This is a genomic window from Streptacidiphilus anmyonensis, from assembly GCF_000787855.1.
GTDB lineage: Bacteria > Actinomycetota > Actinomycetes > Streptomycetales > Streptomycetaceae > Streptacidiphilus > Streptacidiphilus anmyonensis.
Window position 1 is genome coordinate 1 of record NZ_BBPQ01000001.1, and the last position, 115343, is coordinate 115343.

The 115343-nt window shown below is 72.5% G+C and carries 100 protein-coding genes, 2 tRNA genes and 1 pseudogene (1 of these 103 running past the window's edge); 45 read left to right on the forward strand and 58 right to left on the reverse strand.

Translation table 11 applies throughout. The features are described 5' to 3' along the window. Nucleotides 1-56 precede the first annotated feature (56 nt). The 4 genes from TR50_RS00005 to TR50_RS00020 all read right to left on the reverse strand — a co-directional run bounded on the left by TR50_RS00005 (nt 57) and on the right by TR50_RS00020 (nt 3733). Nucleotides 57-1346: an HD-GYP domain-containing protein gene (locus TR50_RS00005; RefSeq protein WP_369405684.1), complete on the reverse strand. Its 1290-nt coding sequence runs from the start codon at nt 1344-1346 to the stop codon at nt 57-59. Nucleotides 1347-1748: 402 nt separating this feature from the next. Beyond that, a complete protein-coding gene (gene rsrA, locus TR50_RS00010) occupies nt 1749-2060 on the reverse strand; it encodes a mycothiol system anti-sigma-R factor (protein ID WP_042412181.1) in 312 nt (103 codons plus the stop codon). Further along, the gene (locus tag TR50_RS00015) at nt 2057-2722 is read right to left on the reverse strand and encodes a sigma-70 family RNA polymerase sigma factor (RefSeq protein WP_042413115.1); all 666 of its coding nucleotides are present in this window, start codon (nt 2720-2722) and stop codon (nt 2057-2059) included. The genes rsrA and TR50_RS00015 overlap by 4 nt, the downstream gene beginning before the upstream one ends. A 246-nt stretch (nt 2723-2968) precedes the next feature. Next, nucleotides 2969-3733, reverse strand: coding sequence for an SOS response-associated peptidase (locus TR50_RS00020; protein ID WP_042412184.1), 765 nt, complete (start codon nt 3731-3733; stop codon nt 2969-2971). A gap of 174 nt (nt 3734-3907) precedes the next feature. On the opposite strand from TR50_RS00020, the gene TR50_RS00025 reads away from it, so the two are divergent. The 7 genes from TR50_RS00025 to TR50_RS00055 all read left to right on the forward strand — a co-directional run bounded on the left by TR50_RS00025 (nt 3908) and on the right by TR50_RS00055 (nt 9957). Further along, nucleotides 3908-4618: a M50 family metallopeptidase gene (locus TR50_RS00025; protein WP_042412186.1), complete on the forward strand. Its 711-nt coding sequence runs from the start codon at nt 3908-3910 to the stop codon at nt 4616-4618. A 198-nt stretch (nt 4619-4816) separates the two neighbouring features. Then, on the forward strand, nt 4817-6172 hold the full coding sequence (aroA, locus tag TR50_RS00030) for a 3-phosphoshikimate 1-carboxyvinyltransferase (protein WP_042412188.1): 1356 nt from the start codon (nt 4817-4819) through the stop codon (nt 6170-6172). A 10-nt stretch (nt 6173-6182) separates the two neighbouring features. Next, nucleotides 6183-7214, forward strand: coding sequence for a ribosome small subunit-dependent GTPase A (gene rsgA / locus TR50_RS00035; RefSeq protein ID WP_042412191.1), 1032 nt, complete (start codon nt 6183-6185; stop codon nt 7212-7214). A gap of 96 nt (nt 7215-7310) precedes the next feature. Further along, on the forward strand, nt 7311-7634 hold the full coding sequence (locus tag TR50_RS00040; protein WP_042412197.1) for a DMT family transporter: 324 nt from the start codon (nt 7311-7313) through the stop codon (nt 7632-7634). 197 nt (nt 7635-7831) lie between these two features. Beyond that, the gene (gene hisN, locus TR50_RS00045) at nt 7832-8626 is read left to right on the forward strand and encodes a histidinol-phosphatase (RefSeq protein ID WP_042384403.1); all 795 of its coding nucleotides are present in this window, start codon (nt 7832-7834) and stop codon (nt 8624-8626) included. 161 nt (nt 8627-8787) lie between these two features. After that, nucleotides 8788-9471, forward strand: coding sequence for a DedA family protein (locus TR50_RS00050; RefSeq protein WP_042412199.1), 684 nt, complete (start codon nt 8788-8790; stop codon nt 9469-9471). 69 nt (nt 9472-9540) lie between these two features. Further along, nucleotides 9541-9957, forward strand: coding sequence for a Fur family transcriptional regulator (locus TR50_RS00055; RefSeq protein ID WP_042412201.1), 417 nt, complete (start codon nt 9541-9543; stop codon nt 9955-9957). A gap of 146 nt (nt 9958-10103) precedes the next feature. On the opposite strand, the gene TR50_RS00060 is transcribed toward TR50_RS00055, so the two are convergent. The 4 genes from TR50_RS00060 to TR50_RS00075 form a co-directional block, all read right to left on the reverse strand. After that, the gene (locus TR50_RS00060; RefSeq protein ID WP_152648172.1) at nt 10104-11918 is read right to left on the reverse strand and encodes a tetratricopeptide repeat protein; all 1815 of its coding nucleotides are present in this window, start codon (nt 11916-11918) and stop codon (nt 10104-10106) included. A gap of 644 nt (nt 11919-12562) precedes the next feature. Continuing rightward, nucleotides 12563-12636, reverse strand: a tRNA-Met gene (locus TR50_RS00065). Nucleotides 12637-13156: 520 nt separating this feature from the next. Then, nucleotides 13157-13230 (reverse strand) — tRNA-Met (locus TR50_RS00070). Nucleotides 13231-13270: 40 nt separating this feature from the next. Beyond that, on the reverse strand, nt 13271-14134 hold the full coding sequence (locus TR50_RS00075) for a UPF0182 family protein (RefSeq protein ID WP_152648173.1): 864 nt from the start codon (nt 14132-14134) through the stop codon (nt 13271-13273). Between the two features lie 127 nt (nt 14135-14261). Here TR50_RS00075 and TR50_RS00080 point away from each other — a divergent pair, with 127 nt between their 5' ends. Next, the gene (locus tag TR50_RS00080) at nt 14262-14801 is read left to right on the forward strand and encodes a PPA1309 family protein (protein ID WP_042412205.1); all 540 of its coding nucleotides are present in this window, start codon (nt 14262-14264) and stop codon (nt 14799-14801) included. 202 nt (nt 14802-15003) lie between these two features. On the opposite strand, the gene TR50_RS00085 is transcribed toward TR50_RS00080, so the two are convergent. The 4 genes from TR50_RS00085 to TR50_RS00100 all read right to left on the reverse strand — a co-directional run bounded on the left by TR50_RS00085 (nt 15004) and on the right by TR50_RS00100 (nt 18074). Then, nucleotides 15004-16095 carry a YlbL family protein gene (locus tag TR50_RS00085; RefSeq protein ID WP_042412209.1) on the reverse strand — a complete coding sequence of 364 codons (1092 nt, stop codon included), beginning with the start codon at nt 16093-16095 and terminating at the stop codon, nt 15004-15006. 42 nt (nt 16096-16137) lie between these two features. Beyond that, entirely contained in the window at nt 16138-16323 is a 186-nt protein-coding gene (locus TR50_RS00090; protein ID WP_042412213.1) for a hypothetical protein, read from the reverse strand. 176 nt (nt 16324-16499) lie between these two features. Further along, nucleotides 16500-16943, reverse strand: coding sequence for a molybdenum cofactor biosynthesis protein MoaE (locus tag TR50_RS00095; protein ID WP_236654172.1), 444 nt, complete (start codon nt 16941-16943; stop codon nt 16500-16502). Between the two features lie 114 nt (nt 16944-17057). Beyond that, nucleotides 17058-18074 (reverse strand): NAD-dependent epimerase/dehydratase family protein, encoded by a 1017-nt coding sequence (locus TR50_RS00100; protein WP_236654208.1) that lies wholly within the window; start codon nt 18072-18074, stop codon nt 17058-17060. A 275-nt stretch (nt 18075-18349) separates the two neighbouring features. Here TR50_RS00100 and TR50_RS00105 point away from each other — a divergent pair, with 275 nt between their 5' ends. Together TR50_RS00105 and TR50_RS00110 are read left to right on the forward strand one after the other, a co-directional pair. After that, nucleotides 18350-20011, forward strand: coding sequence for a zinc-dependent metalloprotease (locus TR50_RS00105; RefSeq protein WP_042412235.1), 1662 nt, complete (start codon nt 18350-18352; stop codon nt 20009-20011). Further along, on the forward strand, nt 20008-20592 hold the full coding sequence (locus tag TR50_RS00110) for an NUDIX hydrolase (protein ID WP_236654173.1): 585 nt from the start codon (nt 20008-20010) through the stop codon (nt 20590-20592). Before TR50_RS00105 ends, TR50_RS00110 begins: the two co-directional genes overlap by 4 nt. A 152-nt stretch (nt 20593-20744) precedes the next feature. On the opposite strand, the gene TR50_RS00115 is transcribed toward TR50_RS00110, so the two are convergent. Further along, nucleotides 20745-21332 (reverse strand): M48 metallopeptidase family protein, encoded by a 588-nt coding sequence (locus TR50_RS00115; RefSeq protein WP_084699589.1) that lies wholly within the window; start codon nt 21330-21332, stop codon nt 20745-20747. Between the two features lie 249 nt (nt 21333-21581). Between TR50_RS00115 and TR50_RS00120 the strand changes: the two genes are divergently transcribed. Then, complete coding sequence (locus tag TR50_RS00120) at nt 21582-22628, forward strand: ThiF family adenylyltransferase (RefSeq protein WP_042412241.1); 1047 nt, start codon at nt 21582-21584, stop codon at nt 22626-22628. 89 nt (nt 22629-22717) lie between these two features. Beyond that, nucleotides 22718-24061 (forward strand): ABC1 kinase family protein, encoded by a 1344-nt coding sequence (locus TR50_RS00125; protein WP_042412244.1) that lies wholly within the window; start codon nt 22718-22720, stop codon nt 24059-24061. Nucleotides 24062-24211: 150 nt separating this feature from the next. Here the strand turns inward: TR50_RS00125 and TR50_RS00130 are convergent, their stop codons facing one another. The 4 genes from TR50_RS00130 to TR50_RS00145 form a co-directional block, all read right to left on the reverse strand. Then, nucleotides 24212-24502 carry a putative WhiB-interacting protein gene (locus TR50_RS00130; RefSeq protein ID WP_042413121.1) on the reverse strand — a complete coding sequence of 97 codons (291 nt, stop codon included), beginning with the start codon at nt 24500-24502 and terminating at the stop codon, nt 24212-24214. Between the two features lie 26 nt (nt 24503-24528). Next, complete coding sequence (locus tag TR50_RS00135) at nt 24529-24879, reverse strand: WhiB family transcriptional regulator (protein ID WP_042412246.1); 351 nt, start codon at nt 24877-24879, stop codon at nt 24529-24531. Nucleotides 24880-25015: 136 nt separating this feature from the next. Beyond that, nucleotides 25016-25420, reverse strand: a complete 405-nt coding sequence (locus TR50_RS00140) for a hypothetical protein (RefSeq protein WP_042412248.1) — start codon at nt 25418-25420, stop codon at nt 25016-25018. Nucleotides 25421-25625: 205 nt separating this feature from the next. Continuing rightward, nucleotides 25626-27971, reverse strand: coding sequence for an ATP-dependent DNA helicase UvrD2 (locus tag TR50_RS00145; RefSeq protein WP_201776775.1), 2346 nt, complete (start codon nt 27969-27971; stop codon nt 25626-25628). 173 nt (nt 27972-28144) lie between these two features. Here TR50_RS00145 and TR50_RS00150 point away from each other — a divergent pair, with 173 nt between their 5' ends. Next, on the forward strand, nt 28145-28396 hold the full coding sequence (locus TR50_RS00150) for a mycoredoxin (RefSeq protein WP_042412252.1): 252 nt from the start codon (nt 28145-28147) through the stop codon (nt 28394-28396). Between the two features lie 124 nt (nt 28397-28520). Here the strand turns inward: TR50_RS00150 and TR50_RS43810 are convergent, their stop codons facing one another. Continuing rightward, a complete protein-coding gene (locus TR50_RS43810) occupies nt 28521-29342 on the reverse strand; it encodes a GntR family transcriptional regulator (protein ID WP_152648175.1) in 822 nt (273 codons plus the stop codon). Nucleotides 29343-29470: 128 nt separating this feature from the next. Here TR50_RS43810 and TR50_RS00160 point away from each other — a divergent pair, with 128 nt between their 5' ends. Beyond that, the gene (locus TR50_RS00160; RefSeq protein WP_052440497.1) at nt 29471-29974 is read left to right on the forward strand and encodes an ATP-binding protein; all 504 of its coding nucleotides are present in this window, start codon (nt 29471-29473) and stop codon (nt 29972-29974) included. A 606-nt stretch (nt 29975-30580) separates the two neighbouring features. Here the strand turns inward: TR50_RS00160 and nudC are convergent. Together nudC and TR50_RS00170 are read right to left on the reverse strand one after the other, a co-directional pair. Continuing rightward, entirely contained in the window at nt 30581-31525 is a 945-nt protein-coding gene (nudC, locus tag TR50_RS00165; RefSeq protein ID WP_042412261.1) for an NAD(+) diphosphatase, read from the reverse strand. 17 nt (nt 31526-31542) lie between these two features. Further along, nucleotides 31543-32988 (reverse strand): dipeptidase, encoded by a 1446-nt coding sequence (locus TR50_RS00170; protein WP_042412263.1) that lies wholly within the window; start codon nt 32986-32988, stop codon nt 31543-31545. Between the two features lie 273 nt (nt 32989-33261). Here TR50_RS00170 and TR50_RS00175 point away from each other — a divergent pair, with 273 nt between their 5' ends. Next, nucleotides 33262-34239 carry an endonuclease/exonuclease/phosphatase family protein gene (locus TR50_RS00175; protein ID WP_084699592.1) on the forward strand — a complete coding sequence of 326 codons (978 nt, stop codon included), beginning with the start codon at nt 33262-33264 and terminating at the stop codon, nt 34237-34239. A 198-nt stretch (nt 34240-34437) separates the two neighbouring features. On the opposite strand, the gene TR50_RS00180 is transcribed toward TR50_RS00175, so the two are convergent. The 5 genes from TR50_RS00180 to TR50_RS00200 all read right to left on the reverse strand — a co-directional run bounded on the left by TR50_RS00180 (nt 34438) and on the right by TR50_RS00200 (nt 43726). Continuing rightward, nucleotides 34438-35604 carry a PP2C family protein-serine/threonine phosphatase gene (locus tag TR50_RS00180; protein WP_052440499.1) on the reverse strand — a complete coding sequence of 389 codons (1167 nt, stop codon included), beginning with the start codon at nt 35602-35604 and terminating at the stop codon, nt 34438-34440. Between the two features lie 259 nt (nt 35605-35863). Continuing rightward, the gene (locus TR50_RS00185; RefSeq protein WP_042413132.1) at nt 35864-39175 is read right to left on the reverse strand and encodes an ATP-dependent helicase; all 3312 of its coding nucleotides are present in this window, start codon (nt 39173-39175) and stop codon (nt 35864-35866) included. A 115-nt stretch (nt 39176-39290) separates the two neighbouring features. Then, complete coding sequence (locus TR50_RS00190) at nt 39291-39476, reverse strand: hypothetical protein (protein WP_042412266.1); 186 nt, start codon at nt 39474-39476, stop codon at nt 39291-39293. Between the two features lie 48 nt (nt 39477-39524). Further along, a complete protein-coding gene (locus TR50_RS00195; protein WP_042412269.1) occupies nt 39525-43145 on the reverse strand; it encodes an ATP-dependent helicase in 3621 nt (1206 codons plus the stop codon). 242 nt (nt 43146-43387) lie between these two features. Beyond that, entirely contained in the window at nt 43388-43726 is a 339-nt protein-coding gene (locus TR50_RS00200) for an MGMT family protein (protein ID WP_236654174.1), read from the reverse strand. A 294-nt stretch (nt 43727-44020) separates the two neighbouring features. On the opposite strand from TR50_RS00200, the gene TR50_RS00205 reads away from it, so the two are divergent. Further along, nucleotides 44021-46903, forward strand: coding sequence for a lysylphosphatidylglycerol synthase transmembrane domain-containing protein (locus TR50_RS00205; RefSeq protein WP_084699594.1), 2883 nt, complete (start codon nt 44021-44023; stop codon nt 46901-46903). 127 nt (nt 46904-47030) lie between these two features. Here TR50_RS00205 and moeZ read toward each other — a convergent pair whose 3' ends face one another. The 5 genes from moeZ to TR50_RS00230 all read right to left on the reverse strand — a co-directional run bounded on the left by moeZ (nt 47031) and on the right by TR50_RS00230 (nt 53978). Then, nucleotides 47031-48209, reverse strand: coding sequence for an adenylyltransferase/sulfurtransferase MoeZ (gene moeZ, locus TR50_RS00210; RefSeq protein ID WP_042412275.1), 1179 nt, complete (start codon nt 48207-48209; stop codon nt 47031-47033). Nucleotides 48210-48408: 199 nt separating this feature from the next. Further along, the gene (locus tag TR50_RS00215; protein ID WP_042412278.1) at nt 48409-49320 is read right to left on the reverse strand and encodes an NAD-dependent epimerase/dehydratase family protein; all 912 of its coding nucleotides are present in this window, start codon (nt 49318-49320) and stop codon (nt 48409-48411) included. A gap of 395 nt (nt 49321-49715) precedes the next feature. Then, nucleotides 49716-50702, reverse strand: coding sequence for a hypothetical protein (locus tag TR50_RS00220; RefSeq protein ID WP_152648176.1), 987 nt, complete (start codon nt 50700-50702; stop codon nt 49716-49718). 173 nt (nt 50703-50875) lie between these two features. Next, nucleotides 50876-52342: a glycosyltransferase gene (locus TR50_RS00225; protein ID WP_052440503.1), complete on the reverse strand. Its 1467-nt coding sequence runs from the start codon at nt 52340-52342 to the stop codon at nt 50876-50878. Between the two features lie 700 nt (nt 52343-53042). Next, a complete protein-coding gene (locus TR50_RS00230) occupies nt 53043-53978 on the reverse strand; it encodes an alpha/beta fold hydrolase (protein ID WP_042412280.1) in 936 nt (311 codons plus the stop codon). A gap of 79 nt (nt 53979-54057) precedes the next feature. On the opposite strand from TR50_RS00230, the gene TR50_RS00235 reads away from it, so the two are divergent. The 4 genes from TR50_RS00235 to TR50_RS00250 all read left to right on the forward strand — a co-directional run bounded on the left by TR50_RS00235 (nt 54058) and on the right by TR50_RS00250 (nt 55852). Then, nucleotides 54058-54258: a hypothetical protein gene (locus TR50_RS00235; protein WP_042412284.1), complete on the forward strand. Its 201-nt coding sequence runs from the start codon at nt 54058-54060 to the stop codon at nt 54256-54258. Between the two features lie 146 nt (nt 54259-54404). Further along, nucleotides 54405-55046, forward strand: coding sequence for a TetR/AcrR family transcriptional regulator (locus TR50_RS00240; RefSeq protein ID WP_042412287.1), 642 nt, complete (start codon nt 54405-54407; stop codon nt 55044-55046). 125 nt (nt 55047-55171) lie between these two features. Next, nucleotides 55172-55396 (forward strand): DUF3107 domain-containing protein, encoded by a 225-nt coding sequence (locus TR50_RS00245; RefSeq protein WP_042365086.1) that lies wholly within the window; start codon nt 55172-55174, stop codon nt 55394-55396. A 183-nt stretch (nt 55397-55579) separates the two neighbouring features. After that, complete coding sequence (locus tag TR50_RS00250) at nt 55580-55852, forward strand: hypothetical protein (RefSeq protein WP_042412290.1); 273 nt, start codon at nt 55580-55582, stop codon at nt 55850-55852. Between the two features lie 214 nt (nt 55853-56066). Here the strand turns inward: TR50_RS00250 and TR50_RS00255 are convergent, their stop codons facing one another. Beyond that, nucleotides 56067-56831 carry a ferritin-like fold-containing protein gene (locus TR50_RS00255; protein ID WP_042412291.1) on the reverse strand — a complete coding sequence of 255 codons (765 nt, stop codon included), beginning with the start codon at nt 56829-56831 and terminating at the stop codon, nt 56067-56069. Nucleotides 56832-57395: 564 nt separating this feature from the next. Here TR50_RS00255 and TR50_RS00260 point away from each other — a divergent pair. From TR50_RS00260 to TR50_RS00280, 6 genes are all read left to right on the forward strand, one after another. After that, a complete protein-coding gene (locus TR50_RS00260; protein ID WP_042412293.1) occupies nt 57396-59981 on the forward strand; it encodes a DEAD/DEAH box helicase in 2586 nt (861 codons plus the stop codon). Nucleotides 59982-60180: 199 nt separating this feature from the next. Beyond that, nucleotides 60181-61065, forward strand: coding sequence for an alpha/beta fold hydrolase (locus tag TR50_RS00265; protein ID WP_042412295.1), 885 nt, complete (start codon nt 60181-60183; stop codon nt 61063-61065). A gap of 79 nt (nt 61066-61144) precedes the next feature. After that, a complete protein-coding gene (locus TR50_RS45150) occupies nt 61145-61327 on the forward strand; it encodes a DUF8834 family protein (RefSeq protein ID WP_152648177.1) in 183 nt (60 codons plus the stop codon). A gap of 118 nt (nt 61328-61445) precedes the next feature. Next, the gene (locus TR50_RS00270) at nt 61446-62084 is read left to right on the forward strand and encodes a DUF6758 family protein (protein ID WP_042365083.1); all 639 of its coding nucleotides are present in this window, start codon (nt 61446-61448) and stop codon (nt 62082-62084) included. A 142-nt stretch (nt 62085-62226) separates the two neighbouring features. Then, nucleotides 62227-63075: a PHP domain-containing protein gene (locus TR50_RS00275; protein ID WP_042412297.1), complete on the forward strand. Its 849-nt coding sequence runs from the start codon at nt 62227-62229 to the stop codon at nt 63073-63075. Between the two features lie 139 nt (nt 63076-63214). Next, nucleotides 63215-63685: a hypothetical protein gene (locus TR50_RS00280; protein ID WP_042412301.1), complete on the forward strand. Its 471-nt coding sequence runs from the start codon at nt 63215-63217 to the stop codon at nt 63683-63685. Between the two features lie 7 nt (nt 63686-63692). Here the strand turns inward: TR50_RS00280 and TR50_RS00285 are convergent, their stop codons facing one another. Further along, the gene (locus tag TR50_RS00285; RefSeq protein WP_439654178.1) at nt 63693-64367 is read right to left on the reverse strand and encodes a suppressor of fused domain protein; all 675 of its coding nucleotides are present in this window, start codon (nt 64365-64367) and stop codon (nt 63693-63695) included. Between the two features lie 33 nt (nt 64368-64400). Beyond that, a complete protein-coding gene (locus TR50_RS00290) occupies nt 64401-65369 on the reverse strand; it encodes a DMT family transporter (protein ID WP_439654179.1) in 969 nt (322 codons plus the stop codon). 212 nt (nt 65370-65581) lie between these two features. On the opposite strand from TR50_RS00290, the gene TR50_RS00295 reads away from it, so the two are divergent. From TR50_RS00295 to TR50_RS00315, 6 genes and pseudogenes are all read left to right on the forward strand, one after another. Continuing rightward, nucleotides 65582-66121 (forward strand): hypothetical protein, encoded by a 540-nt coding sequence (locus TR50_RS00295; RefSeq protein ID WP_042413142.1) that lies wholly within the window; start codon nt 65582-65584, stop codon nt 66119-66121. A gap of 217 nt (nt 66122-66338) precedes the next feature. Continuing rightward, nucleotides 66339-67658, forward strand: coding sequence for a magnesium transporter MgtE N-terminal domain-containing protein (locus tag TR50_RS00300; RefSeq protein WP_042413143.1), 1320 nt, complete (start codon nt 66339-66341; stop codon nt 67656-67658). Continuing rightward, nucleotides 67642-68283 (forward strand): DUF1003 domain-containing protein, encoded by a 642-nt coding sequence (locus tag TR50_RS00305; protein WP_084699595.1) that lies wholly within the window; start codon nt 67642-67644, stop codon nt 68281-68283. Before TR50_RS00300 ends, TR50_RS00305 begins: the two co-directional genes overlap by 17 nt. Before the next feature lie 151 nt (nt 68284-68434). Beyond that, nucleotides 68435-69589 carry an Mrp/NBP35 family ATP-binding protein gene (locus TR50_RS00310; RefSeq protein WP_084699596.1) on the forward strand — a complete coding sequence of 385 codons (1155 nt, stop codon included), beginning with the start codon at nt 68435-68437 and terminating at the stop codon, nt 69587-69589. Between the two features lie 126 nt (nt 69590-69715). Next, nucleotides 69716-69923: pseudogene (locus tag TR50_RS48330) on the forward strand (transposase); the annotation flags it as partial. A 109-nt stretch (nt 69924-70032) separates the two neighbouring features. Continuing rightward, nucleotides 70033-70692, forward strand: a complete 660-nt coding sequence (locus tag TR50_RS00315; protein WP_042412306.1) for a DinB family protein — start codon at nt 70033-70035, stop codon at nt 70690-70692. A 255-nt stretch (nt 70693-70947) separates the two neighbouring features. Here the strand turns inward: TR50_RS00315 and TR50_RS00320 are convergent, their stop codons facing one another. From TR50_RS00320 to sigE, 5 genes are all read right to left on the reverse strand, one after another. Further along, nucleotides 70948-71601: a hypothetical protein gene (locus TR50_RS00320; RefSeq protein WP_042412308.1), complete on the reverse strand. Its 654-nt coding sequence runs from the start codon at nt 71599-71601 to the stop codon at nt 70948-70950. Nucleotides 71602-71694: 93 nt separating this feature from the next. Further along, nucleotides 71695-72177 carry a sec-independent translocase gene (locus TR50_RS00325; protein WP_042412310.1) on the reverse strand — a complete coding sequence of 161 codons (483 nt, stop codon included), beginning with the start codon at nt 72175-72177 and terminating at the stop codon, nt 71695-71697. Nucleotides 72178-72332: 155 nt separating this feature from the next. After that, nucleotides 72333-73724: a S1C family serine protease gene (locus TR50_RS00330; RefSeq protein ID WP_063774966.1), complete on the reverse strand. Its 1392-nt coding sequence runs from the start codon at nt 73722-73724 to the stop codon at nt 72333-72335. Nucleotides 73725-73978: 254 nt separating this feature from the next. Next, complete coding sequence (locus TR50_RS00335; protein ID WP_052440505.1) at nt 73979-74950, reverse strand: anti-sigma factor family protein; 972 nt, start codon at nt 74948-74950, stop codon at nt 73979-73981. After that, entirely contained in the window at nt 74947-75786 is an 840-nt protein-coding gene (sigE, locus tag TR50_RS00340) for an RNA polymerase sigma factor SigE (RefSeq protein WP_236654215.1), read from the reverse strand. Before sigE ends, TR50_RS00335 begins: the two co-directional genes overlap by 4 nt. A gap of 208 nt (nt 75787-75994) precedes the next feature. Here sigE and TR50_RS00345 point away from each other — a divergent pair, with 208 nt between their 5' ends. Continuing rightward, nucleotides 75995-76633 carry an O-methyltransferase gene (locus TR50_RS00345; RefSeq protein ID WP_439654187.1) on the forward strand — a complete coding sequence of 213 codons (639 nt, stop codon included), beginning with the start codon at nt 75995-75997 and terminating at the stop codon, nt 76631-76633. A gap of 276 nt (nt 76634-76909) precedes the next feature. On the opposite strand, the gene TR50_RS43820 is transcribed toward TR50_RS00345, so the two are convergent. Further along, nucleotides 76910-77077, reverse strand: coding sequence for a DUF3117 domain-containing protein (locus tag TR50_RS43820; RefSeq protein ID WP_075003713.1), 168 nt, complete (start codon nt 77075-77077; stop codon nt 76910-76912). Nucleotides 77078-77436: 359 nt separating this feature from the next. Here TR50_RS43820 and TR50_RS00350 point away from each other — a divergent pair, with 359 nt between their 5' ends. Continuing rightward, the gene (locus tag TR50_RS00350) at nt 77437-78237 is read left to right on the forward strand and encodes an enoyl-CoA hydratase-related protein (protein ID WP_042412314.1); all 801 of its coding nucleotides are present in this window, start codon (nt 77437-77439) and stop codon (nt 78235-78237) included. Between the two features lie 32 nt (nt 78238-78269). Here the strand turns inward: TR50_RS00350 and TR50_RS00355 are convergent, their stop codons facing one another. Together TR50_RS00355 and TR50_RS43470 are read right to left on the reverse strand one after the other, a co-directional pair. After that, entirely contained in the window at nt 78270-78839 is a 570-nt protein-coding gene (locus tag TR50_RS00355; RefSeq protein WP_042412317.1) for a DNA-3-methyladenine glycosylase I, read from the reverse strand. Next, complete coding sequence (locus TR50_RS43470; protein WP_042412320.1) at nt 78836-79345, reverse strand: DivIVA domain-containing protein; 510 nt, start codon at nt 79343-79345, stop codon at nt 78836-78838. Before TR50_RS43470 ends, TR50_RS00355 begins: the two co-directional genes overlap by 4 nt. Before the next feature lie 87 nt (nt 79346-79432). Between TR50_RS43470 and folP the strand changes: the two genes are divergently transcribed. Next, nucleotides 79433-80308 (forward strand): dihydropteroate synthase, encoded by an 876-nt coding sequence (gene folP, locus TR50_RS00365; RefSeq protein WP_042412323.1) that lies wholly within the window; start codon nt 79433-79435, stop codon nt 80306-80308. Nucleotides 80309-80410: 102 nt separating this feature from the next. Here folP and TR50_RS00370 read toward each other — a convergent pair whose 3' ends face one another. Continuing rightward, nucleotides 80411-81268, reverse strand: coding sequence for an LOG family protein (locus tag TR50_RS00370; RefSeq protein ID WP_236654175.1), 858 nt, complete (start codon nt 81266-81268; stop codon nt 80411-80413). 205 nt (nt 81269-81473) lie between these two features. Next, on the reverse strand, nt 81474-82514 hold the full coding sequence (dapE, locus tag TR50_RS00375) for a succinyl-diaminopimelate desuccinylase (RefSeq protein WP_439654188.1): 1041 nt from the start codon (nt 82512-82514) through the stop codon (nt 81474-81476). A gap of 292 nt (nt 82515-82806) precedes the next feature. Between dapE and TR50_RS00380 the strand changes: the two genes are divergently transcribed. Both TR50_RS00380 and TR50_RS42190 read left to right on the forward strand, forming a co-directional pair. Further along, entirely contained in the window at nt 82807-83865 is a 1059-nt protein-coding gene (locus TR50_RS00380) for a VldE C-terminal domain-containing protein (protein ID WP_052440507.1), read from the forward strand. Nucleotides 83866-84181: 316 nt separating this feature from the next. Continuing rightward, nucleotides 84182-84895, forward strand: coding sequence for a hypothetical protein (locus TR50_RS42190; RefSeq protein ID WP_052440510.1), 714 nt, complete (start codon nt 84182-84184; stop codon nt 84893-84895). 407 nt (nt 84896-85302) lie between these two features. On the opposite strand, the gene dapC is transcribed toward TR50_RS42190, so the two are convergent. Both dapC and fdxA read right to left on the reverse strand, forming a co-directional pair. After that, a complete protein-coding gene (gene dapC, locus TR50_RS00390; RefSeq protein WP_042412325.1) occupies nt 85303-86451 on the reverse strand; it encodes a succinyldiaminopimelate transaminase in 1149 nt (382 codons plus the stop codon). A gap of 1 nt (nt 86452) precedes the next feature. Beyond that, nucleotides 86453-86779: a ferredoxin gene (fdxA, locus tag TR50_RS00395; protein ID WP_042365070.1), complete on the reverse strand. Its 327-nt coding sequence runs from the start codon at nt 86777-86779 to the stop codon at nt 86453-86455. Between the two features lie 110 nt (nt 86780-86889). Here fdxA and TR50_RS00400 point away from each other — a divergent pair, with 110 nt between their 5' ends. Both TR50_RS00400 and TR50_RS00405 read left to right on the forward strand, forming a co-directional pair. Then, nucleotides 86890-87909 carry a GNAT family N-acetyltransferase gene (locus TR50_RS00400; protein WP_042412328.1) on the forward strand — a complete coding sequence of 340 codons (1020 nt, stop codon included), beginning with the start codon at nt 86890-86892 and terminating at the stop codon, nt 87907-87909. Nucleotides 87910-87949: 40 nt separating this feature from the next. Continuing rightward, on the forward strand, nt 87950-88816 hold the full coding sequence (locus TR50_RS00405; protein ID WP_084699599.1) for a transglutaminase family protein: 867 nt from the start codon (nt 87950-87952) through the stop codon (nt 88814-88816). A 121-nt stretch (nt 88817-88937) separates the two neighbouring features. Here the strand turns inward: TR50_RS00405 and TR50_RS00410 are convergent, their stop codons facing one another. The 5 genes from TR50_RS00410 to TR50_RS00430 form a co-directional block, all read right to left on the reverse strand. Continuing rightward, a complete protein-coding gene (locus tag TR50_RS00410) occupies nt 88938-89543 on the reverse strand; it encodes a response regulator transcription factor (protein ID WP_084699600.1) in 606 nt (201 codons plus the stop codon). Beyond that, nucleotides 89540-90787, reverse strand: a complete 1248-nt coding sequence (locus TR50_RS00415) for a sensor histidine kinase (RefSeq protein ID WP_042413160.1) — start codon at nt 90785-90787, stop codon at nt 89540-89542. Before TR50_RS00415 ends, TR50_RS00410 begins: the two co-directional genes overlap by 4 nt. A gap of 37 nt (nt 90788-90824) precedes the next feature. Further along, a complete protein-coding gene (locus TR50_RS00420) occupies nt 90825-91544 on the reverse strand; it encodes an ABC transporter permease (RefSeq protein ID WP_042412332.1) in 720 nt (239 codons plus the stop codon). 2 nt (nt 91545-91546) lie between these two features. Then, the gene (locus tag TR50_RS00425) at nt 91547-92545 is read right to left on the reverse strand and encodes an ABC transporter ATP-binding protein (protein WP_084699601.1); all 999 of its coding nucleotides are present in this window, start codon (nt 92543-92545) and stop codon (nt 91547-91549) included. Between the two features lie 101 nt (nt 92546-92646). After that, complete coding sequence (locus TR50_RS00430; RefSeq protein ID WP_042412335.1) at nt 92647-94881, reverse strand: prolyl oligopeptidase family serine peptidase; 2235 nt, start codon at nt 94879-94881, stop codon at nt 92647-92649. Between the two features lie 261 nt (nt 94882-95142). On the opposite strand from TR50_RS00430, the gene TR50_RS00435 reads away from it, so the two are divergent. The 4 genes from TR50_RS00435 (at nt 95143) to TR50_RS00450 (ending at nt 99817) form a co-directional block, all read left to right on the forward strand. Beyond that, nucleotides 95143-95337 carry a hypothetical protein gene (locus TR50_RS00435; RefSeq protein WP_042365063.1) on the forward strand — a complete coding sequence of 65 codons (195 nt, stop codon included), beginning with the start codon at nt 95143-95145 and terminating at the stop codon, nt 95335-95337. A 66-nt stretch (nt 95338-95403) separates the two neighbouring features. Then, entirely contained in the window at nt 95404-96348 is a 945-nt protein-coding gene (mshB, locus tag TR50_RS00440) for an N-acetyl-1-D-myo-inositol-2-amino-2-deoxy-alpha-D-glucopyranoside deacetylase (RefSeq protein WP_042412336.1), read from the forward strand. Nucleotides 96349-96731: 383 nt separating this feature from the next. Continuing rightward, the gene (locus TR50_RS46420) at nt 96732-97151 is read left to right on the forward strand and encodes a DUF6113 family protein (RefSeq protein WP_052440512.1); all 420 of its coding nucleotides are present in this window, start codon (nt 96732-96734) and stop codon (nt 97149-97151) included. Nucleotides 97152-97273: 122 nt separating this feature from the next. Continuing rightward, a complete protein-coding gene (locus TR50_RS00450; protein WP_160311059.1) occupies nt 97274-99817 on the forward strand; it encodes a hypothetical protein in 2544 nt (847 codons plus the stop codon). Nucleotides 99818-99901: 84 nt separating this feature from the next. Here TR50_RS00450 and TR50_RS00455 read toward each other — a convergent pair whose 3' ends face one another. The 4 genes from TR50_RS00455 to TR50_RS00470 all read right to left on the reverse strand — a co-directional run bounded on the left by TR50_RS00455 (nt 99902) and on the right by TR50_RS00470 (nt 105779). Further along, a complete protein-coding gene (locus tag TR50_RS00455; RefSeq protein ID WP_052440514.1) occupies nt 99902-101608 on the reverse strand; it encodes an ABC transporter family substrate-binding protein in 1707 nt (568 codons plus the stop codon). Nucleotides 101609-101671: 63 nt separating this feature from the next. Beyond that, nucleotides 101672-103759, reverse strand: coding sequence for an ABC transporter ATP-binding protein (locus tag TR50_RS00460; RefSeq protein WP_042412345.1), 2088 nt, complete (start codon nt 103757-103759; stop codon nt 101672-101674). Beyond that, the gene (locus TR50_RS00465) at nt 103756-104757 is read right to left on the reverse strand and encodes an ABC transporter permease (protein WP_063774968.1); all 1002 of its coding nucleotides are present in this window, start codon (nt 104755-104757) and stop codon (nt 103756-103758) included. Before TR50_RS00465 ends, TR50_RS00460 begins: the two co-directional genes overlap by 4 nt. A gap of 47 nt (nt 104758-104804) precedes the next feature. Then, on the reverse strand, nt 104805-105779 hold the full coding sequence (locus tag TR50_RS00470) for an ABC transporter permease (RefSeq protein WP_236654176.1): 975 nt from the start codon (nt 105777-105779) through the stop codon (nt 104805-104807). A 938-nt stretch (nt 105780-106717) separates the two neighbouring features. On the opposite strand from TR50_RS00470, the gene TR50_RS00475 reads away from it, so the two are divergent. Beyond that, nucleotides 106718-108772, forward strand: coding sequence for an ABC transporter ATP-binding protein (locus tag TR50_RS00475; RefSeq protein ID WP_052440516.1), 2055 nt, complete (start codon nt 106718-106720; stop codon nt 108770-108772). A gap of 169 nt (nt 108773-108941) precedes the next feature. Then, a complete protein-coding gene (locus TR50_RS00480) occupies nt 108942-111281 on the forward strand; it encodes a tetratricopeptide repeat protein (RefSeq protein WP_042412352.1) in 2340 nt (779 codons plus the stop codon). Between the two features lie 95 nt (nt 111282-111376). Here the strand turns inward: TR50_RS00480 and TR50_RS00485 are convergent, their stop codons facing one another. The 4 genes in view from TR50_RS00485 to TR50_RS00500 are tightly spaced (at most 19 nt apart) and all read right to left on the reverse strand, a layout consistent with a single transcriptional unit that may run on beyond the window. Then, a complete protein-coding gene (locus TR50_RS00485) occupies nt 111377-112543 on the reverse strand; it encodes an ABC transporter ATP-binding protein (RefSeq protein ID WP_084699605.1) in 1167 nt (388 codons plus the stop codon). Continuing rightward, entirely contained in the window at nt 112536-113594 is a 1059-nt protein-coding gene (locus TR50_RS00490) for an ABC transporter ATP-binding protein (RefSeq protein WP_042413169.1), read from the reverse strand. Before TR50_RS00490 ends, TR50_RS00485 begins: the two co-directional genes overlap by 8 nt. A gap of 19 nt (nt 113595-113613) precedes the next feature. Further along, entirely contained in the window at nt 113614-114642 is a 1029-nt protein-coding gene (locus TR50_RS00495) for an ABC transporter permease (RefSeq protein WP_042412354.1), read from the reverse strand. After that, on the reverse strand, nt 114635-115343 hold the 3' portion of the coding sequence (locus TR50_RS00500) for an ABC transporter permease (protein ID WP_042412357.1). The gene runs 215 nt beyond the window's last position; the window shows 709 of its 924 coding nt (coding positions 216-924); its start codon lies beyond the right edge, outside the window — the gene reads right to left on this strand; it ends in the stop codon at nt 114635-114637. Before TR50_RS00500 ends, TR50_RS00495 begins: the two co-directional genes overlap by 8 nt.

The window sequence follows — 115343 nt, forward strand, 5'->3', positions numbered from 1 at the left end:
ACCGGGTTGCGCGGCCTGCGGAGCGGGCCTGTGCCCGTCGGCTGAGCCTCCGGGCGTCATCCGAGGACGCCCGCGCGACTCGGCTCCCGGACGCCCAGCGGCACGTCCGGCGCGTCCTCGTCGCCCGGCCTCGGCCCGGCCGGGCTCCAGCCGTGCCGCCGCACCGCACGGACCAGCGCGGTCACCATCGTCGGGTCGAACTGGGTGCCCGAGCACCGCTCCAGCTCCGTGACCGCCTCGTCCACCGGTCGAGCCCGCCGGTAGGAACGGGTGGACGTCATCGAGTCGAAGGCGTCCGCGACCGCGATGACCCGGGCAAACTCGGGGATCTGATCGCCCGCCAGCCCGGACGGGTAGCCGCGCCCGTCCATCCGCTCGTGGTGGTGCAGGATGCCCTCCCGGGCCTCCCCGAGGAAGCCGATCCCGCGCACCATCTCGTGCCCGAACGTCGGGTGCAGCTGCACCGCTTCGTGCTCGTCGTCCGTGAGCGGACCGTTCTTGCGCAGCACGCGCGTCGGCACGCCGAGCTTGCCGATGTCGTGGAGCACGCCGGCGATCCTCAGCGAGGCGACCCGCTCCTCCGCCATCCGCAGCTCACGCGCGATCAGCACCGATGCCCGGCTGACCCGCTCACTGTGCCCACGGGTGTACTCGTCCTTGATCTCCACCGCCTGCACCAGCGCGCTGACCGTCGCCTGGTGCGCGGCCTCCTCCTGCTGGAACTGGGCGAAGACCCACGAGGACACGGTCAGCGGCAGCAGCACCAGCACAGCCGAGAAGACGCCGTAGCGGCCCTGCCACAGCACCGCCATCATCAACCCGATCAGCCCGTACCCGAGACAGGGCACCAGCGAGCGCAGCAGCACGCCGCCCCACACCGTGCGCGGATCGGCCCGCTCCGCGGTGATCCTGATCCCCGCCGCGAGCACGCCGGAGACCACGCAGAAGGCCAGCGCCGCCGCCACTGTCGGCCCCAGCACGGCCGGGAACTGATGCCGCGCCAGCTCTGCGGGCCCGTCGAGTCCACGGAAGACGCCGGCGGCAGCGCAGGTCGCGAGCGCGAGCTGGGCCGCGTTCCACAGCCGCCGCAGGGCTCGCGGCGGCGCTGCGGGCGCGAGGACCGCGCCCAGCACCGGCACGAGCGCGGCCGACCCCGGCCGCAGCAGGGCCGCGGCGGCGAGCAGCACCGGAAAGAACGCCGCCCAGCGCGCGGTCGTCTCCCCGGCGACAGCGCGGGCCGTCGGCCCGGCGACCGCCCCCGCCCGAGTCTGACGCCGCACCAGCCACTCGCACGCGCAGTGCAGCGCGGCCAGGACCGCGACCCGACTCCAGGGGCCCGTGCCCACCCCGCAGGCTGTCACGCACGCCAACGCCCCGACGATCACCGCCCCCGCGTAGGCCCGCCCCCCACGCGCCAGGGGCTGCCCGCCCGCCTCCGCCACCGACTCCGCTCCGCTTTCGCCATGGTCCCCAGGCCCAGCCTCAGTTCATCGCACAGCGACCGCACAGCAGCGGGCGTTCCACGAAAAACTCCACGATCGGGTGACTGCTTACCCAGGCCCACGGTCTTGATGCGGCCAGGACAGCACGATTTCTTCACAGGCGCGGTTTCAAACGTCCGGTGCGTCAAATCTTGGAAACGGCAAGCCACATGGCGCCGAAAAAGCACAACGGTCCACGTCGGAGGGCCAGAGGGCCGCTCTCCGCGGCCCGGTCCCGTACGTGTCGTGCCCGTCCTGCGGTCGGGCCTACTCGGCCGCGGGGGCGGCCGTGTGCTCCGAGAGGAGGTCGCCCTCGACCGGGAGTCCGGCGCGGATGCGCTCGATGCGGGCCATGACCTTGCCGCGCAGGTCCGCGGGGGCGGTGTCGCAGCCGCAGCTGCGCTTCACCAGCGCCTTGATCGCCTGCTCCAGCCCGTACTTCTCCAGGCACGGGCTGCACTCGTCGAGATGCTCACGCAGCTTCGCGCACTCCGCGGCGCCCATCTCGTTGTCGAGGTACTCGTACAAGTGGTCGAGCACGTCCTCGCACGGAGTGTCGTGGTGGTTGCCGCAGCTCATGAGTCCGCGCCTTTCCGGTCATCCCCCGTGCCAGTACCGGCCGGGACCAGCCCGCGCTCACGGGCGTAGTCCTCCAGCAGGGACCGCAGCTGGCGGCGCCCGCGGTGCAGTCGGGACATCACCGTACCGATGGGTGTCCCCATGATGTCGGCAATCTCCTTGTACGCGAAGCCCTCGACGTCGGCGAGATACACGGCGATCCGGAACTCCTCCGGGATCGCCTGCAGGGCTTCCTTCACGTCGCTGTCCGGGAGGTGGTCCAGCGCCTGCGCCTCCGCCGACCGCAGGCCCGTCGACATGTGCGACTCGGCCCGCGCCAACTGCCAGTCCTCGATCTCGTCCGCACCGGTGCGCTGCGGCTCGCGCTGCTTCTTCCGGTAGGAGTTGATGAAGGTGTTCGTCAGGATGCGGTAGAGCCAGGCCTTGAGGTTGGTGCCCTCACGGAACTGGTGGAAGGAGGCGAACGCCTTGACGAAGGTCTCCTGCAGCAGATCCTCGGCGTCCGCCGGGTTGCGGGTCATCCGCAGGGCGGCCGAGTAGAGCTGGTCCAGGTAGCCCAGAGCGTCCCGCTCGAAGCGCTGTGCGCGCTCCGTCTCGGTCTCCTCGGTGTCCTTCTCGGCGACCGGACCCACCTCCTCAGCGATGCCGTGCGTGCTCGCCATGGAGACTATCTGGCTCTGCGCGGAATCGCCCGCGACAGGCCAGTCGGCCCAGGCGAGGAACGACTGGGCGTTCTCCTCCGGACGGGCGGGGCATGCTGCTGGAACCATGAGCTGCCTTCCACTGACGCGTGCGATCTGACTCGATCCTGTCAGTGGGCTCAACCAGTGCGTCCATCCGTACATTCCCGTTCACGACGTCCCCGCGTCCACGTGATCGGGCCGGTGCCCTCGAGTGCTCAGAACTGCTCAGAAGAGCGTCTCCACGATCTCCTCCGGCTCGACCCGTTCCAGGAGCTCGGGTCCATTGTTGCGGAAATTGCCGACCGCGGCACCGACAGGACGCAACTCCATCAGGCCGGGCGTGGGCGGAGCCAGCAGCGCCTGCAGTTCGTCCGCGTCGGTGAGCGAGCGGTCCAGCCAGTCGTCCCAGCGGTCGCGCGGCAGGACGAGCGGCATCCGCGGATGCACTCCCGCCAGCTCCGGCTCGGCGGCGGTCGTGATGACCGTGCAGGTGGTGAGCCATGCCGCCGGGTCGTCCTCGGGGATGTTCCGGTCCCGCCAGAACTCGTAGAGCCCGGCGAAGGCCATCTCCGCGCCGTCCTTCGGGGTCACGAAGTACGGCTGCTTCCTCGGCGCGCCCCTGCGGCCCGGCTCCTTCTCCGCGGTGTGCCACTCGAAATAGCCGTCGGCCGGGAGCAGACAGCGCCGCGTCGTGAACGCGCGACGGTAGGCGGGCTTCTCGTGGATCGTCTCGGCGCGCGCGTTGAACATCTTCACGCCCACGCCCGGGTCCTTCGCCCAGTTCGGGACCAGGCCCCAGCGCAGCGCCCGAAGCTGCCGCACCGGGTCGGGTCCCAGCTCCCGGACGGGGCGCTCCAGCACCGCGTACACGTCCTTGGTCGGCGCCACGTTGTAGTCGGCCGGCAGCGTCTCCTGGGCGTCCCAGCTCCTCACTTCGAAGAGCTCGACCAGGTCCTCGGGCTTCCGACTCGACGCATACCGACCGCACATGAGTTCCACCTTGCCAGCTCACCGCTCAGGCCGGGGCGGGATCCGCCGGGCCCACCCGATCTCCGCCGGGTCCCGTCGCGGCCGAACCGCGACGTGGCTCTCCGGCGTCCACCTGTGCGAGGCTGCACGCCTCGTCCGACGACAGCGGGAACCGGGAAGCAGGGGCACAACGACATGGAGGCGCACAGCATCAGCCAGGTCTGGGACCAGGTGACCGGCACCCAGACCGCGCCGAGCTCCGCCGTGGTCTGGGCCATGGCCGCGGTCGCGCTGCTGGCGGTCGGATGGCGGGCCGTGTGGCAGCTCACCCGCAACGTGGTGACCATCGCCCACGAGGGCGGGCACGCCCTGATCGCGCTGCTGATGCGCCGCCGTCTGCACGGCATCCGCCTGCACTCGGACACCAGCGGTCTGACCGTCTCCTCCGGCAAGCCCTACGGCCCCGGCATGGTGCTCACCGCCGCCGCCGGCTACGTCGCCCCCTCCCTGCTCGGTCTCGGCGGTGCGTGGCTCCTCTCGGCCGGCCACACCACCGCGCTGCTGTGGGCGGTCGTGGCGCTCCTGCTCGGCGTGCTGATCGAGGTACGCAACGCCTTCGGTGTGTTGACCGTGCTCACAACCGGCGCGCTCTGTTTCTCCGTCTCCTGGTTCGGCGGCCCGGAGCTCCAGGGCGCCTTCGCCTATCTCAGCGTCTTCTTCCTGCTGCTCGGCGGCGTCCGGCCGGTGATCGAGCTGCAGAGCAAGCGCGCCCGCCGCCAGGCCCGCGACTCCGACGCCGACCAGCTGGCCCGCCTCACCCGCCTGCCCGGGATCCTCTGGGTCGGCCTCTTCCTGGTGGTCTCCCTCGGCTCCCTGGCCCTCGGCGCCCGCTGGCTCCTCCCGTAGCAGGCCCACCGTGCCTGGGCCGGACCGTTCCGCGGTCGGTTCCCGTCGGCTCCCGCCGGCTCCGCCGTCGGTTCGTCGACACGGTTCCGTGGCCGGTTCCGTCGTCGGTCTCGTGGTCGGCCGTGTGCTCGGTCTCGTGCTCGGTTCCGAAGTCGCCGTTCCGAGCCCCAACCGGTTCGGGGCCTAAGCTGTGTGCTCATGACCGAGCTGCACTGGCCCGCCCCGACCGCGTCCGATCCCGTGGACGCGGTGGTCACCGTGCCCGGCTCCAAGTCCGCGACCAACCGCGCCCTGGTGCTGGCCGCCCTCGCCGCCCAGCCCGGCTACGTCAGGCGCCCGCTGCGCAGCCGCGACAGCCTGCTGATGGCCGAGGGCCTGCGCGCGCTCGGCGTCGGCGTCGAGGACACCCTCAACTCCAGCAGCGGCGTCGGCGGGGGCGGTGAGGCGTGGCGGGTGCTTCCCGCCCCGCTCGGCGGACCGGCCGCCATCGACGTGGGCAACGCGGGCACGGTCATGCGGTTCCTGCCTCCGGTCGCCGCACTCGCCGACGGCCCGGTCCACTTCGACGGCGACCCGCGCTCGCACGAGCGCCCGCTCGGCGGCGTCATCGAGGCGCTGCGCGCCCTCGGCGCCCGCATCGAGGACGGCGGCCGCGGCGCGCTGCCGATGACCGTCCACGGCACCGGCGGCCTGGTCGGCGGCGCGGTCACGGTCGACGCCTCGAGCTCCTCGCAGTTCGTCAGCGCCCTGCTGCTCTCCGGAGCCCGCTTCCAGCACGGCGTCGAGGTGCGGCACGTGGGCGCCCCGGTCCCTTCGCTGCCCCACATCCGGATGACCGTGGAGATGCTCCGCGCCGCCGGGGCCCAGGTCGACGCGCCCGAGGACGGCGGCGAGCCGGACGTCTGGCGCGTCGCACCCGGCGCCCTGCTCGGCCGGGACGTGGTGGTCGAGCCCGACCTCTCCAACGCCGCTCCGTTCCTGGCCGCCGCCCTGGTCACCGGCGGCACCGTCACCGTCCGCGACTGGCCCGCGCGCACCAGCCAGCCGGGTGACGAGCTGCGGGACCTGTTCACACGGATGGGCGGCGCTTGCGAGTTCACAGCTGACGGCCTGCGCTTCACCGGAACCGGCCGCATCCACGGCATCGACGCGGACCTGCACGCCGTCGGCGAGCTGACCCCCGTGGTCGCCGCCGTCGCCCTGCTCGCCGACTCCCCCTCCACGCTGCGCGGCATCGCGCACCTGCGCCTGCACGAGACGGACCGGCTGGCCGCCCTCGCCCGCGAGTTCAACGCCCTCGGCGGCGACGTCACCGAGACCGAGGACGGCCTGCGCATCGCGCCGCGACCGCTGCACGGCGGCGTCTTCCACACCTACGAGGACCACCGCCTGGCCACCGCCGCGGCCGTGATCGGCCTGGCCGTCCCCGGTGTCGAGGTGGAGAACATCGCCACCACCGCGAAGACCCTGCCCGACTTCCCCGACCTGTGGGCCGAACTGCTCGGGTCGAAGGAAGACCCGTTGCCGACCGCCACCACGGGCGGGAAGGGCTAGGGCCACCGCCATGCGCCGCTACGGCAAGGACCCCGACGAGGACGACATCCGCCAGCGCCCCTCCCGGCGCGGATCCCGCCCGCGCACACGGATCCGGCCCACCCACGAGGACGCCGCCGAGGGCATGGTGCTCACCGTCGACCGCGGCCGGTTCACCTGCCTGGTCGACGAAGGCACCAAGCGCGAGCGTGAGATCGCCGCCATGAAGGCCCGCGAACTGGGCCGCAAGGGCGTCGTCGTGGGCGACCGCGTCGCCCTCGTCGGCGACCTCACCGGCGAGGCGGGCTCCCTCGCCCGCATCGTGCGCGTCGAGGAGCGCGACTCCGTGCTCCGGCGGACCGCCGACGACGACGATCCCTACGAGCGCATCGTCGTCGCCAACGCGGACCAGCTGGCCATCGTCACCGCCCTGGCCGACCCCGAGCCCCGCCCGCGCCTGATCGACCGCTGCCTGGTCGCCGCCTACGACGCAGGCATGGAGCCGCTGCTGGTGCTGACCAAATCCGACCTCGCCGGCCCCGAGTCGCTGCTGGAGACGTACGCGCCGCTGGGTGTCCAGCATGTCGTCACCAGCCGCGACACCCTCGCCTCCGAGGGCGCGGAAGCCGTCCGCGAGCTCCTGCGCGGCCTCTCCACGGTCTTCATCGGCCACAGCGGCGTCGGCAAGACCACCCTGGTGAACGCGCTCGTCCCGGACCGCCAGCGGCAGACCGGCCAGGTGAACGCGGTCACCGGCCGCGGCCGGCACACCACGACCTCCGCGCTGGCGCTGCGGCTGCCCGCGGCGAAGGGCCAGGAGTCCGGCTGGGTCATCGACACCCCCGGATTCCGCAGCTTCGGCCTCTCCCACATCGAGCCGTCCCGCGTGATCCTCGCCTTCCCGGACCTCGAGCCGGGCACGGTCGACTGCCCACGCGCCTGCTCCCACGACGAGCCCGACTGCGCCCTCGACGCCTGGGTCGCCGAAGGCCACGCCGACCCGGCCCGCCTCTACTCGCTGCGCCGTCTCCTCTCCGCCCGCGAGGCCCACGAAGGCGACTGACCTCGGCTTTCGCGGGTGTTGAACCGCCTCGAGATGCCGAAGCCCGGGTCCGCGTCGATCATGGTGAGAAGTGATCGTCGGTCCCGGGAGGACGCTGTGGCCTGGCTACTGGTGATCGTCGCGGGACTCCTGGAGACGGGATTCGCCGTCTGCCTGAAGCTCAGTCACGGCTTCACCCAGATCTGGCCCACCGTCGGCTTCGCCGCCTTCGCGCTCGGCAGCTTCGGCCTGCTGACCCTCTCCCTGAAATCCCTCGAGGTCGGCCCTGCCTACGCCGTGTGGACCGGGATCGGCGCCGCCGGGACCGCGATCGTCGGGATGGTCTGGCTGGGCGAGGCCGTCTCCGTGCTCAAGCTGGTCTCCATCTCGCTCGTCCTGGCCGGCGTGATCGGCCTCCAGCTCAGCGGCGGCGCCCACTGACCGGATCGGCGCTCCACCGATCGGGTCGACGCCCGCCGCCCGGCGAACGTTTCCCGCCGCCCGACGCCCGACGCCCGCTGCCCGCCGCCCGCCGAACTTCTCCCGATTCGTCCTTCTCCGGCTTTCTCCTCCTCCGACGCGCGGCACGGGGTGGACGACGCTGGCCCGGACCGGTCGAGATCGTTACTGTTCGAGGCATGGCCGACTACTCCGACGATCTGCGCCTTGCCCACGTCCTCGCGGACCACGCCGACTCGGTGACCCTCGACCGCTTCCGCGCGCTCGACCTCGCCGTCGAGACCAAACCGGACCTCACCCCGGTCAGCGACGCGGACAAGGCCGTCGAGGACCTGCTCCGCAGCGACCTGTCCCGCGCCCGGCCACGCGACACCGTCCTCGGCGAGGAGTTCGGCACCACCACGGGCCAGAGCCCCCGCCGCTGGGTGATCGACCCCATCGACGGCACCAAGAACTTCATCCGCGGCGTCCCGGTCTGGGCGACCCTCATCGCGTTGATGGAGGCCGGTCCGGGCGGTGAGCAGCCGGTCGTCGGCCTGGTCTCCGCGCCCGCACTCGGCCGCCGCTGGTGGGCCGCCCGCGGTACCGGCGCGTTCACAGGGCGCAGCCTCACCCGCGCCAGCCGCATCCGCGTCTCGGAGGTCTCCCGCCTCGAGGACGCCTCGTTCTCCTACTCCTCGCTCACCGGCTGGGAGGAGCGCGGCAAGCTCGACGCCTTCCTCGACCTCACCCGGGCCTGCTGGCGCACCCGCGCCTACGGCGACTTCTGGTCGTACATGATGGTCGCCGAGGGCGCGGTCGACATCGCCGCCGAGCCCGAGCTGAGCCTTTGGGACATGGCCGCCAACTGCGTCATCGTCGAGGAGGCGGGCGGCCGCTTCACCGGCCTCGACGGCATCCCCGGCGTCCGCAGCGGCAACGCCGTCGCCAGCAACGGCCTGCTGCACGGTGAGGCACTCCACCGCTTGGGCTGAGGCACATCTCTGACTGCGCGTGCCTGATCGTCCGCTCGTCCGCTCGCGTGCCCGCCTGCCCGCGCCGGCCGGGACGCCGGTCACTGACCGCGCGCTTACACGAGCGGACGGTACGCTGACGTTCCGTCCTGTCCCCCTTTCCTTGCCGCGAGGACCGCCGAATGTCGTGGATCAGCGACCACCTGCTCTCGCTCAATGGCACGCTGGTGCTGATCGCCGTCTTCCTGCTCCCCGCTCTGGAGTCCTCGGTCTTCCTCGGGTTCCTGATCCCGGGTGAGACCGCCGTGGTGATCGGCGGCGTCACCGCCTACAACGGCCACACCCAGCTGTGGGCGGTGCTGCTCGTGGCGATCCTCGGCGCGGTGATCGGTGACGGGATCGGCTACGCGGTCGGCAAGCGCTGGGGCGACACGCTCCTCGCCCGGCTGCCGGAACGCCTGATCAAGCCCGCCAGCATCCGGCAGAGCAAGGAGCTGATCCGACGCCTCGGAGGCAAGGCCGTCTTCGCCGGCCGCTTCGCCGCGGCCCTGCGCGCGCTCGTCCCCGGCCTGTGCGGCGTCTCCGAGATGCCCTACCGCACCTTCGCACGATGGAACCTGCTCGGCGGCGCGGTCTGGGCCACGGGCTTCGTCCTCCTCGGCTACTTCGCCGGCGCCGGCTGGCACCGGGTCGAGCACTACGCGTCGGTGGCGAGTTGGATCGCGGTCGGCGTCGGCGCCGTCGCCGTCGTCGGCCTCGTCCTCCTCAAGCGCCGCGCGGAGAAGAAGGCCGAAGCCTGGCTGGACGGGGCGGGAGCTGAGGCCGAGGCGGGAGCTGGGGCCGAGGCAGAGAACTCTGCCGTCTGAGGCGCCTGATCCAGAATTGGATCTTGTCCAAAACCGAACGCTCTCCGGCCCCCTGCTACCCTCTCCCCTATGAGTGACCTGCTGGAACGGCTTCGCGATCGCGGATGGCGACTCACCGCGCAACGACGGGTCGTCGCACAGGTCCTGGACGGCGACCACGTCCACTACACCGCCGACGAGATCCACGCCCTCGCGGTGAACCTGCTTCCCGAGATCAGCCGGGCGACGGTCTACAACACGCTCGGCGAACTCGTCTCCCTCGGCGAGGTGTTGGAAGTCTCCACGGACGGCCGCGCCAAGCGGTACGACCCCAACGCCCGCCACGCCCACCAGCACCTCGTCTGCGATGCCTGCGGCACGATCCGCGACGTCCACCCCGCGGGCGACCCCCTCGGCTCGCTTCCGGCCACCGAGCGCTACGGCTTCACCATCTCCGGCGTCGAGGTCACCTATCGCGGCCTCTGCCCCGACTGCGGCACGGCGTAGCAGGGCCCTGGCGAGGGCGGCGCTCACCGCTGCGGCCGCTGCGGCCCCTTGGGCTATCAGGGCCGCTGGGCTCGTCGGGCCGCTGGGCCGGTCGCGCTGGTGCGGCGGCCGGGGCCGGTGGAACCGTCGCGCCGCCCGTTCCCGCGTTACGCGGAGAGCTCAGCGCTCAGCGCTTCCAGCAGTCGCTCCGCCCGCTCCGTGACGCTGACGGGCCCGAGCTCCGCCGCCCGGACGCACCAGACCCGCGCCTCCCGCAGCTCGCCACGACGTGCCGCGACCAGCGCGAGCCGAAGCGCGGCCCGACCGTGCCCGGCCTCCGCCGCGACGGTGTACCAGCGCAGCGCCTCGGACTCGCCGCCCTCGCGGGCCAGCAGCAGGCCGAGGTTGAACGCGCCGCTACGGCTGCCGCCCTCGGCGGCGGCCCGGTACCAACGCTCCGCCTCCTCGGTCTCGCCGCGCTCCGCCGCCCGGACGCCGATGCGCACCTGAGCACGGCCGTGTCCGGCTTCGGCGGCCTTGCGGTACCACCGCTCCGGGTCCTCACCGCGCCCGCCGGTCTCGTCCTCGTACCGCTCCAACAGCACCGCGAGACGGAACGCACCCTCGACCGAGCCACCCTCGGCGGCCTGGCGGTACCGCGCCGCAGCCGCGGCCAGATCGCCGCGCCGCTCCTTCGCGACGCCGAGCTGCAACGCAGCATCCGCGTGGCCCTCGGCAGCCGCGCGGGCGTACCACTCCTGCGCCGAGTGCAGTTCGCCGCGCTCCGCGTGCAGGATGCCGAGGTTGTAGGCGGCGTCGACGGAACCCGCCTCGGCCGCCTTGCAGAACCACGGCTCCGCGCCCGGCGTGTCGCCCCGCTGCAGCAGCATCACCGCCAGCGCGTTGCTCGCCTCACGGTGTCCCGCGTACGCCGCGCGCCGGTACCACTGCTCGGCCATCGCTTCCTGGCCACGGGCCGCCGCCATCAGGCCGAGGTTGAAGGCCCCGTTGTGGTCTCCGGCGTCGAGGGCGGAGCGGTACCACTGCTGCGCCATCTCCGTCTCGCCCCACTCGTCGTGGAGTGCGCCGAGCGCGTTGGCGGCGGTGCCGTCGCCGGCCTCGGCGGCCTCACGCCACCAGTCGGCGGCGCCGACCGCGTCGCCCTGGTCACGCAGCAGGAAGCCCAGCGCGCAGGCCGCGCGTGCCTCGCCCGCCTGGGCCGCCTGCCGGTACCAGCGCGCCGCCTCCTCGCGTTCGCCGCGCGCCTCGAGCAGGTGGCCGAGGCGCAGTGAGGCCGCCGTGTGGCTGCGCGCCGCTGCCTGCCGGTACCACGGCTCGGCCCCTGCGGAATCTCTGGCGCCTTCGCGCAACCGCCCGAGCCGGTAGGCCGCCTCCCGGTGGCCGACCTCGGCGGCCGTGCGGAACCACCGCTCGGCGCGGGCCGTGTCGCGGCGGTGCTCCAGCAGGTCGCCGAGGGCGTAGGCGCCACCGGTGTGTCCTTGCTCCGCCGCCTGAAGCAGCCAGTACTCAGCGGCGGGCTCGTCGCCGCGGTCGCGCAGATGCAGTCCGAGGGCGTGCGCGGCGGGCGCGCTGCCGGCGACGGCGGCTTCGCGCCACCATGTACCCGCCTCGTCGCGGTGTCCGCGCTGGTGCAGCAGCACACCGAGGTTGTTGGCACCGGCCCGCAGTCCGGCCGCGGCCGCGCGGCGGAGGTAGGGCTCGGCTGCCTCCAGGTCCCCCCGGCGCAGCAGCAGGGCGCCCAGCAGGCTGGCCGCCCCGGCGTCGCCGGCTTCGGCGGCCTCGCGGTAACGCTGCTCCAGCGCCTCCCGCTCGCGCGCCGCCAGCACCTCTTCGAAGCTCTCCGCGCCCGCCGCGCTCTCCCCGCCGAACGATGCCTCGCCCGCGGCGACGGGATCGAGGTCGCAGCCGACGGCCCCGCCGTCGATCGCCTCCTCGTCGATCGCCGCGTGGCCGGCCGTCACCCCGTCGAGCCTGGAGCCCGCGAATGTCGCCGCGGTGGGGGGCGCCCCGGCATCGGCCGGGGCGCCGTCCGGTCTCATGCCTTCGGGCTGCACCGGATCGACAAGCACGTGGTCGGGTTGCGCAGGGTCGCGATGGCCAGGAGCGGGAAGCGGCGAGTCGAGGAGCACCTGAGCGGGCAGAGCCGTGCCGTTCGACTGGGCATCCTGGACGCGCTGCGAAGGCAGCCGCCCCGCCTGCTCGGCCCCTGTCGGGCCTCCAGCCATTACCGACATGTCGACTCCCGCGTCCGCCGGGGATGCGGGCACCCCTGGTACGCAATCGCCCCTGTGGAGCTCATCGTCGCACCATCCGCAACCCGCGTACACCTGGTATACCGCAGCTTGTGAGGGTACTTCAGCGCTTTGTCGATATCGCGACACATCTACCGTGCGACACCTGTGCGAGTGCCCGCCCCCAGCCTGGCTCCGACCTCCCGCGACCCCCATCTTCCCCTGCGGAGAGTCGATAAGACTGCCCGTCAGATTCCGCACCCGTTCGGCAGAGCCCCGCGCGTGTCGGCGCGTCCGGGGGGCGGTGTCGAGCGTGAGCAGAACATCTCCGACATGCGACAGGCCCGGTGCGTGTGCACCGGGCCTGTCTTCAGTAGCGGGGACAGGATTTGAACCTGCGACCTCTGGGTTATGAGCCCAGCGAGCTACCGAGCTGCTCCACCCCGCGTCGTTGTGCTTCTACTCTACGACGGCACGGCCGATCAGAGCAAATCGATATAACCAGCGGTGAGGCTCCAGGCCTGCGTCAGCAGTATCGGTCGATCTTTAGCGGAGGCCTGAGGCTCCCAAAGTCGTTCGACGGTCCATCGCGGCAGCTGGCAGGCCCCGCCATATGGAGCCACTCGACGCCCTGACGGAACTCGCACGGCTGGCGCAACTGGGTCACGACTGTCCGGCCACCTGTCCGGGTGGTCGGCGCTGAGGAGTGGATTCGAATCCGTCACGGCCTCCGATTCGGGCAAAGGTTCCGGGGAACGGTGACGGCAGTCCCGAGGCCGGGTGGGATCGGGATCTTCGTCGACATCGGCCCTCCCTGACGACTTCGCCCAGCGGAAGGCCGACTGGCGGCCGGACTGGCCCAGAACGTGCCGGTGGTCACTGCTGACGGAGCGACCGAACCGACAAGCAGCTCTCGAACGTGACGACGACGAAGGCCCGGTGCGTATGCACCGGGCCTTCGTCTTGAGTAGCGGGGACAGGATTTGAACCTGCGACCTCTGGGTTATGAGCCCAGCGAGCTACCGAGCTGCTCCACCCCGCGTCGTTGTGTCTCAACCATAGCACGTGCTCAGAGCAGTCCCTCAACCGAGATAACGGACCAGCAGCGGGTAGACCCCGCCCACCAGGCCCGAGCAGACCACCAGCAGCCCGAGCCCCGTCAGGGCCGGCAGCCAGCGGTGACGCAGAGGAACGGTCAGGAAGAGCACCGCGCAGATAAGCGCGACCCAGCACAGCAGCGACTTGGCCTGGAGCCAGGCGCCGAGCTCGCGGGGGCCCAGTTCGCCGGCCCGGCCGACGATCTCGAACCGGTCCAGCCAGTACGCCGCCGCCTTCAGCCCCAGCAGCACGGCGCACAGCACCGACAACTGCGCCCGCGCCGCGGCGGTGCTCCGTCTGCGCCGGTCCTGAAGTTGCAGCCCGCCGTACAGGTAGTGCACCGCGCCTGCGGCCGCCAACGAGGCGACCATCGCCGCGAAACCGAAGTCGACCAGGAAGCGGTACCAGGGGACCGTGGTCAGGTAGAAGCCCGAAGGCCGGTGCAGGATCGGATCCCGCACGCCCCATTCGGCGCCGCGCACCGTCTCCTGCCACAGCTCCGCGTGCGTGGCCGCGGCGGCGCCCGCGAGCACCCCCGGCACGCCGGCGACAGTCGCCAGCAGCACCGGTTTGCGCCCCGCGACAAGCTGACGGCACGGGTCCAGGCTCACCTGCTCGGGTGACATCACGCTCAACGGCTGGCGCAACCGGTGCGCGAGCCAGCAATTGCCACCCACCAGCAGCGCCATGACGGAGCCGAAGACCAGGAACAGGCTGAACTGCGCCCAGGTCGGTGCGACGAGCACCGCCAGGGCACCCAGCATCAGGCCAGCCGAGATCGCCGAGGCCAACGGCAGCACGCGCGGACGGCGCCGCGTCGGGCCGGGCGTCGGCATCTGGAATACCAAGGCGGGTCCTCGGGGAACTCGTCGTCGACTGGGCAGGTCGGCCCTGCCCCGGCGGGGTTCCAGGGACCGCTAGTCCAACTCCGACGACGATTATTTGAGTTCCCGCTTACATGTGAGGATATGGAGCATGTCCGACGCCACACCCCCCGCCGCCCGCCCGCTGACCCGCGCCGCACTCGAGATCGACGAGTACGTCGCCGGCCTCGGCTGGGACCAGCCCGCCCGCCTCTTCGCCCTGGTGGACACGGGCAAGCTCCTGGCGAACGAACCCGCCCTGGCCCGTCAGCTCGGCCTGGAGCCCGGAGCCGAAGGCGAGCTGACCCCGATCGAGCAGGAAGAGCTCCCTCGCGACGCCAAGCTCGACGAGTTCCTGGGCACCATCGCCTGGCCGGACGCCGTCGCCGGCTGCGCCCTGGTCGTCGAGCGGCTGATCCTCCCGCCCTCCGCCGAGTCGCAGCTGCCCAAGGGCAAGAGCGAGCGCGAACTGACGGCCTTCGTGGCGAGCCACCCGGAGCGCCAGGAGGTCAGGATGACGGTCGCCGTGCTGCGCGACGGCACTCGCGAGTCCGCGCTGCGCCTGCGCGAAAAGGACTCCTCCCGTGAGGTCCTCACCGGTCCGGACCTAGTCCCCGGCCTCGCCGACGCGCTGCTGACCACGTTCAGCTGACCGTACGGGCGGCCCTGGCGAGTCGGCCCTGGTCGGGCCGACCGACCCGGGGCCGACCCGAGCGTCCGCCCTGGTCTCCGACCGCCTGCCGGCCGCCCGCGCCCGCCTGGCCGCCTGGCCTCTTGGCCTGCTGGGCCTCTTGCCTCCTGGCCTGTCTGGCCTGTCTGGCCTGTCTGGCCTGGGCCTACTCGGTCTACTCAGCTTACTTGGTCGTGCAGGAGGGCAGCGCCGAGGTGTTGCCCGAGCGGATCTCCGAGAGGGCCTGGAGCGCCCCCTTGAGGCTGGTCTCCTTGACGAGGGTGAGGCCCTTGGGCGTGGAGGCGGCAGCCTCGGCGCAGTTGTCGGCCGGGGTGAAGAAGTACTGCGCCCCGGCGTCACGGGCCGCGATCAGCTTCATGCTGATGCCGCCGATCGGCCCGACGTTTCCGTCGGCGTCGATGGTGCCGGTGCCAGCGATGAACTTGCCGCCGGTCAGGTTGGTGCCGTCGAGCTTGTCCACGATGCCCAGCGCGAACATCAGGCCGGCGCTCGGCCCGCCGACGTCACCGAGGTTGATCTGCACGTCGAACGGGAAGGTGTGCTCGACGTCCGGCTGGATGCCCACCATCGCCTTGCCGGTGTCCGGGTTCTTCGCGGTGGTGATCGTCACCTTCTGCTCGACGGCGGCCTGCTGGGCCGGCGTCTGGGTGACGTCCGAGGTCTTCGCCTTGGGGATCACCGTGAAGACCACGTCCTGGCCCGGCTGGTGCTTGGTGACCAGCGTGGAGACCTGCTGCGGGTCGGTGACTGGCGTGCCGTCCACGGCCACGATCACGTCGCCGGCGTGCAGCTTGCCGACCGAGGGGCTGCCCTCCACGACCGCGGCGACCACGACCTCGGCCTTGACCGGGTACCCCAGGCTGCTGAGCGCGGCGGCCTTGGCGCTGTCCTGCGAGGCGGAGAACTCCTCGGCGTTCTGCTGCTGGGCCTGCTGCTCGGTCTGGTTGTCGGGGTAGAGCGTGCTGTGCGGCACGATCGCCATGTCGCTCTTGACCCAGCCGATCAGCGCGGAGACCAGGCTCGGCTGGTAGTCCGCGCTGCTGACCTCGACCGTGGTCATGTTCAGGTTGCCGGTCGTCGGAAAGGTCTGGTGACCGGTGATGACGATGACCGGCTTGCCGTTCTGCTCGCCGAGCGTGTTGTAGGTCGGCCCGGGGCTCATCTCGGCATAGGGCGCCGGCACCACGAGGGCGACGCAGAAGAGCGCTATGAGCATCAACGTGGCGGCGAGCATCGTCGCGGAGCGGCGTGGCATGGCACGACAGTACGGGACGCGCGCGCAGTCGCGCCCGGCGGACTAGGCTTCCGGCCGACCGGTCGTGCGCTCCATGGCCTCGCGGAACCGCTCGTAGCCCTGGACCGAGTCCCGGTCGCCCGTCGTACGGGTTCGGGAGGACCAGGTCACCCAGAGTCCGGCGAACACGCCACCCACCAACGGGATGATCCACCAGGCGAGCACACCCATGTCGTTCTCCCAGATCATCGTGATATCAGCAGACTAGTGGCTGATCGGCACAACGATCACCGGGCCATGCCGGTCACGCACCCGATCCATACCCGTGCGACGAGTGGTCGAGACAGTTTCCGGCGTCCCGGCCGCGTCGGGCCGGTGTGCGCGCGGGGTGGCAGGGGTTGCTCCGGGCGGGTTGCAGCGACCGCTCAGCAGGCGGCGACCCACTCCTCGGCGCCGTCGACGAAGCGCTGGTGCTTCCAGATCGGCACCTCGTGCTTGAGGGTGTCGATCAGGCGCCGACATGCCTCGAAGGCCTCACCACGGTGTGCACAGGAGACGGCCACGATCACCGCGACGTCGTTGATCTCCAGCAGTCCGACCCGGTGCACGGCGGCGAGCGCGAGGACGGGGAAGTCCGCACAGACCTTCTCGGCGACCCGGCGAAGCTCGGCCTCGGCGGTCGGGTGCGCGCTGTACTCCAGGGCGGTGACGCCCTTGCCGCCGTCGTGGTTGCGGACGGTGCCGATGAACACGTCGGTTCCGCCGGCGGCGTCGTGCTGCACCGCGGCACAGACCTCGTCGAGCGACAGCGCGGTCTCGCGCAGCGCGAGCAGGCGGATCGGGTCGTCGGCCGTCGTGTTGGGGCTCATGGCCTCCATGATGACGGATCCGAGACGCGTCTCAAGCATCGATTCCGCATCGTGACATTCAACTTCCATTGTTGGCCCGGCTGTCTGGCGCTCGCACGCCGCAGGCGCTCACCCTCAGACGCGCCTCCGCTTGCGGGCCCGACGCACCAGCGCCGCCGTGCCCACCAGGGCGACCGTGGCTCCGGCCGCACCGAGGCTGGTCGCGGCGTCCTTGCCGCTCAGGCGGCGGCCGGCCACCGCGTGGTTCCCGGAGACCTGGGCCAGCAGCTCCGCCAGCACGTCCTCGTTGCTGTGACGCGGCCGCCAACCCGCCTCGTGCAGCCTGCTCCCCGAGACCACCCAGGGATACATCGTGTAGGCCAGATCGCCCGCCGGCGCCGGAGTCAGACCGAGCCGGTGCAGGCGGGCCGCCGTCCCCAGCGCGAGCGAGGCGGGCAGTTCCATCCGGCGGATGCCGGTGATCTGCTCGACCTCCTCCTGCTCCAGCCAGCCGTCGCAGCCCACGGTGACCTCGCCCTCGACGAAGCCGAGCGCGGCGTACTCCAGGGCGGTGGTCAGGTCGTCGACATGACAGAACTGCCAGCAGGGCCGGGAGCCCGCGACCACAAGCAGACGCGGCGCCTCGAAGTGCCGGGTCAGCACCGTGTCCACCCCCGGCCCGACGAGCACCGCCGGACGCAGCACCGTCACCGAGAGCCCCGGATGGACATGCGGCGCCCTGCGGGCGAGGCGCTCGATCTCCAGCAGGTCACCCACGAGAGTGGCCTCTTCGGTGGCGCGAAGCGGCGCGTCCTCGGCCATGGGGACCTCGTTGTCGGCCAGGGCCCCGTAGACCATGGCCGAGGTGCACAGCACCACCCGGTGCACTCCCGCGGCCGCCGCTGCCGTGATCACGGTCTGGGTGCCCCGCACGTTGTAGGCCGACCGCGCCTTGGGATCCGACTCCATCCCGAGGTCGAGTGCCAGGTGAACCACCACGTCCACCCCGGCCAGCCGCTCGGCCACAGCCGGGTCCCGGACGTCGAGGACCCGCCACTGGACGCCCTTGGCCTCGCCGCGACGCTCGTCGATCGCCAGCACCCGCCGCACCCCCTGGGCCTCGGCCAGGCGGCGGACCAGCCGCTCGCCCATGCCGGAGGCCGCGCCGGTGACGGCCACGACCAAGGGCGGTCCTGTGTACTCGGCACGGTCCACCTCGGCCTCCTCCGTACCCGCCGGACCCACCTGGTCACCGGTCAGCCGAGAGCGAACGTCCGAAGGCGGGGAACTCACCGGCTATCCTCCACGGTTAGTTTTGATGCGTACGTAAGTGTCACGTACCGGTCCATCCTGCCCGAGGCCAGGGCATGGCGGTGCACCCGGCACCCGCCGTGTTCCGGCGCCGGCCTATCAGATCGAGGCGACTCGTGAGCGACATCCCCTTCGGCTTCGGCCTTCCCCCCGAGGAGCCCGAGGAGGGCAAGGAGGGGAAGCAGGGCGGCTCCGGCAGCCAGGGCGGCTCCGGCGGCCACAACGACAAGGGCGCCGGCGGTGGCGGCGGCTCCGACAGCGGCGACAGCGGGAGCTCGGGGAGCGGCTCCGGCAGTGGCGGTCAGGGCGGCAACCCGTTCGGTTTCGGTTTCCCCGGTTTCCCCGGCCTGCCCGGCGGTCCGGGCGGCTCCGGCGACGCCGGTGACAACCCCTTCGCCGCCCTCTTCGGCGGTCTGAGCCAGAACGACCTGGGCGCGGCGTTCCAGCAGCTCGGCCAGATGCTCTCCTTCGACGGCGGGCCGGTCAACTGGGAGCTCGCCAAGAACATCGCCCGCCAGGCGGTTGTGCAGGGCACGGGCGAGGAGGGCTCCAAGGAGCGCTCCGTCGCGGAGTCGGAGCGATCCGCCGTGTCCGAGTCGATGCGCCTCGCCGAGCTCTGGTTGGACTCCGTGACGGCGCTGCCCGCCGGTGCGGCCGCCGCCGTCGCGTGGAGCCGCGCCGAGTGGATCGAGGCCACCCTGCCGACCTGGCAGCAACTGGTGGACCCGGTCGCCGAGCGGGTCGGCTCGGCGATGGGCAGCGTGGTCCCCGAGGAGATGCAGGCCATGGCCGGCCCGCTGCTCGGCGTGATGCGCAGCATGGGCGGTGCCATGTTCGGCACCCAGATCGGCCAGGCGCTCGGCGCCCTGGCGGCCGAGGTGCTCGGCTCCAGCGACGTCGGCCTGCCGCTGGGCCCGGCCGGCAAGGCCGCGCTGCTGCCGCAGAACATCGAGCTCTTCGGTGAGGGGCTGTCCGTGCCCGCCGACGAGGTCCGCCTGTACCTCGCCCTGCGCGAGGCCGCCCACCAGCGCCTCTTCGCCCACGTGCCGTGGCTGCGCCAGCACCTCTTCGGGACCGTCGAGGCATACGCGCGCGGCATCAAGGTCGACACCGCCCGCCTGGAGGATCTGGTCGGCCAGGTCGACCCGACCAACCCCGAGTCGCTGCAGGAGGCTCTGGGCGGCGGTCTGTTCCAGCCCGAGGACACCCCCGAGCAGAAGGCCGCGCTGGCCCGGCTGGAGACCGCCCTCGCCCTCGTCGAGGGGTGGGTGGACGCCGTCGTCCACGCGGCCGCGTCCCCGCACCTTCCGCACGCCGCGGCCCTCCGCGAGACCCTGCGCCGCCGCCGCGCGACGGGCGGCCCGGCCGAGCAGACCTTCGCCACCCTGGTCGGTCTGGAGCTGCGCCCGCGCCGTCTCCGCGACGCCTCCCGCCTGTGGGCCTCACTGGCCGACGCCCGTGGCACCGACGGCCGCGACGCCCTCTGGGGCCACCCGGACATGCTGCCGACCGCGGCCGACCTGGACGACCCGGACGGCTTCGTCCACGGTGCCGCCACCCCGGATCTCGCCGATGGTGGCATCGACTTCTCCAAGCTGGACGAGATGCTCAACGAGGCTGCCGGGCGACGCCCCGGCGCCCCCGGCGCCGAAAAGGGCCCCGACGACGGCTCCGACAAGGACGGGCCTGCGGGCGAAGGCCAGTCGGCCGACGAGACCGGCGAAGGAAAGCCGGGCAACGGTGACGAGGACGAGGGAAAGCCGGGTACCGAGCAGTGATCTCGCGCCCCGAGACGATTTCCCTGTCCGCCCTCCACGCCGACGCCGTGCGGACGCTGAGCGCCTGGAAGGCGCCCGACCCCGAGCAGGACCTGCTGCGGCACGACTACCTGGCGCACCTGGACGCCCGGGTCGACGGGGTCTGGCGCAGCTGCCGTCCCGCCCACATCACCGCGAGCGCCCTGGTCGTCGACGCGGAGAACAGGCGGGTGCTGCTCACCCTGCACCCGAAGGTCGGCCGCTGGCTCCAGCTCGGCGGTCACTGCGAGCCGGAGGACCCGACCCTGGCCGAGGCCGCCCTGCGCGAGGCCCGCGAGGAGTCCGGCATCGTCGACGGCCTGACCCTGATCGGGGAGGGGCCCGCCAAGCTGGACCGCCATGCGGTTCGCTGCGCCGGCAAGGACCAGCCGGAGAACACCCATCTGGACGTCCAGTACCTGGTCCTCGCCCCGACCGACGCGGTGGCCCGGATCAGCGAGGAGTCCCTGGACCTGCGCTGGTTCCCGTGGGACGGGCTGCCTGTGGACACCGACGCCTCGGTTCGGCGGCTGACCGAGCTGGCCGGACTCGCGCTGCGCTGAGCCGGCTGGGGGCGCTGGCGGCGGACCGGGTCGGGTGATGCCGGGCCGCCGACGTGCGCCGGCATGAGGGGCGCCGGGATCAGGTTCGCCGGGCGGCGGCGCAACGGCCGGAAGGCCGCCCGACGCGCCCCGTCTGCTCGATGTGCGCGGCCTCAGTGGCTCTCGCGCTGAGAGGGCAGCCGGGCGGCGACGACTCCCTCGAGGTAGCCTCGCGCCCGTTCGGTGCGGGGGTAGGCGTCGAGCAGGGCCCAGAACCGGCTCCCGTGGTCCGGCTCCAGGAGGTGGGCGAGCTCGTGCAGCAGCACGTAGTCGACCACGTATTCGGGCATCCCCTGCAGCCGGTGCGAGAGGCGTATCGTCCCCTCCGAAGGAGTGCAGGAGCCCCAGCGGGTGTTCTGGTTGGTGACCCAACGGACGCTCCGGGGCTTCGCCCGGCCACCCAGGTACTTCCTGGACAGCTCACAGGCGCGCGCCGCGAGCTCGTCGTCACCGCGGATCTGCCGGCTCTCCCGGGCGTCGAGCCGATCCAGCATCCGTTCCACCCAGCGCTTCTCCTCGGCCGCGGACATGCGGGCGGGGATCAGCACAATGGTTCGTCCGTCCTCGCGATAGGCGGACACCGTGCGGCTGCGGCGGGCGCTTCTGCGCACCTCGACGTTCTGCGCCGACAACCTGCTCTGGGTTGGTGCCAGAGCAGGCCTGCGCGGCGCAGCAGGACGGTGCTCCGGTCCAGCAGCCACGCCGGAGACGCTACCTGCCAGGACCGACAAAAGTCCCCACCCCTTGGCTGAATTTCTCCCTTCGGGTGGTCATCGCCACCGCGGGAATAGTGCTGATTCGCGACAAACCCGGACCAACTCACGCGGGAATTGAGCGATCATCAGACCATATCCACAGCCCTGTGGATAACTTTGCGCACGTTTTCCGCCCCGGGTGCATGCTGAGCCCGTCAGATCCGGCAGGACCCACCGCTCGGAACGGAGACGTCGATGCGCCCCTGTCTCAAGCCCGCTCTGCACCGTGCCTGGCGCGACCGGGAGACACTGCAGTTCGGCCTAGGCGCCGGGCACGGCGGCACGGTGGCGACCGCACCCGACGAGGCGCGGTTCCTGGACCTGCTGGACGGCACGCGGGAGCTGGCCGCGCTGCCCGGCGAGGCTGCTCGCCTGGGCATCGGCCCGGAGCGCGTGGGCGAACTGCTGGAGGAGCTGCTCGCCTGCAACGCCCTCGACGACAGCGCCGCCCATCGGCCGCTGCTGGCCCTGCCGCCCGAGGAACGGGCGCGGCTCGCACCGGATCTGGCCGCGCTCTCGCTCGCCCGGCCCGGTCCGGGTGCCGCTCCCGCAGCCCTGCTCGCCCGCCGGGAGGCCCGGGTCGAGGTCCGCGGGGCCGGGCGGGTCGGGGCGGCGGTCGCCTCGCTGCTCGCCGCAGCCGGGGTGGGTCGGGTCCGCGTGCGGGACGCGGGCCGTGTCCGGCCCGAGGACGCCTCGCCGGCGGGGCTGCGCCCCGACGACGCCGGTCGGTTGCGCACCGACGCGGCAAAGGCCGCCGTCCGCCGCGCCGCGCCCTGGCGGCCGGACGAGACGGCCGCCGCCCAGGGGCTTCCGGATCTCGTCGTGGTGGCGCCGCGCGGGCTGCCCGATCCGGAGCACGGGCAGGCGCTGGTGCAGGCCGGGCTCCCCCACCTGTACGCGGGTGTGGTGGAGACGACCGGTTCGGTGGGGCCGCTGGTCCTGCCAGGCAGCAGCCCGTGCGGGCGCTGCCTGTCCTGCCGACGCGCCGAGGAGGATCCGAGCTGGCCCCTGCTCCTGGCCCAGCACTGCAGCGGCCGCGCCGCGCCGGGCGCCTGCGATGCGACCCTGGCGGCCACGGTCGCGTCCACCGCGGCGCTGCACGCGCTGATCTACCTGGACGGCGCGGCACCGCCTAGCCTGGGCGGGTGGGTCGACATCTCCATGGTCGACGGCTCGATGCGCCGCCGCCCCCTGGATCCGCACCCCGATTGCGGCTGCTGCTGGCAGCCCGGGGCACAATGAGCTCAGCCGCACGCACCACACACGCACCGGACGAGGATCCGCCCGGGCTCGATCGGCCCGAAGCGCGTCCACGGAGCAGGGAGGCATCCGTGAGCGATCTTCCACGCAAGGCAGTGACCCGCACGGCGAAACTCGCTGCCCTGCCGCTGGGGATAGCCGGACGCGCCACTCTCGGTCTGGGCAAGCGCATCGGCGGCCGGCCGGCCGACGAGGTGGCGGCCGAACTCCAGCAGCGCACCGCCGACCAGCTGTTCAAGGTGCTCGGCGAACTCAAGGGCGGAGCCATGAAGTTCGGGCAGGCGCTGTCCGTCTTCGAGGCCGCCCTGCCGGAGGAGGTGGCGGGCCCGTACCGGGCGGCGCTCACCAAGCTCCAGGAGGCCGCGCCGCCGATGCCCGCCGCCTCCGTGCACAGTGCTCTGGCGGAGCGGCTCGGCCCCGACTGGCGGGAGCTCTTCGCCTCGTTCGAGGACAAGCCGGCCGCGGCCGCCTCGATCGGCCAGGTCCACCGGGCGGTCTGGCACGACGGGCGCGAGGTGGCCGTCAAGGTGCAGTACCCGGGCGCGGGCGACGCCCTGCTCTCGGATCTCACCCAGCTGAGCCGGGTGGCCAGGCTGATCGGTCCGCTGATCCCGGGCCTGGACGTCAAGCCGCTGATCGCGGAGCTGCGCAACCGCATCACCGAGGAGCTCGACTACGAGCTGGAGGCCGAGTCCCAGTCGGTGCACGCCGAGGAGTTCGCGGACGACCCGGAGATCCGGGTCCCGGCGGTGGTCCACTACGCCGACCAGGTCCTGGTCACCGAGTGGATGGAGGGCGTCCCGCTCTCGGAGGTGATCGCCTCCGGGACCCAGGAGCAGCGGGACCGGGCAGGCAGGCTGCTGGCTCGCTTCCTGTTCGCCGCCCCGGCGCGCACCGGGCTGCTCCACGCGGATCCGCACCCTGGCAACTTCCGTCTGCTGGTCGACGACGGCCCGGCGGAGGGCTGGCAGTTGGGCGTCCTCGACTTCGGCACGGTCGACCGCCTGCCCGAAGGGCTGCCGCTGCCGATAGGGACGGCACTTCGCATGGCGCTCCAGGGCGACGCCAACGGGGTTCTGGAGATGCTGCGGCAGGAGGGCTTCGTCAAGCCCACCATCGAGCTGGACGCTGACGCGGTGCTGGACTACGTACTGCCGATCATCGAGCCGGCGGCCGTCGACGAGTTCCGGTTCACCCGCAGCTGGATGCGGGCCCAGGCGGCCCGGATCGGCGATCCTCGTTCGCCCGCCTACGCTCTGGGGCGTCAGCTCAACCTGCCCCCGTCGTACCTGCTGATCCACCGAGTGACGCTCAGCACCATCGGTGTGCTGTGTCAGCTGGACGCCACCGCTCCCTTCCGCGACGAGTTGCTCGCATGGCTGCCGGGCTTCGCGGACGAGGAGGCCATCGCCTGAGGCTCTTCCGGTCGGCTGCGGCCGCCCGGGAAGCCCTCGGGCCCGCCTCCCCCTGGGGAGACGGGCCCGATCACTGTCGATACGGATCCACGTACGGTGTCGCCTGTTCGGTCCTGCTGTTCAGCACTGCCGTGCTGACGGATCGTCGGCTCAGAGGACGACGGCGGCGAGCGCGCGCCGGGCGCGCAGCGAGGCGCGCTCGGCGCGGCGCCTCAACTGCAGCGCGCGCAGCAATCGTTCGCGCTCGGCCTCCTGCAGTCGCTCTTGCATGTGGACACGGGCCAGGGCTTCGGGCATGAGTTGCATGGTGAGGGTCCTGTTCTGGGAAGTCTCGGTGTGCTGTGCGGGGCGGGGACGTGCGTCGGCGGGACGGTTCATCGAAGGGACCTGCTTGTCGTCGAGGGGGTTCGGATCGATCACCGGATCGGCGATCTCGCGGATTGAGCTGCGCAGCGCGCTTACGGCGGTCACGCCAGGACCTCGGACTTGCGCGGGCGACCACGCGGCCGCTTCCGGGCCACGACGACACCCTGGACGAAGAGCTCGCCGCCCCAGACCCCCCAGGGCTCCCGGCGCTCGAGCGCACCGGTCAGGCAGGCGTCCTTCACGGGGCAGGTGCCGCAGAGGGACTTGGCGTACTCCACGTCCGCGGGGGTCTCGGCGAAGAAGACCTCGGGGTCGAGAGAGCGGCAGGGGATCGGGACGCCGAGCGTGTCGGCCTCCTCGAACGCGGTGAGCTGCATCAGGGAAACCTCCGGGGGGTGGGAGTCATCGAAGTGGTCGGCCTTGGCTGCGGACGGGGCGTGCGGGGTGGTCACCGGTGACACGGTCGCGTCGTCTTCCTGTCTGAGTCGGTGTGCTCGATTGGGTTCTGTTGTGCGCCTGTGGGCAAACAGAAGGGCCGCGGATCCCGATTCGGGTTCCGCGGCCCTGGAAAGCCGACCTGATGCAGGCTCAGGTTCGATCTATCCCAGGGTCGGGTCCGCGGAGGGCCCGGATCGTCATCGCCGCTGCGGCGATCTTCTGCGTGTGGAGCTGGTGCTGCTGGGACTGCTGCTTCTCGGAGGCTCCGGCACCCGCCGCGTCGCCATAACCGCCCGGGGCGGCCATGATCGCTACGGGTGCCGACAGCGGTCGCTCGAGACGACGGGCATCCCACGCGCCGAAGCCATTGCCGGCCAGGGCGGCAGCGGTGGCACCCAGGACGGCGACCTCGGAGACGACGCGCACCGGAGTGGCGACGACACGGGCACCGGCAAGGGACAGACCACTGGCCTTGACACAGGGCAGGGCGGCGTTGCGCATGCCGAAGTCGGCGGCGGTCACCGTCTGGCCAGCCAGTTTCGTCATCCTGGTCACAATGTCCGCCTCCCTTCGGCGCGCTCGGGGTCCGCTGGTGTCGCGGACCCGCAGGTGGTCACTTCTCTCTCATAGCTTGCAGGACAGCCCGGGAGCTGTACAGCACGCAGCAGTAACGCCCGCTGCAGGTTGTGCCTGAGTGGGCTCGGCCTCGTTTCCTCGACCGTGCTCGGCACGCTAGTAGGGTCCGCACTGCGCGCGCAAACTATTTTTCCGGCGAGTCTTCAGCCGACATCTCCGCGGGCGTCGGCTCGCCCCAGAGGTCCGAGATGTCCGCCTGATCGCCCTGCTCGGACGCGCCCTCGGGCCGGTCCCCCGAACGCGGATCGGGCAGCACCTCGCCCCCGGCCGGATCGGCCCCGGCGCACAAGGACAGCACCGCCTCGCCGTACTTGTCCAGCTTGGCGCGGCCCACCCCGGAGATCTGACCGAGCTCCGGGAGCGAGCCCGGCTGCTGCTCGGCGATGGCGATGAGCGTGGCATCGGTGAAGACGCAGTAGCCCGGCAGACCCTGCTCCCGGGCCGTGCGGCCGCGCCAGTCCCGCAGTCGCTCGTACAGGGCCTCGTCCAGCGAGGACGGGCAGTCCTCGCAGCGGCGCAGCTTGCGTTCGACGGCCTCGGTGAGCACCCGGCCGCAGACCCGGCACTTGATCGGCGAGCGGCTCCGCGCGGCACGACCACCCTGTGCGCCCTGCCCGCCCGCGCCACTGCGGCCACCACCAGCGGCACGCAGCGAGGAGCCGGGCCGCAGGCCGTCGAGGAAACGGGAGGGGCTGCGCGAGGCACGACCACCCGGCGAACGGGACAGCGCCCAGGACAGCCCCAGGTGCACCCGGGCCCGGGTGACGCCGACGTACAGCAGCCGCCGCTCCTCCTCGACCTGCTCGTCGGTCTTGGCGTACGTGATCGGCATCATCCCCTCGGTCAGGCCGACCAGGAACACGGCGTCCCACTCCAGACCCTTGGCGGAGTGGAGGGACGCAAGGGTGACGCCCTCGACGGCCGGGGCGTGCTGGGCGGCCGCACGGGCGTCGAGCTCGGCGACGTAGGCCGCGAGGTTGGCCGGCTGCTGCGCGGCGTGCTGCGCCGCCTCGAACTCCTCGGCCAGCCGAACCAAAGCGGCAAGCGACTCCCAGCGCTCGCGCACCGCCCCCGAGCCCGCAGGCGGCTGGGCGGTGAAGCCCCGCGTGGACAGCACGGCACGCACCTGGTCGGCCAGCCGCTCGGGCGTCTCCTCCAGCAGCGGGTCGACCGGGCCGCCGCCCGCGCGGGCGGCGCCGCGCAGCAGCAGGCCGGCTTCGCGGACCTCGGGGCGCTCGAAGAAGCGCTCCGCACCGCGCAGCTGGTACGGGACACCCTGGTCGGCCAGGGCCTGCTCGTAGACCTCGGACTGCGCGTTGACCCGGAACAGGACCGCGATCTCGCTGGCGCGCACGCCCGAGTCGAGCAGGGCCCGGATCCGCCTGGCCGTGCCCTCGGCCTCGGCAGGCTCGTCCGAATACTCCAGATAGACCGGCTCCGGGCCGGTGTCGCGCTGGGAGACCAGCTCCAAGCGGTGTTGCGCGGCCTGACCGCGCGCCTGCGCCAGCAGGCCGTTGGCGAGATGCACGACCTGCGGGGTGGAGCGGTAGTCCCGGACCAGCTTGATCACGGTCGCGTCCGGGTGCCGGGTACGGAAACCCAGCAGGTACTCCGGTGTGGCCCCGGTGAACGAGTAGATCGTCTGGCTGGCGTCGCCGACCACGCACAGGCTGGAGCGCGGGCCGAGCCACAGGTCCAGCAAGCGCTGCTGGAGCGGCGACACGTCCTGGTACTCGTCGACCACGAAGTGCTGGTACTGGGCACGGACCTGCTCGGCGACCTCGGGCCGATCGTCGAGCACGCCGACCGCCAGCAGCAGCACGTCCTCGAAGTCGATCACGCCGCGGTCGCGCTTCAGCTCCTCGTAGACCTTGTAGACCTGGCGGATCTCGGCCGGGTCCCGGGGCGTCTCGCGGCCGGACTTGGCGGCGGCCGCCGGGTAGTCCTCCGGCACGGTCTGGGTGACCTTGGCCCACTCGATCTCGGCGGTCAGATCGCGCAGCTCGGTGCGCTCCAACCGGATCCGGCAGCGCCCCGCCGCCTCGGCCACCAACTGCACCTTGCGCTCCAGCAGCCGCGGCAGCTCGCCGCCGACCACGCGCGGCCAGAAGTACTGCAGCTGGCGCAGGGCGGCCGCGTGGAAGGTGCGGGCCTGCACGCCCTCCACGCCGAGCTGGCGCAGCCGACCGCGCATCTCCCCGGCAGCGCGCGCCGTGAACGTCACCGCGAGGACGCGCTGCGGCTGCATCACGCCGCTGCGCACGCCGTAGGCGATCCGGTGGGTGATGGCCCGGGTCTTGCCCGTGCCCGCGCCCGCGAGGACGCAGACGGGCCCTTGCAGCGCCGTGGCGACGGCCCGCTGCTCCGGGTCGAGCCCGGCGAGCACGGCGTCGGCGTCGCGGCGCCCGCCCGGGTCGGCTTCGTGGGAACCGGGGAAGGACGGCAGCGTGCCGGGGAGCTCTACCTGCATGCCGCCCATCCTCTCAAGCCGCAGCGACAACCCGGGCCACGTTGTCCACAGGACCGGTCAGCTGATACGACGGACCGGCCCGGACGAGGGACGCGGGGAATGCGCCCCCGTGCGACCGTGTTGGGCCTACCGGCATGGAAACGCCGGGACAGACCCCAAGAGGAGCGATACGGATGTCCGCCAAAGTCACGATGTACAGCACGACCTGGTGCGGGTACTGCCAGCGGCTGAAGTCGCAGCTGACCCGCGAGGGCATCGAGTACACCGAGATCAACATCGAGCAGGACCCGGCGTCCGCCGCCTTCGTGGAGAAGGTCAACAACGGCAACCAGACGGTGCCGACGGTGCTGGCGGTCTCCTCCGCCGGCGCGGAGACGGTGATGACCAACCCGTCCCTCGCACAGGTCAAGGCCGCGCTGGCCTGACCTCGGCCGCCCTCCGACCGGCCCCGGGCTCTCGCCCGGGGCCGGTCGTCTTGCATCCGCCCATCCCTGTGCCTCCGTCGTCTGTGCCTCCGTGCCTGCTCGTCTCTGCGTCCCCGCGCCCGCATCATCGCTGCGTCTGAGCGGGGACCCGGCCTGGGGGCGCGGCGAGCTCCGCGGAGCCGAGCGAGTAGACCAGCCGGTTGCGGTCGGCGCAGTACCGGGTCTCGGTGACCCGCACCGGACCGGCCTGGGTCAGGCCCGTGCGCAACTGGACCAGCAGCGGCACACCCGGACCCGCCTGGAACCACCTCGCTTCGTCGGGGTTCGGCATCCGGGCGCACAACTCGTCGACGCAGCCGGTCTCGACATGGCCGGCCTCGGCGAGCGCGGCCTCGTCGCCGCCGGGCACCGGGTCCGGATCCATGAGCGCGGTCGCTGCGGCGAGCCGGACCGGATAGTGGCTCTCCTCGACCGACCACGGTTCACCGTCCAGATAGCGCAGCACCCGCCGCAGCACCACGGCCTCCCCCGGAGCGAGCCGGAGGCGTTCGGTGATGTCAGTGGCGGCCCGTACGATCAGCATCTGAAAGTCTGACGTCAATTTCCGACCAGCCGCCTGCGCTTCTTCCGCATATACGGAAGAAGCCGCACCAAGGGGGGTTCCTGGAACGGCGACGGTCGGTGCACGATAGGCGTGGTGATCGACGACGGTGTGGTCCTTCAGATAGGTCCCTTTTCCCTGGACGCGGACCAGAAGCCCTTCATTGACGAGAACATCAACAGCAAGTCGGACAGTATTACGAGCAACCCCGTACTGGGTTTCCAACTCGCCCTCCACCGGCAGCGGCATGCCGCCCTGCCACTCCCCGTCCATGATCCGGCGCCGCAGATCCGCGGCCAGCCGCTGATATTTCGGGGCCTGGCCCACCCCTCGGGAAATGTTCACCCCGAGAATGTAGCCATTGCACTTGCGCGGGCTCAGGGAAACGAGCCAACATCGGTCAAGGCTGGCTCAATCCGGATTATCCCAACTACTTGCGCGCCCTCATGATCCTGCCCCTGGAGGCATGAACGATGAACGACCGGAGAGCCTGGGCGGCTGTCGCCTCCTTCCCGCCTCACCCGCGCAATGTCCGGCATGCCCGCCGGATCACGCGCACAGCTCTGGCGGCCTGGGGCGCGGCCGATCTCGTCGACAGCGCCGAGATGATCGTCTCCGAACTGGTCACCAACGCGATGCGGTACGGGAGCGGCCCGGTCGACCTCACACTGGCCCTGACCGATGCGGGGCTCCGTGTCTCCGTGACGGACGAGGGCACGGCGCTGCCGTCGGCCCGCGAGGCCGGGGAGGACGCGCTGGGCGGCCGTGGCCTGCAGATCGTCCGACTGCTGGCCGAAAGCTGGGACGTCGTCGTCCGTCTCACCGGTAAGACGGTCACCTGCGTCCTCGCCCTCGACCCCAAGCGCGTCGAGGACGCCGTCACCGAGCATGCGACAGGGCGGCCCGCAGCGGCGCCGTCCGGCGGAAGCGCGGGAGTCACTCCGGCCATCACGCTTTCGAGCGAAGCGGGCGCGTGACCCCGACTCCGGGCGCGCGCCCCTCCCCTGAAGCGGGCGCGGACGGCCACGCCGGCCCGGGGTGAGCAGGGAGGCACGGGTCGGACCAGCGGGCTCGCGGCGGCTCCCTCCCGGCCTGGGGCCCGGCGGCGGCCCAGGACGGGCCCAGGACGGGGCATGGGCCGTGATCGGAGGCGAGGAACGCCAGTGCGGACCGGGGCGGGGCCCGGGGCAGGACTCCGAAGCGACGGGCTCGGGTCTGAGCCGGAAACGAAGGCGCTCGGGCGCCGCCCACCCAGGGCGAGCGACCCCGGAGCGCGCACCAGGGCGGCAGGCCGAGTGACGGCCCAGGTCGGGAGCTCAGGTGGGCGTCCCAAGCCAGGCGCTCGGATGAGGACCCGAGTCGCGGAACCCCGAGCGCCGACCACGGCGGGTCCCCGACAGGCGTCCCCGGTGAAGGCCCCGAACGACGGCCCAGGACGGGACGCGGCTGGTCCCCCGCGCATCCCTCCCCCGACCGCCGCCGCCTCACCGCGCTGCCGTGGCGGGGCATTGGCGGGGCGGGGCATTGGCGGGGCGGAACGGGGCGCGGGTCGGCGCCGGCTTTGGGCTTCGGGCTTCGGCCCGCTACCGGGTCGGCTCGGGGAGAGGGCCGCCGTACCAGAGTTCGACGAGGCGGCGGGCGATGGAGATGCCCGACGGCGGGAGGGTGGTCCCGGCGGCCATGCCGGCGGCGAGGTCCTCGCGGGAGAACCAGCGGGCCTCGTCGAGTTCCTCGCCGTCGACGCGGATGTCCGCGCCGCCGTCGCGAGGGTCGACCTTGGCGGTGAAGCCGAGCATCAGGCTGGCCGGGAAGGGCCAGGGCTGGGACGCGACGTACTCGACCGTGTCGAGGTCGACGCGGACGCCGGCCTCCTCCGCGACCTCGCGGGCCACCGCCTGCTCCAGGGACTCGCCGGGCTCGACGAAGCCGGCCAGGGTGGAGTAGCGGCCCTCGGGCCACAGCGCCTGGCGGCCCAGCAGGGCGCGGTCCTGCTCGTCGGTGACGAGCATGATGACCGCGCCGTCGGTGCGCGGGTAGTGCTCGCGCGCGCAGGACGTGCAGCGGCGCACGTGCCCGGCCGCCGCCACGACGGTCGCGTGGCCGCACTTGGAGCAGAAGCGGTGCGAGCTGTGCCAGTTCTCCAGCGCCACGGCGTGGACGAGCAGGCCGGCGTCGCGGGCGCCGAGCAGGCCGCCGACCTCCCGCAGGCCGGCCGGGCGCTCGGGGCCGTCGAGGCGGCCGGGCAGTTGCGCGCAGGCCACGGCGAAGTACGCGACGCCGTCGTCGTCGCAGCCGAGGAAGAAGCGCTCGCCCTCGTCGGGGGCGTCGAAGGTGCTGAGCAGCACCAGGTCCGTGCCGCTCTCGGTGTCGACGACAAAGGCCTTGCCCTCGGAGACCGCGAGCACCCGGGTGCTCGGGTGGCTCCAGGCCGCGGCGAGCCACGGCTCGTCGAAGCGGCGTTCGGCGGCGCGGTCCACGCCTGCCCGTGCGAGCGGCAGTGTGCGGACGAATTGCTGCTGAACCGTCACGGTTCGCTCCCCCTTGGTCAGTTGTCCGCAGACACGGTGTCGGATCCGTCGCCGGACCGGTCCCAGCCGGTGGCGAGCTCCGACCAGAGGTAGGCGGAGGTCTCCACTCCCTTGGCCAGCAGGTCCAGCTCGACCTTCTCGTTGATCGAGTGCCAGCCGTCGGAGGGCACCGAGATGCCCAGGAAGAGCACGGGCGCGCCGAGCACGTCCTGAAGGTCGGCGGCCGGTCCGGAGCCACCCTCGCGGGTGAAAAGGATCTTCTGCTCGAAGGCCCGTCCCATCGCCCGGGTGAGCGACTGGAGGGCCGGGTGGTCGAGCGGCGTCAGGCACGGGCGGGTGACCCCGCGAAAAGCGATCTCGTGGCGGATACCCGGCGTCACCTGGCTCGCGACCCAGTCGGCGACCGCTTGCTGCACCTTCTCGGCGTCCTGGCCGGCCACCAGCCGGAAGGAGAGCTTGACGTGGGCCTCGGCCGGGACGATGGTCTTGCCGCCAGGGCCGGTGTAGCCGCCCCAGATCCCGTTGACCTCGGCGGTCGGGCGGGCCCAGATGCGCTCGAGCGTGGTGAAGCCCGCCTCGCCCTGGGTGCCACGGGACTTGGCGACGCCCAGCCACGCCTCCTCGTCGAACGGCAGCTCGGCGAAGAGCTCCCGCTCGCGCTCGGTCAGCTCCAGCACGCCGTCGTAGAAGCCGGGCACGGCGACCCTGCGGTCGGCGTCGTGCAGGGCGGCGACGAGCCGTGCGGCCTCGTCGGCGGGGTTGGGGACGGCGCCGCCGAACGAGCCGGAGTGGATGTCGGTGTCCGGACCGTAGAGGCTGATCTCGGCGTCGGCCACGCCGCGCATGCCGGTGCAGACGGTTGGTGTGGAGGCGGCCCACATGCCCGTGTCCGAGACGATCACCACATCGGCGGCCAGCCTCTCGGCCTGACGGCGGACCAGGTCGAGGAAGTTCGTGGAGCCCGACTCCTCCTCGCCCTCGATCAGCAGCTTGAGGTTGACGGCCGGAGCGGTGCGGCCGGTCGCCGCGAGATGCGCGCGCACGCCGAGCGTGTGGAAGAAGACCTGACCCTTGTCGTCCGCCGCTCCGCGCGCGTACATCCGGTCGCCGACGATCGTCGGCTCGAAGGGCTCGGTGGCCCAGCCGTCCTCGCGGGCGGCGGGCTGGACGTCGTGGTGGCCGTAGACGAGGACGGTCGGAGCCCCGGCGTCGCCCGAGGGCCACTCCGCGAAGACGGCGGGCAGGCCGTCGTTCTCCGTCTCCCAGACCTCCGCGACCGGGAAGCCGGTCTCCTGGAGCTTGGCCGTCAGCCACTCCGCGGACCTGCGGACGTCCCCCGTCCGGCCCGGGTCGGCGGAGACGGAGGGGATGCGCAGCCACTCGGCGAGATCGTCGAGGAAGGCGGGGCGGTGCTGGTCGATGTAGGCGCGGACGACGCTGTCCGGGGCTTCGGCAGAGCTCATGGCACGACTCTAGTTCGAAGCCGCGCCCACCCGGCAAGCGCGTTTGATCACAGCGCCGCCCAGGGAGCGCGAGAGGACGCAGGACACACCCCGGCACGCGCCCGTATCGCGCCGCCCACGCCAACGGCGTCCGAGCGGTGCACGCCCGCACGCCCACCACGCCCGCACGCCGGAGCGCCCGTGCGCCGTGCACGACCGGGGAGTGCGCCGGCGCGGCTGCCGAACCACCCCCGCCGTTCCTACGACCCAGCCCGACTGGCGTAGGTTCGTCCCGTGAGCCAGCTGCGCGTCGCGACCTTCAACCTCCTGCACGGCCAGCCCATGGACCGTGCGGGCAGACCGCTTTCGGCGATTTCGGCGCTTTCGGCGGTTTCGGCCGAGCACGGACCGGGCGAGGCGCCGGAGACGCCGCTCGCGGACGCCATCGCCGCTCTCGACGCGGACGTGCTCGCACTCCAGGAGGTCGACCGGTTCCAGGAACGCTCCGGGCGGGTCGACCAGGCCGCCGTCGGCGCGAAGGCCCTGGGCGCCCGGGACTACCGCTTCGCCGCCGCCGTGGTGGGCCGCCCGGCTCCCGTCGCCGGTTGGGTGCACGCACCCGACGCGACCACGCTCCGTGTCTACGGCCCCGACGACGCGGGACGCGACGCCGACCAGCCCGCCTACGGGACCGCGCTGCTCACCCGCCTGCCCGTGCTGCACTGGCGGGCCCGGCGCTTTCCCGCGGCGCCGTTCGGACTGCCGCTGCGGGTGGCCGGACGTCGCGGGCTCACCCCCGTCCCGGACGAGCCGCGCGCGGCGCTGGCGGCCGTGCTGGACGGGCCCGCCGGCCCGTTCACGGTGGTCGCGGCCCATCTGTCCTTCGTGCCCGGCTGGAACATGGGCCAGCTGGCCGGCATGCGCCGGTGGATCGCCGACCTGCCGCTGCCCTATCTGCTGCTCGGCGACTTCAACCTGATCGGTCCGGTCCCCCGCACGGTGCTGGGCGGCGCCGCCGTGATGGACCGCGGCCGCCTGCCGCTGCGACCGCGGCCCCGACATCCACGCCGCGCCGCGTCGACGCGCGGACTGCTGCAGGGTTGGCACGATCTGGCGCGCACCCCCACCTACCCCGCGCACCGGCCCGCCGTGCAGTTCGACCACGTGCTGGCGGTCGGCGTGCCACGGACCGCGGTGCAGCACATCGAGACGCCGACGACGGGGGTCTCCGACCACCGGCCGCTCCTGGTGGAGCTGTCGCTCCGGGGTTGACGGCCCGGGGTCGAAGGATGGGGTCGGTCGCTCCGGGGTCGAGGCTGGGGTCGGTCGCTCCCGGGTTGAACACCGGGTTGACGGCCCGGGGTCGAAGGCCCGGGAGACTGCCCTGCGAACCGACGCGCCGTGCAGGCGGGTGACGTCACCCGGCCACGCCATCCTCTGCGGCGCGCCCGCTGCTCCGCGCTGCTCCCGTTACTCCCGGGAGTCCCTCCGGTCCAGGAGCGGGAGCTGGTCGGCCTGCGTGGTGGAGACGCGGGGGTGGACGACGGAGTGGTTCGGGGCGACCGCGCCGGTCGTGGGGAGCGGCGTGTACTGGAGCAGGAGCATCGCCGCGTCGTCCCCGAGCTGGTGACCGACGTGGCGGCGGACGTCCTCGTGGATCCGGTCCAGGACCAGGGCCGGGGCGTCCGCCGTCGCGCAGTCGGGCACGCGCTCGGCGAGGGGGTAGAAGACGCCCCAGCTGTTGCGGGCCTCGATGACGCCGTCGGTGTAGAGCAGGAGTCGGTCGTCCTCCTGGAGCGGCAGGCGCAGGACCGGCGGGTGCACGTCCTCCGGCTCCAGGACGCCCAGCGGGGGGACGTTGGACGGCGGGTCGAGGAAACGCACGGGGGTGCCCCGCCGCAGCAGCAGCGGTGCGGGGTGGCCGCAGTTGACGATCTCGACGACCGCGTCGGCCCCGACGCCGACCAGGACCAGGGTCACGAACTCCTCGTCGCTGCCCTCGTGCTCGGCGCCGTTCTCGTGCAGGGCCCGCCCGAGGCTGTCGGCGAGCCAGGCGGCGACCTTGTCCAGGGCCTGCTCCTGGTGCGCGGCCTCACGGAACGCGCCGAGGATCGCCGCCGCGGTCTCGACCGCGGCGAGGCCCTTACCCCGGACGTCGCCGATGACGGCGCGGACCCCGTACCGGGTCTGCACCACCTCGTAGAGGTCGCCGCCGATGCGGGCGTGGGCGGCGGCGGCCGCGTAGTGGACGGCGGCGCGGACCGGGCCGATGCGCTCGGGAATGGAGCGCAGCAGGATGCGCTGGGCCACCTCGGACACCAGCCGGGCGTCGGCCAGGGCGCGCTCCTGCCGGTTGCGCAGCATGACGCTGGCCGCGCCGATCGCGCTGATCAGCACGATCGCGAGGACGCTGGCGGTGTGGACGGACGCGGACATGGTCCGGTCCTCCGCGGCGATGACGAAGGACTCCCCGATGGCCACTCCGCCCACGATGAGCGGGAACCAGACGTTGCTGCTGACGACCGCGGCCAGCGCCGGACCGGCCGAGAGGGCCGGCTCGAAGGTGACGTCGGGGTTGTTGCTCGCGCGGTCCAGCACGAACACCAGGGCGACGCCGAGGAAGGGCAGCAACAGCACCCAACGGCCCCTGCGGCTGAGCTGGCGGAACCTTCCGGCGGCAGTCAACGTCGTCTCTCCTGCGGGCACTGTGCAACGAGGTGCAGCGAGGGTGCGTGAGCGGTGCGTGGGTGAGCGAGCGGGCGGCCCCGAGGGCCGGCGGGCCCGAGGGCGTCCGACCGCGATCCCGACCGCGGCCAGAAAAAGTTCAACGTTGGATCGAAGTTGACTGGTTAACGTCCCCACATTAGGCGCGAATTGGACAGGCTGCACAGCCCTTTCACGAAGCCCCTGTCGTCGCTCCCTGGGCGCGCTCCCCATTCGGAGTAACGCCGTCCAGCAGCGTCTCCAGCCCGGCACGGTCCGGAAGCCCCTCGGGTCTCACGACTGTTCCGCTACGAACATACAGAAACGCCGCAGACACGCGGGACAGTTCCACCCCCTCGCGCTCGGCCCAGGCCAAGCGGTAGACGGCCAGCTGCAGCGGGTCGGCCGTCTCGCGGTGGTTGGTCTTCCAGTCCACGACCTCGAAGCCTGTCCCCGTGCGGTAGACGGCATCGATCCGGCCACGGATCACCCGGCCGCCGAGCGTCAGCTGGAACGGCTCCTCGATCCGGTACGGGGTGCGCGCGGCGTACTCGCTGCGCAGGAATGCCTCTTTCAGCCGGGCCAGGTCACGCTCGTCCTCGATGCCGGAGTCGTCCAGGCCCGGCAGTTCGTCCTCGCCCAGAAGCAGCAGCGGCTCGACGGCCAGCCGCGACTCGACCCAGGCGTGGAAGCGGGTGCCGCGCCGGGCGGCGGGCTGCGGAGGGCGGGGCATCGGCCGCGCCAGTTCGCGGGCGAAGCCGTCCGGATCGGCGGCGACACGCAGCAACTGGGAGGCGGAGAGCGAGGCGGGCAACGGGACGTCCCGCACCCGGGAGCGGGCACGCAGCAACTCGGCGGAGAGCAGTTCCAGATCGCGGTCCCAGGACGCGACGAGCCGCCGCTCCTCCCCGGTCTCCGGCGCGGGGGACGCGTCCCCGCGCGGCCCGGCCAGCACGCGCGCACCCGCGTTCCGGCGCGCGGCCTGGGCCGCCGCGTCCAGCGGCAGCGGCCAGACGTGCTCGACCGTCTCGTCCAGCGCCGGGTTCTGCTCGTCCTCGGCGGGCGGCTCGGCCCAGTGCTCGATCTCGACTCCGGACTCGGGGCGCTGCTCGCCGAACTCGCGCAGGGCCGTCAGGAACTCCGACGGTCCGCGTGGCCGCTTCTGCGTGGGCCCCCACCAGTGGCCGGAGGCGTAGAGCCGCGCACGCGGGCGGGTGAAGGCGACGTAGCCGAGGCGCAGCTCCTCGGTGGCGGCGTGCTCCTTCATCGCGGCTTCGAACGCCTTGAGCCCGGCCGAGGTCCAGGCCGGATCGGCGGGCAGCGCGGACGCGTCACCGCGCAGGGCGTGCGGAAGCACTTCGGGACGCGAGGTCCACCGCTCGCGCCCGGTGCCGCTCGGGAACGCGCCCTTGACCAGGCCGGGAACGAACACGACGTCCCACTCCAAGCCCTTGGACTTGTGCGCGGTGAGCACCTTCACGGTGTCCTCGCCGCTCGGCAGGTTGTTGTCCAGTCCGCGGTCGTACTCCTGGGCGGTGCGAAGGAAACCGAGGAAGGCGCCGAGGGACGGGTCGCCGTCCAGGTCGGCGAAGCCGGCCGCGACGTCGAGGAAGGCGGAGAGGGTCTCCCGACGGCGTGCGGCGAGGGCGTGCGGGGAGGCCGCGAGCTCCACCTCCAGGCCCGTCACGGTCAGGACCCGGTGCAACACGTCCATCAGCGGCTCGGCCAGCGCCCGCCGCAGCTCGCGGATCTCGGCCGCCAGCCGCTGGAACCGGGTGGCGGCCTCGGCGGAGAACGGCAGCTCCGCCTCGCCCGCCTGCCCCGGGTAGAGGAAGGACTCCAGCGCGTCGGCCAGCGAGACGATCTCCGTCGGATCGGCCTCGGCGACCGCCTGCTCCAGCTTGTCCTGCCGCCCGTCGTCCCCGGCGGCGACGCGGACCAGATCCCGGGCGCGGCGGCCCAGGAGGGCGAGGTCGCGCGGCCCGATCCGCCAGCGCGGACCGGTGAGCAGCCGCACCAGCGCCGCGTTGGCCGTCGGGTCCTGCAGCACCTCGCAGGTGGCGACCAGGTCGGCGATCTCCGGCAGATGCAGCAGGCCGGACAGGCCGACGACCTCGACCGGCACGTCCCGGGCCACCAGGGCGGCGTGCACGTCGGGAAAGAGCTCCCGCCCGGCGCGGCACAGCACGGCGATCCGGCCCGGCGGCGTCCCGGTGCGCACCAGGTGGGCGATGCTGTCGGCGACCCAGGCGACCTCGGCCTCGTGCGTCTCCAGCAGCGCGCACCGCAGCCCGCCCGCCAGCTCCTCGCCCGGCGCGGGGCGCAGCGCGGCGACGCCCTCGTGCATCGCGCGCAAGGGCGTCGCGAGGTCGTTGGCGAAGGCCAGCAGCCGACCACCGGAGCGCCGGTTCTCGCTGAGCGAGAACCGCGCGGCGGGCGGGCCTTCGCCGCCGCCGTTGTCGCTGTCGCTGTCGGCGGGACGGTCGGAGTCCGCACCACGGAAGTGGTGCGGGAACTCGTCCAGGTTGGCCACGGAGGCGCCGCGCCAGCCGTAGATCGCCTGGCAGGGGTCGCCGACGGCGGTGACGGGGTGGCCGGTGCCGTCGCCGAACAGGCCGGCGAGCATGAGCCGCTGGGCGACGGAGGTGTCCTGGTACTCGTCCAGCAGCACGACGGCGAACTGCTCGCGCAGCAGCGCGCCGACCTCCGGCCTGGTCTGGGCGAGCCGGGCGCAGGCGGCGATCTGGTCGCCGAAGTCCATCAACTGCGCCTCGCGCTTGCGGGCGCGGTAGCGGACCACGAGCTCGGTCAGCTCGCGGCGGGCCTCCGCCGCGACCGGCACCGCGCGCAGGGCCTCGTTGCTGAGCTTGACCCCGTTCAGGGAGGACAGCAGGGCGGTGTCGTGCGCGGCGAGGGCCTCGGGGGCGACGAGGTGCTCGGCCAGTTCGCCGTCGAGCTTCACCAGCTTGGCGATGAGCGACGAGACGCCGTCCTTCAGCCCCGGATAAGGCCCCGGCGCCTGCCGCAGGACCCGGGCGGCGAGCTGGAAGCGGGTGGCGTCGGCGAGCAGCCGGACGTCGGGCTCCAGCCCGATGCGCAGCCCGTGGTCCTTGAGCAACCGCCCCGCGAAGGCGTGATAGGTCGAGATCTCCGGCTCGCCGAGGCCACCCTCGGTGTCGCTCACGGCGCCCTCGCCGGCCCGGACCGGGACACGCTCGGCCGCGGCACCGACCCCGGCGCGCAGCAGCGCCTTGCGGACGCGCTCGGAGAGCTCCGCGGCAGCCTTGTTGGTGAAGGTCAGGCCGAGCACCTGCTCCGGCCGGACCTGACCGGTGCCGACCAGCCACACCACACGAGCGGCCATCACCGTCGTCTTGCCCGACCCCGCGCCCGCGACGATCACCGCAGGGTCGAGCGGCGCGGTGATCGCGCGCAGCTGCTCCTCGGTGAACGGAATCCCGAGGAGCTCCTTGAGCTCCTCGGGACTGGTCAGACGGCCTGGCATGGGTGCCACGGTAGCGCGGGCGTCCGACAGCGCCGCTCCAGCGCTGCGGACGCGCGCCGGTGCGCACGCCCGTACCCGAACCCCGATGCGCGCCGGCGCGCTCCGGGACGCCGGGTCACATACCGGGAATGGCGGCGACCTGCGACGCCGGCGGCGGCGTGATGTCCACCGGGCGGTTGAAGTGGTCGAAGCGCATGACGCCGCCGGAGCTGCCGCTCTTGGTCATCGAGACGAGGTAAGGCGTCGAGGTGTCGGAGATGAGGATCACCGAACCGTCGGGAGCGGTCAGCGCGTCGTTCATGGGCGCACGTGGTCCTGCGCACAGCCTCGCGGCCCCCTGCGGGTCCGCCTACTCGACCACCTGACGCCCCTCGGGGCGGGCCGAGCAGCTGGCGTGGAAGGAGCAGTGTCCGCACTGGTCGCCGGTCGTCGGGACGAACCGTTCGCGCAGGACCCGATCCGCCGCCTCGGCCAGCAGGCCCTCGATCCACTGCGGGCCTGCCGGGCTCTCCGCAAGGCCCGGCTGGTGCTGCACCTTCGGGGCGTCGGCGACCGCCTTCGACTCAGGCTGGCGCAGTTGCACCAACTCTGCGCCGCCCGGCTCGGGGCGGGATCCGTCGAAGACGTCGTCCACCGCGCCCTCGCGGACCGCGAGCTGGTAGACGCCGAGCTGCGGATGCTCCTCGACCTGGGCCTTGGTGGGCACGTTCCGCCCGGTCTTGAAGTCGACGACGTAGGCGGCGCCCGTCGTGCTCTCCCGCTCGACGCGGTCCATCGTGCCGCGGATGCGCACGGCATAGGGGCCCGCCTTGAGCTCCACGTCGAACGGCTGCTCGGTGGCCACGGGAAGCCGTCCCCGCTCCGTGCTGTGCCAGGCCAGGAACCGCTCCAGCGCGGCGCGCGCCTCGCCCTTCTCCTGCTCGGACTTCCACGGCGCGTCGAAGGCGAGCGCGTCCCAGACGCGGTCCAGACGGGCCATCAGCACGTCCAAGTCCGCCGGGGTGCGGCCCGCGCCGACCTCCTCGGCGAGGACGTGCACGACGTTGCCGAATCCCTGCGCCCCGCTGGACACCTCCTGCGCCCGGACCTCGCGCCCGAGGAACCACTGGAGCGCACAGGCGTTCACCGACTCCAACGCGCTGCCGGACAGCTCGACCGGCCGGGCCGGGTCCCGCACGGGGATCTCGTTCTCCGTCACATCGGCCATTCCCCACCAGCGGTGCGGGTTCGCCGCTGGGACGAGCGGCAGGCCGTCCTCGTCCGCCAGCGCGGCCAGCCGGGCGAGCCGCTCGGCGGCGGCCTCGCGCAGCTGCGGCGACGCGGCCAGGTCGACGCTGGTCGCCCGCAGCTCCGCGACCAGCGCGGCGACGGACAGGGCGCGGCGCGGCCGCTGGGTCACGTCCTCGACCCGGACGTCGGGGACACGCGTGCCGTCCGGGCGCTCGCGGTACAGCTCGCGCAGGAAGCGGGAGGGCTCGTCGCCATCCTCGGCCGCCGCCTGGACGGCGGTGACGACCAGCCGCTCCTTGGCCCGAGTCGCCGCGACGTAGAAGAGACGACGCTCCTCGGACAGGAGCGCGCTCTGCGGCATCGGCTCCGCGATCCCGTCCACGCCGATCCGGTCCGCCTCCAGCAGCGAGCCGCGGCGCCGCAGGTCGGGCCAGAGCCCCTCCTGCACCCCCGCGACCACGACCAACCGCCACTCCAGACCCTTCGAGCGGTGGGCGGTCATCAGCCGGACGGCGTCCGCACGGACGGCCCGACCGGAGAGGGTGTCGGCGGCGATGTCCTGCTGCTGGACCTCGGCGAGGAAGTTCAGCGCGCCGCGCGGGCCGCCCGCCCGCAGTTCGGCGCGGGCCGCCGTCTCGAAGAGCGCGCACAGCGCGTCGAGGTCCCGGTCGGCGTTGCGCCCCGACGCGCCGCCACGCAGGGCCGCGCGCTCCAGTCGCTCACGCCACGGGCTGCTCGCCTCCCACAGCGTCCACAGCGTGTCCTCGGCGGTGGCGCCGCCGAGGAGCAGGTCCTGCGCCTTGCGCAGCAGCAGCCCCAGCTCACGCGCGCGGCGGGCCACGGGGCCGGCGAGCAGCACCAGCCGCTCGGGCTCCGCGAGCGCCTCCCGGATCAGCTCCCCGGCGGCGCGGACGGCACGCCGCACCTCCGCGGGCACCTCCCGCAGGGCGGCGCGCTCCTCCTCCCTGAGCGCCCGACCGAGCTGGCGCAGGTCCGCCCCGTCCAGCCCGCCGAGCGGCCCGGTCAGCAGCTGTTCGGCGACCTCGACGGTCAGCGGCTCCTCGGCGTCGAGCACGGCGGACCGGAACCGCAGGTCGCCGACGTGCGGGCTGCCTTCGGCGGAATCCGGCTCGTCCGACCCGCCAGGCCCATCCGACCCGCCAGGCCCATCGGTCATGTCGGGCGCTTCGAGTGGTTCCTGGCTATCGAGTGCTTCCCGGGCGTCCAGGGGATCCGGGGCGTTCGGTGTCCGGGAGGCGGGGCCGAGCGACTCGTCCTGGGGACCGGGCTGGGACGGGATGGGGTGGTCGTTCTCGCGCTGCGCCATGAGGCGGCGGGAGCGGGCGGCCGCGAGGGCGCAGACGCGCAGGGCGGTGAGGAGCGGTGCGACGGCGGGTTCGGCGTGCAGGGGAAGGTCGTCGCCGTCGAGCTCGACCGGGACGCCGGCCGAGGTGAGGGCGCGGCGCAGGCCGGGGAGCGAGCGGGATCCGGCGCGGACCAGAACGGCCATGCCCGACCAGGGGACCTGCTGCTCCAGATGGGCACGACGGAGCAGGTCGGCGATGTTGTCGAGCTCGGCGCCAGGGGTGGGGAAGGTGAGTACCTCGACGGAACCGCCCTCCCGCGCCGGGATGAGGTCGCGGTGCGCCGCCAGCGCCGCGGCAGGGAGGCGTCCGGAGGGCAGGCGCTCGGCCAGGACCCGGCTGGAGGCAAGCAGCCGACGCCCGGCCCGGCGCGAGACGCGCAGCACCCGGATCGGCGCGGGACGGCCGTCGGCCTGCGGGAAGTCGTGCGGGAAGTCGAGGATGCCGTTCACGTCCGCGCCCCGGAAGGCGTAGATCGACTGGTCCGGGTCTCCGACGGCGATCAGCTCCCGACCGCCGCCGGCCAGTGCGCGCAGCAGCCGGACCTGGGACGGATCCGTGTCCTGGTACTCGTCGACGAAGACGACCTTGAACGTCCGGCGCAGCTGCTCGCCGACCTCCGGACGCTCCGCCAGCAGCACCGCGCGGTGCACCAGCTCGGCGTAGTCGAGCAGGTCCTGGCCGTCCAGCACGTCCAGGTACTCCGCGAGGAAGCGCGCGGCCGCCTGCCAGTCGGGGCGACCGACGCTGGTGGCGAAGCGGGCCAGCTCGGTCTCGCCCAGGCCCAGCTCCCGGGCGCGCGCGAGCACGGCCCGGACCTCGTCCGCGAAGCCGCGCGTGGTGAGGGCGGCCCGCAGCTCCGTGGGCCACCCCGGACCGCCGGCCGCGCCGGCGGTCGCGTCCTCCGCGCCGCCCGTCAGCAGCTCGCGTACCAGGACGTCCTGCTCGGGACCGGAGAGCAGGCGCAGCGGCTCGGCATAGAGGTCCGGCTCCTGATGGGCGCGGAGCAGCGCGTAGCAGAAGGAGTGGAACGTCGTGGCCTGCGGCACGGCCATGCTTCCGCCTGGCCCGTTCGGACCGCTCAGGCGGTTCGGGCCGTTCACCCGGGCGGTGATCCGGTCGCGCAGTTCCACAGCCGCCTTGCGGCTGAAAGTGAGGACCAGGATCTCCTCCGCCGGGACGCCCTGCGCGATCCTGGCGGCGACCGCCTCCACCAGCGTCGTGGTCTTGCCCGTGCCAGGACCGGCCAGCACCAGCAGCGGCCCGCCCCGGTGGTCCACCACCGCCTGCTGGTACGCGTCGAGCGCAGGCGGCACCGCAGGCGCGACCGGCTCACGCACCAGGCGGTAGGCGCCGGCGGGCAGGGAGGTGGTCATGGGCAGATCCAGGAACGAAGCAAGCGAGGCGGCACACGAGGACGGGGTGCGCCTCAGGCACTCCGTCCGGTAGCGAGCCTACGATCCTGCCCCGACAGCCCCGCTGCTGTCCCCCGAATCGCCGGATCCGTGGGATACGCCACGTCCCGCGCGTACCGTGCGGCCGGTCGCCGGTCGCCGGTCGCCGGTCGCCGGTCGCCGGTCGCCGGGAGGCCACATATCAACCCGGCTCGGGCGTGGGCTCAGCGCGAGTGCCCGTCCCAGCGGGCACGGCGCAGGTCGACGCGGGGCATGTGCTGGCCGGCCACCTCGCGCAGCGGGGTGCCCTCGACCCGGTACTGCTCCAGCGCGCTCAGCTCGTGGCCCGGCAGCAGCCGCCCGTCCGCCCGGATCACCCGCCACCACGGCACGGCTCCGCCGTAGAGCGCCATCACCCGTCCGACCTGGCGCGGACCGCCCTCGCCGAGGTACTCGGCGACGTCGCCGTAGGTCATCACCCGTCCAGTCGGAATGCCCTCCGCCACGTCGAGGACGCGCTCGGCGTACTGCGGAAGCTCCGACTCTGCCGCCCCTTCGTTCACACCGGGCATTCTGTCGCACGGCTACGACAATGCGTGCGGAAGCGCGACACCCTGGGGGTATGACGGACGGGAACATCCTCGCTCACCCAGCCGGGGGAATGTAGCATCCGCCGAGGGTCGGCACGGGGACACCTCACCGCCGCGCGCTCGATCCGACCATGCCACCCTTGAATGACCTGAAGGGGCCCTGATGAAGGGACGACGGCGGGCGGACGACAGACAGAAGGCACACGGGGAGCGATGACCGGACCGAGGGCCACGAGCGCGGCGGATTCTGCCGACGCGCCCCGACGCATGCCCGCATCCGACCCCGGTGCGGCGGCGGACGCCTCCGAGCCGCCCGAGGCCGCTTCCCCGGCGCAGCCCGCCGAGCAGAGCCGCCCCGAGACGGGAACGGAATCCGCAGCGGCGTCCCCGGACGGGTCCGGGTCAGGAGCAGGAGCCAAGCATGATCGCGGGTCGGAGCAGGCGGGCCGGAAGACCGCGCCGGTCGATCTGGTGAAGCGTTCCTCCGGCCCGGTCGCACCCGCCACGGAAGCGAGCGGCGACAGCCCCGCGGGCGACGCGGCCGACACCGCGAACGCACCCGACACGGCGAAGGCGGCGGCGAGCACCGCCCCGGCGGACATCGCAGGAGCAGCCCGGACCGACGACGCGGAAGCGTCCGGGGCGGACGGCGCTGGTGACGGGTTCGACGGACCCGGGCCGGACGACGTGAGCGTCGCGGTCAACGAGCCGCTGCTGCCCGCTCGGGCGCACCGGCCCTCCGATCTGCTGCGATTCCTGCTCGGGCTGTTCGGCATCGCGGCCGTGCTGGTCCTGGCCAGCATCGCCCAGTCGACGACGAGCGGCCTGACCGTCGACATCAACTCCGGCGCCAACCGGCTGCCCAGCTTCCTGGTCACGCTGACCAGCTTCTTCTCCACCGCCGCCGTCCTGATCGTGCCGGTCGCCTTCGCCGTCGAGCGGCTGATCAAACGCGACGGGCTGCGGGTGGCCGACGGCGTGCTCGCCGCCGTGCTGGCCCACGGCATCTCGCTCGGGGTGGACCTGTGGGTCCTCAAGGCCGCGCCAGCGCCCGTCTACGGCGCGCTGGTGGTCACCCACAACGGCACCGCCTCGGATCCGGTGCACGGCTATCTGACCCCGGTCATCGCGTACATGACCGCCGTCGGCATGTCGAGTCGACCACGCTGGCGGGTCGCGCTCTGGCTGGTCGTGCTGCTCGACAGCCTCTCCGAGCTGGTGGGCGGGAACACCACCCCGCTGTCGATCGCGATCACCATCCTGCTCGGCCTGACCGTGGCCTACGGCACCCTCTACGCCGTCGGCAGCCCCAACGTCCGGCCGACCGGCGAACACCTGCTGGCAGGCCTGCGCAAGGTCGGCTTCGACCCGATCACCGCGCACCGCTCCCCGGACGGCCCGGAAGGCACCCGTCGCTACCTCGTCGTCCAGCAGGTCGGCCCGCCGCTCGACGTCCATGTCATCGACCGCGAGCAGCAGGCCTCCGGCTTCTTCTACCGGCTCTGGCGGCGGCTGCGGCTGCGCGCGGTGGCCACCCGTTCCAGCCCGCAGTCGCTCAGGCAAGCCCTGGAGCAGGAAGCCCTGATCGCCTACGCCGCCAACGCGGCCGGGGCCCGCTCCCCGCATCTGATCGCGACCTCCGAGCTGGGCCCGGACGCGGTGATCCTCGTCTACGAGCGGGTCGAGGGGCGCGCATTCGCGGACCTGGCCGACGAGGAGATCACGGACAAGATCCTCTCCGACGCCTGGAGCTCCGTCCGGATCCTGCACGACCGCCGCATCGCACACCGGCAGCTCACCTCCAGGGCGCTGCTGGTCACCGAGGACGGCGGCACCTGCCTGGTCAACCTCGCCGGCGGGGACATCGCCGCCGGCGACCTGGCGCTGCGCATGGACGTCGCCCAACTGCTCACCACGATCGCCCTGCGGGTCGGCCCCGAGCGGGCGGTCGCCTCCGCCACGGAGGTGCTGGGCACCTCCCGTACCGCGGCGGCGCTGCCGATGCTCCAGCCGGTCGGGCTGAGCCGTTCCACCCGCCAGGACCTGAAGGCGTACCACCGCCAGGCCAAGGCCGCGGTCCAGGCGGAGCGGGACGTGAAGATCGCCGCAGGGGTCAAGGTCGAGGAGGCCCTGGAGGCCCACCCGGACCCGTCGGACCTGCTCTCGCTCATCCGCGAGCAGATCCTCGCCCTGGTGCCGCAGGCTCCGGTCGAGCCCGCCAAGCTGGAGCGGCTCAAGCCGAAGACCCTGATCAGCCTCGTCGCGGGCGCCTTCGCCGCGTACCTGCTGGTGGGCCAGCTCACCAACAACCCGTTGACCAAGCTGGCCCACGCGCAGTGGGGCTGGATCCTGATCGCGGTGGGCGCCTCGATCGCGAGCTACGTCGGTGCGACCATGAGCCTCGCGGGGTTCGTGCCCGAGCAGCTGCCGTTCTGGCGAACCTTCGCCGCCCAGGTGGCGGGCTCCTTCGTGAAGCTGGTCGCCCCGGCGGCGGTCGGCGGCGTCGCGCTGAACGCGCGCTTCCTGCAGCGTTGCGGCGTGCGCCCCGGTCAGGCCGTCGCCAGCGTGGGCGCCTCGCAGCTGGTCGGCCTGGCCATGCACATCCTGCTGCTCCTCGGCTTCGGCTTCATCGCCGGGACCGCCAACAGCTCGGACGTGCCGTCGGCGCGCACGGTGATCACGGTGCTGCTGGTGGCGGCGGTCGTGGTGCTGATCGTCACCGCGATCCCGCCGCTGCGGCGCTGGGTGTTCCAGCAGCTGCGGACGCTCTTCATCGGCGTGATCCCGCGCATGCTGGACCTGCTGCGCACCCCGTCCAAGCTGGCCACGGGCTTCGGCGGGATCATCCTGGTGTCGATCGCCTTCATCGCCTGCCTCTACACCTGCGTGCTCGCCTTCGGCGGCACGGCGGGCTTCGCCGCGATCGCCGTGGTCTACCTGGCCGGGAACGCGGCCGGGTCCGCCGTCCCCGTGCCGGGCGGCATCGGCACCATCGACGCCGCCCTGATCCTGCTGCTCAGCTCGGCCGCGGGCGTGCCGGGCGCGATCGCCGGACCGGCGGTGCTGATGTTCCGCCTGCTGACGTTCTGGCTGCCGGTCCTGCCGGGCTGGGGTTGCTTCAGCTACCTGCAGCGACGCGGCGCTCTGTAAGGCGCTGTCACGAGGCGGGCCGCGCGGCGCGCGCCGCAGGACGCTGCGAGAGGTGCACGACGGGGAGCCCCCGAACCCTGCGGTTCGGGGGCTCCCCTTCGGTCTGTGCGTTGAGCCGGGGCGCGCCTCAGTAGACGGGCTTCTCGGGCTCGATCTGGTTGACCCAGCCGATCACGCCGCCGCCGACGTGGACCGCGTCGGCGAAGCCGGCCGCGTGCAGGACGGCCAGGACCTCGGCGGAGCGGACGCCGGTCTTGCAGTGCAGGACGATCTTCTTGTCCTGCGGCATCTTCTCGAGCGCGTTGCCGAGCAGGAACTCGTTCTTCGGGATCAGCGTCGCGCCAGGGATGCTGACGATCTCGTACTCGGCCGGCTCGCGGACGTCGATGAGGAAGATGTCCTCCTCGGTGTCCTGCCACTCCTTGAGCTGCTTCGGCGTGATGGTGTTGCCCGCGGCGGCCTCCTGGGCCTCCTCGGAGACGGCGCCGCAGAAGGCCTCGTAGTCGATCAGGTCGGTGACCGTGGGGTTCTCGCCGCACAGCGCGCAGTTCGGGTCCTTGCGGACCTTGACCTGGCGGTACGTCATCTCCAGGGCGTCGTAGATCATCAGACGGCCGACCAGCGGCTCGCCGATGCCGGCCAGCAGCTTGATGGCCTCGTTGACCTGGATCGAACCGATGGACGCGCAGAGCACGCCCAGGACGCCGCCCTCGGCGCAGGAGGGGACCATGCCCGGCGGCGGGGCCTCCGGGTAGAGGCAGCGGTAGCAGGGGCCGTGCTCGGCCCAGAAGACCGAGGCCTGACCGTCGAAGCGGTAGATGGAACCCCACACGTACGGCTTGCCCAGCAGCACGGCCGCGTCATTGACCAGGTAACGGGTCGCGAAGTTGTCCGTGCCGTCCACGATCAGGTCGTAGTCGGCGAAGATCTCCTTGACGTTGTCGACGTCGAGGCGCTCCTCGTGGAGGATCACGTTGACGTAGGGGTTGATCTCCTTGACCGAGTCGCGGGCGGACTCGGCCTTGGAGCGGCCCACGTCGGACTGGCCGTGGATGATCTGGCGCTGCAGGTTGGACTCGTCGACGGTGTCGAACTCGACGATGCCGAGGGTGCCGACGCCGGCCGCGGCCAGGTACATCAGTGCGGGCGAGCCCAGGCCACCGGCGCCCACACAGAGCACCTTGCTGTTCTTCAACCGCTTCTGCCCGTCCATCCCGACATCCGGGATGATCAGGTGGCGGGAGTACCTGCGGACCTCGTCCACGGTGAGCTCGGCTGCGGGCTCGACCAGGGGTGGCAGCGACACGGGGGACTCCGGTGGTGGTCAGGCGATGTGTTTCCCTGGCCAACAGTGCCACGCGCGCGACTATTCCGACGCCCCTGGTCCAATGTGCGAGACATCTGATGAGACGGTTGTGAGACGGGTCGCCCTGTCCGCACGTCGACGGGCGACCGCACCGCCACGAACGCACCGCCACGAACGACCGCAGCGAGGGACGGCGGCCTCAGACGCGGCAGGCCGTCTCCATCCAGATGTCGGCCAGGGACTCCTCCAGCGGCACGCGGGGGCGCCAGCCCAGGCGCTCGCGCGCCGTGCGGATGTCCGCCTGGCGCCACAGCACCTCCAGCGGGCGGTCGGCGGCGTCGGCGCCCGAGATCGGCCCCCGCGTCTCCTCCATCAGGCGCCCCTCGAAGCCCGAGGCGCGCACCAGCAGCCCCGCCGCGTCGCGCATGCGCACCCCGGCGCCCCCGCCGATGTTGATCACGCCCGTCGCGGCCGACACGGCGGCGGACTGGACGGCGCGCGCCACGTCCCGGACGTCGACGAAGTCTCGGAATGCGGACAGATCGGCGGTACGGACGTGGGACTCGCCTCGCTCCAGGGCGCGCCGCAACCCCTCGGAGAGGCGTCCGAACAGCGATCCGGCCGGGACACCCGGACCCACCACGTCGAAGATGCGCAGCACGACCGCGTCGAGGCCGGAGGAGAGGGCGAGCTCCGTCCCCGCCAGTTTGGTGACCCCGTACGGCCCGAGCGGACGCGGCTCGGCGGTCTCGGCCGTGGCCGTCCCGATCGGGACCGGCCCGTACTCGGCGGCGGAACCGACATGCACGAGACGGGCCGGGTCGTGGCTGCGCCGGATCGCCTCACAGACCGTGGCGACGGCCTGGGTGTTGGCCCGTACCAGGTCGCGTGGGCTGCCGTAGGTGGCGCCCGCACAGTTGACCACCACCCGCGGCATCACGGCGTCGAGGAACCGCGCCAGCGCGCCGGGACTGCCGGCGGCGAGGTCGAAACGGATGTCCGCCGAGTCGCGCCGGCCGAGCACGGTGACCTGGAGCTCCGGGTCGGCGAAGAGTCGATCGGCGACGCGACGGCCGATGAAGCCGTCGGCGCCCAGCAGCAGCACCCTCATCAGGTGGGTCCTTCCGTACGTAGTGCGGTCACGAAGTGCGGTCGTTACTCGGTTGGGGTGGTGCTCCGGTCCAGGACCGGAGTCGCGCCACCGGCCCCGCACCGTCGGCTCACGGGCCATCGGCCCCGCCGTCGGCACTGGCCTCGGCCTCGGCCTCACGCGAGCGTCACCAAGCGGCAGTGGAGGCACACAGGCTGTGTGCCACGTGCCGCGTGCCGCGTGCCGTCGGGCGATCGACGGGTTCGGAAGCCCCGGCCCGGCCAGCTTCCCGGCCGGGCCCTCCGCGCCCCCGTGAGCGCGGAGAACCCGACTGCCGGTCAGGCCCGCCCGGCCCCAGGGTCAACGGCGTGGGGCCTGGGGCGTGGGCCGGGCCGCGGGGCGGGGAGGGCATCGGCCTACGGCCCCGGCTCCCCCTCGCCATGGTCGGCGGTCGCAAGACGGTGGCTGGTCGGGCTGAGCGCGGCGATCCACGCGTACGGCAGGAGTGCCGCTGCCGACAGTGCGCAGGCCCAGGTGATGAGGTCGGGATGCGGCGGTGTCACGCGGGCCAGCGCGACGCAGCCGCAGGCCGAGGCGAGGGCGGCGAGGGCGCCCGGGGTCCGCCCACCGTGCCGCAGCAGCAGTGCGAGCAGCAGCGCTGCTCCAGCGCCGCACTGGGCGGCCCAGACGGCTCCCTGGCTCGCCCACACCGTATGGGCCGAGGAGGCCGCGTGGGCGACGTGGGCGACGGTGGCCTGGGCCGCCGCGCCGTGACCGCCTGCCGCGCCGGGCAAGGCCAGCGCGGCCGCCGTCAGTCCGGCCAGGACGCTCAGGTGCACCAGCAGGACGGCCGGCAGGACCGGCCGCATCCGGGCTCGGAACTCACGGGACGAGCGGGACCGCACGTGGCCCGAGCCCAGGTGGCGGTACCAGCGGGCGCACCATTCGGCCACGCCCGTGCCGACGGTCAGCGCGAGCTGTGGTGGACCGGTGCCCTGGGCGAGGGCGAGCAGTCCGCCCACGCCCAGCGCGAGCAGGATGCGCTCCGGCAACGGAAGGCCGCGTCCGAGCGTCAGGCCCACGGCGGCGGCGAACACCGCCACCTGTTCCCCGAGCGGGACCGGCAGGCTCAGCGCCGACAGGCCCCACAGGAGCAGCGCCACGGCCGCCGACGCGGCCCCGGCCGCAAGGGCGGGGCGGGCGCGGCGCCGCCACTCGCCCTCGGCCGGCGGGGGCTCGGTCGCCCGACGGGGCACCCGGGCATGGAGCTCCTCGGCCAGCGAGAAGACGTCGCCGTGCCGGTAGCGCCCGGCGGTCTGCGGCCCGATGCCGGATCGCTCCAGCACCTCGGCGATGTCCAGCGGATCGACCGCGTCGGCGAACAGCTCCTGATGGCGTTCCATCAGGGCCTGGACCGGGTCGGCGGGCCGCGGACGGACCGGGGGCACGGAACGGGCGGGCCGGGGCTGCCCGGCGTGACGGGCCGGGCCCGAGGCGGACCGCGAAGCACCGGCGTGCTGTCCGGCCGCGCCGCCGTGGCGCGGCGTATGGCCGCCGCGCGAGGCGTGACGAGGCGTCATTGTGCGGGCACCCCTTTCGGGAACGCGCCGACCCAGTACTCGGCGGGGCGCGCGAAGGGCTGACCGGTCCGCTCGGGCGCGGGGGCGGGCAGCTCGGCGGCGAGCTCGAGATAGAGCGCGCGGAAGGCGTCGACGGCCGGCTCCACGGCGTACAGCTCCTGGGCGCGCAGGCGCCCGGCGTGACCGAGGCGCTCCCGACGCTCCTCGTCCCCGAGCAGGGCCGTGCAGGCGGCAGCCAGCGGCGCCGGCTCGCCGACGGGGACGAGCAGGCCCGTCGGGCCCAGGACCTCCCGGGCGGCGCCCGCGTCGGAGGCCACCACCGGGCGTCCGCTGAGCTGAGCCTGGGCCAGCAGCTGTGGGCGCACACCGGCGCTGCCCGAGAACACCAGGACGTTGGCGTGCTCGTAGACCGAGCGCAGCCGCGAGGGACGGCCGTCGAAGGAGACGGCGTCGTCGGCCTCGGCCTTGCTGCCGAGGAGACGACGGGCAAGCCCTCGGCAGTGCTCCTCGTAGGCCGAAGCGCCGGCCGTGGCCTCGCCGTGCACGCGCAGCAGGGCGGTCGGCATCTCGTCGCGGACCAGGGCGAAGGCCCTGATCATGGCCTCCAGCCCGCCGCAGGGCTCTATCGGTCCGAGCCAGGCCAGGGTGGGCCGCTCCGGCTCCGCCCCGACGGGCGGCTCCTCCGCGAGCGGCGTGGCCTCGAAGACGACGCGGACGCGCTCACGTGGCGCGCCGCAGTACTCCTGCCAGCGCTGGTCGAAGGCGCTGCCCGGTGTGATCACGCCGGCCTGGGCGTACCCCTCCTGCGCCAGCCGACGGTGGAAGGCCAACAGCAGCGAGCGCACCGGCCAGCGGTAGCGGGAGGCGCGGTAGCCGCGGTAGCGCTCACGCAGGTGCAGGCTGTGCTCGGTCAGCAGCAGCGGCAGACCGAGCCTGCGCTTGGCCACCAGGCCCGCCAGCACGGAGGACGGCCCGTCGACGGCATGGCAGACGTCGACGCCGGCCAGCTCCCCCCGCGCGCCGTACCAGGGCAGGGAGAGCGGCCGGAGCGCGCGTTCCAGGAGATCGGCGGCGACGAGGGCGTCCTGCACCAGCGGGAGGCCCGCGTCCCCGGGCCCGGCGGCGACGGCGGCTGCCGGCGAGCCGAACCAACTGCTCTCCAGGGTCCGCAGGGCCGCGCCGGAACGCAGCAGCGAGGGCAGGCCCCCGCCACGCGCCTCGTCGACCAGCGAGTTCAGGGCCGCGGCGAAGCCGCACGCGGCGCGGGGCTCGACCAGGGAGGTGATGAGCTCCCCGTAGGCGGCGAGGGCCCGGCGTCTGCGCGCGGCGACGGGCGGGGCGGAGCGCGGCCGGTCGGCGGCCGCCGGGGAGAGCCGGACGAACTCGTGCTCGGGCAGGGACGCGACCAGCCGGTCGCTCCACGCAACGGAGGACGTACTCTCGGTGACCAGTGCGATGCGCATGGGACCTCCGTCCGGAACATGACGACGCGGAACATGACGACGACAACGGCGGAGGACCACGCACACACGGCCGTGAAGCGGCCGGTCAGACCGCGGACTCCCCCACGAGCACTCGCCGACCGCGGTTAACCCCGACGCGGGGACGCGTGTTCGGCCGACGGCACGAAACTACGTCCCACCACCGACACCCAGTCGGCCATCCGGCGCCCTACCACCCGAAGGAGTGAAGCACCACGCAGCACCCACAACCCACGGGAGTGCGAGGGGCGACAGCCGAAGACCCCGCGCCGTGGGAGCACGCCCCCGGCGGAGGGTCCACCCGGCCCGGCCACGGCATCTCCGCGACCCGGGGAGCACTCCCCGCCGGGCACAGCGGTCGGCACACAAGACAGGAGCAGGGACGCGGGCACGAGCCACACCGTCCCGACCCGCGCGGCCACCGGCAGGCCGGTAGCGGTCCAGGCCAGTAGCGGTCCAGGCCAGTAGCAGTCCAGGCCAGTAGCAGTCCAGGCCGGTGGCGGTCCAGGCCGGACCCGGGGACGAGACCGCACCATCCGGACCCGCGCAGCCCAGGCCCGACCCGCTGCAGCCCAGGCCCGGCCCGTTGCAGCCCAGGCCCGGCCCGTTGCAGCCCCTGCCCGACCCGCTGCAGCCCAGGCCGCGGGCCGCCTGTTGCAGCCCAGGCCAGGGCCGGCCGGTGCTACCGGGCCCGGCCGTCGAGCTCCGCCAGGAAGTCCTCGACGCGGGCGGCGACCAGGGCCGGGAACTCCATCATCGCGACGTGCCCCGCGTGGGGCAGGACCATGAGCCGCGAGTCGGCGAAGGCGCGGCTGGCGCGGCGCGCCATGCGGTAGCCGACGAGCTTGTCCTTCAGTCCGTAGACGAGCAGGGTCGGCGCGGTGACCTGCTCCGCCTGGCGCCAGAGCGAGTGCTCGCCACGCTCTGTGTAGGCGCGGACGATGCCGCGGGCGCTGCGGGAGAGGACGTCGAGGGCGTAGGGGAGCTGAGCCCGGCGCCGGTACTCGCTGACCATCAGCGCACGGCGCTCGGGCGGGATGCTGCCGGGGTCGCCGTAGCAGAGCTCCAGCAGAGCCTGGGTCTGGAACTCGAACGATCCGCCGCGCGACGCGCGGCGGATGACGCCGGACGCGCCGGGGAGCGCGAGCAGGCCCGTCGGCCAGGCGGTGGTCTGCGGCGGGAGCTCGGGGAGGGCCGGGGAGATGAGGGTGAGGCTGCGGACCAGGTCGGGCCGCGTCGCGGCGAGGCGGGTGGCGACCGCGCCGCCGAGGGAGTTGCCGAAGAGGTGGACGGGGCCGCGGCCGCTGCGTTCGAGGTGGTCGACGACCGCGCGGGTGTGCGCGTCGAGGGAGAGGTCGCCGTCGTCCGGCGGCGGGGACTGGCCGAATCCGGGCAGGTCGACCGCGTGACCGTCGACGGTGGCGGCCAGTTCGGCCATCAGCGGTTCCCAGTTGCGGGTGGACCCGCCGAGGCCGTGGACGAACAGCGCGGTCGGCAGTCCGGACCGGCGCGGCGGCTGCGCCTCGGCGTACAGCGGACTGCCGGGCGCCTGCACCGGGTACAGGGCGTCGCCTCCCGTGGTGGTCTCGGCCTCGAATGTCTCGCGCAGTCCACTCATGGGGACGATGCTAAGAGGGCGGTGTCGTGACGGCACCGGAAGCCTTACGCGGACCGAACAGACGTCAGGGAGGCCACCCATGTCCGAGGTCAACGACGCCGCGCTCGACTCCCTGGACGACGCGGAGGCGGACGAGCGGCCGGAGGTCGAGGCCGACGGTGAGAACGGTGACGAGGAGCCCAAGAGCCTCACTCAGGAGGATGTCGCCCTGGAATCGCCCGAAGCGGACACCGCCGAACAGAAGGTCGAGGTCCGAATCGACGAAGACGAGTACCGGTGACGGGATCCTTGTGGAATCCTCACAAGCCTGGGCCGGGACTTTCGGGTCCGGACCTGCAGTACCAGGCATTACCCGAAAGTAGGATGGCCGCAGGCGCCGGGATGACGGACGGCGCCTGTTCGACCAGACGCTGAGTGAGGAGCACCGTGACGGCAATCCAGGACACGGCCGAGCGCCCGCGCGGCACTCGCCTGCCGCGCAGTGCCCGCCGCAACCAGCTGCTGGGCGCCGCGCAGGAGGTCTTCGTCGCGCAGGGCTACCACGCCGCGGCGATGGACGACATCGCCGAGCGTGCCGGCGTCAGCAAGCCGGTGCTGTACCAGCACTTCCCGGGCAAGCTGGAGCTCTACCTCGCGCTGCTGGACAAGCACTGCGAGGCCCTCGTCGACGCGATCCGCTCCGCGCTCGAGTCGACCACGGACAACAAGAGCCGCGTGCTGGCCACCACCGAGGCGTACTTCGCCTACGTCTCCTCGGAGTCGGGCGCGTTCCGCCTGGTCTTCGAATCGGACCTGACCAACGAGGAGGCGGTCCGCGAGCGCGTCGAGCGCGTCACCCGCGACACGGCCACCCTCGTCAGCAAGGTGATCGCCGAGGACACCGACCTCCCGGAGGAGGAGTCCATGCTCCTCGCCGTCGGCGTCTGCGGCCTGTGCCAGATCACCGCGCGCTTCTGGCTCGCCCAGGGCGAGACCATCCCGCAGGAGGAGGCGGTGCGGCTGGTCTCCGGCCTGTCGTGGCGCGGCCTGAAGGGCTTCCCGCTGCACGGCGGGGACGCGGCGCACTGATCGCCCCCTCCCTCGACCGGCCCCGCTCGTCGGCCCGTGGCCGTATGGTGGGGCCGTACGGCACGTGGCCGGTCGGCCGCGTGTGAACGACGAACGCCTGTGATGGGCCCGGAGGGACGAAAGCCGTGGAGGTCAAGATCGGCGTGCAGAACGCGGCTCGGGAGATCGTTCTCGAGAGCACGCAGACTGCCGACGAGGTCGAGAGCGCTGTCGCCGCTGCGGTGGACGGCGGCAAGCTGCTGAAGCTGACGGACGAGCACGGCCGCAAGATCCTGGTCCCGGCCGACCGCCTGGCCTACGTGGAGATCGGCGAGCCGACCCGACAGAAGGTCGGTTTCGGCACGCTCTGAGGCCACCTCGCTCTGAGGCGACCGCAACACCGGGAACGCCCCGTTCCCCCCGGTCATCGGGGGGAACGGGGCGTTCCGCGTGTCCTGGTATGTCCCGGCCTCGTTGTGGGTAGGGCTTTCTCGACCGCGTCCACAAGAAGCGCACAGAGAAGCCCGCACCACACCTGCCGGGAGGCCGTGACCATGACCGTCGAGCTGATCGCCTTCGCGATCGCCGGACTGGCCGTCGGGCTGGGTGCCGTGCTGCTGCTGGGGGACCTGTTCCCGGCGCCTCGGCCGGTGACAGTGCTCACGGGGCTCTGCTCCGCGCTGCTGCTGGGCGGGGTGGCCCACATCGCGTTCGGCGACGGCCACCCGGTGGAGACGACGGTCTGCGCGATCCTCGGCTCGGTCGCGATGGTCTCGCTGCTGGCCCGCCCGGACCAGCGGTCAACGCACCACCCCCGGCACGCCTGACCGCCACCCGCCGGACGCCCTGGCGACGGAACGACCCGAACCGGGCACCAGGCCGGGCGAAGGCTCCGGGCCCGCCTGGGCCGCAGGGCCCAAGCTCAGGACGCCAAGCCACGCAGCTCGGGCCCACGGCCCGGCGCAGGCACCGGACGCGCCTCAGGCCCCCGGATCCGGCCGGGCCATAGGCCGTGACTCAGAACGCGACTCAGGCTGCGACTCAGGACGCGAGGCCCAGGGCCGCCATGCGGCGGGTGTGCGCCTCGGTGATCCGGTTGAACATCTTGCCGACCTCGACCAGGTCGAAGCCGCGCACCTCGGTACCGCCGATCAGCAGGTTGGACAGCGCGTCGCGCTCCGCGACGACCCGCTGGGCCTGGCTCAGCGCCTCGCCCATGAGCCGTCGGCCCCACAGGGCCAGCCGTCCCCCGATGCGCGGGTCCGCGGCGATCGCCTCGCGGACCTTGCCGACCGCGAACTCGGCGTGCCCGGTGTCCGCCATCACGCCGAGCACGAGCTCACGCGTGTCGTCGTCGAGCCGGACCGCGACCTCGCGGTAGAAGTCCGCGGCGATGGAGTCGCCGACGTACGCCTTGACCAGGCCCTCCTCCCAGTCGGCCGGGGCCGTCATGCGGTGGAAGGACTCCAGCGCCTCGGCGAAGGGCTGCATCGCCTCGGCGGGGTTCTCGCCGATCCCGGCGAGCCGCTCGCTGAGGACGCGGTAGTGGCCGAACTCGGCGGCCGCCATGCCCGCCAGCGCCGCCTTGTCCTCCAGGCTGGGGGCGAGCTTGGCGTCCTCGGCCAGCCGCTCGAAGGCACTGAGCTCGCCGTAGGCGAGTGCGCCGAGCAGGTCGACCACCGCAGCGCGGTACTGCGGGTCGGCCGAGCACTGCGCCCAGTCCCCGATCGACGGGTACGCCTCGGCCGCTGCGCCGGCCGTCTGCTCGTCCGTCTCGTCCTGCTTGCCTGCCTCAGGGGTCTCCATACGCCGCACCTTAGTGGCCTTCGGAGGGCACTTGACGCACGAAACCGGGCAGGAACGAGCCCGATGTCGCCCGCGTCACATGTTCGATCTTCGACTTGACGGTATGGTGGTAGCGAGGCCCGATGTATTTCACGACCATCACGGACGTGATTGAACACCGCGCCTCACGCACGCGGATGCCCGGTCGGTTGCACGATCGGCTCCGACCGACCCCGCAAGTGGCCGAGCGAGGGCCGCCGCAGACCGCGCCATCGCGGTCCCGCGCCGGGCCTCCCATGCAGTGCCGCTCACTGCGCCCCGTCGAGTCCGCTCCCCGCGGACACGTCCTGGACGAGCACGTCCTCGGACAGTTAAACGACGTGCCGGCGCGTGAGGTGGCCGCGAGGCAACCGGTTGCGGTCAGTGTGCCCGTCCCATGACGGGTGCCCGGCCGCCCCGCGCATCGGCCGCACCACATCCGGAAGAGGCACAGCCCTGACTACGTTCCGTGAACTCGGGATCCTTCCCGAGACCGCAGAGGCCCTCGAGGCCGTTGGCATCATCACTCCCTTCCCGATCCAGGAGATGACCCTCCCGGTCGCCATGACCGGCCACGACGTCATCGGCCAGGCCAAGACCGGCACCGGCAAGACCCTGGGCTTCGGGCTCCCCATCATCGACTCCGTCCGTGTCGCCGCCGACGTGGACGCCGGCCGCCTCACCGCGGCCGAGCTGCCGACCGCGCCGCAGGCGCTGGTCGTCGTCCCGACGCGCGAGCTGTGCACCCAGGTCACCAACGACCTGCTGGTCGCCGGCAAGGTCCGCAACGTGCGCGTCCTGTCCATCTACGGCGGTCGCGGCTACGAGACCCAGATCGAGGCGCTGGAGCGCGGCGTCGACGTCATCGTCGGCACCCCGGGCCGTCTGCTGGACCTGGCCCGCCAGAAGAAGCTCGACCTGTCCGCCGTGCGCACGCTCGTGCTCGACGAGGCCGACGAGATGCTCGACCTGGGCTTCCTGCCCGACGTCGAGAAGATCATCGACCTGCTCCCGGCGCAGCGGCAGACCATGCTGTTCTCGGCGACGATGCCGGGCGCGGTCATCAGCCTCGCCCGCCGCTACATGAACCGCCCGACCCACATCCGCGCCACCCAGCCGGACGACCAGGGCGCGACGGTCGCGAACACCTCGCAGCACATCTACCGTGCGCACTCGCTCGACAAGGTCGAGATGATCGCGCGCATCCTGCAGGCCGAGGGCCGCAACCTGGCGATGATCTTCTGTCGCACCAAGCGGACCACCGCCGACGTCGCCGAGCAGCTGACCAAGCGCGGCTTCGCGGCCGGCGCGGTCCACGGCGACCTCGGCCAGGGTGCGCGCGAGCAGGCGCTGCGCGCGTTCCGCAACGGCAAGGTCGACATCCTGGTCTGCACCGACGTCGCCGCCCGCGGCATCGACGTCGAGGGCGTCACGCACGTCATCAACTACCAGTGCCCCGAGGAAGAGAAGACCTACCTGCACCGCATCGGCCGCACCGGCCGCGCGGGCGCGTCGGGCACCGCCGTCACGCTGGTCGACTGGGACGACATCCCGCGTTGGCAGCTGATCAACAAGGCGCTGGAGCTGTCGTTCAACGACCCCGAGGAGACGTACTCGTCCTCGGCCCACCTGTACGAGCAGCTGAACATCGCCCCCGGCACGAAGGGCGTGCTGCCCCGCGCGGAGCGCACCCGTGCCGGTCTCGACGCCGAGGAGATCGAGGACCTGGGCGAGCCCGGTGGCGGTCGTCGCCGTGGCGCGTCCGCGTCCAAGCCCGCGGGCCGCGGCGAGGGCCGCACCCGGGACCGCGACCGTGACCGCGACGCCGAGCAGGACAGCGAGCGTCCGACCGGGCGCCGCGAGCGCGACCGCAAGCGTCGCCGCACGCGCGGCGGCCAGGACGCACCTGACGCGGCGGCTTCGGCCGTGACCGAGGGTCAGGCAGCCCCGGCTGCGCAGCCCGCGCTCGACGAGGCCGCGGAGTCCCTGGACGCGCCCGCGCGCCGTCGTCGTCGCCGCACCCGCAGCGGGGACCAGGCCGAGGTCGCGGCGGAGGCCGTGGTCGAGGCCGCCGAGGCCGTGGTAGCCGCAGCGGCCGAGTCGATCGTCGAGGCCGCGCCGAGCGTGACGGAGGAGGCTCCGGCTCCGCGCAAGCGCACCCGGACCGCCAAGAAGACCGTCACCACCGACGCGGCCGAGACCGCCGAGGCCGTCGACACCCTTGAGGTCGTCGAGACTCCGGTCGCCGTCGAGGAGGCCCCGGCCCCGCGCAAGCGGACGCGTGCGACGCAGAAGACTGTGGCCGAGGCTCCCGTCGTCGAGACCCCGGTGGTCGAGACGGCCGAGACCGCGGCTCCGGCCCCGGTCGAGGAGGCGCCCGCACCGCGCAAGCGCACCCGCGCCACCAAGAAGGCCGTCGTCGCCGAGGCACCCGCTGCCGTCGTCGCCGAGGCCGTCGCGCCCGTCGCCGAGGAGACGCCGGCCCCGCGCCGCCGCACCCGCGCGGCCAAGGCCACGGCCGAGGTCGCACCGGAAGCACCCGCCACCGCCGAGGCCCCCGCCACGGAGGAGGCTCCGGCCCCGCGCAAGCGCACCCGGACCGCCAAGAAGACCGTCACCCCGACGCGGCCGAGACCGCCGAGGCCGTCTGAGGTCGTCAAGGCTCCGGTCGCCGTCGAGAAGACCCCGGCCCCGGCCTCGGTCGAGCCGGTGGCCGCCGTTGCGGGCGTCGCGCCGCGCAAGCGCCGCCGGGCGACGTCGGGCGTGACCGACGCCGCCGCCAAGGCCGCAGGGCAGATCGCCCCCCAGGCCGAGGAGGAGGCGCCGGCACCGGTCGAGTCTCCGACGCTCCCCGCGCCGCGCAAGCGTCGTCGGGCGACGTCGGGCGTGACCGACGCGAGTGCCAGGGCTGCCGAGCGGGTCAGCGTCGCCGCCACCAGGCCCGCCGAGGCCGAGGTGCCCGCGCAGCGTGGTGAGGCGACGCCGATCGCCGCCGAGGAGGAGCCTCCGAAGCGCAAGCGCCGCAGCGTCCGCCTCGCCGAGGCTGCAGCCGCGTCCGCCGCGGCGGAGGCGGCCGAGGCCGCGGCGCCCAAGCGCGCCCGCACCAGCAGCCGGGCTCGCACCCGCTCCTGAGCGGTCCGGGACACCTGAGGCCCACACAGCCTCGAGCGCAGGCAGCCGACGGCGCGGCGGGAACCCCTGGCGGGGTTCCCGCCGCGCCGTCGGCATGTCGAGGGACGGCAACGCCGCAGGAGCGCGGAACGACACCTCACGGACATCTCCCCTGGCTAGGCTCGACCTCGCATGCCGCACCGCCAGGAGGTTCCGCCTTATGAGCACACCGCCGTTCCTCACGTTGCCCGCCTGTGCGCGGAGCGTCCGCCTTCGCACCGCGCGGGGCGAGTTCGCAGCCCTGCACGCCGTGCCCGAGGGGCGGCCGGCGACGGCGTTCGCGCTGCTGGTGCCCGGATTCACCGGCAGCAAGGAGGACTTCGTCGCGCTGCTGGAACCGCTGGCCGAGGACGGGTTCGAGGTGCTCGCCATCGACCAGCGGGGGCAGTACGAGACGGGCGGGCCCGACGAGGTCGCCGCGTACGCGCTGGAGGAGTTCAGCCTCGACCTGCTCGCCGTCACGGCGGAACTGCGTGAGCGGGCCGCCGCGCGCCCCCTGCACCTGGTCGCGCACTCCTTCGCGGGGTACGTCGCGCGGGACGCCGTGCTGCGGGCGACCGGGGCGCCGCTGCCGTGGGCCTCTCTCACGCTGCTGAGCACGGGACCGGCGGCCATCGGACGCGGCGAGACCGAGCGGGCGAAGCTGCTGCTGGCCGCCCTTCCGGCGATGACGCTGGAGGAGATCTGGCAGGCGATGCAGGAGATGGACGAGGCGAGCGGCGCGAAGGTCCGACTGGAGCCGGACATCGCGGACTTCATGCACCGGCGCTGGCTGGCGAACGTCCCCGGTGCGCTGGCGGCGATGGCGCAGCAGCTGATCTCCGAGCCGGACCGGGTGGACGAGCTGGCGAAGACGGCGCTGCCGAAGCTGGTCCTCTCCGGGGAGACGGACTACGCCTGGCCGGTGGAGCTTCAGGCGCAGATGGCGCTGAGGCTCTCCGCCGAGCACATCGTCGTGCCCGGCGCCGGTCACTCGCCGAACGCGGAGCGGCCCGCGGGGACGGCGGTCTCGCTGTCCGCCTTCTGGACCAACGCCGTCGCCTGACGTGGCGTCAGGGCGATGGCCTGCGGCGATACGCAGGTTTAACGGCACGCTAACCGCGGTGCAGCAGGAGCGGCCCACGATGGAACCAGCCAGCAGAAGGGAGAAGTCCATGCGCTTCGAGATCTTCCGCCTCGACGAGAACGGAACGGCGGTCGGGGACAGCCAGATCGCCGAGGCCGAGGCGGTCCGGTCCATTGTCGAGCACGCTGCCGCGACGGGTGACCGCGTCTACATCCGGCCGCTCGGGAACGCCACCGTCTGACCCCGCCGGCGCCTCTCGCCCGTCCTCGTCCGTCCTTGGTCCGTCCCTCGAAAGTGGCGTCCCCCGCACGGGTGATCGTCCTTGACGGACCGGGCGGGAGAGAGGACCGTGTTCGTCTATGAGGGGCGAGCCCAGTTGCCCTAGGTGCGGGGGCCGAGTCCGCGCCCCGGGGTTGTTCACCGACACGTGGCAGTGCGACAGGCACGGGACGGTCTATCCCCTGCAGCCGATCGTCCCGCCCAGCGTCGAGGCGCTGGGCGTCGCTGTCGCCAGGGCCGAGGTGCCCGTCTGGCTGCCCTGGCCGCTGCCGGTGGGCTGGCTCTTCACGGGTATCGCGCACGCTGGTGACGATGTGTCGGGGACGCGGGCGACGGCGGTCGCCTGCTCGGGCCCCGGTCCGCTGGGCGGGCCGGGAGAGCTGCTGCTGATCGCCGAGGAGCTCGGCGTGGGTCTCGGCGCGCGCTACGCCGGGCTGCCCGGGCCCGATCCGGGCGACGCGATCGCGGTGAACCGCCCCCCGCACGCGAAGGTCCTCGCGGCGGGGCGCCCCACGGCGCTGTGGCACGTCCCGGACGCCCCGGACGACCGCGCGGTCTTCGTCGGGGAGGCCCGCGGCCTGTGGTTGTGGGCGGTGGTCTGGCCGGAACGCTCCGGCCTGCTGATGTACGACGAGCTCGTCCTCACGGATCTCCGCGACGCGGGGGCGGAACTGGAACTCCTCCCCTGCGGAGCCCTGTCCCCGCGGATCCTGAAGTAGTAGCGGGCGCCTCACGCAGCCGCCGCTTGTGGCCCCCGTGCAGCCACTGATGAACCGCTGAGGGACCGGTGAGGGATCCATGAGGGACCGCTGCGCGGACATCGCCCCCGGAGGGTTGCGGCGCTCCCCTACCCTGGACGGCATGCGCATCGATCTCCACGCACACAGCAACGCCTCCGACGGGACGGACTCCCCGGCCGAGCTCGTGCGCAACGCCGTCGCAGCCGGTCTGGACGTCGTGGCGCTGACCGACCACGACACCACCGCGGGCTGGACGGAGGCGGCCGAGGCGCTGCACGGGACGGCCTTGACGCTGGTGCCGGGCGCGGAGCTGTCGTGCCGGGTCGAGGGCATCTCGATGCACATGCTGGCCTATCTCTTCGACCCGGAGGAGCCGGCGTTCGCGCGGGAGCGCGAGCTGGTGCGGACGGACCGGGTGCGGCGGGCGCAGGCCATCGTCGAGCGGTGCCGCGCGCTGGGTGCGCGGATCACGTGGGAGCAGGTCGAGCGCATCGCGGGCCGTGGAGCGGTGGGGCGGCCGCACATCGCCTCGGCGCTGGTCGAGGCCGGCGTCGTGGCGGACGTCGACGCCGCGTTCACGAAGGAGTGGCTCGCCAACGGCGGGCGCGCGGACGTGCCCAAGCGGGAGACCGACCCGGCTGAGGCCATCGCCTTGGTGCGCGAGGCGGGCGGGGTGGCGGTGTTCGCGCACCCGGGTGCGTCCAAGCGGGGGCGCACGGTCTCCGAGGCCACGATCGCGGATCTTGCCGCGGCGGGCCTGACCGGGCTGGAGGTCGATCACATGGACCACGACGAGGAGACCCGCCTCCGGCTGCGCGGGCTCGCGGCCGAGCTGGGTCTGCTGACCACCGGTTCCTCGGACTACCACGGCAGCCGAAAGACCGTCAGCCTCGGTGCGAACACCACGGATCCCGCCGTGTACGAGGCCCTTGTCGGCCTCGCGACCGGGGCGAAGCCGATCACCGGCTGAGCCGTGCCGACGTTCCCCGAGTCCTCCCCGAAATCCCCTCCGCCGGACCCACGGAAAACCTGCTAGCCTCTGGCGTCTCTCGACGGGCGCCGGGGATACGCGCCCGTCCTTCTCTTTTTTCTTCTCTCGGGGTGGGTACGTGGCGATTCGCCGTGCAAAGCAGAAGCAGCAGGTCATCGAGAAGCTCTCGCAGGTCGCCCCGCCCGGGGAGACCTTCATGGCCTGTGTGCACGTGGAGACCGGGCCGAGCCCGTGGCTGAACGCGATCTTCGACGAGATCCCGGTCGTCGGCATGGTCGTCGCGTTCACGCGTCGGTTCTACTTCCTGACGCTGACCAACACCTCGATCGTCGTGAACTCCGCGAGCCGGTGGACCAACCGCCCCGGCGACGTCGTCGCGGTCTTCCCGCGTCAGGCCTTCCCGGCGAGCCGGATCAACCGCGCGACCGTGTGGAGCTCGATGTACGTCGAGATGACGCCGGGCGCCAAGCCCACGCGCCTCAACATCCACCGTTACTGGCGGGACGAGCTGGACCAGCTCCTCGGCGCGCTGCCGCAGGCGCAGATCCCGGCGCAGGGCGGCGCCCCGACGGGTCAGCCGCAGTTCTGATCCGACGTCACACGTCGCCGAGCGGTACGGACTTGCGCTCCTGGTCGCGCAGGTCCGTACCGTGGCGCAGCCACCGCTCCTGAAGCTCGGCGGCGCCGTGCACGCGCTTGTGGGCGGCCTCGTTCGGGGTCATCGGCAGCAGCGGCAGGAAACGGATCGGCTCGGCCGGCTCGGGGAGCTCCAAGTCCTCGACCAGGCCGCCCGGTTCGGCGACCAGGAACGACGTGAAGGGTGCGCCCGGCCAGAGCGGCTCGCCCAGGTCCAGCGAGGCGCCCGGCGCCACGACCAGCCCCTCCACCTGCGGCGCGGCCGCGAGCGTGGCCAGCGGGCGCAGCAGCCCGTCCTGCCCGCCGCGGACGGTGACCACCAGCTCGGCCCGCGGGCCGGCGACCGGGTCGGCCACCAGGGCGGTCGGGTCGGTCATCGGCGCGGCGGACATGCCGAGAGTGGCATAGCGGTACAGGCCCTCCGACTGCGGGAAGCGCAGCACCTCGATCCGTTCGGTGCCGAGGAAGGTGATCGCAGCGCGGCCGTCCGGCTCGCCGAAGGTGCTGATGAGGCGCGCCTCGACGGCGGCCAGGACGGCGTCCGGCACGGACGCGTCCGGCGAGCCCGACGGGCCGGAGGGGCCGGAAGGCTCGGAAGGGTCGGACGGGTGGGGTGAGTCGGCGGCGTGCGGCATAGGCAGAGCCTACGGCGTCGCCCGACGGTCGGTTCAGGAGCGCTGCCCGGCGCGGATGATCAGCAGCAGGCCCGCCAGGATCATCGCCACGGCCGGGTAGACCGCCACCGGCGGCAGCTGGCCGAGCCAGACGGCCGCGATGAGCGCGGCCCCCGGCGTCTCCAGCAGGATCGCCGTGGAGACGAACGACGGCCCGAGCGTCCGCACCACGCGGTTGCTGAGCGAGTGGCCGAGGAACTGCGCCGACGCGGTGAGCAGCGCGATCTGCCCCCAGGCGGTGGGGCTGTAGCCGGTGAGCGTCTGCCCGGAGAGCAGGCACGCGACGAGCAGCAGCAGGCCCGTGGTCGCGTAGCAGACGAAGGTGTAGGCGGTCGTGCTGACGGTCCGCCGGACCTCGCTGCCGAGCAGGAAGTAGCCGGACGCGGCCATGCCCGCGCCGAGCGCGAGCAGGTCGCCCAGGACGGCGCGCGAGGACATGGTCAGGTCGAAGCCGGTCAGCAGCACCACGCCCGCGAACGCGAGCCCGATGCCCACCCAGACCACGCGGGGCGGACGGTGTCCGCGCAGGCGCAGGTAGAGCGTGGTCCACAGCGGCGTGGCCGTGCACAGCGCGGTGGAGGTCGCGACGGAGGTGAGGCGCAGACTCGGCAGCCACATCGCGAAGTGCAGCGCGAGGAACGCACCCGCAGCGAGCGAGAACCGGACCGTGCGCTTGGTCATCGCGCGCAGCTCACTACGGTGCCGGAGCAGGGCGACGGGCGCGAGGACGCCGGTGGCGATGCAGTTGCGCCAGAACGCGATGGCGACGGCCGGTGCGGCGATGGCACTGATCAGCGGCGCGGACAGGGCGACGCCGCCGACCGCGAGCGCGAGCAGCAGGAAGTCGACGCGCGGCACGGCCGACAGATCCGGATGCACGCCCGGAGCCGGCGCACCGCCCGGCTGCCGCGACACGGCCGCGGACGGCTGGGCGCTGTCGGCGCTCTCGGCGGTGCTGGACACGGGCGACTCCTCGGCACGACCAGGCAGGAACCGACAGGGTCACGGTCGGTAAGGGGCGTTTCGATGGTAGGTGACTGACAGACTCCGCTTCCACGGGGGACCACGCGCTGGACGGCTGTCATCTGTCCGCTTTCGTCCGCCAACGGATCTGCCAACGGATCTGCCATCGGACGCCTGCCGAACGGCGACGGAGGAACCAATACCCTGTGGGCATGACTGCTGAGCCGAGTGCCGAGCTGCTGGACCGCGCGCTGATCGAGGAGGCCGCGAAGAAGTCCGGCCTGCTGTGGGTCCGGCGTGACGGCGGGCGGGACCGGGCGCTGTGGCACGCCTGGGTGGACGACGCGGTCGTGGTCGTCGGCGACGGAGGCGAGCAGCCGCTGGACGGGCTCGCCGAGGGCCAGGACGTCCTCGTCACCCTGCGGAGCCGGGACAAGTGGGGCCGCCTGGTCGCCTTTCGCGCGCGGACGGAACTGCTGGCCCCGCGATCGGACGCCTGGCAGGCCGCGGTCGACGAGCTCAAGGGAAAGCGGCTCAACGCGCTGGACCACGACGCCGTCGAAGCGCGCTGGGCCGAGGGCAGCCGGGTGCTGCGGCTGACGCCCCAGGGCCCCAGCGTGGAGCACCCCGGCGCGATGCCGGACTCCGCGCACACGGCGGCCCCTGCGCCGACCACCGCCACCACCCGCCTCCCGATCCCCGCCGCGCTCCCGCGGCTGGTCCTCGGCCGCAAGCGCCGCCGCCAGTCCTGACCCTGCCGCCGCCAAGGCCGACAACGCCGTCGAGGCCCTCCGGCTCGGGGCACGGACCGCCCCTGGGACCCACAGAGCGCAATCGCACGGTGCCCAAAAGGGGCGGACCTCGCATAGCAGGTAGCCTGGCCATCGGCAGCGACTCGGTCGCACGGAGCCACGGTCGGGCTCAGGCTCTGAGTCAGCAGCGTCAGCGTCAGGGAGGTATCGCGTGAGCGTGAGCGCAGGCGCTTCACGGGTCTTCGTCTCGCATCTGGCGGGGGTGGCGGTCTTCGACCCGAACGCCGACTCCGTCGGGCGTGTCCGGGACCTGGTTGTGACGCTGCGACTCGGGGGACGGCCGCCACGCGTGCTCGGTTTCGTGGTCGAGGTGCCGGGCAAGCGGCGGGTCTTCCTGCCGATGAACCGCGTCACCAGCGTGGAGTCCGGACAGGTGATCACCACCGGCGTGATCAACATGCGCCGCTTCGAGCAGCGCTCCACCGAGACCCTCTGCCTGGCGGAGCTGCTGGACCGCCGGGTCACCCTGCGTGAGACCGGCCCGTACGGGGAGGAGGGCGAGACGGTCACCGTGCTCGACGTGGCCATGGTGCGCACCAAGGCGCGTGAGTGGGAGATCGACAAGGTCTTCGTCGAGAAGGGCCGCGGCGGGCGGCTGCGCCGCAAGGGGGAGACCTTCGTCGTCGAATGGTCGGCGGTCACCGGCTTCGCCCTGCGCGAGGAGGACCAGGGCGCGGCCAACCTTCTCGCCACCTTCGACCGACTGCGCCCCGCGGACCTCGCCAACGTGCTGCACCACCTCTCCCCCAAGCGCCGCGGCGAGGTCGCCGCCGCGCTCGACGACGAGCGCCTGGCCGACGTGATGGAGGAGCTGCCGGAGGACGACCAGGTGGCGATCCTGGCCGGGCTGCACCAGGAACGCGCCGCCGACGTGCTGGAGGCGATGGACCCGGACGACGCGGCCGACCTGCTCTCCGAACTGCCGGACGAGGAGGCGGAGCAACTGCTCCAGCTGATGGAGCCGGACGAGGCCGCCCCGCTGCGCCGCCTGCTCACCTACGCGGAGCACACGGCCGGCGGTCTGATGACCACCGAGCCCATCGTGCTGCCGCCGGACGGGACGGTGGCCGAGGCGCTGGCGCTGATCCGCAACGAGGACCTGAAGCCGGCCCAGGCGTCCGTCGTCTACGTGTGCCGTCCGCCGCTGGAGACGCCGACTGGTAAGTACCTCGGCCTGGTCCACTTCCAGCGACTGCTGCGCGAGCCGCCGTACACGCTGGTCGGCTCCCTCGTCGACCGCGACCTCGACCCGCTCAGCCCGGCGACCGAACTGCCCAGCGTCACCAGCTTCCTGGCGACGTACAACATGGTGGCCGCACCGGTGGTCGACACGACGGGCAACCTGCTGGGCGCCGTCACCGTCGACGACGTGCTCGACCATCTGCTGCCCGAGGACTGGCGCGAGGCCGCGCTCCACGGCGGCACGGACCACTCCGACCATGGCGAGGAGGTGACCTCCGATGGGTCCCACATCTGAGCAGAAGCCGAGACGCGAACCGAGGCGCGAGCAACCGAGGCGCGAGCAGAGGTTCGAGCTCCGGATCGAAGCGAAGCACGAGCCCAAGCACGAGGCGTTGCCGAGCCAGAAGCGCCTGCGGCTCGACCAGCCGCAGCGCCGCTCCCGGCTGAACTGGCCGCAGCCGGACCCGGACGCGTTCGGACGTCTGTCGGAGCGGATCGCCCGGTTCATGGGCACCGGTCGGTTCCTGGTCTGGATGACGCTGGCCATCCTGGTCTGGGTCGCCTGGAACGTGCTGGCGCCCTCGGGGGTGCGCTTCGACACCTACCCCTTCATCTTCCTGACCCTGGCCCTGTCGCTGCAGGCCTCCTACGCCGCGCCGCTGATCCTGCTGGCGCAGAACCGGCAGGACGACCGCGACCGGGTCAACATGGAGCAGGACCGCGCCCGCGCCAGCCGGACCGTCGCGGACACGGAGTTCCTCACCCGCGAGGTCGCCGCCCTGCGGCAGGGCCTCGGCGAGGTGGCCACCCGCGACTTCCTGCGCAGCGAGTTGCAGCAGCTGCTGAAGGAGCTGGACCTCCGCGACGGCGACGGGCACCGGCCCGACGACCCGCGGGTCGCGACCTCCGACCTGATGTGACCGCCCTCAGCTGACCGCCTCACCCGACCGCACCCGACCCGCCCTCGGGCGACCCTCCTCGGGCGACCGTCCTCAGCTGACGGCCCTGATGTGACCCGCCGCACGCTACTGCCGGGTCAGTGCGCCTCTTCGGCCGCCGTACCATTCCGTTATGGCAACCGACACTGAAGCGACGCCCATCGAGGAGTCCGTGCGCGCCGCGCTGGCCAAGGTGCAGGACCCGGAGATCAACCGGCCCATCACCGAGCTCGGCATGGTGAAATCCGTGGCGGTCGACGCCGCGGGCCGGGCGTCGGTCGCGGTCTGGCTGACGGTGTCCGGCTGCCCGATGCGCGACACCATCACCACCCGCGTCCGCGACGCGGTCGCGGCCGTCCCAGGCATCTCCTCGGTCGAGGTGGAGCTGGACGTGATGAGCGCCGAGCAGCGCAAGGAGCTCCAGACGACGCTGCGCGGCGGCCAGGCGGAGAAGGAGATCCCCTTCGCCAAGCCCGGTTCGCTGACCCGTGTGTACGCGGTCGCGTCCGGCAAGGGCGGCGTCGGCAAGTCCTCGGTGACGGTCAACCTCGCCGCCGCGCTCGCCGACCAGGGCCTGAAGGTCGCCGTCGTCGACGCCGACATCTACGGCCACAGCGTCCCGCGCATGCTGGGCGCCGACGGCCGTCCCACCCAGGTCGAGAACATGATCATGCCGCCGTCGGCGAACGGCGTGAAGGTCATCTCGATCGGTATGTTCACCCCCGGCAACGCGCCCGTCGTCTGGCGCGGCCCGATGCTGCACCGCGCCCTCCAGCAGTTCCTCGCGGACGTCTACTGGGGCGACCTCGACATCCTGCTGCTCGACCTGCCGCCGGGCACCGGCGACATCGCGATCTCGGTCGCCCAGCTGATCCCGAACGCGGAGATCCTGCTGGTCACCACCCCGCAGCAGGCTGCGGCGGAGGTCGCCGAGCGCGCGGGCACGATCGCGCTGCAGACGCACCAGACGATCGTCGGCGTCATCGAGAACATGTCGGGCATGCCCTGCCCGCACTGCGGCGAGATGGTCGACGTCTTCGGCACCGGCGGCGGCCAGACGGTCGCCGACGCCCTCACCCGCGCCACCGGCGCGAAGGTCCCGGTCCTCGGCAACATCCCCATCGACGTCCAACTCCGCCAGGGAGGCGACGAGGGCAAGCCCGTCGTCCTCTCCGACCCCGACTCCCCGGGCGGCTCCGCGCTCCGCGCCATCGCCTCCAAGCTCGCCAGCCGCCAGCGCGGCCTCTCGGGCCTGTCCCTGGGGCTCACGCCGAAGAACAAGTTCTGATTCGCGGGTCTCGCGACCTGCGGCGCATTCGCCGATCACTCCCCTGAGCTGCGGGGAAGTGGTCGGCGTTTGTCATTGGCGACCACCGCTGGTTGCCGTCTGACGGCCCCACGACGGCCCCGCCGCGAGCACGGGCTGCGCGAGATCCTGGACGCGATCTTGTACGTGGTCCGCACCGGCCCCCAGTGGTGGTACCTGCCGCCCGCCCTGGGGGACGGTCTAGGGCTACTTCGCCAAGTGGGCCATGGAAGGCGTGTTCGCGCAGCTCAACGGATTGCTGCGGGACCTCGTGCGCCAGAGCGTGTGGCGCGCTGGCGGCCCCGAGGGTGTGGTGCCGACTAGCGGCTTGTGCGTGGAGATCAACTCCGTTGCGGGCGTCTGAGTCGATCACTAGGGTGCGGATGTTCTGCTGCTCGGCGACGCAACGAAGGTGGCACCCGCCCATGACCTCGACTGATCTGCTCCCGCCCATCGGGCCGGTCACGGCGGACGACCTTGCCGAAGGCCTGCGGCTGGTGCTCGCGCTGCTGCGCCAGCCGGCCGCCCTCTCCGCGGACTGGAGCCGTCCGGCCGGGACGCTGGACATGGACTGCTGGGAGACCGCCGAGCACCTCGCCGACTGCTTCTTCTTCTACGGCACGCAGCTTGCCCAGCAGTCACCGCCCGTCGAGACCTTCCTGTCGTTCGTCAATCATCGGTCCGCACCGGGCAGGCCCTGGAGCGTGATCTCCAGTGAGCGCGAGCCCGGGGTCGAGAGCCTGGTGCAGGTGGTGGAGGCCTGCGGGGCGCTCCACATCGCGATGGTGCGGACGTCGGCACCGGAGGCACGTGCCTTCCACCCCATGGGGACGACGGACCCCGAGGGTTCGGCGGCCATGGGCCTGGTCGAGCTCTTCGTCCACGGTTACGACCTGTCCTGCGGGCTCGGCCTGGACTGGACCGCCCCGGCCGGCCTCTCCGCCCGGGCGCTGCACCGCCTCTTCCCCGAGGCTCCGGCGGACACCGACCCCTGGGCGACCCTGCTCTGGGCCACCGGCCGCGGTGACCTGCCCGGACGTGAGCGGTTGACGGCGGACTGGCGCTGGCACAGCGCACCCCGCTGAGACGCCACGGCCCGGGTCAGGCTTCCTCCTCGATCGGGCAGGTCTCCCGGACCGGGGTTCTCCCGGGGCCGCCAGGCTCACCGCGTGACCCTTGGGCTTGGCCTGGCGGCCCTGGGAGGTTCCCGGCACGCCTCTGGGGCCCGGTCGAGGAGGAACCAGCGCCCCACCCACCCCACACGACGCACTGACCGCAGCGAGACTCGGCACGGCGGGCAGAGACACAGCGCCGCTCGCACCGGTCTCCGGGGCGGGCCGCTATCCGCCGTACGTCGCGAAGTCGGTGATCACGGTGAAGCCCAGGCCGTAGGCGCTCACGCCGCGGCCGTAGGCGCCGATGTGGGCGCCCTCCGCGTCGCCGGCGAGGACCCAGCCGTACTCGGATTCGCGGTAGCGGAACGGCTGCGGGGTGCCGTTGACCGGGAGGGTGAGGGAGGACCAGGCGGGGCTCTCGAGGTCGTCGGCGAGGTCCCAGGCGAGGGCCGTCTGCTGGTCGAGCCAGTCCTGGCGCAGCGAGCGCTCCATCGGGGCGTGCTCGGTGGCGGCGAGGAGGCCGGAGCCGGCCAGCCACGCGGCCGAGGAGACCGAGGTCGCCTCCAGCATGCCGGTGCCGTTCTCCAGCCGGCGGGCCTCGCGCCGGGCGACCGTCACCACGACAGCGAAGCGCTTGCCCTCGGCCGGGTCCTGGGCGAGGTAGGAGCGCACCGGCTCGTCGCCGTGGCCGAGGGAGCCGTAGTCGACGACGCGGCCGTCCGGCGAGGTGCCGGTGGCGCCGTACCAGCGGCGGCCGGTCCAGGCGTCGTCCAGGCCGTACCAGGGGAAGTCGACCCCCGAGAAGCCGGGCCCGGCGGACTTCGCCTCCGCGTGCGGCTGCTGCTCCTGCTCCGCCACGGTCTCACTCGTGGTGTCCATACCGGCCTCCTCCTTGGTCCGCCCCGGCAGAAGATTACCGGGGCGGGCCGGGCCGACCGTGTAGGGAGGGGATAACGCGCGCGTGAGCCGCCCTCAGGTCGCCTCGAGGTCGTACGGAGGCCGCTCGTCCGCGGCGCCCGCTGCGGCCGCTGCCGGGTCCGCGGAGGCCGCTGTGGAAGCCCCGGACGCGGAGGCGGAGGCGCCGGGCGTCGACTCGGGGGCCACCTTGCCCAGCGGGTCGTTGCGGACGGACTTCACGGCCGTGGCGGCTTCCGTCGCGTCACGGGTGAAGCCGTTCTTCAGCTCCTGGATCTCGTTCAGGCCGAACTCCTCGCCGTGCCGCTGCATCTGCTTGCGGACGAAGGTCTTCGGGTTGAGGTCCTGGAACTCGAAGTCCTGGTACTCCGGGCCCAGCTCCTTGCGGATGTCCTCCTTGGCGCTGTCGGAGAACTCGCGGATCTTGCGGATGATGCCCATCGCGTCCTGGACCAGCTTGGGGAGCTTGTCCGGGCCGAAGATGACCACGGCGAGAACGACGAGCACCACCATCTCCAGTGGGCTTATGTCGAAGAACATGCGGTGGGCTCCCCTGCTGACGTGTGGACTGCTCCAGCGTAATCGCCCGGACGGCCAGTCGTACCCGGTGACGAGTGAACCAGCGGTGTGAAAAGGGGAACGGAACGAACGGAACCGCTCTCTGCCTGCCCCGGACCGCTCAGACTCCGGTCGACTCAGGCCTTGGTCGATGTCGTGTCGGTCGGCGCCGCGGTGAGCTTCGCCTGGATCTTCAGGCTCGCGCCGTTCCGCAGCACCGTGAGCTGGGTCGTGCCGTTGGCCCTGCGGCCGCGGATCAGCGCGATCAGATCGTCGGCGTCGGTGACGGCGACCCCGTCGGCCGCGGTCACCACGTCGCCGACCATCAGCTTCGAACCCGCGGCGTGCACGTCGGTGATCTTTGCGCCGCCGTCGAAGCCGCGGTCCAGCGTGACGCCGATGGTGGGCGGCGTGGCCCGGCCGCCGCCGATCAGCTGCGCGGCCACCGCGGTGGCCTGGTCGATCGGGATGGCGAAGCCGAGGCCGATGCTGCCGCTGGTGCTGTCGCTCCCGTAGGGATCGGAGCTGTCCGGGTCGGAGGAGCGGATCACCGTGTTGATGCCGATCACGGTGCCGCTGGCGTCGAGCAGCGGGCCCCCCGAGTTGCCCGGGTTGATCGGCGCGTCGGTCTGCAGCGCGTCGAGGTAGGAGTCGCCGGCGGGCGAGTCGAGGCTGCCGGAGACGATCGGGCGGTCGACGGCGCTGACGATGCCGGAGGTGACCGTGCCGCGCAGGCCGTAGGGGGCGCCGATCGCCATCACCGGTTCACCGACCTGGACGTTGTCCGAGTCGCCGAAGGTCACGGGGTTGAGCCCGGAGACGCCGGCGACGCGCAGCACCGCGAGGTCGCTGCCGGCGTCGCGGCCGACGATGGCGGCCGGATGATGCTGGCCGGTGCTGAAGGTCACGGTGACCGTGCCGGGGGTGCCCTCGGGCGCGATCACGTGGTTGTTGGTGAGGATGTGGCCGTTGGCGTCCAGCAGGATGCCGGTGCCGGTGGTGCGCTGGCCGCCGGCGTCGACCTGGAGGTAGACCACGCCCGGCAGCACGGCGCGGAGGACGGCCGCGGTGCCGTTGGAGTCCTTGGAGGCGGAACTCGACGCCTGGTGCAGGGTGAGCCGGCCGCCCTCGGCCGCGCCCTCGACGCCGACCCCGAGACCGCCGCCGATGAGACTGGCGACCACCACGACGAAGGCGATGATCAGCAAGCCCTTGGGCGAGGTGAGCGCCGGTACCGCCCGGCCCGGCCGACGGCCGACCGGGCCGTCCCCGCCCCAGGGGCCGTCGTTGACGCGCTGGGCGGCTGTGAGCCAGTCATCGTCGCTCGTGCCGCCACCCGTGCCGTCGCCGTGGCGGTCGCCGTCGCCGTCGCCGTCGCCGACGAGTCTGCCGTCCTCCGCGCGCACGCGGCTGCCGAAGATCGCGCCGCGCTGCGCGCCCGCGCCGCCCGGGTGGCTCCACCACGCGGGCGCGGGCCGCTGGGCACGCTGTGGCGCCCGCGGCTCCTCCACCTGGTGTTCCGCTGCCATGCCGAACTGCTCCTCCACGCCTGCTGCCCTGGCATTGAAACAGGTCGGGGGCGATCGAGGCTACGCCCGCGTGAATGTTCCCAGTTAACGAACAGGTGACTGAACAGCTCACCGACAGACGCCGGCCGATTCACCGGCGGACGACCGCGCCGGGTCTCACCGGGCCGCGGCGGGCCTCGCGCGCAGGAGAACGCGTCGGCCCGTCCCGCGGGGGCGCGGTACGGGCCGACGTCGTGGACGGATGGGTGTGGCCGCTAGCGCAGCTGGGCCGCCGGGTAGAGGATCGGCGGCGTGCCCGGACGGGCGAGCGCGACGTGCTGGTTGACGGCCGGATGCTCGGGGGCGTCGTCGACACGCGCGACGTTGTAGGCGGGCTGTCCGTCGTTCGGCGCGTAGTTGGCGGACGGCGCGTAGTTGTTGGAGCCGGACAGCGGGGCGACGTCGTGGGGCGCCTCCGACGTGGCCGTGACCCCGGTGAGGGCGCTGCTCAGGGTGACCGCGGCGACCGAGAACGCGCCTGCCGCGGCGAAGACGAGCCGCCTGCCGCGCGGCGCGGCGGGCGCGCTCGGCGCGACGCCGACCACGGCCGCCCGCTCCGCGCGCTCGGCCTGGGCCGAACCCGCGCCGGAGGTCGACATCGTGGAACCCGAGGAATCCGACCCGGCGCGCAGCCGGGCCGCTATCGGGCGCTCGCCGCGGGGCTCACGGCCGCGCTCACGCCGGGCGCGCGGGTCGATCCCGGGCACCGGACGGTCCGCTCCGAGCGCGCCGTTGCCGAAGCTGCTGCCGCGCAGACCACCGTTGCCGAGGCCGCCGGACATGCCGAAGCCCGCTCCAGGGCCCTGGGCGCCCGATCCTCCGAAGAGGGAGCGGACGCGCGAGGGCGTGCCCTGGGGCGGGCGCCCTTCACCCTCGTCGTCGTCGGCTGCGGAGATGGCCATCAGGCGGCTCAGGAAGACACCGCTGGGCTCGGGGCACAGCACCTCGCGCAGGTGCGCCTTGAGGCGGCGCTCCGCCTCCGCCTCGGCCAGGCAGTCGGGGCAGGTGGCCAGGTGCGCCTGGACGCGCTCGCGCGCGCCGTGGTCGAGCTCGCCGTCGACGAAGGCGGCGAGGCGGTCACCGAGGTGGTGCTCCTGCGGCGGCGGGGCCGTGACGGCGACGGAGACCTGGGTCACCCGCAGCTCGCCGATCTCCGACCGCGGAACGCGGCGGGACTGCTCGCTCACGAGGACCGCCCCCGATCGAGGGCGTCGGCGGCCAGCAGTTGGGCCTCGGCCTCCACGTCCACGCCGGCCCGCCGCTCACGGCCCTCGCCCGCGCCGGGGGCGCGGTGCTGCAGGGCGGCGCGCAGGTGTGCGCGACCGCGGTGGATGCGGCTGCGGACGGTGCCGAGCTTGACCCCGAGGGTCGCGGCGATCTCCTCGTAGGACAGGCCCTCGATGTCGCAGAGCACCACGGCGGCACGGAACTCCGGCGCGAGCGTGTCGAGCGCGTGCTGCACGTCGGCGTCGAAGTGGGTGTCGTGGAACTGCTGGGCCGGCGACGGCTCCCGGCTGGGCAGCCGCTCGGCGGCGTCCTCAGCCAGCGCGTCGAAGCGGATCCGCTGCTTGCGGCGGACCATGTCCAGGAAGAGGTTGGTCGTGATCCGGTGCAGCCAGCCCTCGAACGTGCCCGGGGTGTACGTGGACAGCGAGCGGAAGACACGGACGAAGACCTCCTGCGTGAGGTCCTCGGCGTCGTGCTGGTTGCCGGTCAGGCGGTAGGCGAGGCGGTACACCCGGGCGGAGTGCGTCTGGACGATCTCCTCCCAACTGGGCGGGGTCCAGGCAGTCGCGGCGCTCTGCTCGTCGAAGGATGCGGTCTGCCCCTCGGTGACGCCCTCCAGGGCGGCGGGAAGACCGTTCGACTCCGTCGCCTCGGCGGGCGCGTTCTCAGGCTGCGACTCACTCATCACGGGCTTCGGCGTACGGGCCGGTGCGGGGCCGCGAAGACTGCGCGAACGGGCACCCCCCTCAGCCACACCTCCTCTATCGGCTCTTCTGCCTAGCAGGGCCACCACCATATCCGCACCACCCGTTAGCACCGGATAAAAGCCAATCACCATACGACCCACCTGCGGCGCTCCGTACACACCCGGTACGCCGGGAGGGCCGACGACCGGGTGTGAACCCGGCCCTCATCCCGTTCCAACGGCCGGGCCTTGATCCCGGTTCCGTCTCTCTCCACTAACCTGTGGCCAGAAATCGACACTGGTCAGTACGGATCGGTGGATCGGCACACAACTCGGCGCAGCGCGGGAGGAAGGCATCAGCGGCTACGGGCAAGCAGACCCGGCCCTCGCCGACGCCTACGCCGTCGAGGATCCGGTCCTCGAGCACGCCCGCGAACTGTCACTGCTCTCCTCGGTCCGCCCGGTCTCCCCCGGCAGCGGCGCGGCGCTGCGGCTGCTGGCCGCGGCGACCGGAGCGCGGGCGGTCGTGGAGATCGGCACCGGGGCGGGCGTCTCGGGCATCTGCCTGCTGCGCGGAATGCGAGCGGACGGCATCCTGACCACCGTCGACGTCCAGCCGGGCCTCCAGCGGCAGGCCAGGGAGGTCTACGCCGCGGCTGGCTTCGCGCCGAGCCGCGCCCGGCTGATTCCCGGCCCCGCCCTCGAGGTGCTGCCGCGACTGGCCGACGGCCAGTACGACCTCGTCTTCTGCGACGGCGACCCGGCGGAGGCGACCGGCTACCTTGCTGAATCGTTGCGCCTGCTGCGATCTGGGGGAACGGTCTGCTTCGAGGGCGCGCTCAGCGGGGTCCGCACGCCCGCCGTACGGGAGCTGATGCGGCAGGTGCGCGAGCACCCCGACCTGATACCCGCGCTGCTCCCGGTGGGCGACGGCCTCCTCGCCGCGGTCCGTCGCTGATCCCGCTCTCGCGGGGGTTCACGCCGCTGCGGGCTGGGTGGGGTCGCCCGTGAGCGGGCGCCGTCCACGGGCAGGACGAGGACGATCCTCGGGCCGGGCCGTCCGAGGGCAGGGCCGTCCGAGGACAGGGCCGCCCGAGGGCGGGGCCGTTTGGCGGTGGCACCGCCCGGCGGTGAGCCGTCCGACGGTGGGCCCTTCAGCGCCGCAGCAGGCCGAAGGCCCCTCTCCCGCATGGGGACAGGGGCCTTCGATGGAGGATCGGAGCGGGGGTGGGCCTCAGCCGCACACCTTCTTGAGAGCGTCACCGAGCGCCTCGGCCTCGTCGGGCGTCAGCTCGACGACGAGACGTCCGCCGCCCTCAAGCGGAACGCGCATGACGATGCCCCGCCCCTCCTTGGTCACCTCAAGCGGGCCGTCGCCCGTCCGCGGCTTCATGGCCGCCATGCTCGTTCCCCTTCCTGCACCTGCTCCACCGGAACCGGCGGCCCGTCCACCGCCGGTTTCGAACGCACTGATCGGAGTACCAGTATCCCGCATTCAACCGTCTGATGACCAACGTCACGCATCTCGCCAGCCCCAGGGGCCTCCTCCGTGCACGCTCGGACGCACTCGAACACGCTCGCCGACCGCACCTCAGTTCCCCTCCGCCACCGGGCCCCTGCGGCCGGGTGAGCCTCCCTCGCGTTCGGTGCGGGGGATGCGGGAAAGTGGGCTACGTCACATCTTCCCCGGGGTACCGGATCCGTCATGCTGACCGGGGCACCAGCCGGTGACACAGCTGGACGAAAAGTGAGGAGACGGACGTGGCCGACAGCGTTCTGTACGAGATCGAGGACGGGCTGGCGACCCTGACCATCAACCGCCCCGAGGCGATGAACGCCCTCGACACGGCGACCAAGGTGGCTCTGCGCGACGCCGCGATCGACGCGGCGGACAACCCGGCGGTCCGTGCGGTCCTGCTGACGGGCGCGGGCGAGCGCGCGTTCTGCGTGGGCCAGGACCTCAAGGAGCACGTGGGCAACCTGGCCGCCGCACGGGAGGGCGGCGGTCCCGCCCTGTCCACCGTCCGCGAGCACTACAACCCGCTGGTCACAGCGCTGGCGACGATGCGCAAGCCCGTCGTCGCGGCGATCAACGGCGTCGCGGCGGGCGCGGGCGCCGCGCTGGCCTGGGCCTGCGACTTCCGCTTCCTCGCGGCCCACGGCGGCTTCAACACCTCCTTCGCCGGAGTGGCCCTCAGCACGGACTCCGGCGCGTCGTGGACACTGCCGCGGCTGGTGGGCCAGTCCAAGGCGATCGAGTTGCTGATGTTCCCCCAGACCGTCAAGGCGGAGGAGGCGTTGGCTCTCGGCCTGGCGCACCGCGTCCTGCCCGGGGCCGAGTTGATGGACGAGGCCCGCACGTTCGCCCGCCGACTGGCCGACGGTCCGACGGTCGCCTACGGCGCGATCAAGACCGCGGTGGCGTTCGGCGCCGGCCACACGCTGGTGGAGACCCTCGCCAAGGAGGAGGAACTCCAGACCCTGGCGGGCGAGTCCGCGGACCATCAGATCGCCGTCGACGCCTTCCTCGCCAAGGAGACCCCGCGCTTCACGGGCCGTTAGGCCTGTGGCCGGCCAGCGTCGAGGGTCCGGCGTCAGCGGGCGAAGCAGTCCGCCAGGTGATCGTTGACCAGGCCGCACGCCTGCATCATCGCGTAGGCGGTCGTCGGGCCGACGAAGCGGAACCCGCGGCGCTTGAGCTCCTTGGCGAGCGCCGTGGACTCCGGCGTCACCGCCGGGATGTCCGCCAGCGACATCGGGGCGGCGGGCGCCGGATCGGGCGCGTAGCTCCAGATCAGCGAGTCGAGGCTGGTGCCGTCCAGATCGAGCAGCGCGCGGGCGTTGGCGATGGTGGCGACGATCTTCGCGCGGTTGCGGATGATGCCCTCGTCCGCGAGGAGCCGGTCGACGTCGGTCTCGTCGTAGGCCGCGACCCTGGCCGGGTCGAAGCCGTCGAAGGCCCGGCGGAAGCCCTCCCTGCGGCGGAGGATCGTGATCCAGGAGAGACCCGACTGGAAGGCCTCCAGGGCGAGACGCTCGTACAGCGCGGTGTCGCCGTGGACCGGCCGGCCCCACTCGGTGTCGTGGTACTCGACGTAGTCGGGGGTCGAGAGGCCCCAGGGACAGCGCAGCCGGCCGTCCTCCCCGCGAACGGTCGCGCTCACAGCTCGTCGTCCTTCCGAGGGGCTCCCGGCTCGGGGGTCCCCTGTTCGTCGGCCTCCTGCCCGGGAGTCCCGAGCACAGGAGTCCCGTGCTCGTCGGCCTCCTGCTCGGTGGGAAGCGCCGCCGCGGGCGCCGGCTCCTCGACGGCAGGGCTGATCTGCGTCGGCTGGTAGGCGACGCGCCGCTCGGTGGCGACCGAGCCCGCCGCGCCGGGCGAGGCGAGGGCCGCGGCCAGCGCGGTCTCCAGCTCCTGGACGCGGTGCTCGCGCTCGCTCAGCTCCGCGGCCATCCGGTCGAGCGCGTCGTCGACCTCGTCCATGCGGTAGCCGCGCAGCGCCATCGGGAAGCGCAGATCGTCGACGTCCGTGCGCGACACCGGACGGTCCTGCGGAAGGCGCGCGGCCAGGCGGTCGCGCTCCGCCTCGGGAAGCGAGCCGCCCGCGCCCAGCGCAGCCAGCGCCGCCGCGCCGACGACCAGCACCATCAGGACGAGGATCAACCAGAACACAGGCCCACTCCAGGCTGCCGGTGGGGGATCATGGACAAGCCCCAAACGTAACGACAGCCATCATGGTGCACCAGCCCGGGAGGACGCATGGCCCGCACGGCCCTCAAGCTCGGTCCGCGAACCTTCGGACCGGACGAGCTGGTGATCATGGCGATCGTGAACCGGACGCCGGACTCGTTCTTCGACCAGGGCGCCACCTTCGCCGACGAGCCGGCCTTCGCCGCCGCCGACCGCGCGGTCGCCGAGGGGGCCGCGATCCTCGACATCGGCGGTGTGAAGGCGGGGCCCGGGGAGGAGGTGACGGTCGAGGAGGAGCTGCGCCGCACCGTCCCCTTCGTCGCGGCCCTGCGCGAGCGCCATCCGGACGTGGTGCTCAGTGTGGACACCTGGCGCCACGAGGTGGGCGAGGCCGTGTGCGCGGTGGGCGCGGACCTGCTCAACGACGCCTGGGGCGGCGTCGACCCCGAGCTCGCCGAGGTCGCCGCGAAGCACAGGGTGGGACTGGTCTGTACACACGCGGGCGGCGCCGAACCGCGTACACGGCCGCACCGCGTCGAGTACCCGGACGTCATGGCGGACATCCTGGAGCGGACGGTTCACGGCGAGGCGGAGCGCGCCCTCGCGCTGGGCGTGCCACGGGAGTCGATCATCATCGACCCCGGACACGACTTCGGGAAGAACACCCGCCACTCGCTGGAGGCGACGCGACGGCTCCCCGAGATGACCGCGACCGGCTGGCCGGTGCTGGTCTCGCTGTCCAACAAGGACTTCGTCGGCGAGACGCTGGACAAGCCGGTGGGCGAGCGCCTGCTCGGCACGCTGGCCACGACCGCGGTCTCGGCCTGGCTCGGCGCGCAGATCTACCGGGTCCACCAGGTCGCCGAGACGCGCCAGGTGCTCGACATGGTCGCCTCGATCCGCGGCACCCGGGAGCCCGCGGTCGCCCGCCGCGGGCTCGCCTGAGGCTGAGCTGACGCGCGGGCTCGCCTGCGGCTGACGGCTGGGCTCGCCCTGCGGGAGGGAGCCTCCTGGGCTTCCGGGAGGCCCTGCAGCGGCTTCCGGGGCCTACTCCGGGCTGTGGGCAGGCTGCGCGTGACCGTTGGTGCGGCTCACCTCGAGGATCTTGATGGCCTCCTCGACGGAGTCGGTGCAGCTGATCAGCTCCAGATCGCCCGGGGACGCCTTGCCCTCGGCGACCAGAGTGGCCCTGATCCACTCCAGCAGACCGGACCAGTACGCGGTGCCGAAGAGGATCACCGGGAACTTGGTGACCTTGTGGGTCTGGACCAGGGTCAGCGCCTCGAAGAGCTCGTCGAGGGTGCCGAAGCCGCCGGGCAGCACGATGAAGCCCTGGCTGTACTTCACGAACATGGTCTTCCGCACGAAGAAGTAGCGGAAGTTCAGGCCCAGGTGGATGTAGTCGTTCAGGCCCTGCTCGAAGGGGAGCTCGATACCGAGGCCCACAGAGGTGCCGCCCGCCTCGAACGCGCCGCGGTTGGCCGACTCCATCGCCCCCGGGCCGCCACCGGTGATCACCGCGTAGCCGGCCTCGGCGAGCGCCCGGCCGATCTGGACGCCGGCCGCGTACTCGTCGGACTCGGCCGACGTGCGGGCCGAACCGAAGACGCTGACCGCCGGGCCGAGTTCGGCCAGGGCGCCGAAGCCCTCGACGAACTCGGACTGGATCCGCATGACCCGCCACGGGTCGGTGTGCAGCCAGTCGGACGGCCCGGCCGAGTCCAGCAGGCGCTGGTCCGTGGTGCTGTTGTCCACGTGCTCGCCGCGCAGCAGTACCGGGCCCCGGTGCTTGATCCTCGCCTTGCCGCGCAGGCGAACCTCGTGGCCTGGCCCCGTGCCGTTCCCGTTGCCGTTGCTGCTCCCGCTACCGGGCCCCATGGGCTGCATGCTGCGCTCGTCTGTCATACCTCCGCAGCGTACGACGATCAATCGACGAACGGGGGTATGACAGGAGGCGACTTCCGGACCACTCAGAGCCGTTCAGGACCGGAGCGGTCTGTTCAGGACCGGAGCGGTCTGTTCAGGACCGGGGGTCTGTTCAGGACCGGGGGTCTGTTCAGGACCGGGGGTCTGTTCAGGACCGGGGGTCTGTTCAGGACCGGGGGTCTGTTCAGGACTGGAGCCAGGCCCGCAGTCGCTTCTCGGTCTCCTCGATGGCCGAGAGCGAGCAGTGCTCGTCGCGCTTGTGCGCGTAGTTCGGATCGCCGGGGCCGAAGTTCACCGCCGGGATGCCCAGCGCGGAGAAGCGGGCGACGTCGGTCCAGCCGAACTTGGCCGTCGGGGTGGTCGCCGTGGCCTCGACGAACGCGGCGGCGGCCGGCTGGGACAGGCCCGGCAGGGCGCCGGCGGCGAAGTCGGTGACGACGACGTCGAAGCCGTCGAAGACCTCCCGCACATGCGCCTCGGCCTGCTCCGGGGTCCGGTTCGGGGCGTAGCGGAAGTTCACCACGACCAGGCACTCGTCCGGGATCACGTTGTTGGCGACGCCGCCCTCGATCCGGACCGCGTTCAGGCCCTCGTGGTACTCCAGGCCGTCGATGACCGGGCGCAGCGGCTCGTAGGCGGCCAGCCGCGCGAGGATCGGCGCGGCCTTGTGGATCGCGTTGTCGCCGAGCCAGGCGCGGGCGGAGTGCGCGCGCTGCCCGCTGGTGCGGATCTCGGCGCGCAGCGTGCCCTGGCAGCCGCCCTCGACCTGGGCGTTGCTGGGCTCCAGCAGCACCGCGAAGTCGCCCGCGAGCCACTCGGGGTGGTTGCGGGCCAGGCGACCGAGGCCGTTGCGGCGCGCCTCGACCTCCTCGCAGTCGTAGAAGACGAAGGTGATGTCCCGGTTGGGCTCGGGCACCGTGGCCGCGATGCGCAGCTGCACGGCGACGCCGGACTTCATGTCCGAGGTGCCGCAGCCGTAGAGCAGGTCGCCCTCGACGGAGGAGGGGAGGTTGTCGGCGATCGGCACGGTGTCCAGGTGCCCGGCCAGCACGACGCGCTCGCCGCGCCCGAGGTTGGTGCGCGCGATCACGGCGTTGCCGTCCCGCTCCACGGTCAGGTGCGGCAGCTTGCGCAGCGCCACCTCGACGGCGTCGGCGATCACCTGCTCCGAACCGCTCACGGACGGGATGTCGACCAGGCTGGCGGTCAACTGCCCGCCCGTCATGCTCAGATCGAGCTCGGGGACGACGGTCGACTCGGCGGGCTGCTCGGCGGACTCGTGGGCATCAGGACGGCTCATGAACATCCAGCCTACGTGGGTTCTCCTCACCACGCGCTCAGCTCCCGCTGGAGCGCGGCACAGGTCACAGGTACGCAGGCGAACCGTAGTCCCAGCTGGACCGTCACAGTCGGTAGGGTGACCAGTCGGCCGGACCTGACCGACCGTGCCGACCGAAACGGCGCGCGCGGAATACGCCCCGCCGCAGAACGTAGCGCCGCCGGAGAAAGGATGCCGGGTGAGTCTGAGCGAGATGATGGACGCCGGCGACGACTTCCCGGCGCCGCGTCGGCGCCGCCGTCGCTGGCTGGCCTGCCTGCCGGTGCTGGTGCTGGTGGTCGTGGCAGCCGTCGTGGTCGGGTTCCTGATCGGCAAGGGCGGCGGGCTGCTGCCGGGCCCGCTCTCCGAGGGCTGCGAGGTCGACACCACCGACGGCGTGGTCCAGCTCAGCCTCGACCAGATGCAGAACGCCAGCACCATCGCCGCCGTCGCGACCTCGCGCAACCTGCCCGAACGGGCGGTGGCCATCTCGCTCGCGACCGCCATGCAGGAGTCCCGGCTGACCAACCTCGGCGGCGGCGACCGCGACTCGATCGGCCTCTTCCAGCAGCGGCCCTCGCAGGGTTGGGGCACCCCGGAGCAGATCAGCGACCCGGTCTACGCGACGAACAAGTTCCTGGACAAGCTGACGGCCATCCCCGGCTACGCCCAACTCCCCCTCACCGAGGCGGCGCAGGACGTCCAGCACAGCGGCTTCCCGGACGCCTACGCCCAGCACGAGGCGGACGCCGACACCCTGTCCGCCGCACTGACCGGCCGGGTCCCCTCCGCGATGAGCTGCACGGTCGACGGCGTCGGCACCTCCCCGTCGGGCGCCGGCTCCACGACACTGGAGGCGGAGCTGAAGAAGGACTTCGGCCGGGTCGTCTCCACCACCGGGCTGGGCGCCGGCTCGGGCTCCGCCACCGGGTCCGGTTCGGGGTCGGGCTCCGGCTCGGGTTCGGGGTCGTCGACCGCGCCGTCGGAGCAACTGGTAGCGGTGGCGATCCACGGCAGCGCGTACCAGTCGGAGCACGGCTGGGCGGTGGCGCAGTGGTCGGTGGCCCACGCCAAGACGCTGCACATCACCGAGGTCGAGTACGCCGGCAAGCAGTGGACCAGCTCCGACTCCGACAAGGGCTGGGTCGCCACCGGCTCCGCGTCCGCGAGTGCGGCGGGGGCGGCGGGGGCATCGGGCGGTGCCGGTTCGGTCGGCTCCTCGGACTCCGCGAGCGGTCTGCGGATCACCGTCGCCTAGCCGGCCGGAGGCAATCGGCCGTGTCTCCGGACCTCCCCGGGGAGTGAACAGGGCAGCCCGTGGTTGACGAATGCGGCCATTCGGGTCGAGCCGACCCGAATTTCTCGCTCCAGTCGGGTCCGCCCTTGTCCGGCGTGCAAAGAAACCTTTCCTCGCCTGCATCGACACCAATCGACATACCCGACATCAGCGGACATAAGGTCCGCCTGCTTGGCGAACTCTTTACCCGATGTGGCCGCAACCTTCTTGCTCCTGGGGCGGTAATCACCACGTCCGCCCGGCGGACGGGTTCTGTCGTCCCTTCTCAAGGAGCACCATGTCTCTCCCCATCTCGCGCCGGATCGTCCAGGCCGCGCTCGTCGTCGCGGCAGGTGCGGTCCCGGCGGTCGCGGCGGGAACGGCTCAGGCCGCCCCCGCGCTGCCGACGGTGCCCGACCTGGGTGGGCTCAGCCAGCTGAACTCCGCTCCCGACCTCGGCGGTTCCCTGGAGAGCACCGCGCACCAGACCGGTGAGCTGGCGGGCTCGGGCGTCGGTCAGGCGGCCAGCAACGGCGTCCCCGTCGTCGCCGACGCGGCGGGCCACGAGGTGGGTCAGGCCGTCCCCGGCGGAAACCGCTCGATGGGCTCCTCCGTCACGGGTCTGCTCGGCACCGCCTCGCAGGTCGTCGGCGCCGCGCACGACGCGGGCGTGGCCCGCAGCATGCCCGCCACGGCGAACGCCTCCGGCACGATGGCCGGCGACACTCCGGCCGTGGCGCCGGCGGCGCAGGCACCGGCGTCCTCGTCCAACCCGCTGAGCTCGCTGCCGCTGGCCAGCAGCCTGCCGGTCAACAGCCTGCCGCTGAGCGCGGCGGGCGGCGCGCTGGGCGGCGGGGCCACCCGCAGCGGCGCTCCGATGGAGCGCCTGGGCGGCCTCCCGGACCTGGCCTCCTCCGCCACCCCGCAGGCGCTCAGCTCCGCCACCGGCGCACTCCCCGGCCTCAGCGGCCTGCCCCTGGGCGGCCTCCCGATCAACGGCCTGCCGCTGTAGCGCGCAGCGCGCGCTTTTCCGGGGGCGCGAGGCTCTGCCACGCCGGGGCTGCCGGGGCCGCCGGCGGCCACCGACGTGGACGGCACCAGTCACGTCGCGAACCACCACGCACGACGGCTCGCGGCGCTCGCGCGGCAGAACCTCAGCTCGGCGGAGTTCCCGCGCCCCGACGCTCCCCGAGTCGGCTCGAAGGTGGCGGGAGGGCCCTCCGGCCGTCTGGGCGGGCAAAGCCGGGCGCGGGTCCCGCGGGCGCAGGCCCCCGCGCCCGGCGGGCCGCTCCCACCGTCCGGCCGCCACTGACAGGCGACCGCTCAGGCGAGTTGGTTCGGCCTTCCATGCCAAGGGGCGGTGCCACACCGAGGTGTGGCACCGCCCCTGAAACGTGCGAACCGGCTTGCGGCGGCGGGTCAGCCGCCGAGGCGGGCGACCGCTGCCCCGACGCGTTCGTCCGTGGCCGTGAAGGCCACCCGGACGAAGTCCGCGCCGGCGGAGCCGTAGAACTCGCCGGGGGCGACGAGGATGCCGTGCTTGGCCAGGTCCGCGATCGTGTCCCAGCAGGGTTCGTCGCGGGTGGCCCACAGGTAGAGGCTCGCCTCGCTGTGCTCGATGCGGAAGCCGGAGGCGACCAGCGCCGCCCGCAGGGCGTCGCGGCGGGCCGCGTAGCGCTGCCGCTGCTCCGCGACGTGCGCGGAGTCCCCCAGCGCGGCCACCGTCGCCGCCTGGACCGGAGCCGGGACCATGAAGCCGCTGTGCTTGCGGATCTCCAGCAGTTCGCCCAGGATCTCCGGATCACCCGCGGCGAACGCCGAGCGGTAGCCGGCCAGGTTCGACCGCTTGGAGAGCGAGTGGACCGCGATCAGGCCCTCGACCGAGCCGCCGCACACGTCCGGGTGCAGCACGGAGACCGGCTCGGCCTCCCAGCCCAGCTCCAGGTAGCACTCGTCGCTGACGACGAGAACGCCGTGCTGCCGGGCCCAGCCCACGATCCGCCGCAGCTCGTCCACGCCCAGCACCCGACCGGTCGGGTTGGACGGGGAGTTGAGCCAGAGCAGCCGCAGACCCTCCGGGTCCAGCTCGGTCGGGTCGTCGTAGACGACGTACTCGGCGCGGGCGAGGCGCGCGCCCACCTCGTAGGTGGGGTACGCCAGGCGCGGGAAGGCCACGCGGTCGCCGGGGCCGAGGCCCAGCTGCCACGGGAGCAGCGCGACGAGTTCCTTGGAGCCCACCACCGGCAGGACGTTGCGGTGGGTCATCCCGCGCGCGCCCAGACGGCCCTCGACCCAGCCCACGAGCGCGTCCTTCAGCGCCGTGGTCCCCCACACCGTGGGGTAGCCGGGGCTGTCCGCGGCCGCGGCGAGTGCGTCCTGGACCAGCTGCGGCACCGGGTCGACGGGGGTGCCGACGGAGAGGTCGACGAGGCCGTCGGCATGCGCCGCCGCGATCGCCTTGTACGGCTCCAACCGGTCCCACGGGAACGGCGGAAGCAGGGCCGAGACGCGGCGCGCCGCCCCTCCGGGGAGGGACGGCGCGGCGGAGCTGTCGTGCGACGAGGTCAACTCAGTGGTCCTGGTTCTGCGGCGGGAGGGCCGCGATGAACGGGTGGTCCTTGTCGATCACACCGAGCTTGGAGGCGCCACCGGGCGAGCCGAGGTCGTCGAAGAACTCGACGTTCGCCTTGTAGTAGTCCTTCCACTCCTCCGGGGTGTCGTCCTCGTAGAAGATCGCCTCGACCGGGCAGACCGGCTCACACGCACCGCAGTCGACGCACTCGTCGGGGTGGATGTACAAGGACCGCTGGCCCTCGTAGATGCAGTCGACCGGGCACTCTTCGATGCACGCCTTGTCCTTCACGTCGACACAAGGCTGCGCGATGACGTAGGTCACGCTGTCATTCCTCCTAGTAAGGGCCTATCGCGCAAGGGAAGCGCGGCGTCGTCGATGCCCGCCCCTAGTATCGCCGGTCGAGGGCACCGAATGTAACGGAGGTAGGCATCATGACGTCCCAAGCGGGTGCGGTCGACCGGTCAGCATTCCGACTCACCCCCGCTGACCTGGGACGACGCGTCATGGTACGGCGTGTTGTCGGCTTTGAGGAAGATCGGCCGCAGTTCAGCGACACGCTGGGCGTGCTCACATCCTGGGACCGCGGGCGCGGGGTCTTGACCGTGGTGAACCAGGCCGGTGCGGACGTCGAACTGCCGGAGAAGGCCCTGGTCGCGGGCAAGCCGGTGCCGCCGAAGCCGCTGCGCCGCTCGCTCGCCGCGCCGCCGGTCCCGACCCCGGACGCGTTGCAGCGGATCGCGGCACGCGGTTGGGCCGCGCTGGAGCAGGAGCCGTTGGGCGGCTGGGTCCTGCGGTCCTCGTCGGGCTTCACCCGCCGCGGCAACTCGACGCAGACGCTGGGCGATCCGGGGATGCCGCTGGACGAGGCGCTCGACCGGGTGCAGGACTGGTACGCGGCGCGCGGCCTGCCGGCCTTCGTCGAGGTGGTGCGTCCCGGCTCCACGGACGGCCTGGAGGCCGCGCTGACGGCCCGCGGGGCGTCGGAGGCGCTCACCCAGGTCCGGACCGCGCCGATCGCACGCCTGGCCGCACCGGTCACGGCGGACGTGCGGCTCTCCCGCACCGCGGACGAGGCGTGGCTCTCGCGCTACCAGCGGATCGAGGGCGACGCGTCCAAGGCGACCGCGGCGAGGGCCCTGCTGCACAGCGGCCCCTCCGTCTGGTTCGCCTCGGTCTTCCTGCCCGAGGTGGCGGACGGCCCGGCGGCGATCGGCCGCTGCGTGGTGGACGGCGAGTGGGCCGGCTTCGGCGCCGTCGAGGTGGTGCCGCAGGCGCGCCGACGCGGTCTGGCGGGCGCGGTCATGGCGACCCTGGCGTCCCGCGCCGCGGAGGAGGGCGCTTCCGGCGCATATCTGCAGGTCGAGGAGGAGAACACGGCCGCTCGCGCCCTGTACGACAAGCTCGGCTTCGACACCGCCTACCGCTACGGCTACGCCAGGCTGCACGCGTGAGACACGATCAGGTGGCTCATCGCGCATAGAATCCTCGCCCGTGAGCGAGGAGAGCAGGGCGCGGTTCGCCGCGGAGGCGCGTGCGGAGCAGCCGAGTCTTGACCTGCTGTGCCTGCTCATCGGCTTCGAGGCGGGCCTGGAGGCCGGTCCGGGACGCCTCGACGAGGCGCTGGCGCCCTCGTTCGACGCGCTGGAGCGCCTGGCGGCGGTGGTGCGCGCCGCGCTGCGCGACGCCGCCCTCGACGCGGGCGCGGCGGAGACGCCCCCGGCGGAGACGGCGGCGGTGCTGGCCGGCGCGCTGGCGGGCTCGGCGGATCTGCGGGGCGGGCCGGGCGTCTACAAGCGGCTCGAGTCCTCGCTGCTCCACGAGGTGCTGCGGCGCGGACGCGGCCTGCCGATCACGGTCGCCACGGTGTGGATCGCGGTCGGCCGGATGGTCGGCCTGCCGGTGTACGGCGTGGCCCTGCCGGGCCACTTCGTGGTGGGGGTGGGCGATCCTGCGGGCGAGCACGTCCTGGTCGACGCGTTCCACGGCGGCCGGATCCTGTCCACCGAGGACACCGAGGACCTGGTCGCCCAGGCGGGCTACCGTCTCTCGCCCGATCTGCTGCGCGCGGCGATCCCGCAGGACATCGTTCTGCGGACGCTCGCCAACATCCGCAACTGGGCCGCGGCGCGGCCCGAACACGCCCGCACCCAGCTCTGGGCGACGGAGCTCTCGCTCCTCCTCCCCCGCCACCCGGCACAACTCCGCCTCGAACGGGCGGAGTTGCTGGTCAAGACGGGCCACTTCACGGAGGGCGCGGCCCAGATGGAGGAGTACGCGACCATCCTCGACGCCTTCGACCCGGACTCGGCCAAGCGCGTCCGCTTCGAGGCCAAGGCGGCCCGGTTCAGACTGAACTGAGGGTCGCCGGCGATAGCCGGCGGCGCAGGGTTCTGCTGAGTCCCACCGACCCCGGTGGCCTTGTCGCGCGGTTCCCCGCGCCCCGGGTCGTGCAACGACCCTCCGCCGCCACAGCCAGCCCTCACAGCCAGCCCTTCTCCATGGCGATGCGGACCGCCTCCGTGCGGTTGCGTGCGCCGGTCTTCTGGATCGCCGCCGAGAGGTAGTTGCGGACCGTCCCCTCGGAGAGGTGCAGCCGGCCGCCGATGTCCGCGTTCGCGCTGCCGTCGGCCGCGGCCGCGAGGACGTCCCGCTCGCGGGACGTGAGCGGGTTCGCGCCCTCCGCCAGGGCCGCCGCCGCCAGCGTGGGGTCGATGACGCGTTCGCCGCGCAGCACGCGGCGGACCGCTTCGGCGAGTTGGGCGGCCGGGGCGTCCTTGACCAGGAACGCGTCGGCACCGGACTCCATCGCGCGGCGGAGGTAGCCGGGGCGGCCGAAGGTGGTGAGGACGACGATCTTGACGCCGGGACGGGCCTTCCGCAGCATCCCCGCCGCCTCGATGCCGGTCAGGCCCGGCATCTCGATGTCGAGCAGGGCCACCTCGACCTCGTGGGCCTGCGCGGCCGCCACCACCTCGTCGCCGCGGGCGACCTGGGCGACGACGTCGATGTCCCCCTCGAGGCTCAGCAACGCGGCCAGCGCCTCACGGACCATGGCCTGATCCTCGGCCAGCAGAACTCTGATCACTCCTGCACGGTACCGGCCGCAGGCTGTCCTTCGGGATTCCTCTCGGCGGTCTCCGGGCGCAGCGGCACGGTCGCCCGCACGACGAACCCGTGCTTTCCGGACGCGGGACCGGCGTCGAGCGTGCCGTCGGCGAGGGCGAGACGCTCGGACAGGCCCGTCAGGCCGTTGCCGTGCGGGCTGTTGCGGGTCTGCTTGCCGAGGTTGCCGTTGTCGGCGACCTCCAGGGTCAGCACGCGTCCCAGGCGGCCGTTGGGTGCGTGGTCCTCGATCAGGCGGATGCGGCACTGCGTCGCGCCGCTGTGGCGGACGACGTTGGTGACCGCCTCGCGCAGCGCCCAGCCCAGTGCGCCCTCCTCCTCGCCGCCGAGGCCGGGGCGCGGGTCGGCGAGCGAGAGGGGCGCGTCGATGGTGATGTCCGCCGCGGTCAACGCGGTGCGCGCAGCGGCCAGTTCGACGGCGAGCTTGGGGCGGCGGTAGCCGCCGATCGCCTCGCGGACGTCGACGAGGGCCTGCCGGGAGACCTTCTCGATGTCGGCGACCTGGGACCGCGCCTCCTCGTAGCGCTCCTGGTCCATGAAGCGGGCGGTGAGCTCGGTCTTCAGGGTGATCAGCGAGAGCGAGTGGCCGAGCAGGTCGTGCAGGTCGCGGGCGAGGCGCAGGCGTTCGTCGGAGGCGGCCAGCGCGGCGACCGCCTGCCGCGCCTCGCGCAGTTCCGCCATGGTGCGCACCAGTTGCTGCAGGCCCGTCATGGCGAGGCCGCCCAGCAGGCCGCCGAGGGCCATGCCGGCCAGCCCGGTGTGGTCGGTCCCGGCCGCGAGGCCGAGGGCGACCTGGGTTGCGACCACCACGATCACGCCCGGCAAGGCGAAGCCGCGCGGCAGGACGGCTCCGGCCGCGACGGCGGTGTAGGTGAACAGCGCCAGCCAGTTGTCGTCCAGCTCCACCGAGGTGGCGATCGCGACGGCGAACATCAGGGCCAGCGCGACGGCGTGCCCGCGGTCCCAGGTGATGGCCGTGCCCCTGACCTGGCGGCGCAGGATCAGCGAGACGTAGCAGGACAGGAAGAGCGCGAGCATGAGCCAGCCGAAGACGGTCTTCGCGGTGCCGTGGTGCCCGAACAGGTCGGAGATCGGGTAGGCCAGGTAGACCATCCAGATCAGCATCCAGCACAGCTTCACGAGCATCTGCCGGCGGTTCTCGGGGGGAACCCCGACCCGCGGCGCGTGCAGTCGCGGCTCGCTCATCTCGCTCATCGTCCTGTCCCCGTGGTCGGTGCGTCGATCAGACGGTCTTGCGATCGCGCTGGTACAGCCAGGCGGCCAGAGCGGCGAAGGCGGCGAGGTAGGCGGCGAGGCCGATGACCTGCGAGGCGCCCACCGAGACCCCGTTGACCGGGTACTTGGCCAGCTCGTTGTAGAGGTAGACCGGAGTGTACTGGCCGACCGTCTTCAGGCCGCCGGACAGCGGGAACCAGGAGCCGCCGAGGAAGGCCATGCCCATGTAGCTGACCATGGTGATCGGCTGCACGGTGTCCGGCGCGGCGGCGTAGCCGAGCGCGACGCCGGCCGCCGAGAAGACGAAGCCGCCGGCCCAGACGGCTAGGCCCATGCCGAGCCAGGTGGCGAGCGGGAAGTGCACACCCTCCGCGACGCCCGCGGCGAAGACGGCGAGCACGGCGGGGAGGGTGACGGTGCCGGCCGCGGCGACCTTGGAGAGCACGTAGGCCCAGCCGGGCAGGGCCGTCAGCCGCAGCTGGCGGGTCCAGCCGCTCTTGCGCTCCAGCGCGATGCGCATCGCGGTGTTGAGGGCGGCTCCGACGGTGCCGAAGGTCGCCATGGAGACCATGTAGTAGGTCTTCGGGGAGACGCCGTTGAAGCTCTCGGTGCCGAAGTTGGTCGACGCGTAGAAGAAGAACATCATCACCGGGAAGACCACGGTGAAGAAGAGGTAGCGGCGGTTGCGCAGCACCCGCAGGACCTCGAGCCTGATCAGCTGGGACATGGTCAGTTCCCCTCGGCCGCAGTGGCTTCCGCAGTGATGGTGATGAAGGCCTGCTCCAGGCCCACCCCGGTGACCTCCAGGCCGCGGGGGTAGAGGCCGGCACGGTAGACGGCGGCCATGGTGGCGTCGGCGTCGCTGGTGGAGATGCGGACCGTGTGTCCGCTGACGTCCAGCGCGGTGATGCCGGGGAGCGCGCTCAGCAGCGAGGCGTCGCCGCCGTCCTGCGGGTGCAGGTCGAAGGAGATGCGGCGCTGGCCGGCGCGGGCCTTGATCTCGGCGGCGGTGCCGTCGGCGATGAGCCGCCCCTTGTGCATGACCAGGACGCGGTCGGCGATCGCGTCCGCCTCCTCCAGGTAGTGCGTGGCGAAGAGGATGGTGCGACCGGCGTCCGCCTGCGCCTTCATCACCGACCAGAAGGCCTGGCGGGCGTTGACGTCCATGCCGGTGGTCGGCTCGTCCAGGACGATGAGGTCGCTGTCGCCGGCGGTCGCGAGCGCGAAGCGCACCCGCTGCTCCTGGCCGCCGGAGAGCTTGTCGACCCTGCGGTCGGCCAGGTCCAGGATCTGCGCCGTCTTCAGCACGTCGTCGACCGCGTAGCCGCGCGGGTGCACCTTGCAGGCGAAGCCGACCAGCTCGCGGACGGTGACCTCGGGCAGCAGGCCGCCGCTCTGCAGCATGACGCCGACACGGCCGTCCATGATCGCCTGGCGCGGGGTGCCGCCGAACAGGGTCACCCGGCCGGCGCTCGGGTCCTTCAGGCCCAGCAGCATGTCGATGCTGGTGGACTTGCCGGCGCCGTTGGGGCCCAGGAAGGCGACCGTCTCGCCCGGGTGGAGCGTGAAGGTGCTGCCGTGGACCGCCTTGACGGCCCCGAAGTCCTTGCTGACATCGCGGAACGCCGCTACCTCGGTGGGGCGGCCGTCCGCTCCGCGGAGCGCGGAGCCCTTCCGGTCCGCCCCCGTGGTGTTCTGTGTCACAGCTGCTTCGGTGGAAGTCGTCATGCCAGAAGATTCGCAGGTCACGGGGGCGCGGCAGCAGTGCCGCGCCTCCATGACCGCCCATGACAGAAGTCACGGGCCAGGGCATGACGGCCGGGCGCCGGTCATGCCTGCGGCAGGGCCCGGCGCAGGAACTCGACCTGGAGGAGCAGCAGGTTCTCGGCCACCTCCTCCTGCGGCGTCATGTGGGTGACCCCGGCGAGCGGCAGCACCTCGTGCGGGCGTCCAGCGGCCAGCAGCGCCGCGGAGAGGCGCAGGCTGTGGGCGACCACGACGTTGTCGTCGGCCAGGCCGTGGATGATCTGCAGCGGACGGCGCAGCTTCGGCGCGTCGGCCAGCAGCGAGTGCGCCGCGTAGACCTGCGGCTCCTCGGCCGGGTGACCGAGGTAGCGCTCGGCGTAGTGGGTGTCGTAGAGCTCCATGTCCGTGACGGGCGCTCCGGCGACCGCCGCGTGGAAGACGTCGGGGCGGCGGAGCACGGCGAGGGCGGCGAGGTAGCCGCCGTAGGACCAGCCCCGGATGCCGACGCGGCCGAGGTCGAGCGGGAAGTCGGCGGCGAGCGCCCGCAGCGCCTCGACCTGGTCGTCCAGGGTGACCGCGGCCATGTCCCGCATGATCGCCTTCTCCCAGGAGGGGCTGCGACCGGGCGTGCCGCGCCCGTCCGCGACGACGACCGCGAAGCCCTGGTCGGCGAACCACTGGGCGGAAAGGAAGATGTTCTGCGCCGCGACCACCTGCTGGCCGTGCGGGCCCCCGTAGGGGGCCATCAGCACGGGCAGCAGGCCGTCCCGCTCCCGGTCGTATCCGGTGGGCAGCAGCACGGCCGCGGGGATTCGGCGCTCGCCGGCGAGCGTCAGCGCCGGGCGGGCGGTGAGCCCGGGCGTCTCGGCGCGGGAGGCGACCCGGGCCACCTCGGCGGAGCCGCCGCCCCGGGTCGCCCCGCCGCGCACGGCGGAGCCGTCGCCGTTCCCCGAGTCGGGGCCCGTGTCCGCGCCGGTGCGCAGCACGCGGACGAGGGCTCCGGGGCGGTCCAGGGCGGCTGAACTGAGCACCGTGACCGGTCCGCCGCGCACAGCGGAGTGGTAGCCGGGCGCGTCGCTGATCCTGTGAACCGTGCCGGCGCCGACCCGGGTGTCGACCCGGTACACATGCACCTCGCCGATCTCCGGGTCCGTCGCGCCTTCCCCCGCCGAGGCGGTGAACAGCACGTCCTCGTCCGTGACGTCGAGGACCTGCCGGACGTGGAGCGACCCGTCCGTCACCACGCGGTCGCCGACGACCAGGACGCGCGCGTCGGCCGCGCGGTCGTCCGCCACGCGGACCAGGCGACCGCCCGGCGTCCAGACCGGCACGCCGGAGCAGAGCTCGAGCCAGTCCGGGTCGCTCTCCTCCAGCAGCGGAACGGTCTCGCCGCTGTCCGGATCGACGGTCAGGACGACCTGGCGTCGCTGGTCGCGGCTCTGCACGAGCAGCAGCGGCGGCCCGCCGGCCGACCAGTGCACGCGGGCCAGGTAGGGGTAGGCCGCCCGGTCCCAGCCGACGTCGACGCGGCGGCCGTCGAGGTCCACCACGGCCAGGGAGACCTCGGCGTTGGGGGTGCCGGCCCGCGGGTAGGCGACCTGCACCGGCTCGTGGTCCGGGTTGGCCGGGTCGGCGATCCACCAGCGCTGGACGGGACGGTTGTCGACCCGGGCGGCGAGCAGCCGGTCCCCCTGGGGCGACCACCAGAACCCGCGGCTGCGGTCCATCTCCTCCTGGGCGACGAACTCGGCCTGGCCCCAGGTCACCTCCGGGTCGTCGCCCTCGTGGGCCAGCAGCCGGTCGCCGCTGCCGTCCGCCGCGATGACCCGCAGCGCGCCGTCGGTCGTGGCGTAGGCGATGTGGCGCCCGTCGGGGGCGGGCCGCGGGTCGAGCACGGTGCCCTGGACGGGCAGCTCGGCGACTTGGCCCGCCTGTGAACCGTCGCCGCCCGTCAGCGGGGCCGTGAACAGGCGGCCCGAGAGGCTGAAGACGGCCATGGTGAGCGCGGCGTCCGTCGCGTACCCGACCACGCCCGCGGAGCCCTCACGGGCGCGTTCACGACGGGCCCGTTCCTCCGCGGAGAGGTGCTCCTCGCCACCGCCGAGCAGGGCGACCGGATCGGCCGCCACTCGCTCGAACGGAGCAGCTTCGTTCGAAAGGTCGAGCACGAACAGCAGGTTCGCCCGTTCGGTCCCGCCACGGCTTCGCAGGAAGGCGACCCTTCGGCCATCCGGGGACACGGCGAAGGACCGCGGGGCGCCGAGCGAGAAGCGCTGCGTGCGCGAGAACTGACGGGGGAACGAGATCTCCTGGGCCATGAACCGACCCTAGCGGCGGCCCCGAGGAGTCCCCGGCTTGCCGCAAACGCTCAGCGCGCCCCCCTCGCCCGTTCGGCCCTCCCGCACCCGCCCGCACGTCACCGTGTGCGACCAACCCGCGCGCCGAGGCCGTGCATCGACGCCGTGCCCTAGGCATGATGACGGAAAGTGACCCACCCATCACTCCACGGATGCCACTTCTGTGCCCCGTCCTACTGGTGCGGCAGTCCCCGCCGCCCAAACCGAGAGGTGTGAGACGCGATGGTTCTGCCCATTTCCGCAGCGGTACTGATGCTGATCATCGTGGGAATCCTGGTCAAGCGTTCCGGCCTGAAGCTCTGGCATGCGTTCGCCTGCACGCTGCTCGGCTTCTACCTGGCCTCCAGCTCGATCGCCCCGTCCATCAAGACGGTCACCACGAGCGTCGCCGGGATGCTGACCGGCATCAAGCTCTAGCCGGGCGGAACGGTCGCCCCCGACGCCACTGGGGTGCTGTCGGCCCGACCGCCTAGGCTGAGCGCCATGACGGAATCACCCCGGGCCGCCCGCGCCGACCGGCGCCTGCTCCTCGTCCACGCCCACCCCGACGACGAGTCGATCGGGAACGGCGCGACGATGGCCCGCTATGCCGCCGAGGGCGCCGACGTCACCCTCGTCACCTGCACGCTGGGCGAGGAGGGCGAGGTCATCGGCGACGACCACGCCCACCTCGTCGCCGGCCGCGAGGACGCCCTCGGTCCGCACCGGATCTCCGAGCTCGCCGCGGCCATGCGCGAGCTCGGTGTCACCGACCACCGCTTCCTCGGCGGCCCGGGCCGCTGGCGTGACTCCGGGATGATGGGCGTCTCCAGCAACATCCGCCCCGACGCCTTCTGGCAGGCGGACCTGGACGAGGCCGCCGCCGAGCTGGTCGCCGTCGTCCGCGAGGTGCGCCCGCAGGTCCTGGTCACCTACGACCCGAACGGCGGCTACGGCCACCCCGACCACATCCAGGCGCACCGGGTGGCCATGCGCGGCGCGGAGCTCGCCGCCGACGGCGGCTTCCGGCCGGATCTCGGCCCGGCGCACGCGATCGCCAAGGTCTACTGGAACGTCATCCCGCGCTCCGTGGTGGAGGCCGGGTTCGCGGCGCTGCGCGCCGCCGGGAAGGAGTCCCCCTTTCCGGACATCGCCGACATCGACGACGTCCCGGGCGTCGTCGACGACGCCGAGGTGACGGCCGCCGTCGACGGCACGTCCTTCGCCGGCGCCAAGGCCGCGGCGATGCGTGCGCACGCCACACAGATCGCGGTGGACGGGCCCTTCTTCGCGCTCTCGAACGCGCTCGGCCAGCCGCTGCCGTCGGTCGAGTACTACCGCCTGGTCCGCGGCGAGCCCGGCCCCGTCGAGGCGGGCACGGGCTGGGAGGCCGACCTCTTCTCCGGCGTCGAGGCCGACGCCGACGGCATGGTCGGGGCAGAAGCATGAGCGGCGGTCAGCTGTCGGGTCGAGCACCGGGTTCCGGGAGCCCCGGCTCCGGACGCGGCCGCGCGGGCGGCGGCTCCGGCAAGTCGGGCAGTTCTGGTGAGTCGGGCAGCTCGCGCGGTTCAGGCAACTCCGGCGGTACCGGCGGCTCGCGCGGTTCAGGCAACTCCGGCGGTACCGGCGGCACGGGCGGTTCAGGTGGCTCGCGCGGTCCGGGTGGCGCGGGCGGTACCGGCGGCGCGGGCGGCTCGAACAATCCCGGCGGATCGGATCGTTCGGGCGGATCGGGAGGTTCCGGCGGTTCCGGACGGCGCGGCAGCGCCGGCGGCCCGGGCGGCGGTCCCGCCCGGGTGCCTGCGCCGCGCAACGGCTCACTGGAGCCGCCCGTGCGGCAGTACCCGCTGGGCCGCCCGGCGCGGATGACGGCATATCTGCTGCTCGGCGTGCTGGGCGCGGTCGTCGGCCTGGCCGGCGCCCTCATCGTGGATCTGTGGAGCGGCGGCGGCCTGGTCCTCGGCACCGCCGGGATCATCGCGCTCAGCTACGGCGGCGGCACCCTCACCGGCACCAGGACGGGGGCGCTCGTGCCGACGGCCACCTGGCTCGGCATGCTGCTCGTCGCCAGCGTCAGCACACCGAAAGGCGATCTGATCTGGGGCGGCAGCGCGACGAGCCTCGCGCTGCTCTTCCTGGGCCTGCTCGGTTCGGTTCTGACGCTGGCACGGCCCGCGCTCTCCCCCTACCGCCACGGTCCTTCCGGTCCCGTTCTCCCTCCGGCAAGTCCGCGTCGGGACGGCTCCCAGTAAGGTGGTCCCCGCAACGCTGGAGACCGCGGTTCCACACACCGCAACCGCAGCCCCACGGGACGCGGGGAACAACGATCCACAACCGCGCGCCGCCACAGACGCGGGCGCGAACCGGAGCAGCAGTGAGTCGAGAATCCGACAACCCGATGTCGCCTCGTCAGGGCGGCGACTCCTACCCCTCGGGGACGCCGCCGTACGGCGCTCCCGGTGACGCGGCCTTCTCCCGCGCGGGGCAGCCGCCACAGGCAGGTCAGCCGGGCGCCGGGGGCGAGTCCCCGGGCCGCGATGAGCCGCGCACCGAGACCACACTCACCACGCGCATCAAGATCAATATCCCCGGCTCGCGGCCGATCCCCGAGGTCGTCGTCCGCAGCCCGCTGAACGAGGAGACCGGCGAACAGCCCGCGCCCAGGCGTCGCCGCGCTGACACCTCGGGATCCCCGGTGCTCGGCGTCATGGAGTCCGGCGCACGCGCCGCCACTCCCCCGGACCTCCCCCCGGAGTGGCTCACGCCCGGGGAGGCGCCCCAGGCGACGCCGTCCGCGGATTCCGCCGAGGGCGGGACCGCGCCCAGCGAGTGGTTCGCGCCGCGCAAGAAGACGCCGCCCCCGGCCGCCGCGCCGTCCCCGGCACCGTCCTCCTCGTCCGCGCCTCCGCCGCCGCCCGCGCAGCCGCTCTTCCAGGAGCCGCCCGCGGCCCCTCCGGCCGCCCCGGCGCGCGCCTTCGAGCCGCCGCAGGCACGGCAGGCACAGCAGCCGCAGAGCGGGCAGTCCCCGCTTGGCCAGACCTCGACCGGCCAGACCCCGACCGGCCAATCCCCGGCCGGCCAGTCCTCGACCACCGGCCAGTTCGCGACGGGCCAGTTCGCGACCGGCCCGGGCGCGGACGGCCCGATGCCGGGCTACGACCCGACGTACGGCAGCGGCCGTGACGCGATGCCGGAGTCCCAGCCGTGGGCGACCGGGCGGCCGCAGCCTCTGCCCCAGCGCCCCCAGCCGACGCCGGGCCAGACCCCGCAGGGGCAGACGTCGCAGACCCCGCCCGGGCCGACCCTGCCGCCGCGCCCGGTGCCCGGTGCACGCGGCGCGCGCCGGCAGGGCGCGCCGGAGACTCCGAGCTCCAGCGCCACGGGCGCTCAGCCGACGCTCCAGTTCCCCTCGCTCGGCGACGAGCTGACGGACCCGCAGGGGGGCTTTCCGCAGACCGGCTTCCCTCCGTCCGGGTTCTCCCAGGCGGGCACCCCTCAGGGCGGGTTCCCGCAGACCGGCTTCCCGCCGTCCGGGACCCCCATGGCCGGCGCGGCCCTCGGCACGCCCATAGCCACCCCCACTCCAGGCGGCCCGGACCAGCAGTTCGGCCACCCAGGCATGCCGGGTATGCCGGGTATGCCCGGTGAACCGGGTAGGCCGGGCCAGCCGGGCGGCCAGCGCCGCTCCCCGAAGGCCGCTCAGGGCGGCCAGGCTCAGACTCAGGCGGGCCAGGCGACTCAGGCAGGACAGCCGGGTCGTCAGGGTGCCAAGGCCGGCGCGAAGGCCGGTGCCAAGGGCGGCAAGGCGGGCGGCAAGGCCGGCGCCGGGAACGCCGCGGGCCAGACCGCGACGATGCCGGTGCCGCGTCCCCAGCCCATCGCCGACGGCTTCGCGGGCGGCACCGGCGGCGTCGCCGCCGAGCCGCGCCCCGAGCCCGCCGGAGGCGGGACGGGGACCGGCGCCTCGACGGCACCGTCCTCGGGCGGCCGCAAGCGTGGCGGCGGCAAGGCACGCAAGCTCACCGGTTACGCCGTCGGCGCCCTCGTCCTGGCCGGCGCGGGCGCCTACGGCGCCGGGCTGATGCTCAACCAGGCCGACGTCCCCAAGGGCACCACGGTCCTCGGTCACGCGATCGGCGGCGACACCCGCGACCAGGCGCTCAACACGCTGGACAGCACCCTCGGTCCGTTGTCCGCCCGCCCGATCACCGTCTCCATCGGCGGCAGAACCGCGACGCTGAACCCGTCGGTGGCCGGTCTCACGATCGACACCACCGCGACGGTCGACAGCGTGGCGCACCACGACTACAACCCGGTCACCGTGATCGAGTCCCTGCTCGGGCAGAGCAAGGCTGTCGCGCCGGTCGTCACCATCGACCCGGACAAGCTGCGCTCCGCGCTGCAGCAGCTCGCCACCACCGGCAGCTCCACCGAGGCCAGTGTCCACTTCGTCGCCGGCAAGGCCGTGGTGACGCTGCCGAAGGCCGGCACCGGCATCGATGTGGACGCCGCGATCCCGCTGGTCGAGCAGGCGTTCAAGACCCGCGCCGCCGGCGGCTCGGACACGGTGGTCAACCTCTCGGTCACGAACGTGCAGCCCAAGGGCTCGGCGACCGCGGCGAACACCGCGGCGGCCACCCTCGGCGCCTGGGCCATGCAGCAGCCGTTCAAGGTCACGGCCGGCGGGCAGACGCTGCTCTTCGGCAAGAACACCTTCGGCCAGGCCCTGACCCTGCGGCCGGACGCCTCCGGCAAGTTCGTCCCGGTCTTCAACCTGGAGAAGCTCAAGGCCGCTTACGGTCCCGCGTTCGACACCGCCCACACCAAGACCGGCCAGCCGGTCACGGTCCAGGACGTCGCCGCCGCGCTGGTCTCCCTGCTCAGCGCACCCGGTGGGGCCACCAGCATCACCATCTGACCTGCGTGCAGAAGACAACGAAGAGCCCCCGAGCCTTTCGGCTCGGGGGCTCTTCGTCGGCGTCAGCCGGACTGCTCAATCAGCTCACTTGGTGAAGCCGATCTTGGTCCAGTCGGTGTCCTGGAAGCCGAAGGCACCGTAGTTGGCCAGGGTCGACTTGGCACCGACGATCTGCGGGCGCTGGTACAGCGGCAGGTTGACGGCGAGCTGCCACAGCAGCGAGTCGGCCTTGTTGATGTCCGCGAGGTACGTCGCCGAGTCGGTGTCGGTACCGGCCTTGTTCATCGCGGCGTCCAGCTCGGGGCTGCCGAGACGGGAGAAGTTCTGCCCGATGTTGCCCTTGACCGGAGCCTGGAAGCTGGCCTGGGAGTTGGTCAGCGGGAAGAACGGGATGGCGCCGATGCCGGAGAAGATCGTCATGTCGAACTTGCCGGCCTGGACGTCGTTGAAGAACTGGTCCTGCGCGCCGATGGTGACGCTCAGCTTGATGCCGATCGACTTCATCATCGGGACCAGCAGCTGCGACTCGTTGGTCGCGACCGGGGTGCCGGCCGGGATCTCGAGGGTGAGGTCGAGCTCCTTGCCGCCCTTGCTGCGGTAGCCGTTGCTGCCCATCTTCCAGCCGGCCGCGTCGAGCTTGGCACCGGCCGCGGACGGGTCGTACTTGCCCAGGTCGCCCGCGTTGTCGGCGTAGCCGTTGGCGTTGTTGACCAGGAAGTGGTTGTTCAGGGACTGGATGTCCCAGGGCAGGCCGCTCAGGTCGGACTGGCCGATGGCGATGCGGTTGATGCCCTGGAAGATGGCCTGACGCACGTTCTGGTCGGTCAGCATCGGGCTCTGACCGTTCAGCAGCAGCTGACGCAGGTTCGGGGCGCCGGCGACGCGGATGTCCGTGCCCGAGACCGTCTTGGCCTTCTTGTAGGCCGAGACCTGCGGACCGATGTCGGTCAGGTCGATCTCGCCGGAGGCGAAGGCGCTCGGCTCGGTCTGGGCGTCGATCGTGCGGAAGTTGATCTGGTCCAGAACCGGCTTGCTGCCCCACCAGTTGGGGTCGCGGACCTCGGTGACGACCTTGGTGGTCGGGTTCATGGACTGGATCTTGAACGGACCCGCGGTGACCGGGATCTTGTCCTTGTAGGAGTTGTTGAAGCCGTCCAGGGTCCCGATCTGGGAGGCCGGGTAGAGCGGCGAGAACAGGGACTGCCAGTCGGCGAAGGGCGACGAGTAGGTGACGACGACCTCGAACTGGTCCTTGCCCTGCGCCACCGAGGCGACCTGCGAGTAACCCGTGGTGCTGGTGGCGTTGTACTTCGGGTTGGTGCCGTTGGAGGACTGCCAGACCGCCTGGAAGTCCTTCCAGCTGATCGGGGTGCCGTCGGACCACTTGCCCTTGGGGTTGAGCTCGTAGGTGGAGACCATCTTGCCGTTCACCATGGCGGTGGTGACGCCGGTCAGGTAGTCCGTGTTCGGGGTGAGCTTGTTGTCCGCCGAGGAGTGGTACAGCGACGGCAGCAGCGGGGCCATCGTGTTGACGATGGACAGCTCGTTCTGCGAGTCGGCGTTCAGCACGTTCCACTGCGAGGAGTACTGGTCCACCGGGAAGTTGAGCGTGCCGCCCTGCTTCAGGCTGCTCGGGTCGACCGGGTTGATCTGGTTCGCGCTCGCCGCGTAGGCGCTGTGCGTCGGCGCCGGCGTGCCACTGCCCGAGCCGGAGCCGCAGGCGGTGGCGGACAGGACGAGACCGGCGGACAGCGCGACGGCTGTGGCCAGCTTGACGGTGTTGCGGGACAAGGCGGGTCCTCCCCTTGGCATCAAATGGAGATGAGCACTGCCGATCGGCCGGGGCCGTCAGCGTCAGACGACTTCCAGCGCCGCTGAGTAGTGGCAGGCGGAAGTGTGATCGGCGGCCACGGCCTCGGACGCGGGGTCCTCGGTCCGGCACCGCTCAGCATCGCTCTCGACGAGGCTGAGGAACTTGGGGCAGCGCGTCCGGAAACGGCAGCCGGAGGGCACGTCCGCGGGGCTCGGCAGATCCCCGGTGAGCAGGATGCGCTGGCGCTCCCGCTCCTTGCGGGGGTCCGGCAGCGGCACCGCGGACAGCAGCGCCTGGGTGTACGGGTGCATGGGGCTGGTGAAGACGGTCTCGGCGTCGCCCTGCTCCACGATCCGGCCCAGGTACATGACCGCGACGCGGTCGGCGATGTGCCGGATCACGGACAGGTCGTGGGCGACGAACAGGTAGCTGAGGCCCAGCTTGACCTTGAGCTCGTCCAGCAGGTTGATGACGCCGGCCTGGATGGAGACGTCGAGCGCGGAGACCGGCTCGTCGAGCACGATCAGCTTCGGCTCCAGCGCGAGCGCGCGGGCGATGCCGATGCGCTGACGCTGACCGCCGGAGAACTCGCTCGGGTAGCGCTCCGCGTGCTCGGGCAGCAGGCCGACCAGGCTGAGCAGTTCGGGGACGCGGGCGTGGATCCGGTCCTTGTCCCAGCCGTGCGTCTTCAGCGGCTCCGCGAGGATGTCGCCGATCGGCATGCGGGAGTCCAGCGAGGCCATCGGGTCCTGGAAGACCACCTGGACGTCGCGGCGCAGACCCCTGCGGTCCTTGCCGCTCATCGACTTGGTCTCCTTGCCCAGCACGGTGACCGAGCCGACCTGCTTGGTGGGCAGGTCCAGGATCTCCAGCAGGGTCGTGGTCTTGCCGCAGCCGGACTCGCCGACCAGGGCGAAGGTCTCGCCCTCGCGGATGTCGAAGCTCAGTCCGTCGACCGCCTTGACCGTGCCGATCCGGCGCTTGAAGACCTGGCCCTTGACCAGCGGGAAGTGCTTGATCAGGTTGTCCACGGCGAGCACCTGGGGGCGGCCTTCACGGTCGGTCTCCCCCTCCCAGGTCGGCAGCTCGGGAGTCGGGAACATCCCCTCACGCGGGAGGTCGGCGCCGATCTCCGCGGAGCGGTGGCAGGCGCTGCGCAGGCCGCTGTCGTCCACGACCTTCAGCTCGGGCTCCGTCTCGCGGCAGACGTCCACCGCGATGGGGCAGCGCGCCGCGAACGGGCAACCCTTGGGGAGGTCGACCATGGACGGCGGGTTGCCCTCGACGGGCGTCAGCGCGCGTCGGCCGCCGTCGTCGAGCCGCGGCACCGCGCTGAGCAGACCGATGCTGTAGGGCATGCGGGGCTCGTAGAAGACGGAGTCGGACGCGCCGGCCTCGACCGGCTTGCCCGCGTACATCACGGTGACCTGGTCGGCCATGCCGGCGACCACGCCGAGGTCGTGGGTGATCATCAGAATGGCGGCCCCGGTGACCTCCTGGGCCTTCTTCAGCACGTCGAGCACCTGGGCCTGGATGGTCACGTCCAGGGCCGTGGTGGGCTCGTCGGCGATGATGACCTTGGGGTCGTTGGCGATCGCCATGGCGATCACGGCGCGCTGGCGCATACCGCCGGAGAACTCGTGCGGGAAGGCGTCGATGCGGCGCTTCGGGTCCGGGATGCCGACCAGGTCGAGCAGCTCCAGGGCCCGGGCGCGGGCCTTGGCGTCGTCGAGCTTCTGGTGGACCTGGAGCGCCTCGATCAGCTGGGTGCCGATCGAGAAGACGGGGGTCAGCGCGGACAGCGGGTCCTGGAAGACCATGCCGATGTCCTTGCCGCGGATCTTGGAGTAGTCGCGGTCGGACAGGCCGATCAGCTCCCGGCCGTCCAGCCGGATGGAGCCGGTGACCTGGGCGCTGGTGGGCAGCAGGCCGAGGATCGAGGTGGCGGTGACGGACTTGCCGGAGCCGGACTCGCCGACCAGCGCCAGCGTCTCGCCGGCGCGCAGACTGAAGTCGATCCCACGCACGGCCTTGACCAGACCCGCCTCCGAGGGGAAGGAGACCTGGAGGTTCCGGACGTCCAGCACGGAGTCGGTCGTCGTAACGAGGGAGGAGACGGAGGTGGTCACGAGGCGGTTCCTTCTTCGACGACGATGCTGGTGCTGGCGAGCTCGACCATGGGCTCCTGGTCGGAGGACCCCTTGGCCTTCTTCACACGGGCCTTGGCGCCGGCCGCGGTCGGGTCGAAGGCGTCGCGGAGACCGTCGCCGATGAAGGCGGTGCACAGGCCCATCAGGATCAGGAAGCCGGCGGGGAAGAAGAACATCCACGGCGAGGTGGTCGCGTCCGGCTCACCGTCGGAGATCAGGGTGCCCAGGGAGACGTCCGGGGGCTGGATGCCGAAGCCGAAGTAGGACAGGCCGGTCTCGGAGAGCACGATCGCGCCGACCTGGATCGTCGCGTCGACGATGAGGATGGAGGCGACGTTCGGCAGGATGTGCCGGACGATGATCACCATCGGGTTGACGCCCATGTAGCGGGCCGCCAGGACGTACTCACGGTCCTTCAGCGTCTGGGTCATGCTGCGCACCACGCGGGCGGTGATCATCCAGCCGAAGGCGGCGAGCACGACCACGAAGATCAGCCAGGTGCCGTGCGAGAGGCGCGGGGCGATGATGGCCAGCAGCAGGAAGGACGGCACGACCAGCATCAGCTCGAGGATCCACATGAGGATCCGGTCCACCCAGCCGCCGAAGTAGCCGGCCGAGGCACCGACCAGCGCGGCGACCGCGGTGGTGAGCGGACCGCCGACGAGGCCGATGACGAGGGACTTCTGCAGGCCGCGCATGGTGAGCGCGAGCATGTCGACGCCCGGGTGGTTGGTGCCGAAGGGGTGGCTGGCGTTCGGGGCGACGCCGAGCGCGTTCCAGTCGTTCTGGGTGTAGCTCCAGGGCAGGAAGGACGGCAGCACGTAGGCGCCGACCAGCAGCAGCACCAGGATGCCGAGGCCCACCAGGGCGAGGCGGTTACGGGCGAAGCGGCGGACCAGCAGGGCGCCGCGGCCGCGGCTGCGGCGGACCTTGGGCTCTTCCACCTGGCTGAGGGTGGATGCGTCAGTCGTGGTCATGGTGAATCAGTTCCTCGGGGTCGACGGTCGTGGAATCCGAACGCTGCTCAGGCGCGGACTCGCGGATCGAGCGCCGCGTAGACCAGGTCGGAGACGAGCCCGGCGACGAGGACCAGCCCCGCGGTGAACACACCGATCGCCGCAGTCGCGTTGACGTCGTTGTTCTGGATCGAGGTGACGAGCCACTCACCCATACCGTGCCAACCGAAGATGATCTCGGTGAAGGTGGCTCCGGTGAAGAGCAGGATGATGTTGTAGACGAGGAGCGGCATGACCGGGATGACGGCCGTGCGCAGGCCGTGGCGGAGCACCGCCTGGCGGTAGGTCAGGCCCTTGGCCCGGGCGGTGCGCAGGTAGTCGGCCTGGAGCACGTCCAGCATGGTGCTGCGCTGGAAGCGACTGAACAGGGTCACCTGGATCAGCCAGAGCGTCAGCGTCGGCAGGATCAGGTGCTCCAGGTTGCTCAGCACGATCGCGACCGCGCCGTGCGCGCTCGGGTCGTACAGGTCGATGTACTGGATCGGCGAGCCCATCCAGTTGTCGAAGGTCTGCAGCGTGACCGCGATGACGACCGTCGGCGTGGCCAGGATCGCGTAGGAGATGACCGTGGAGGCCTTGTCCGAGGGACGGTACTGGCGCAGCGCGTTCCAGGCGCCGAAGGCGACACCGCTCACGGCACTGATGATGGTGGCCAGGAAGAGCAGCTCGGTGCTGACGAAGATGCGGCGACCCATCTCGGCGGCGACCGAGTCACCGTTGTAGGTCAGGCCGAAGTTGCCCTGGAGCACGCCCGTGAGCCAGTGCCAGTAGCGCACGACGATCGGGGTGTTCGGGTCCAAGTTCTGTGCCCGCAGCAGGTTGTGAATGGTCGCCATGGGCGGCTGCGGGTGCTTGGACAGGTAGTTGACGATGGGCTCCAACGCCGTCCCGGCGATGAAGTACGTCATGGTGGCCGCGAGGAACACGAGGATCAGATAGTTGACCGCTCGCCTTAGTAGGAACCGACCCATTCCGCGCCCCATCGTCGTTCTGGCCGCGGCGCCCCAAGTCGCTCGCGGCAATGCTTACTGAGCCCCCGCTGGACGTCGTCGGGTGACGACATCTGCACGCCTTCTCGGGCCGTCGACCGGTGGATCGACTTGGCATCAAATCATGGCGTCGACAGAGCAGCGTGACTACGGCTCATTGGTGAAGTTTCAGTAACGCACGTCAATGAGCCACCCCGGCGAGTTTTGACAGGACGACCAAACGGGGGAGCTCTGTCCTTGTTTGTCCGACTTAATCCCTCGATTCCCCAGGCCGGACCGTGCGCGTTCGTTGAAGACGAGACAAGCCTCACCGGCCGCCTGTAAGTGTCGCAACGACGAGCACCCCCATCAGTGGTGCCACAACTCGCTAATTCGGTCCGACAGCCAACAATCGGCTTCCGAATGCGTACCGTGAAAAGTCTCGGAATGACAACGGCCAGAAATCCCCCGAATAGGGGGGAGAAACCCGACGATCGGGGGTGGCGCCGCACGCCGCCGCAGGCAGCAGCATCGCTCCCCCGGTGGAAGGAGTCGACCGGCGGGGCTGATGGGACAACGGGAAGAACAAGTGTCACTTGGCATGAACGCAACGGCGCCTCAGCCGGTAACCTCGCTCCCATGTCGTTCGCGGATTGGCTTGTACAGGCCCGGCGCAGCGCGGGACTGACGCAGGAACAGCTCACGGGGAAATGCCCACTCGGCGTGCGCGCAATCCGGGATCCCTGACACAGGCGGTCGCGCCCGCGACCTTCCACCGTCACCCTCCTCGCCAAGGCCCCGGGCGACGCCCACCGGTGGTCGCCCGGGGAGCCTCCCCGAGGGGCGGCCGGGGAAACGTCCGGGACGGGTGACGGCCCCCGTGACGCCGTCGACGCCCGACCGCACCAGTGCTGACGCTGCCCGCAGAGACAGAGAGGGATCGAGGAACAACCATGGCTCTTCTCGAAGTCGACAGCCTTACCACCCACATCGCCATCAGTCGCGGCACCGTCCAGGCCGTCGACGGCGTCTCGTTCCACCTCGAGGCCGGGGAGACCCTCGGCCTGGTCGGCGAGTCCGGCTGCGGCAAGTCCATGACCGGCCTCTCGCTGATGCGGCTGCTGCCGCCGGGCGGTCGCCTCGTCGGCGGATCCTCCGTCAGGCTGGAGGGCCGTGAGCTGGTCGACCTGGCCGAGCCGGAGATGCGCAGGATCCGCGGCAACGAGATCGCGATGGTCTTCCAGGACCCGATGAGCTCGCTGGACCCGACCAAGACCATCGGCTACCAGGTGGCCGAGCCGGTCATGCTGCACCGCGGAGCCAGCAGGGCCGAGGCGATGGAACGGGCCGCCGAGGTGCTGGGCCTGGTCGGTCTGCCCCGGCCCAAGGAGCGCCTCGGCGACTACCCCCACCAGCTCTCCGGCGGCCTGCGCCAGCGCGTCATGATCGCCATGGCGCTCGCCTGCGAGCCCAAGGTGCTCATCGCCGACGAGCCGACCACCGCGCTGGACGTCACCATCCAGGCCCAGATCCTCACGCTGCTGGGCGACCTGAAGGATCGTCTGGGCATGGCGATGATCCTGATCACCCACGACATGGGCGTCGTCGCCGGGCACGCGGACCGGATCAACGTCATGTACGCGGGGCGCATCGTCGAGTCCACCGGGACCGACGAGCTCTTCGGCGGCATGCGGCACCCCTACACCCAGGGACTGCTGGCCTCGATCCCCCGCCTGGCGCAGGACGCCGCGCAGAAGCTGTTCACGGTGCCGGGCCTGCCGCCGGACCTGGCGGACCCGCCCGGCGGCTGCCGCTTCGCGGCGCGCTGCGGCTACGCCACCGACGAGTGCCGGTCGCAGGACCCGCAGCCGACCGGCCCGAGGGAGCACACCTTCGCGTGCTTCCACCCGGTCGACGGCCCGCTGGACCTGACCGCCTCCACCACGGCGACCGAGCGGACCGCTCCGGCCGCGAAGGAGAGGCGGCCGCTGCTGGAGGTCACCGACCTGGTCAAGGAGTTCCCCGTCGGCGGCGGCGTCTTCGGCCGCAACAAGGGCGTCGTGCACGCCGTGTCCGGCGTCTCGCTCTCCCTCGGCTACGGCGAGACCTTCGGCCTGGTCGGCGAGTCGGGCTGCGGCAAGACCACCCTGGGGCGCATGATCGTCGGCCTGGAGAAGCCCGACGCCGGCCAAGTCACCCTGGACGGCGCCCAGGTGGGCTCGCTGCGCGGCAAGGCGCTGCGCCGCCACCGGCGCGACCTGCAGATGATGTTCCAGGACCCGCACGCCTCACTCGACCCGCGCATGCGCGTGGGCTCGATCCTGCGCGAGCCACTGCAGATCCAGGGCATCGGCACCGCGCAGGAACAGCTGTCCCTGGTCAGCGACCTGTTGACCGAGGTCGGTCTGCCCACGTCGGCGCTGGAGCGGTTCCCGCACGAGTTCTCCGGCGGACAGCGTCAGCGCATCGGCCTGGCCCGGGCACTGGCCCTGCACCCGAAGGTCGTCGTCGCGGACGAGCCGGTCTCGGCGCTGGACGTGTCGATCCGCGCGCAGGTGCTGAACCTGATGAAGCGGCTGCAGGCCTCGCACGAGCTGTCCTACGTGGTCATCTCGCACGACCTGGCGGTGGTCAAGTACCTCGCCGACCGGATCGGCGTGATGTACCTCGGCAAGATGGTCGAGGTCGGTTCGGGCGAGGACATCTACCAGCGGGCGGCCCACCCCTACACGGCGGGCCTGCTGGAGGCCATCCCGGTCCCCGAGCCCGAGGTCGAGCGTGAGAAGCGCGGCGGCGGCATCAAGGGCGAGCTGCCCAGCCCGATCGCCCCGCCGTCCGGCTGCCGCTTCCGCACCCGCTGCCCGCTGGCGCAGGAGCGCTGCGCGGCCCAGGAGCCGGCCCTGCGCCTCTTCGGCGAAGGCCACGTGGCGGCCTGCCACTTCCCGCTCCGAACGCCGCTCTCGGACGAGCCCGTCACCGTCTCCACCCCGGCAGGCGAGGCGGGCTGAGCGTCGGTATCGCGAGGGAGATGTCCGGGGGTGGTGCCGCAGGCCGCCGCAAGCAGCACCACCCCTCCCCCGATGAAGGAGTCAACCAGGGGGGTCGGCGCCCCTCCAGGCAGTCCGACCGGCGGTAATGCGCGGCGGACCGGCAGTTCGACCAGATAGCCTCCCCTGCATGTCGTTCGCGCAGTGGCTCGCCCAGGCCCGGCGCAGCCTGGACCTGACGCAGGAACAGCTCGCCGAGAAGACCGGGCTGAGCGTCAGGGCCATCCGGGATCTCGAACGCGGAGCCTCGCGTCCGCGTCGTTCGACCGTGGCCCTGCTCGGGGAGGTGCTCGGGTCGGTGGCCGGGTCGGCGCCCGGGTCGGCGCCCGGGTCGGCGCCCGGCGAGACCCGGGAGCCCGCGGCCGCCGCGCCGCGTGCGAGCGCACCCGTGCCCTCCCAGCTCCCGCGCGACATCGCGGACTTCGTCGGCCGGCACGACACCGTGGGAACCATCGTCGCGACGCTCGGACGGGACCGGGCCGCTCTGCCGCTCGTCGCCGTCTCCGGTCTCGGCGGGATCGGCAAGACCACGCTGGCCGTGCACTGCGCCCATCTCTGCCGGGAGCAGTACCCCGACGGGCAGCTCTACGTCTCGCTGCGCGGCGCGAGCGCCGCGCCGGAGGACGCGTCGCTGGTACTGGCCCGGCTGCTGCGCGCGCTCGGCGTGCCGCCGGCCCGGGTGCCCACCGATCTGGACGACCAGTCGGCGCTGTTCCGCTCCCTGCTGGCGGACCGCAGGATGCTGCTCGTCCTGGACGACGCGGCCGACTCCCGGCAGATCCGCCCGCTGCTTCCCGGCGGCGACGCCTGTGCCGTGCTGGTGACCAGTCGCCGCTACCTCGGCGGGCTGGAGGGCGCGCAGCACGTCGTCCTCGGGCCGCTCGACGAGGAGGAGTCGGCCGCGCTCTTCACGGCCGCGGGCGGACCGCGCGTGCCGGGCGGACCGGGCAGCCCGGCCGACGGAACGGACGGACCGGCAGGCGGAACGGCCGACGGAACGGACGGAACGACCGACGGAGCAGGCCGTGGGGCGGCCGCTGCCGCGGAGGGTCCCGTCCAGGAGGTGCTGCGCCACTGCGCCGGGCTGCCGCTGGCCATCCGGATCAGCGCCGCGCAGGTCACCGCCCCGGGCGGCGACGTGCGGGAGTTGGCGGAACGGCTTCGGGACTCCTCCCGCCGCCTCGACGAGCTGGTCACCGACGACCTCTCCGTCCGGGCCACCCTCGACGTCGGGCTCGGCCCGCACCTGCTGCCGCCGCTCGCCCGGCGGGCCCTGCTCGGCATGGGCGCCTGGCCGGGCAGCTGGATCGACGGACGGGCGGTGGCGGCCGGACTCGGCCTGTCCGCGGGCGAGGCCAACGCGGCGCTGCGCCGACTCGGCGAGGCCGGTCTGGCGCTGCGGCTCGGCCAGGGCGGCGAAGGCGGCCGAGGCGGCCAGGAGATCCACCTGCACGACCTCGTCAAGGCGCACGCCGCGGAGCAGGAACCGGGCAGCAGACCGCTCGAACCGGGCGCCTCCGCCTGGTACGTCCAGCGGACGGACGCCGCGGTCGAGCGGATCGCCCCCTACCTCCGGCGGCCGGTGCTGCCCGGCGAGGCGCAGCTGCTGCCGACGCCCTCCGTCTTCGATGAGGCGTCCGAGGCCATGGCGTGGCTGCGGCGCGAAGCGCCCAACCTGCTGTCGCTCCAGCGCGACGCGCTGCAACGCGGCGCCGACCTGGTGGCCTGGCAGCTGGCGGTGCTGCTGATGCCGTTCTTCGAGCAGAACATGCACTGGAACGAGTGGGCGGCCTCCCACGAGCACGGTCTCGTCGCCGCGCGCCGCTCGCTGTCCGAGATCCAACAGGGCCGCATCCTGGTCGGCTTCGCCGCGCTGCGGCTGCACACGGCCCGCTACCCGGAGGCGGTCACCGCCTGCGACGAGGGACTGGAGATCTACCGGCGCGCCGACGACCAGCTGCGCATCGCGGTTCTGCTGGATCTCAAGGCCCGGGCCCTGGCCGGGCAGGACCGGCACGAGGACGCCGTCGCGGTACTGAAGCAGGCGCTGACGGCACGCCGTGCGGACGGCGGCCCCTTCGGCCTGGCCAACTCACTGAACCACCTGGCCCGGGCCCTCGCCGACCGGGGCCGGGTCGAGGAGGCGCTGCCCCACCTGGAGGAGGCGCTCACGCTCTGCGCGGACGAACGGACCGTGTTCGCGCGACCGCTCACCCTGGTGAACCTCGGCCGCTGCGCGCTCCAGCTGGGGCGTCTCACCGACTCCCGGGAGCACCTGGAGGTGGCCCTGGCCGCGTCCCGGGAGATCGGCGACCGGATCCACGAGGCCGAGGCCCTGCGCTGGCTCGGCCTCACCCTCGAGCGCTCCGGCGATCCGGACCTCGCTCGGCCGATGCGCGTGGAGGCGCTGGCGCTGATGGACGCGCTCGGGCATCCGGACGCGGACGAGCTGCGCGCGGAACTGGCCTGACAACCTGAGACCGCCCGCGCCGACAACTCAGGGGCGGGGCTCCGCCGTGCGTGAGCCCCGCCCCTGACCTCTGTCGCGCCTGCGGAGACGCAGGCTCAGATCTCGGCGCCGCCGTTGTCGCCGCTGACGCCACCACCGCTGACGCCATCGCCGTTGACGCTGTCGTCACCGTTCGCCGTCGCGCCGACGATGTCGACGTCCTCGGCGAAGTGGCACGCCGACTCGTGCGCGGCCGGGGTGTCCTGGCCGCGGAAGACCTGCGGGATCGCCAGCAGCGGTTCCTCGATCGCGCACTTCTCCTGCGCCTTGAAGCAGCGCGTGCGGAAGCGGCAGCCGGACGGCGGGTTGGCCGGCGAGGGGATGTCGCCGCTGAGAAGGATCCGCTCGCGGCCCTCGCGACCCTCCGGGTCCGGCACCGGCACGGCCGAGAGCAGCGCCTGGGTGTAGGGGTGGGTCGGGTGCTCGTAGATCTCCTCGTCCGAGCCGATCTCGACCATCTTGCCGAGGTACATCACGCCGACGCGGTCGGAGATGTGACGCACGATCGACAGGTCGTGGGCGATGAACATGTAGGAGAGGTTGAACTCGTCCTGCAGCTTCTCCAGCAGGTTGATGACCTGCGCCTGCACGGAGACGTCCAGCGCCGACACCGGCTCGTCGCAGATGATGATCTCGGGCTTGAGGGCGAGGCCGCGGGCGATCCCGATGCGCTGGCGCTGGCCGCCGGAGAACTGGTGCGGGTACCGGTTGATGTACTCCGGGTTCAGGCCGACGACGTCGAGCAGGTCCTGGACCGCCTTGCGGCGGTCGCTCTTGGGGGCCACCTCGGGGTGAATCTCGAAGGGCTCGCCGATGATGTCGCCGACCGTCATGCGCGGGTTCAGCGAGGTGTACGGGTCCTGGAAGACCATCTGGATGTTCCGGCGGATCGCCTTGAGCGCCCGGCCGGACACCTTGGAGATGTCCTCGCCCTTGTAGAGCACCTCGCCGCTGGTGGCGGTCTCGAGGTTCATCAGCACCTTGGCCAGCGTCGACTTGCCGCAGCCGGACTCGCCGACGATGCCGAGGGTCTCGCCCTGGTGCAGGTCGAAGCTGACGCCGTCGACGGCCTTGACAGCGCCGATCTGCTTCTTGATCAGGATGCCCTGGGTCAGCGGGAAGTACTTCTCCAGGTTCCGGACCGAAAGGATCGGCTCGCCGCGCCTGACCTGCTTGTCCATCACGGCCTCGATGGCCGCCTCGGTGGCGGTCGGCTCAGCCATGGATGGTCTCCTTCCAGAAGTGGCAGGCGCTGCCGCGGCCCTCGATCGGAGTGCCGTCGGCCTCGGTCACCGCGTGCAGCGGCGGAACCTCGCTGCGGCAGACCTCCTGGGCCATCGGGCAGCGCGGGTTGAACGCACAGCCGGAGGGGATGCGCAGCAGGTTGGGCGGGAGACCCTTGATCGCGTAGAGCTCCTGGCCCTTCTGGTCCAGGCGCGGGATCGAGTCCAGCAGGCCGCGGGTGTACGGGTGCGCCGGGCGCTTGTACAGCTCGTGGACCGGCGCCGTCTCGACGATGCGGCCGGCGTACATGACCGCGATCTTGTCCGCGACGTCGGCGACCACGCCGAGGTCGTGGGTGATCAGGATCAGGCCCATGTTGTACTCGGCCTGGAGGTCCGCCAGCAGCTCCATCACCTGGGCCTGGACGGTCACGTCCAGGGCGGTGGTGGGCTCGTCGGCGATGATCAGATCCGGCTCCAGGGCCAGCGCCATGGCGATCATGATGCGCTGGCGCATACCGCCGGAGAACTGGTGCGGGTACTGGTTGACCCGCTCCTTGGCGGCCGGGATGCCGACGCGCTCCATCAGCTCGACGGCCTTCTTCTTGGCCTCGGACTTGGAGGTGCCGCGGTGGACCCGGAACATCTCGCCCAGCTGCGTCCCGACGGTGTGCACCGGGTTCAGCGAGGACAGCGCGTCCTGGAAGATCATGGCCATCTGGGTGCCACGGATCTTGCGGCGCTGCTCCTTGGAGAGCTTCAGCAGGTCCTGGCCCTTGAAGACGATCTCGCCGCCGGTGACGAAGCCGGGAGGGCTGTCCAGGATGCCCATGACGGCCTGGGAGGAGACGGACTTGCCGGAGCCCGACTCGCCCAGGATGGCGAGGGTCTCACCGGCGCGGACGCTGTAGTTCACGCCGTTGACGGCCTTGGCCACACCGTCGCGGGTGCGGAACTCGACCTGGAGGTTCTTCACCTGGAGCAGCGGGGCGTCCTCGCTGTCGGCGGTGCGGCCGCGCCCGGTGGTGGCGGTGACTTCGGTTGCATGAATACCCACGGTTCCGCCTCTCTCAGCGCAGCTTGGGGTCGAGAGCGTCGCGGACCGCGTCGCCGAGCATGATGAACGCCAGGATGGTGATGCAGAGCGCGCCGGCCGGGAAGAGCAGCATGTGCGGCGCGTTGCGGAAGGTGTCCGCTGCGGCCGAGATGTCGATGCCCCAGGAGACCGTCGGCGGCTTCAGACCCACACCCAGGTAGGAGAGCGTCGCCTCCAGCGAGATGTACGTGCCGAGCGCGATCGTCGCCACGACGATGATCGGCGCCAGCGAGTTCGGCAGGATGTGGCGCAGCATCAGCCGCACGTTGCCGGCGCCGAGGGCGCGCGCCGCCGTGACGTAGTCCTGCTGCCTGGCGGTGATGACCGCGCCGCGGGCGATACGCGCGAGCTGCGGCCAGCCCAGCACCACGATGAACGCGACCACGACCCAGATCGACCGGCTCGGGATGACCGAGAGGAAGACCAGTCCGCCGAGCAGGATCGGGATGCCGAAGAAGATGTCCGCGATACGGGAGACGACCGCGTCCAGCCAGCCGCCGAAGTAGCCGGCCAGGCCGCCCAGGAGCGTGCCGAGCAGCGCGGTGCCGAGGGTGGCGAAGACGCCCACGGTGATGGACGCCCGGGCGCCGTAGACGGTGCGCGCGTACACGTCGCAGCCCTGGGTGTCGAAGCCGAAGGGGTGCCCGGAGGTCGGTCCCTGCTGGGACTTCGACAGGTCGCACTGGAGCGGGCTGGTCGAGTCGAAGAGGCCCGGGAAGATGGCGACGATGACCAGGAAGATGATCAGGATGCCCGAGATGATGAAGATCGGGTTGCGTCGCAGCTCCCGCCAGGCGTCCTGCCACAGGCTGCGGGGCACCTCGCGGTCGGTGATGCCCACCGACTCGCTGGACTGCTCCGGCGCGTGGGTGAGGTCCTCCTTCTCGAGCATGCCCTCCACCTCCATGGCGCCCAGGGTGGGCGTCTGGGCGAAGGCACTGGACAGCTCGGTGTTCGCGTCGTCGGGGACGCCGTTCGGCTTGTTCGGCTGCTGGTCAGGCATAACGGATCCTCGGGTCCAGGACCGCGTAGAGCAGGTCGACGAGCAGGTTGGCGAGGAGGAAGACGATCACCAGGACGGTCACGAAGCCGACCACGGTCGACGTGCTCTGGTGCACGATGCCCTGGTACAGGTAGTAGCCCACTCCGTGGATGTTGAAGATGCGCTCGGTGACCAGCGCGCCACCCATCAGGGCGCCGAGGTCGGTGCCGAGGAAGGTGATGACCGGGATCAGCGAGTTGCGCAGCAGGTGGTGGGTGACCACGCGGCGGCGCGGCAGGCCCTTGGCCACGGCCGTGCGCACGTAGTCGGCCTTGCTGTTCTCCGCGATGGTGGTGCGGGTCAGCCGGGCGACGTAGGCGAGCGAGACCGAGGCGAGCACGAAGCCCGGTAGCAGCAGCGACTGGATGGGCGCGCCCTCCGGGACGGTGGCGTCCGCGAGGCCCCACTTCACGCCGAACAGGTACTGCAGGACGTAGCCGATGACGAAGGTCGGGATCGAGATGACGATCAGGGTCATCACCATCACGCCGGTGTCGGCGAGGTGGCCGCGGCGCATGCCGCTGAGGACGCCGAGCCCGATGCCGATGATCACCTCGAAGGTGAAGGCCACCACGGTGAGCTTGAGCGTGGTCGGGTAGGCGGTCTTCAGCAGCTCCGTGACCGGCTGGCCGCTGAAGGTGGTCCCGAGATCTCCGGTGAAG

Coding starts and splice junctions, on each gene's coding strand:
- rsrA (WP_042412181.1), bottom strand. CDS start 2,060: ATGAGCTGCGGCAACCACCACGACACTCCGTGCGAGGACGTGCTCGAC.
- TR50_RS00015 (WP_042413115.1), bottom strand. CDS start 2,722: ATGGCGAGCACGCACGGCATCGCTGAGGAGGTGGGTCCGGTCGCCGAG.
- TR50_RS00020 (WP_042412184.1), bottom strand. CDS start 3,733: ATGTGCGGTCGGTATGCGTCGAGTCGGAAGCCCGAGGACCTGGTCGAG.
- TR50_RS00025 (WP_042412186.1), top strand. CDS start 3,908: ATGGAGGCGCACAGCATCAGCCAGGTCTGGGACCAGGTGACCGGCACC.
- aroA (WP_042412188.1), top strand. CDS start 4,817: ATGACCGAGCTGCACTGGCCCGCCCCGACCGCGTCCGATCCCGTGGAC.
- rsgA (WP_042412191.1), top strand. CDS start 6,183: ATGCGCCGCTACGGCAAGGACCCCGACGAGGACGACATCCGCCAGCGC.
- hisN (WP_042384403.1), top strand. CDS start 7,832: ATGGCCGACTACTCCGACGATCTGCGCCTTGCCCACGTCCTCGCGGAC.
- TR50_RS00050 (WP_042412199.1), top strand. CDS start 8,788: ATGTCGTGGATCAGCGACCACCTGCTCTCGCTCAATGGCACGCTGGTG.
- TR50_RS00055 (WP_042412201.1), top strand. CDS start 9,541: ATGAGTGACCTGCTGGAACGGCTTCGCGATCGCGGATGGCGACTCACC.
- TR50_RS00080 (WP_042412205.1), top strand. CDS start 14,262: ATGTCCGACGCCACACCCCCCGCCGCCCGCCCGCTGACCCGCGCCGCA.
- TR50_RS00085 (WP_042412209.1), bottom strand. CDS start 16,095: ATGCCACGCCGCTCCGCGACGATGCTCGCCGCCACGTTGATGCTCATA.
- TR50_RS00090 (WP_042412213.1), bottom strand. CDS start 16,323: ATGATCTGGGAGAACGACATGGGTGTGCTCGCCTGGTGGATCATCCCG.
- TR50_RS00095 (WP_236654172.1), bottom strand. CDS start 16,943: ATGAGCCCCAACACGACGGCCGACGACCCGATCCGCCTGCTCGCGCTG.
- TR50_RS00100 (WP_236654208.1), bottom strand. CDS start 18,074: ATGGGCGAGCGGCTGGTCCGCCGCCTGGCCGAGGCCCAGGGGGTGCGG.
- TR50_RS00120 (WP_042412241.1), top strand. CDS start 21,582: ATGCGCCCCTGTCTCAAGCCCGCTCTGCACCGTGCCTGGCGCGACCGG.
- TR50_RS00145 (WP_201776775.1), bottom strand. CDS start 27,971: ATGCAGGTAGAGCTCCCCGGCACGCTGCCGTCCTTCCCCGGTTCCCAC.
- TR50_RS00150 (WP_042412252.1), top strand. CDS start 28,145: ATGTCCGCCAAAGTCACGATGTACAGCACGACCTGGTGCGGGTACTGC.
- TR50_RS00160 (WP_052440497.1), top strand. CDS start 29,471: ATGAACGACCGGAGAGCCTGGGCGGCTGTCGCCTCCTTCCCGCCTCAC.
- TR50_RS00170 (WP_042412263.1), bottom strand. CDS start 32,988: ATGAGCTCTGCCGAAGCCCCGGACAGCGTCGTCCGCGCCTACATCGAC.
- TR50_RS00185 (WP_042413132.1), bottom strand. CDS start 39,175: ATGCCAGGCCGTCTGACCAGTCCCGAGGAGCTCAAGGAGCTCCTCGGG.
- TR50_RS00190 (WP_042412266.1), bottom strand. CDS start 39,476: ATGAACGACGCGCTGACCGCTCCCGACGGTTCGGTGATCCTCATCTCC.
- TR50_RS00195 (WP_042412269.1), bottom strand. CDS start 43,145: ATGACCACCTCCCTGCCCGCCGGCGCCTACCGCCTGGTGCGTGAGCCG.
- TR50_RS00205 (WP_084699594.1), top strand. CDS start 44,021: ATGCCCGCATCCGACCCCGGTGCGGCGGCGGACGCCTCCGAGCCGCCC.
- TR50_RS00215 (WP_042412278.1), bottom strand. CDS start 49,320: ATGAGGGTGCTGCTGCTGGGCGCCGACGGCTTCATCGGCCGTCGCGTC.
- TR50_RS00220 (WP_152648176.1), bottom strand. CDS start 50,702: ATGGAACGCCATCAGGAGCTGTTCGCCGACGCGGTCGATCCGCTGGAC.
- TR50_RS00225 (WP_052440503.1), bottom strand. CDS start 52,342: ATGCGCATCGCACTGGTCACCGAGAGTACGTCCTCCGTTGCGTGGAGC.
- TR50_RS00230 (WP_042412280.1), bottom strand. CDS start 53,978: ATGAGTGGACTGCGCGAGACATTCGAGGCCGAGACCACCACGGGAGGC.
- TR50_RS00235 (WP_042412284.1), top strand. CDS start 54,058: ATGTCCGAGGTCAACGACGCCGCGCTCGACTCCCTGGACGACGCGGAG.
- TR50_RS00250 (WP_042412290.1), top strand. CDS start 55,580: ATGACCGTCGAGCTGATCGCCTTCGCGATCGCCGGACTGGCCGTCGGG.
- TR50_RS00255 (WP_042412291.1), bottom strand. CDS start 56,831: ATGGAGACCCCTGAGGCAGGCAAGCAGGACGAGACGGACGAGCAGACG.
- TR50_RS00260 (WP_042412293.1), top strand. CDS start 57,396: ATGACCCTCCCGGTCGCCATGACCGGCCACGACGTCATCGGCCAGGCC.
- TR50_RS00265 (WP_042412295.1), top strand. CDS start 60,181: ATGAGCACACCGCCGTTCCTCACGTTGCCCGCCTGTGCGCGGAGCGTC.
- TR50_RS45150 (WP_152648177.1), top strand. CDS start 61,145: ATGGAACCAGCCAGCAGAAGGGAGAAGTCCATGCGCTTCGAGATCTTC.
- TR50_RS00270 (WP_042365083.1), top strand. CDS start 61,446: ATGAGGGGCGAGCCCAGTTGCCCTAGGTGCGGGGGCCGAGTCCGCGCC.
- TR50_RS00275 (WP_042412297.1), top strand. CDS start 62,227: ATGCGCATCGATCTCCACGCACACAGCAACGCCTCCGACGGGACGGAC.
- TR50_RS00285 (WP_439654178.1), bottom strand. CDS start 64,367: ATGCCGCACGCCGCCGACTCACCCCACCCGTCCGACCCTTCCGAGCCT.
- TR50_RS00295 (WP_042413142.1), top strand. CDS start 65,582: ATGACTGCTGAGCCGAGTGCCGAGCTGCTGGACCGCGCGCTGATCGAG.
- TR50_RS00305 (WP_084699595.1), top strand. CDS start 67,642: ATGGGTCCCACATCTGAGCAGAAGCCGAGACGCGAACCGAGGCGCGAG.
- TR50_RS00310 (WP_084699596.1), top strand. CDS start 68,435: ATGGCAACCGACACTGAAGCGACGCCCATCGAGGAGTCCGTGCGCGCC.
- TR50_RS00315 (WP_042412306.1), top strand. CDS start 70,033: ATGACCTCGACTGATCTGCTCCCGCCCATCGGGCCGGTCACGGCGGAC.
- TR50_RS00320 (WP_042412308.1), bottom strand. CDS start 71,601: ATGGACACCACGAGTGAGACCGTGGCGGAGCAGGAGCAGCAGCCGCAC.
- TR50_RS00325 (WP_042412310.1), bottom strand. CDS start 72,177: ATGTTCTTCGACATAAGCCCACTGGAGATGGTGGTGCTCGTCGTTCTC.
- TR50_RS00330 (WP_063774966.1), bottom strand. CDS start 73,724: ATGGCAGCGGAACACCAGGTGGAGGAGCCGCGGGCGCCACAGCGTGCC.
- sigE (WP_236654215.1), bottom strand. CDS start 75,786: ATGGTGGTGGCCCTGCTAGGCAGAAGAGCCGATAGAGGAGGTGTGGCT.
- TR50_RS43820 (WP_075003713.1), bottom strand. CDS start 77,077: ATGGCGGCCATGAAGCCGCGGACGGGCGACGGCCCGCTTGAGGTGACC.
- folP (WP_042412323.1), top strand. CDS start 79,433: ATGGCCCGCACGGCCCTCAAGCTCGGTCCGCGAACCTTCGGACCGGAC.
- TR50_RS00370 (WP_236654175.1), bottom strand. CDS start 81,268: ATGACAGACGAGCGCAGCATGCAGCCCATGGGGCCCGGTAGCGGGAGC.
- dapE (WP_439654188.1), bottom strand. CDS start 82,514: ATGACGGGCGGGCAGTTGACCGCCAGCCTGGTCGACATCCCGTCCGTG.
- TR50_RS42190 (WP_052440510.1), top strand. CDS start 84,182: ATGTCTCTCCCCATCTCGCGCCGGATCGTCCAGGCCGCGCTCGTCGTC.
- TR50_RS00400 (WP_042412328.1), top strand. CDS start 86,890: ATGACGTCCCAAGCGGGTGCGGTCGACCGGTCAGCATTCCGACTCACC.
- TR50_RS00415 (WP_042413160.1), bottom strand. CDS start 90,787: ATGAGCGAGCCGCGACTGCACGCGCCGCGGGTCGGGGTTCCCCCCGAG.
- TR50_RS00420 (WP_042412332.1), bottom strand. CDS start 91,544: ATGTCCCAGCTGATCAGGCTCGAGGTCCTGCGGGTGCTGCGCAACCGC.
- TR50_RS00425 (WP_084699601.1), bottom strand. CDS start 92,545: ATGACGACTTCCACCGAAGCAGCTGTGACACAGAACACCACGGGGGCG.
- TR50_RS00430 (WP_042412335.1), bottom strand. CDS start 94,881: ATGGCCCAGGAGATCTCGTTCCCCCGTCAGTTCTCGCGCACGCAGCGC.
- TR50_RS00435 (WP_042365063.1), top strand. CDS start 95,143: ATGGTTCTGCCCATTTCCGCAGCGGTACTGATGCTGATCATCGTGGGA.
- mshB (WP_042412336.1), top strand. CDS start 95,404: ATGACGGAATCACCCCGGGCCGCCCGCGCCGACCGGCGCCTGCTCCTC.
- TR50_RS00465 (WP_063774968.1), bottom strand. CDS start 104,757: ATGACCACGACTGACGCATCCACCCTCAGCCAGGTGGAAGAGCCCAAG.
- TR50_RS00470 (WP_236654176.1), bottom strand. CDS start 105,779: ATGGGGCGCGGAATGGGTCGGTTCCTACTAAGGCGAGCGGTCAACTAT.
- TR50_RS00475 (WP_052440516.1), top strand. CDS start 106,718: ATGGCTCTTCTCGAAGTCGACAGCCTTACCACCCACATCGCCATCAGT.
- TR50_RS00480 (WP_042412352.1), top strand. CDS start 108,942: ATGTCGTTCGCGCAGTGGCTCGCCCAGGCCCGGCGCAGCCTGGACCTG.
- TR50_RS00485 (WP_084699605.1), bottom strand. CDS start 112,543: ATGGCTGAGCCGACCGCCACCGAGGCGGCCATCGAGGCCGTGATGGAC.
- TR50_RS00495 (WP_042412354.1), bottom strand. CDS start 114,642: ATGCCTGACCAGCAGCCGAACAAGCCGAACGGCGTCCCCGACGACGCG.